General features: G+C 32.1%; 93 protein-coding genes, 3 tRNA genes and 1 pseudogene (1 of these 97 only partly in view). 63 read left to right on the top strand and 34 right to left on the bottom strand.

Going from position 1 to position 102,242, the window contains the following annotated elements; all coding sequences use genetic code 11:
- Positions 1–5: 5 nt before the first annotated feature.
- Together ACOSP6_RS13505 and proS are read right to left on the bottom strand one after the other, a co-directional pair.
- A tRNA-Glu gene (locus ACOSP6_RS13505) sits at positions 6–77 on the bottom strand.
- A 73-nt stretch (positions 78–150) separates the two neighbouring features.
- Positions 151–1,629: a proline--tRNA ligase gene (proS, locus tag ACOSP6_RS13500; RefSeq protein WP_422094434.1), complete on the bottom strand. Its 1,479-nt coding sequence runs from the start codon at positions 1,627–1,629 to the stop codon at positions 151–153.
- 137 nt (positions 1,630–1,766) lie between these two features.
- Here proS and ACOSP6_RS13495 point away from each other — a divergent pair, with 137 nt between their 5' ends.
- The 5 genes from ACOSP6_RS13495 (at position 1,767) to ACOSP6_RS13475 (ending at position 6,836) form a co-directional block, all read left to right on the top strand.
- The gene (locus ACOSP6_RS13495; protein ID WP_422094433.1) at positions 1,767–2,996 is read left to right on the top strand and encodes a hypothetical protein; all 1,230 of its coding nucleotides are present in this window, start codon (positions 1,767–1,769) and stop codon (positions 2,994–2,996) included.
- Between the two features lie 46 nt (positions 2,997–3,042).
- Complete coding sequence (locus tag ACOSP6_RS13490) at positions 3,043–4,404, top strand: OmpP1/FadL family transporter (protein ID WP_422094432.1); 1,362 nt, start codon at positions 3,043–3,045, stop codon at positions 4,402–4,404.
- 117 nt (positions 4,405–4,521) lie between these two features.
- Positions 4,522–5,415 carry a NifU family protein gene (locus tag ACOSP6_RS13485; protein ID WP_422094431.1) on the top strand — a complete coding sequence of 298 codons (894 nt, stop codon included), beginning with the start codon at positions 4,522–4,524 and terminating at the stop codon, positions 5,413–5,415.
- On the top strand, positions 5,408–6,136 hold the full coding sequence (ubiE, locus tag ACOSP6_RS13480; protein WP_422094430.1) for a bifunctional demethylmenaquinone methyltransferase/2-methoxy-6-polyprenyl-1,4-benzoquinol methylase UbiE: 729 nt from the start codon (positions 5,408–5,410) through the stop codon (positions 6,134–6,136). Before ACOSP6_RS13485 ends, ubiE begins: the two co-directional genes overlap by 8 nt.
- A gap of 1 nt (position 6,137) precedes the next feature.
- Positions 6,138–6,836 carry a porin family protein gene (locus ACOSP6_RS13475; RefSeq protein WP_422094429.1) on the top strand — a complete coding sequence of 233 codons (699 nt, stop codon included), beginning with the start codon at positions 6,138–6,140 and terminating at the stop codon, positions 6,834–6,836.
- Between the two features lie 492 nt (positions 6,837–7,328).
- Here ACOSP6_RS13475 and ACOSP6_RS13470 read toward each other — a convergent pair whose 3' ends face one another.
- Genes ACOSP6_RS13470 through ACOSP6_RS13460 form a run of 3 tightly spaced genes read right to left on the bottom strand, consistent with a single transcriptional unit; the run spans position 7,329 to position 8,963 of the window.
- Positions 7,329–8,135 (bottom strand): mechanosensitive ion channel family protein, encoded by an 807-nt coding sequence (locus ACOSP6_RS13470; RefSeq protein ID WP_422094428.1) that lies wholly within the window; start codon positions 8,133–8,135, stop codon positions 7,329–7,331.
- 31 nt (positions 8,136–8,166) lie between these two features.
- The gene (locus ACOSP6_RS13465; RefSeq protein WP_422094427.1) at positions 8,167–8,388 is read right to left on the bottom strand and encodes a hypothetical protein; all 222 of its coding nucleotides are present in this window, start codon (positions 8,386–8,388) and stop codon (positions 8,167–8,169) included.
- A gap of 2 nt (positions 8,389–8,390) precedes the next feature.
- The gene (locus ACOSP6_RS13460) at positions 8,391–8,963 is read right to left on the bottom strand and encodes an RNA polymerase sigma factor (protein WP_422094426.1); all 573 of its coding nucleotides are present in this window, start codon (positions 8,961–8,963) and stop codon (positions 8,391–8,393) included.
- 209 nt (positions 8,964–9,172) lie between these two features.
- On the opposite strand from ACOSP6_RS13460, the gene ACOSP6_RS13455 reads away from it, so the two are divergent.
- On the top strand, positions 9,173–10,036 hold the full coding sequence (locus tag ACOSP6_RS13455; RefSeq protein WP_075341103.1) for a sigma-70 family RNA polymerase sigma factor: 864 nt from the start codon (positions 9,173–9,175) through the stop codon (positions 10,034–10,036).
- A gap of 92 nt (positions 10,037–10,128) precedes the next feature.
- The gene (rpe, locus tag ACOSP6_RS13450) at positions 10,129–10,788 is read left to right on the top strand and encodes a ribulose-phosphate 3-epimerase (protein ID WP_422094490.1); all 660 of its coding nucleotides are present in this window, start codon (positions 10,129–10,131) and stop codon (positions 10,786–10,788) included.
- Here rpe and ACOSP6_RS13445 read toward each other — a convergent pair.
- The 16 genes from ACOSP6_RS13445 to mraZ all read right to left on the bottom strand — a co-directional run bounded on the left by ACOSP6_RS13445 (position 10,748) and on the right by mraZ (position 27,891).
- Entirely contained in the window at positions 10,748–11,569 is an 822-nt protein-coding gene (locus ACOSP6_RS13445) for a zinc-dependent peptidase (protein ID WP_422094425.1), read from the bottom strand. The genes rpe and ACOSP6_RS13445 overlap by 41 nt on opposite strands.
- 308 nt (positions 11,570–11,877) lie before the next feature.
- Positions 11,878–11,951, bottom strand: a tRNA-Arg gene (locus tag ACOSP6_RS13440).
- 12 nt (positions 11,952–11,963) lie between these two features.
- Positions 11,964–12,410 carry a GatB/YqeY domain-containing protein gene (locus ACOSP6_RS13435; RefSeq protein WP_422094424.1) on the bottom strand — a complete coding sequence of 149 codons (447 nt, stop codon included), beginning with the start codon at positions 12,408–12,410 and terminating at the stop codon, positions 11,964–11,966.
- An 83-nt stretch (positions 12,411–12,493) separates the two neighbouring features.
- Complete coding sequence (gene ftsZ / locus ACOSP6_RS13430) at positions 12,494–14,398, bottom strand: cell division protein FtsZ (RefSeq protein WP_422094423.1); 1,905 nt, start codon at positions 14,396–14,398, stop codon at positions 12,494–12,496.
- Between the two features lie 46 nt (positions 14,399–14,444).
- The gene (gene ftsA / locus ACOSP6_RS13425; protein ID WP_422094422.1) at positions 14,445–15,791 is read right to left on the bottom strand and encodes a cell division protein FtsA; all 1,347 of its coding nucleotides are present in this window, start codon (positions 15,789–15,791) and stop codon (positions 14,445–14,447) included.
- Entirely contained in the window at positions 15,784–16,521 is a 738-nt protein-coding gene (locus ACOSP6_RS13420) for a cell division protein FtsQ/DivIB (RefSeq protein ID WP_422094421.1), read from the bottom strand. The genes ftsA and ACOSP6_RS13420 overlap by 8 nt, the downstream gene beginning before the upstream one ends.
- Complete coding sequence (gene murC, locus ACOSP6_RS13415) at positions 16,514–17,866, bottom strand: UDP-N-acetylmuramate--L-alanine ligase (protein ID WP_422094420.1); 1,353 nt, start codon at positions 17,864–17,866, stop codon at positions 16,514–16,516. Before murC ends, ACOSP6_RS13420 begins: the two co-directional genes overlap by 8 nt.
- Positions 17,866–18,957: an undecaprenyldiphospho-muramoylpentapeptide beta-N-acetylglucosaminyltransferase gene (gene murG / locus ACOSP6_RS13410; protein ID WP_422094419.1), complete on the bottom strand. Its 1,092-nt coding sequence runs from the start codon at positions 18,955–18,957 to the stop codon at positions 17,866–17,868. Before murG ends, murC begins: the two co-directional genes overlap by 1 nt.
- A gap of 10 nt (positions 18,958–18,967) precedes the next feature.
- Positions 18,968–20,155, bottom strand: a complete 1,188-nt coding sequence (locus tag ACOSP6_RS13405; RefSeq protein ID WP_422094418.1) for an FtsW/RodA/SpoVE family cell cycle protein — start codon at positions 20,153–20,155, stop codon at positions 18,968–18,970.
- Between the two features lie 6 nt (positions 20,156–20,161).
- Positions 20,162–21,496, bottom strand: a complete 1,335-nt coding sequence (gene murD / locus ACOSP6_RS13400; RefSeq protein WP_422094417.1) for a UDP-N-acetylmuramoyl-L-alanine--D-glutamate ligase — start codon at positions 21,494–21,496, stop codon at positions 20,162–20,164.
- Position 21,497: 1 nt separating this feature from the next.
- Positions 21,498–22,724: a phospho-N-acetylmuramoyl-pentapeptide-transferase gene (mraY, locus tag ACOSP6_RS13395; RefSeq protein WP_422094416.1), complete on the bottom strand. Its 1,227-nt coding sequence runs from the start codon at positions 22,722–22,724 to the stop codon at positions 21,498–21,500.
- Between the two features lie 13 nt (positions 22,725–22,737).
- Entirely contained in the window at positions 22,738–24,189 is a 1,452-nt protein-coding gene (locus ACOSP6_RS13390) for a UDP-N-acetylmuramoyl-L-alanyl-D-glutamate--2,6-diaminopimelate ligase (protein WP_422094415.1), read from the bottom strand.
- Positions 24,190–26,151: a penicillin-binding protein gene (locus ACOSP6_RS13385; protein WP_422094414.1), complete on the bottom strand. Its 1,962-nt coding sequence runs from the start codon at positions 26,149–26,151 to the stop codon at positions 24,190–24,192.
- A gap of 58 nt (positions 26,152–26,209) precedes the next feature.
- On the bottom strand, positions 26,210–26,536 hold the full coding sequence (locus tag ACOSP6_RS13380) for an FtsL-like putative cell division protein (RefSeq protein ID WP_422094413.1): 327 nt from the start codon (positions 26,534–26,536) through the stop codon (positions 26,210–26,212).
- Position 26,537: 1 nt separating this feature from the next.
- Positions 26,538–27,437, bottom strand: coding sequence for a 16S rRNA (cytosine(1402)-N(4))-methyltransferase RsmH (gene rsmH, locus ACOSP6_RS13375; RefSeq protein ID WP_422094412.1), 900 nt, complete (start codon positions 27,435–27,437; stop codon positions 26,538–26,540).
- Positions 27,430–27,891, bottom strand: a complete 462-nt coding sequence (mraZ, locus tag ACOSP6_RS13370; RefSeq protein WP_422094411.1) for a division/cell wall cluster transcriptional repressor MraZ — start codon at positions 27,889–27,891, stop codon at positions 27,430–27,432. The genes rsmH and mraZ overlap by 8 nt, the downstream gene beginning before the upstream one ends.
- A gap of 198 nt (positions 27,892–28,089) precedes the next feature.
- Between mraZ and ACOSP6_RS13365 the strand changes: the two genes are divergently transcribed.
- The 20 genes from ACOSP6_RS13365 to ACOSP6_RS13270 all read left to right on the top strand — a co-directional run bounded on the left by ACOSP6_RS13365 (position 28,090) and on the right by ACOSP6_RS13270 (position 44,105).
- Complete coding sequence (locus ACOSP6_RS13365; RefSeq protein WP_422094410.1) at positions 28,090–28,854, top strand: alpha/beta fold hydrolase; 765 nt, start codon at positions 28,090–28,092, stop codon at positions 28,852–28,854.
- Between the two features lie 31 nt (positions 28,855–28,885).
- Positions 28,886–29,497, top strand: coding sequence for a ribosome biogenesis GTP-binding protein YihA/YsxC (yihA, locus tag ACOSP6_RS13360; RefSeq protein WP_422094409.1), 612 nt, complete (start codon positions 28,886–28,888; stop codon positions 29,495–29,497).
- A 6-nt stretch (positions 29,498–29,503) separates the two neighbouring features.
- Positions 29,504–30,193 carry an RluA family pseudouridine synthase gene (locus tag ACOSP6_RS13355; protein WP_422094408.1) on the top strand — a complete coding sequence of 230 codons (690 nt, stop codon included), beginning with the start codon at positions 29,504–29,506 and terminating at the stop codon, positions 30,191–30,193.
- A 33-nt stretch (positions 30,194–30,226) separates the two neighbouring features.
- Positions 30,227–31,255 carry an alkane 1-monooxygenase gene (locus ACOSP6_RS13350; protein ID WP_422094407.1) on the top strand — a complete coding sequence of 343 codons (1,029 nt, stop codon included), beginning with the start codon at positions 30,227–30,229 and terminating at the stop codon, positions 31,253–31,255.
- Between the two features lie 3 nt (positions 31,256–31,258).
- Positions 31,259–32,632, top strand: a complete 1,374-nt coding sequence (locus ACOSP6_RS13345; RefSeq protein ID WP_422094406.1) for an aldehyde dehydrogenase — start codon at positions 31,259–31,261, stop codon at positions 32,630–32,632.
- 3 nt (positions 32,633–32,635) lie between these two features.
- The gene (locus ACOSP6_RS13340) at positions 32,636–33,367 is read left to right on the top strand and encodes a nitroreductase family protein (protein WP_422094405.1); all 732 of its coding nucleotides are present in this window, start codon (positions 32,636–32,638) and stop codon (positions 33,365–33,367) included.
- Between the two features lie 79 nt (positions 33,368–33,446).
- Positions 33,447–34,049, top strand: coding sequence for a hypothetical protein (locus tag ACOSP6_RS13335; protein WP_422094404.1), 603 nt, complete (start codon positions 33,447–33,449; stop codon positions 34,047–34,049).
- 89 nt (positions 34,050–34,138) lie between these two features.
- Entirely contained in the window at positions 34,139–34,672 is a 534-nt protein-coding gene (gene xrtK, locus ACOSP6_RS13330; protein WP_422094403.1) for an exosortase K, read from the top strand.
- Complete coding sequence (locus ACOSP6_RS13325) at positions 34,656–37,481, top strand: MSEP-CTERM sorting domain-containing protein (RefSeq protein WP_422094402.1); 2,826 nt, start codon at positions 34,656–34,658, stop codon at positions 37,479–37,481. Before xrtK ends, ACOSP6_RS13325 begins: the two co-directional genes overlap by 17 nt.
- Before the next feature lie 87 nt (positions 37,482–37,568).
- Positions 37,569–38,426 (top strand): TolB family protein, encoded by an 858-nt coding sequence (locus tag ACOSP6_RS13320; protein WP_422094401.1) that lies wholly within the window; start codon positions 37,569–37,571, stop codon positions 38,424–38,426.
- A gap of 111 nt (positions 38,427–38,537) precedes the next feature.
- The gene (locus tag ACOSP6_RS13315; protein ID WP_422094400.1) at positions 38,538–38,954 is read left to right on the top strand and encodes a lysozyme inhibitor LprI family protein; all 417 of its coding nucleotides are present in this window, start codon (positions 38,538–38,540) and stop codon (positions 38,952–38,954) included.
- Between the two features lie 85 nt (positions 38,955–39,039).
- On the top strand, positions 39,040–39,495 hold the full coding sequence (locus ACOSP6_RS13310) for a hypothetical protein (protein ID WP_422094399.1): 456 nt from the start codon (positions 39,040–39,042) through the stop codon (positions 39,493–39,495).
- Between the two features lie 26 nt (positions 39,496–39,521).
- Positions 39,522–39,893, top strand: coding sequence for a hypothetical protein (locus ACOSP6_RS13305; protein ID WP_422095729.1), 372 nt, complete (start codon positions 39,522–39,524; stop codon positions 39,891–39,893).
- Positions 39,894–39,912: 19 nt separating this feature from the next.
- Positions 39,913–40,224, top strand: coding sequence for a hypothetical protein (locus ACOSP6_RS13300; protein WP_422094397.1), 312 nt, complete (start codon positions 39,913–39,915; stop codon positions 40,222–40,224).
- Positions 40,225–40,228: 4 nt separating this feature from the next.
- A complete protein-coding gene (locus ACOSP6_RS13295; RefSeq protein ID WP_422094396.1) occupies positions 40,229–41,284 on the top strand; it encodes a ligand-binding sensor domain-containing protein in 1,056 nt (351 codons plus the stop codon).
- A 3-nt stretch (positions 41,285–41,287) separates the two neighbouring features.
- Positions 41,288–41,824 carry an AAA family ATPase gene (locus ACOSP6_RS13290; RefSeq protein ID WP_422094395.1) on the top strand — a complete coding sequence of 179 codons (537 nt, stop codon included), beginning with the start codon at positions 41,288–41,290 and terminating at the stop codon, positions 41,822–41,824.
- Between the two features lie 65 nt (positions 41,825–41,889).
- Entirely contained in the window at positions 41,890–42,648 is a 759-nt protein-coding gene (locus tag ACOSP6_RS13285; protein WP_422094394.1) for a hypothetical protein, read from the top strand.
- A 35-nt stretch (positions 42,649–42,683) separates the two neighbouring features.
- Entirely contained in the window at positions 42,684–43,361 is a 678-nt protein-coding gene (locus ACOSP6_RS13280; RefSeq protein WP_422094393.1) for a class I SAM-dependent methyltransferase, read from the top strand.
- A 115-nt stretch (positions 43,362–43,476) separates the two neighbouring features.
- On the top strand, positions 43,477–43,686 hold the full coding sequence (locus ACOSP6_RS13275; protein ID WP_422094392.1) for a YgaP family membrane protein: 210 nt from the start codon (positions 43,477–43,479) through the stop codon (positions 43,684–43,686).
- Complete coding sequence (locus ACOSP6_RS13270; protein WP_422094391.1) at positions 43,686–44,105, top strand: hypothetical protein; 420 nt, start codon at positions 43,686–43,688, stop codon at positions 44,103–44,105. Before ACOSP6_RS13275 ends, ACOSP6_RS13270 begins: the two co-directional genes overlap by 1 nt.
- A 2-nt stretch (positions 44,106–44,107) precedes the next feature.
- Here ACOSP6_RS13270 and ACOSP6_RS13265 read toward each other — a convergent pair whose 3' ends face one another.
- Positions 44,108–46,489 (bottom strand): penicillin acylase family protein, encoded by a 2,382-nt coding sequence (locus tag ACOSP6_RS13265; protein WP_422094390.1) that lies wholly within the window; start codon positions 46,487–46,489, stop codon positions 44,108–44,110.
- Between the two features lie 67 nt (positions 46,490–46,556).
- Here ACOSP6_RS13265 and ACOSP6_RS13260 point away from each other — a divergent pair, with 67 nt between their 5' ends.
- From ACOSP6_RS13260 to ACOSP6_RS13245, 4 genes are all read left to right on the top strand, one after another.
- Entirely contained in the window at positions 46,557–47,705 is a 1,149-nt protein-coding gene (locus ACOSP6_RS13260; protein WP_422094389.1) for a DegT/DnrJ/EryC1/StrS family aminotransferase, read from the top strand.
- Position 47,706: 1 nt separating this feature from the next.
- Positions 47,707–48,123, top strand: a complete 417-nt coding sequence (locus tag ACOSP6_RS13255; protein WP_422094388.1) for a hypothetical protein — start codon at positions 47,707–47,709, stop codon at positions 48,121–48,123.
- Between the two features lie 2 nt (positions 48,124–48,125).
- A complete protein-coding gene (galE, locus tag ACOSP6_RS13250; RefSeq protein ID WP_422094387.1) occupies positions 48,126–49,139 on the top strand; it encodes a UDP-glucose 4-epimerase GalE in 1,014 nt (337 codons plus the stop codon).
- 92 nt (positions 49,140–49,231) lie between these two features.
- Positions 49,232–52,069 (top strand): M16 family metallopeptidase, encoded by a 2,838-nt coding sequence (locus ACOSP6_RS13245; protein WP_422094386.1) that lies wholly within the window; start codon positions 49,232–49,234, stop codon positions 52,067–52,069.
- Positions 52,070–52,126: 57 nt separating this feature from the next.
- Here ACOSP6_RS13245 and fabD read toward each other — a convergent pair whose 3' ends face one another.
- Positions 52,127–53,011 (bottom strand): ACP S-malonyltransferase, encoded by an 885-nt coding sequence (fabD, locus tag ACOSP6_RS13240; protein WP_422094385.1) that lies wholly within the window; start codon positions 53,009–53,011, stop codon positions 52,127–52,129.
- Positions 53,012–53,077: 66 nt separating this feature from the next.
- On the opposite strand from fabD, the gene ACOSP6_RS13235 reads away from it, so the two are divergent.
- The 5 genes and pseudogenes from ACOSP6_RS13235 (at position 53,078) to ACOSP6_RS13215 (ending at position 57,421) form a co-directional block, all read left to right on the top strand.
- The gene (locus ACOSP6_RS13235; protein WP_422094384.1) at positions 53,078–53,785 is read left to right on the top strand and encodes a queuosine precursor transporter; all 708 of its coding nucleotides are present in this window, start codon (positions 53,078–53,080) and stop codon (positions 53,783–53,785) included.
- A gap of 6 nt (positions 53,786–53,791) precedes the next feature.
- A complete protein-coding gene (locus ACOSP6_RS13230; RefSeq protein ID WP_422094383.1) occupies positions 53,792–55,051 on the top strand; it encodes a mechanosensitive ion channel family protein in 1,260 nt (419 codons plus the stop codon).
- Between the two features lie 3 nt (positions 55,052–55,054).
- Complete coding sequence (locus tag ACOSP6_RS13225) at positions 55,055–56,128, top strand: ABC transporter permease (RefSeq protein ID WP_422094382.1); 1,074 nt, start codon at positions 55,055–55,057, stop codon at positions 56,126–56,128.
- Between the two features lie 34 nt (positions 56,129–56,162).
- A complete protein-coding gene (locus ACOSP6_RS13220; RefSeq protein WP_422094381.1) occupies positions 56,163–56,609 on the top strand; it encodes an acyl-CoA thioesterase in 447 nt (148 codons plus the stop codon).
- Positions 56,602–57,421, top strand: a pseudogene (locus ACOSP6_RS13215) (DNA/RNA non-specific endonuclease). Before ACOSP6_RS13220 ends, ACOSP6_RS13215 begins: the two are co-directional and overlap by 8 nt.
- An 87-nt stretch (positions 57,422–57,508) precedes the next feature.
- On the opposite strand, the gene ACOSP6_RS13210 reads toward ACOSP6_RS13215, so the two are convergent.
- From ACOSP6_RS13210 to pabB, 4 genes are read right to left on the bottom strand one after another with little or no spacing between them, the layout of a single operon-like run.
- Entirely contained in the window at positions 57,509–59,476 is a 1,968-nt protein-coding gene (locus tag ACOSP6_RS13210; protein ID WP_422094380.1) for a cytochrome c biogenesis protein CcdA, read from the bottom strand.
- Positions 59,477–59,500: 24 nt separating this feature from the next.
- Positions 59,501–60,811, bottom strand: a complete 1,311-nt coding sequence (gene tilS / locus ACOSP6_RS13205; RefSeq protein WP_422094379.1) for a tRNA lysidine(34) synthetase TilS — start codon at positions 60,809–60,811, stop codon at positions 59,501–59,503.
- Between the two features lie 8 nt (positions 60,812–60,819).
- Positions 60,820–61,644 (bottom strand): alpha/beta hydrolase, encoded by an 825-nt coding sequence (locus tag ACOSP6_RS13200; RefSeq protein ID WP_422094378.1) that lies wholly within the window; start codon positions 61,642–61,644, stop codon positions 60,820–60,822.
- A gap of 12 nt (positions 61,645–61,656) precedes the next feature.
- On the bottom strand, positions 61,657–62,961 hold the full coding sequence (pabB, locus tag ACOSP6_RS13195) for an aminodeoxychorismate synthase component I (RefSeq protein WP_422094377.1): 1,305 nt from the start codon (positions 62,959–62,961) through the stop codon (positions 61,657–61,659).
- 301 nt (positions 62,962–63,262) lie between these two features.
- On the opposite strand from pabB, the gene ACOSP6_RS13190 reads away from it, so the two are divergent.
- From ACOSP6_RS13190 to ACOSP6_RS13155, 8 genes are read left to right on the top strand one after another with little or no spacing between them, the layout of a single operon-like run.
- Positions 63,263–65,071 carry a hypothetical protein gene (locus ACOSP6_RS13190; RefSeq protein ID WP_422094376.1) on the top strand — a complete coding sequence of 603 codons (1,809 nt, stop codon included), beginning with the start codon at positions 63,263–63,265 and terminating at the stop codon, positions 65,069–65,071.
- A gap of 23 nt (positions 65,072–65,094) precedes the next feature.
- A complete protein-coding gene (locus ACOSP6_RS13185) occupies positions 65,095–66,828 on the top strand; it encodes a hypothetical protein (protein ID WP_422094375.1) in 1,734 nt (577 codons plus the stop codon).
- Positions 66,829–66,839: 11 nt separating this feature from the next.
- Complete coding sequence (locus tag ACOSP6_RS13180; protein WP_422094374.1) at positions 66,840–67,532, top strand: hypothetical protein; 693 nt, start codon at positions 66,840–66,842, stop codon at positions 67,530–67,532.
- Between the two features lie 4 nt (positions 67,533–67,536).
- The gene (locus ACOSP6_RS13175; protein ID WP_422094373.1) at positions 67,537–69,510 is read left to right on the top strand and encodes a hypothetical protein; all 1,974 of its coding nucleotides are present in this window, start codon (positions 67,537–67,539) and stop codon (positions 69,508–69,510) included.
- Between the two features lie 4 nt (positions 69,511–69,514).
- On the top strand, positions 69,515–71,440 hold the full coding sequence (locus ACOSP6_RS13170; RefSeq protein WP_422094372.1) for a hypothetical protein: 1,926 nt from the start codon (positions 69,515–69,517) through the stop codon (positions 71,438–71,440).
- A gap of 19 nt (positions 71,441–71,459) precedes the next feature.
- On the top strand, positions 71,460–72,914 hold the full coding sequence (locus ACOSP6_RS13165; protein ID WP_422094371.1) for a M12 family metallopeptidase: 1,455 nt from the start codon (positions 71,460–71,462) through the stop codon (positions 72,912–72,914).
- Between the two features lie 21 nt (positions 72,915–72,935).
- Positions 72,936–75,302, top strand: coding sequence for a DUF7452 domain-containing protein (locus tag ACOSP6_RS13160; RefSeq protein ID WP_422094370.1), 2,367 nt, complete (start codon positions 72,936–72,938; stop codon positions 75,300–75,302).
- Between the two features lie 34 nt (positions 75,303–75,336).
- Positions 75,337–76,758: a hypothetical protein gene (locus tag ACOSP6_RS13155; RefSeq protein WP_422094369.1), complete on the top strand. Its 1,422-nt coding sequence runs from the start codon at positions 75,337–75,339 to the stop codon at positions 76,756–76,758.
- Between the two features lie 2 nt (positions 76,759–76,760).
- On the opposite strand, the gene ACOSP6_RS13150 is transcribed toward ACOSP6_RS13155, so the two are convergent.
- Complete coding sequence (locus ACOSP6_RS13150; protein WP_422094368.1) at positions 76,761–78,296, bottom strand: YifB family Mg chelatase-like AAA ATPase; 1,536 nt, start codon at positions 78,294–78,296, stop codon at positions 76,761–76,763.
- A gap of 413 nt (positions 78,297–78,709) precedes the next feature.
- Between ACOSP6_RS13150 and ACOSP6_RS13145 the strand changes: the two genes are divergently transcribed.
- The 5 genes from ACOSP6_RS13145 to ACOSP6_RS13125 all read left to right on the top strand — a co-directional run bounded on the left by ACOSP6_RS13145 (position 78,710) and on the right by ACOSP6_RS13125 (position 81,738).
- Positions 78,710–79,249 (top strand): helix-turn-helix domain-containing protein, encoded by a 540-nt coding sequence (locus ACOSP6_RS13145; RefSeq protein ID WP_422094367.1) that lies wholly within the window; start codon positions 78,710–78,712, stop codon positions 79,247–79,249.
- Positions 79,250–79,350: 101 nt separating this feature from the next.
- Positions 79,351–79,575 carry a hypothetical protein gene (locus tag ACOSP6_RS13140; RefSeq protein WP_422094366.1) on the top strand — a complete coding sequence of 75 codons (225 nt, stop codon included), beginning with the start codon at positions 79,351–79,353 and terminating at the stop codon, positions 79,573–79,575.
- A gap of 82 nt (positions 79,576–79,657) precedes the next feature.
- Entirely contained in the window at positions 79,658–80,551 is an 894-nt protein-coding gene (locus tag ACOSP6_RS13135; protein ID WP_422094365.1) for an SPFH domain-containing protein, read from the top strand.
- A gap of 40 nt (positions 80,552–80,591) precedes the next feature.
- Positions 80,592–80,813, top strand: a complete 222-nt coding sequence (locus tag ACOSP6_RS13130; protein ID WP_422094364.1) for a hypothetical protein — start codon at positions 80,592–80,594, stop codon at positions 80,811–80,813.
- Between the two features lie 31 nt (positions 80,814–80,844).
- Entirely contained in the window at positions 80,845–81,738 is an 894-nt protein-coding gene (locus ACOSP6_RS13125; RefSeq protein WP_422094363.1) for a universal stress protein, read from the top strand.
- 109 nt (positions 81,739–81,847) lie between these two features.
- Here ACOSP6_RS13125 and ACOSP6_RS13120 read toward each other — a convergent pair.
- Positions 81,848–81,929, bottom strand: a tRNA-Leu gene (locus ACOSP6_RS13120).
- A 149-nt stretch (positions 81,930–82,078) separates the two neighbouring features.
- Between ACOSP6_RS13120 and ACOSP6_RS13115 the strand changes: the two genes are divergently transcribed.
- A complete protein-coding gene (locus ACOSP6_RS13115) occupies positions 82,079–83,467 on the top strand; it encodes a dipeptidase (protein ID WP_422094362.1) in 1,389 nt (462 codons plus the stop codon).
- Positions 83,468–83,502: 35 nt separating this feature from the next.
- On the opposite strand, the gene ACOSP6_RS13110 is transcribed toward ACOSP6_RS13115, so the two are convergent.
- Both ACOSP6_RS13110 and ACOSP6_RS13105 read right to left on the bottom strand, forming a co-directional pair.
- Positions 83,503–84,156: a DUF2490 domain-containing protein gene (locus ACOSP6_RS13110; RefSeq protein WP_422094361.1), complete on the bottom strand. Its 654-nt coding sequence runs from the start codon at positions 84,154–84,156 to the stop codon at positions 83,503–83,505.
- 6 nt (positions 84,157–84,162) lie between these two features.
- Positions 84,163–84,645: a hypothetical protein gene (locus ACOSP6_RS13105; RefSeq protein ID WP_422094360.1), complete on the bottom strand. Its 483-nt coding sequence runs from the start codon at positions 84,643–84,645 to the stop codon at positions 84,163–84,165.
- Positions 84,646–84,831: 186 nt separating this feature from the next.
- Between ACOSP6_RS13105 and ACOSP6_RS13100 the strand changes: the two genes are divergently transcribed.
- The 10 genes from ACOSP6_RS13100 to rimM all read left to right on the top strand — a co-directional run bounded on the left by ACOSP6_RS13100 (position 84,832) and on the right by rimM (position 98,259).
- Complete coding sequence (locus tag ACOSP6_RS13100; protein WP_422094359.1) at positions 84,832–86,739, top strand: DUF3857 domain-containing protein; 1,908 nt, start codon at positions 84,832–84,834, stop codon at positions 86,737–86,739.
- Between the two features lie 11 nt (positions 86,740–86,750).
- Entirely contained in the window at positions 86,751–88,790 is a 2,040-nt protein-coding gene (locus tag ACOSP6_RS13095) for a transglutaminase domain-containing protein (protein WP_422094358.1), read from the top strand.
- 8 nt (positions 88,791–88,798) lie between these two features.
- Positions 88,799–90,754, top strand: coding sequence for a hypothetical protein (locus ACOSP6_RS13090; protein ID WP_422094357.1), 1,956 nt, complete (start codon positions 88,799–88,801; stop codon positions 90,752–90,754).
- An 8-nt stretch (positions 90,755–90,762) separates the two neighbouring features.
- On the top strand, positions 90,763–92,709 hold the full coding sequence (locus ACOSP6_RS13085) for a hypothetical protein (protein WP_422094356.1): 1,947 nt from the start codon (positions 90,763–90,765) through the stop codon (positions 92,707–92,709).
- Positions 92,710–92,804: 95 nt separating this feature from the next.
- A complete protein-coding gene (locus tag ACOSP6_RS13080) occupies positions 92,805–93,176 on the top strand; it encodes a BlaI/MecI/CopY family transcriptional regulator (protein WP_422094355.1) in 372 nt (123 codons plus the stop codon).
- Between the two features lie 77 nt (positions 93,177–93,253).
- A complete protein-coding gene (locus ACOSP6_RS13075) occupies positions 93,254–95,560 on the top strand; it encodes a M56 family metallopeptidase (protein WP_422094354.1) in 2,307 nt (768 codons plus the stop codon).
- A gap of 94 nt (positions 95,561–95,654) precedes the next feature.
- Positions 95,655–96,755, top strand: coding sequence for a DUF4407 domain-containing protein (locus tag ACOSP6_RS13070; RefSeq protein ID WP_422094353.1), 1,101 nt, complete (start codon positions 95,655–95,657; stop codon positions 96,753–96,755).
- Positions 96,756–96,837: 82 nt separating this feature from the next.
- On the top strand, positions 96,838–97,029 hold the full coding sequence (locus ACOSP6_RS13065) for a cold-shock protein (protein ID WP_075341206.1): 192 nt from the start codon (positions 96,838–96,840) through the stop codon (positions 97,027–97,029).
- Between the two features lie 186 nt (positions 97,030–97,215).
- On the top strand, positions 97,216–97,716 hold the full coding sequence (locus ACOSP6_RS13060) for a 30S ribosomal protein S16 (RefSeq protein WP_422094352.1): 501 nt from the start codon (positions 97,216–97,218) through the stop codon (positions 97,714–97,716).
- A 15-nt stretch (positions 97,717–97,731) separates the two neighbouring features.
- Positions 97,732–98,259 (top strand): ribosome maturation factor RimM, encoded by a 528-nt coding sequence (gene rimM / locus ACOSP6_RS13055; protein ID WP_422094351.1) that lies wholly within the window; start codon positions 97,732–97,734, stop codon positions 98,257–98,259.
- Here rimM and ACOSP6_RS13050 read toward each other — a convergent pair.
- From ACOSP6_RS13050 to ACOSP6_RS13040, 3 genes are read right to left on the bottom strand one after another with little or no spacing between them, the layout of a single operon-like run.
- Positions 98,256–98,678: a c-type cytochrome gene (locus tag ACOSP6_RS13050; RefSeq protein ID WP_422094350.1), complete on the bottom strand. Its 423-nt coding sequence runs from the start codon at positions 98,676–98,678 to the stop codon at positions 98,256–98,258. The genes rimM and ACOSP6_RS13050 overlap by 4 nt on opposite strands.
- Before the next feature lie 15 nt (positions 98,679–98,693).
- Complete coding sequence (locus ACOSP6_RS13045; protein ID WP_422094349.1) at positions 98,694–99,080, bottom strand: VOC family protein; 387 nt, start codon at positions 99,078–99,080, stop codon at positions 98,694–98,696.
- 3 nt (positions 99,081–99,083) lie between these two features.
- Positions 99,084–99,587, bottom strand: coding sequence for a GNAT family N-acetyltransferase (locus tag ACOSP6_RS13040; RefSeq protein ID WP_422094348.1), 504 nt, complete (start codon positions 99,585–99,587; stop codon positions 99,084–99,086).
- 231 nt (positions 99,588–99,818) lie between these two features.
- Between ACOSP6_RS13040 and ACOSP6_RS13035 the strand changes: the two genes are divergently transcribed.
- The 3 genes from ACOSP6_RS13035 to ACOSP6_RS13025 form a co-directional block, all read left to right on the top strand.
- Positions 99,819–100,247, top strand: coding sequence for a DUF4440 domain-containing protein (locus ACOSP6_RS13035; protein WP_422094347.1), 429 nt, complete (start codon positions 99,819–99,821; stop codon positions 100,245–100,247).
- A gap of 44 nt (positions 100,248–100,291) precedes the next feature.
- Entirely contained in the window at positions 100,292–100,870 is a 579-nt protein-coding gene (locus ACOSP6_RS13030; protein WP_422094346.1) for a PhnA domain-containing protein, read from the top strand.
- 64 nt (positions 100,871–100,934) lie between these two features.
- On the top strand, positions 100,935–102,242 hold the 5' portion of the coding sequence (locus tag ACOSP6_RS13025) for a hypothetical protein (RefSeq protein ID WP_422094345.1). 846 nt of this gene lie beyond the right edge of the window; 1,308 of the gene's 2,154 nt are visible here — the first part of the coding sequence; it begins with the start codon at positions 100,935–100,937; the stop codon falls past the right edge of the window.

Raw genomic sequence — 102,242 nt, 5'->3', positions numbered from 1 at the left:
CTTTGTACTCCGTACGGGATTCGAACCCGTGTTACCAGGATGAAAACCTGGCGTCCTAACCCCTAGACGAACGGAGCAAAACAATCTTTTCAGTTTGCGGGTGCAAATATATAATGCTTTTTAAAAACCGCAAAACTTTTTTTGTTTTTTTTAATATGCTTTTGCAAAAAGAACTCTTTTACTAGATTTTTCACCAGTAAACACACATACTCCATCCTCCTCAACGGCATCATTAGGAATACATCTAATAGTTGCTTTTGTTAATTCCTTGATCTTATCTTCAGTCTCCTCTGTCCCATCCCAATGGGCAGATACAAAACCTCCTTTATTCTCTATCGCATCTTTAAACTCCTCAAGAGAGTTTACTTCTGTTATGTGTTCATTTCTATAATTAACAGCTTTAGAATATAAATTCTCTTGAATCTCAGCTAATAAGTTTGAAATGTAATCTACTACGTTTTCTTGAGAAACAGTCTCTTTCTCAAAAGTATCTCTTCTAGCTACCTCAACAGTACCATTCTCTAAATCTCTTTTACCAATTGCAACTCTTACAGGAACACCTTTCAATTCATACTCAGCAAATTTTGCACCAGGACGCATTGTATCTCTATCATCAAATTTAACTGAAATCCCTTTAGCTTTTAACTCAGTAATTACGCCTTGTAACTTATCAAAAATTGCATTCAATTGATCTTCTCCTTTATATATCGGAATGATTACAACTTGAATTGGCGCCAATTTTGGTGGTAACACTAATCCTGAGTCATCAGAGTGAGTCATAATTAACCCACCAATCAATCTTGTAGAAACCCCCCAAGATGTTGCCCAAACATACTCTTGCTTACCTTCTTTAGAAGTATATTTTACATCAAAAGCTTTTGCAAAATTTTGACCTAAAAAATGCGAAGTACCTGCCTGTAAAGCCTTTCCATCTTGCATCAATGCCTCTATAGTGTAGGTGTCATCTGCTCCGGCAAAACGTTCACTTTCCGACTTTACTCCTCTTACAACAGGCATTGCCATAAACTGTTCAGCAAATGTTGCATAAACTTCTTGCATTTGTCTCGCCTCTGCTATTGCTTCATCTTTTGTAGCATGCGCAGTGTGACCTTCTTGCCATAAAAATTCAGCTGTTCTCAAAAACAGCCGTGTTCTCATCTCCCATCGAACGACATTTGCCCATTGGTTAATTAATAATGGTAAGTCTCTATGCGATTGAATCCAACCTCTATAAGTATTCCATATAATTGCCTCTGAAGTTGGTCTTACAACTAACTCCTCTTCTAATTTCGCATTTGGATCTACTCTTAACTTCCCCTCTTTTTCTGGATCATTTTGTAATCTATAATGAGTAACCACTGCACACTCCTTTGCAAATCCTTCTGCATTTTTCTCTTCAGCCTCAAACAAACTTTTAGGTACAAAAAGTGGAAAATAAGCATTTTGATGCCCTGTTTCTTTGAACATCCTGTCCAATTCCGCTTGCATTTTTTCCCAAATTGCAAAACCATAAGGTTTAATAACCATACAACCTCTTACTGCAGAAGTCTCAGCTAAATCAGCTTTTACCACTAATTCGTTATACCATTTTGAATAATCCTCAGATCTTTTCGTTAAATGTTTACCCATAATCAAAAGTTTGGCATAAAAATTGCAGTTTTTTATGCGTAAATTATGTGTGCAAAACTACAATAAAGTTGTGTATTTTTACAATAGTTTTTTCACATTGATTTACACTGTTATTAACTAATAAAAAAAGATAAGATATGACACCACATTACGCCAAAACCAAACTTCCACTTTATCTCTTATCATTACTTGTGGTAACTACACTATTTTCTTGTGCTACAACCCAGTCTGTTGCTGGTAGTGATGATGGTATATATGCAGATGACAATGAAACTCAACAGAGAAAAGTAGTTGTTCAAGACACAAACAGAGATTACAAAAATTATAATGAAAATTATTTCACAAAAGAACTGGAAAGACTAGATGGCTTAAACGGTACTGATATCTTGACTGACATTGAAAGTTATCAATCAGAAGATTACGAATTTGAAGATGAAACGATTGACGAAGATCCAGATACTCAAATCAATTATAATAGTGAGAATGCTCCATGGGGCTATGATTCTGATTCAGATGTTGTAATCAATGTGAATACATTTCCTCGTTACAGACTAGGTTGGAATTTTAATACTTATTGGGGAGATCCTTTTTGGGACGGTCCTTTTGGCTGGAATCGATGGGGGTGGAACTGGGGTTATGATCCTTACTGGTATCCATACAACAATGTTGGATGGGGATGGGGTTGGAATAATTGGAGATGGAACAACTGGGGTTGGAACAATGGATTATACTGTCCACCTAATGGATATTACGGCTTAGCTTACAGAAATCGTCGCGGTTTTTATAACAACAGATATAATAGAGGTGGAATATATAGTAGAAACACCCTAGCTTCAAATAGAAGAACGCATTACAGAAATTCTACAAGAGCATTATCAAGAAGATCTTCAAATATTTACAGAAGAAACAATAGTCAAATTTCAAGAAATAGAAGAAATAATAGTGTTAGAAACTCTAATGGAACCAGAATCAATAGAAAAACTAAAATAAGAAGATATAGAACCGGAGGAGTAAGACCTTCTAGAGGAAACACAGGAGGCTATAGACCAAATAGATCAGGTGGGTCTAATAATAGAACTGGAGGTTATAAACCTTCAAGAACAAGAAGAAACTCAGCCAGTACAGGTGGATACAAACCTTCTAGAACAAAATCATCAAAGAGCAATTCAAAGAGAAGATATGCTAACAAAAGTAATAATTCTAACTCAAGATATTCTAACAGAAGTAGTTCTTCTCGAAACAGTAGTTACTCGAGCAGTAGAAGTAGCAGAAGTTCTTCTAGAAGCTATTCATCTGGAAGTAGCAGAAGCTCTAGAAGTTTCTCTTCAGGAAGAAGTTCTTCAAGAGGTAGCTCAAGAAGAAGATAAAATACTAGCCTAAAAACTTAGTTCACAAAAGAAATTAGCATAAAACATGAAACGATTTATATTATTCGTAGCTTTTGCTACTACAGTACTTACGTCCTATTCTCAGGCATTAGATTACAACGACTTAGGGATTTTATTTTCAAAGGACAACACAATTGGTACGGCGAGATTTAACGCAATGGCCGGAGCATTTGGTGCTTTGGGAAGCGATGTTTCTTCAACAGATATTAATCCGGCTGGAGCCGCTGTTGCAAGGAATAGTAAATTTTCGGTAACCCTTGCCAATAAAAATATGGACTTAGCTGTAAACTACTATAATAACAAAACTAGTTTACAAAACGAATACTTTAATATTTCTCAAGCTGGTGGTATTTTTGTTTTTGACATTGACCATAGAAATTCAAATTGGAACAGATTTGCAATCTCTTTCAACTACAAAATGAAAGCAGATTTCGATAACCTTTATACTGGAAGTGGAAATAGCCAATTTTTATTCTATGACCAACATATAAACGATACATCCGACCCAGCGAATATTTTTGATCGTTCAATAGAACAACGCTTTTCTAACGAAACAAGAGGACTAAATAGTTCTTTTAATATCGGGTTTTCAGCAGTACATGATAATAAACTTTATGTGGGAGCATCTCTTAAATTTCATAACCTAGAATTTAGAGAAAGGTCTTTTTTAGCAGAAATGAATGATGACATCAACGGAAACATCTTAGATGTCGAAGATTTTAACGAACGTTTTATAGAAGGAAATGGGTTTTCTTTTAATCTTGGTTTCATATACAAGCTTAACAAGTTTATCCGCTTAGGAGCTTCCTATGAATCTCCGACTTGGTATCAAGAAACTATTGAGGAAAGAGCTGGAAGTTTAACAATGTTTGAAATTCCAAACTTAGGCATTGATGGTTTGGAAGAACGTTTTTTCGAAGGACCTTACTCATTAAGATTTACAACACCAAGTAAATTAACTGCCAGTGGTGCTCTTATTTTTGGAAAAGAAGGACTAATCAGTGTAGATTATACTTATAAAGACTTCCAAAACTTTAATTACCGTGAAGTTGACCAAGTTTTACAGGACGCGAATCAATTCTTTAGCACTGATTTTAGAGCTGTTCAAAAGCTTAGTGTTGGTACAGAATGGAGATTTGACCGAGTTAGCCTAAGGGGAGGATACTCTTATGAATTGGATCCAAATTTAGTTGTAGGAGGAAATACGAACAAAGATAACATTAGAGCATTTTCTGCTGGTCTAGGATACAATTTTGGAAATACGCAAATAGATTTGTCTTACCAACAATCAGAAAACAAACAATTTTATTCATTGTATAATACTGCTGATATTGACATTGATAATATTACTTCAAGAATAGCAGCAACTATTACTTTTAGTTTATAAAAATTAATTGGGGATTTTTATATAAAACCTCTTAGGTGTAATGATAACTTACAATACCTAGGAGGTCTTTTTTATTTAATCACTTTTTTACTGTAATTTTGCATTTCATTTTTACTTATGGAAAATATTATAATTCAAATACAAGAAACTAACAATAACTCGATTATAAAGTTTGTTAGTAATACAATATTGATTAATGGTGGTAGTTTTGAATTCAACAATATTGATGAAGCAAAATCATCTCCACTTGCCCAACAACTATTCTACTTACCTTTTGTAAAAAAAGTATTTGTTACTGCAAATTTCATTGCTGTTCAACGTTTTGATATTGTTGAGTGGCAGGATGTTCAAGAAGAGGTAAAAGAACAAATTCAAGCTTACTTAAATAGTGGAAATGCTGTTATTACGAAACAAGAAGAGAAAACCAATGCTATTGAAGTGTATGCTGAAGTTACTCCTAATCCTGCAGTAATGAAATTTGGCACGAACAAAGCTTTAACACAAACAGATGTTGAATTAAAAAACATTGAAGAAGCCAGTAAATCTTCACCTTTAGCACAAGCTTTATTCAGCTTCCCTTTTGTTAAGGAAGTTTTTATTTCAGAAAACTATATTTCGATTTCTAAATTTGATATTGTAGAATGGAATGAAGTATATCAAGAAATAAGAACCTTCATAAGACAATACTTACAGGAAGGAAAAAGCATCATTTCTAGTTTACCTGAAACAAAACAGAAGGAGGAAGTTCTAGTAAGTAATGAAAATCTAGATGAGACTTCTACCAAAATTATTGAAATTTTGGACGAATATATCAAGCCAGCTGTTGCATCAGACGGAGGAAACATCGCTTTTCGTTCTTATGATACAGAAACAAAAAGAGTAAGCGTTATCTTGCAAGGTGCTTGCAGTGGGTGTCCTTCATCTACAATTACTCTCAAGAATGGAATCGAAACTATGCTAAAAGAAATGTTACCTAACCAAATCAATGAAGTAATCGCTGTAAATGGATAAGCAAATAAAACCTTATAAAGATTCTGAGCTAGGGAAAAAGGAGCAAGTAGCTCATATGTTTGATACAATCTCTAAAAACTACGATGGACTAAATCGTGTTATTTCATTAGGTATTGATGTAAGCTGGAGAAAAAAAGTAGTAAAGTTAGTTTCAGAAAACAACCCTAAGCAAATTTTAGATATTGCAACAGGAACTGGAGATTTGGCATTAATGATGGCGGAGTTAAACCCAGACAAAATTGTTGGTTTAGATATTTCTCCTGGGATGTTAGAAGTGGGTAAAGAAAAAATTAACAAAGCTAACCTATCTGACAAAATAGAAATGGTTGTTGGAGATAGTGAAAATATTCCTTTTGAGGATAATACTTTTGATGCCATAACAGTATCCTTTGGAGTGCGAAATTTTGAAAACTTAGATAAAGGTTTAACAGAAATACATCGAGTTTTAAAACCTGGAGGTAAATTTGTGGTATTAGAAACTTCAAACCCCACAAAATTTCCTTTTAAACAAGGGTATAAATTTTACACCAATTTCATTCTTCCAGTGATAGGTAAATTATTTTCAAAAGATAAAGTTGCCTATTCATATTTATCTGAAAGTGCAAATTCTTTTCCTTTTGGTGAGGCTTTCAACAATATTTTGACTAAAAACGGGTTTAAGAATGCAAATAGTTTACCCGTAACCTTCGGAGTAGCTTCAATTTATACATCGACAAAATAATATGCAAAAAAAGATTTTTATTTCTGCTTGTTTACTATTTATTTCTTGGTCTGTTCTTTCTCAACGTGAGAAAGTAGAAAATTTGCCAAGTTTTGATAAACGTAGATTACATTATGGTTTTTATCTAGGACTTAACACCAATGGTTTTAAGGTTGCTTATAAGCCTAGTGCATTTAACAATCCACAAATAGAAGTAACTTCTGAAGTTGGATTTAACGTTGGTTTAATTGCTGATCTAAAGCTTCACAATAACATAAACCTTCGTTTTGAGCCTGGTTTAATTTCTAATACAAAAATTCTAAAGTTTACGCATATAACAACGCCTGGTCAAGATACTAGGGAGGTAGGAAATACTTATTTACACTTACCTTTTATTTTTAAATTTAGCACTAACAGGTTAAACAATATAAGACCATATGTTTTAGGTGGTGCATCATTTGATTATAACTTTTCGAGTAATGAACGTAATCAAAATGACAACTTTGGAGGACAATTTCGACAAACTTCAAGCAACTATATGTATGAAGTTGGAATTGGTGTTGACTTTTATTTGCCTTATTTTAAATTCTCTCCTTCAATAAGAGGGATTTTCGCAATAAACAACGAGGTAAAATATGATGAGAGATCACCAAGTCAATGGACCGACCCTATAGATTTTATGGGAACACGTGGGATTTTTCTACACCTATCTTTTGAATAATTTATAAGAATAAGATATTATTTCGATATATAAAGAGCCGCTAATAGCGGCTCTTCTTGTCATTAACGTGCATGGATTGATGATATCCCCCAAAATCAAATAATCCCACTACACTTATAATTAAGACACATTAATTTACATTAAAGTCACACTGCCTCTATTTTCAATAAAAAAAGCCGCAAATAAAATGCGGCTTTGAGTTTACTATTTGTGCGGAAATTGTCGTCCCCCCAGAATACAAATATCCACACTATATATTGTTTAGACACATTTATTTTTGAAAGGTCACATCTAGAGAAATATTTTTTTTACCAAAAAAAAGAGCTAGTAAACTAGCCCTTTATGAGTTGCCCACTACGCAACCCTGTAGATAGAAGTCCCCCGAAATCTACCAAATAAATTATTATCATAAATACTTTTTATCTAAAGTATTTTATCTGAATGCGTTATAATATAAACTTTACAAATATATATATTTTTTTAATATTTAAATTACTTTTTAATAATAATTATATTATCGACAACTTCTTTAATTGGAAGCATTACTTCGCCATCTGAAGTTTTTATAGTAAAACAAATATTATCAATTGCTAATACAACCCCTTCTATATCATTTATCTTCACATGTGACCCGATGGCTATATTTCTTCTTGAATAATAACCAAACAATAATCGAGTTACAGCATCTCTCGCTCCTAAACCAAAGGCAATAGTAAATGCAAGTAATATAGAACCTATAACTAAAGTCAAGTTGCTCTTTATTAGAGAAGTATCAATATCAGCTGCATCTAAAGCCGTTATAGATAGAAAAATAACTATTAAGTAGAACGCTATGTTCGCCACAAGATTTCCTCCACTAATTTCCAATGACTTGAACATTCCTTGGATAGCCTTTTTCACCATAGTTCCTAAATATGCTCCTCCTGCAAAAATTGCTAAAGCAGAAACTAATTTTGGTAAGTATTTAAAGAAACTTCTTAATCCATCTGAAACAAAAGTAAGACCAAAAATATTCGAACCAGCCATTACGAATATTAATATCAATAACCACTTAAGGACTCCTAATATAACATTGGTTAAAACAATATTGATAGTAGTATCACCAAAAATTTTAGTTTCACTTAATTTCTCAGACCACTGATCAATCTTAGTCTTCGATAGAATTTTCTTCACAACTTTCAATAAAATCTTCGTGAACAACCATGCGAAAACTAAAAAACCTATAAACTTAAAAATCGAGGGAATTACCTCTTTAATATCATTCAAAATCTCTTCAAAAGGAGCTAATAAATCATTCATAATAGTGGTGTTAGTTTTTTTAAAAATTTAATTACTTCTTATCTGTATTTTTTTTATTCTTTTTATTCAATTGATCTACGTCATCAGCACCTCCCCCAGCTAATATATCACCAATAGCATTTGGATATTTAACCACAAATAAATCTGCCATATCTATGGATAACTTAATCATAGCAACATCATTCAGTACTTTTTTCTTAAGTACCTCCGGAAGCTCCTCGTTATGTAGTATTTTCTTAAACGGATTATCCATAATTACAAACTATTATAAGCTTTTACAACTTTTTCTTTAGCTCTTTTTACACGCATTTTCACTGCGCTTTCTCCAATATCTAAAACCTCGCATATTTCTTTTATACTCATATCATCTTGATATTTCATTAAAAGAATCATCTTATCCGAAGGGTCGATGATTTGCATGGCTTTAGCCAACTTCTCAGATTTTAATTCAAATAAAGATGCGTCATCTATTTCTTCCGTTTCTGCATCTTCATCTTTAATTACATCTGTAACAACTGTCACTTTTTCATTCTTTTTAGCACTATTTCTTTGTACATAATTCACACAAAAATTATAGGTAAAAGAATACAACCATGTAGAAAATTTGGATTTACCTTTAAAACTCCTAAGTTTAACAAATAATCTAACAAAAACATCGTGAGTTAAGTCTTGTGCCTCCTCCTTACTTTTTGAAAAGCCATAACACTTATTGTATACTAAGCCAGCATACCTATCGTACAAAATAGCGAATAAATGAGTATCATTCTTTTCGACTATTTTACGAACGAGTTCTTCGTCAGTTATATTATCAACTTTATTGGTATTCAAAAGTTCTCTTTCTTATATCTAAGTTTAGGTATATTGTATTGAGACACAAAATCTAAGCTCAGGTCACAATTCTATTTGGTGATTCGATAAAATTAACATTATTTAACAGTTGTGAAAATTTTTTTCAAAAAAATAAAAAGTTTTGTAACATTTTCGGAATAACTAACGTATAAGAAAGTGTAAAGTATGTATTAATTAATTAAAAGTTTATGAGACAACTTAAAATTACGAAACAGGTAACCAACAGAGAAACTGCCTCACTAGATAAATATTTACAGGAGATTGGGAAAGTAGATTTAATTACTGCAGATGAAGAAGTAGAGTTAGCGCAGCGAATTAAAGCTGGTGACCAAAGAGCTTTAGAAAAATTAACTAAAGCGAACTTACGTTTCGTAGTATCGGTTGCAAAACAATATCAAAATCAAGGATTAACGTTACCTGATTTAATTAATGAAGGTAACCTTGGATTAATCAAAGCGGCAAAACGTTTTGATGAAACTCGTGGTTTCAAATTTATTTCTTACGCTGTATGGTGGATTCGTCAGTCGATTTTACAAGCTTTAGCAGAGCAATCTCGTATTGTACGTTTACCTCTTAACAAAATTGGATCTATTAATAAGATTAATAAGATGTACGCTTTCTTAGAACAAGAAAACGAAAGACCTCCAAGTGCTGAAGAGATTGCTAAGAAATTAGACATGACAGTTAGTGACGTAAAAGAGTCGATGAAAAACTCAGGTCGTCATGTATCTATGGATGCTCCGTTAATCGAAGGTGAAGACTCAAACCTATACGATGTTTTAAACTCAGGTGAATCTCCAAACCCAGATAAAACTTTATTACACGAATCATTAAGAATTGAAATTAATAGAGCTTTAGAAACATTAACTCCACGTGAAGCTGATGTTGTTAGATTGTATTTTGGCTTAGGTGAACACCAACCAATGACTTTAGAAGAAATTGGAGAAACTTTTGATTTAACTAGAGAAAGAGTTCGTCAAATTAAAGAAAAGGCTATCCGTAGATTAAAGCATACTTCAAGAAGTAAAATTTTAATGACTTATTTAGGTTAATAAGCTTTTAATAATATCATCAAAAACTCTCGATACTTTTTATTGAGAGTTTTTTTTATGTTGTATTTTTGCCGCATTAACAAAACACACATATAATGAATAAACTTATTGCACCATCAGTTTTGGCGGCTGATTTTGGAAATCTACAAAGAGATGTAGAAATGGTAAATGGAAGTAAGGCTGACTGGTTTCATATCGATATTATGGACGGTGTTTTTGTTCCTAATATTTCTTTCGGAATGCCTGTTTTAAAATCTATTTCATCGCATGCAAAAAAGACAATTGATGTCCATTTAATGATTGTAGATCCTGATAGATATATTAAAACATTTGCGGATTTAGGAGCTGATATGTTAACTGTTCATTATGAAGCTTGTACTCATTTACACAGAACTATTCAAGCTATTAAGGCAGCTGGAATGAAAGCTGGTGTTGCTTTAAACCCACACACACCTATTTCTGTTTTAGAAGATATTATTATTGATTTAGACTTAGTTTGTATAATGAGTGTAAATCCAGGGTTTGGAGGACAATCTTTCATTGAAAATACTTATAAAAAAGTAAAACAACTAAAAGAGTTAATCACAACAACAGGTTCAAATTCTTTAATTGAGATTGATGGTGGAGTAACAAACAAAAACGCTAAGCAGTTAGCAGATGCTGGAGCTGATGTACTAGTTGCGGGAAGCTTTGTTTTTAAGAGCGAAAACCCTACTCAGACAATTGCTGATTTAAAATCGCTTTGTAATTAAGCATCTTTTCTATTTTAAAATATAGTTCTGGAAAATTATTCTTCAAGTCCTCAGGTGTTTCGAAGAAATGCTCCATAACAACAGACAAAAACTCAAGTGCATTTGTATTGGCATAATCTCTAAAGTAATTAGATTTCAATATTGCATTTGAGTTTTTTGGGTTTCTCATAAACTTTATAATCTCGAGAAATACTTTATAAAAAATTTTGGCACTCTTGTCTTTTGACTTTTTACCATGAAAAGTTAAAGCATGGGTGAATTCATGAATTCCTAAATTCAAATTATCATTCATAACTACTTCTCCCAATAAAAAATCTTCCCAAGAAAAAACGACTAATTTTAAACCTGGATTAAATTCACCTTTATGATATTGATCTGTAATAGTTGAATAATACGAGGTAGGATACACCATAATTTTATCAAACGTGGAAGACATATACCTTCTCATACCAAAAGTCAGTTTTATATAAGAACTAGCTATTAAAACTTTTGATTCAGGAGTTAATTCAAACCCGTCTCGCTCAATAAAATCATAATTCCTTATAAACTTTGTAAGACGATGTTCAAAATACGATTGATACTTTGGATTTAACTTTCTATAGAAGTCTATATTAGTTAAAAACTCCTTTTTATGTTTGGGTAGTTTTTTCTTGATAAAGTACAAGTGTACAAATATAGGTTTATTAAAAACAGCTATATAAATAGACTCTAACACATTAACCCCTATCGTTAATCCACTTATACCATATGTTAGAACTTTCAAATAAAAGTAAGACTTCATAGGCACCTTACATTAATAATTTAAAAACTTCACTTTTTATTGATTTAGTTGAATCCAATTAAAACTTATCGTGAAAAAAATAATACACAGAATTATATTTAGGCAAACTTAAAATTCTTTCACCTTATTATACAACTTAATATTGCGCATCTAGAGTTGAAATTAAACCAAACATGAGATGAAGTAGTGATAAAACTTTATTCGATGATAATTAAGTTATTTCTTATTTCCAGCAAAATAGTTCCTAGAAGTTTTCTTAATTGATTTATAAAAAAAATTTAATTCCCCTTTTTCCTTTCTTTTCCGTGCGACCTAGAGAGGATTCGAACCCCTAACCCTCAGAGCCGAAATCTGATATTCTATCCAGTTGAACTACTAGGCCTTTAAAGTATTCCTAAGATAACTTTTGCTTTACAATAGTAGAAATTGTTTTTCCGTCGGCTTGACCTGCCAATTTTTTAGAAACAATTCCCATTACTTTACCCATGTCTTTCATTCCATTTGCATTTACTTCATTAATGACTGCGGTAACAACTTTAGCAATTTCTTCCTCACTCAAAGCTTCGGGTAAAAATTGTTCTAAAACTTTAGCTTCAGCCAATTCAGGATCTGCTAAATCTTGTCTGTTTTGTTCAAGGTAAACTTTAGCACTATCTTTTCTTTGCTTTACCTGTTTTTGGATGATTTTTAATTCTTGTTCATCATTCAATTCTCCTGCTCCAGCCTCTGTTTTCGCCAATAAAAAAGCAGACTTCAATGCTCTTAATGCCGTTAAACTTACATTGTCTTTTGCTTTCATAGCCTCTTTCATTTTCTCTGTAATATCTTTCTGTATGCTCATTTCTTATTCTTTTATGATTCAAATATAATACATATAAAAAAATCCCGATTTCTCAGGATTTATATTTTAAATTTATACTAAAACTAATCTACATTATCATGAAGAAAAGAATTGTTTGACTTTAAAGGAAACTCTTCTGAATCTGTATCTAAAGGAGTTTTAATCTCACTAATCTTAGAATTCACATCAAGATCAACACCTAAACGCTTGTAGGCTGGTTGTCTTTCAATATCATCAATATTTTTATTTACTTGATCAGAGAATTTATAATTAAATCCTTTCATTTTTTCTCTTCTCTCCTTCGCTCTCTTCTGTAATTCAGTAATAGTTAAACTTAAAGGAGAAGCTTCATCTCCATTTAAACTTTCGTCATCATTTTCGTTTGGAGTCTTTGTTCTAACCTTGAATTGTAACGCTTCTTCCTCTTCTCTTGCTTCAACAGCAGGAGTCGAACTTTTTCCAATTGTAGGTTGGATATCAAAATCTTCCAACACATATCTTTTTTCTAAAACTGGCTTAACTTCCTCGGCTACAACGTTAATATTTTTGATAGCCTCAGTCGTTTCTATTAAATCATTCTCATTAGATTCAGTAGGTTTAATTTCTTCGAACGAGTTTAATGGTAAATCAAACAAAAGATTCTGTTGAATTGTAGGAGATTCCTCAATTTCTTGTTTAATTTCTTGTTTTTTAGTTACGTTCGTGATTACAAACTCAGTTTCTGGAATAGCCGTAAAATTATCGAATGTAACTTCTTCAAAATCTACTTCAATATTCTTTATAGCCTCCGTTGTTTCAATTAAGTCTACTCTATTTGGAACAACCTCTTTCTCTTCATTTAAATCTAACACATGTACAACCTTTTCTTCTTTTCTATTTAATGAAATAGGCTCTTCTAGTGTTGGTGATTTTATTACGGCCTTTTTATCGAACTCATAAGTTGCTTTTTGCTCATCTTCTAATGTGTGAACGATTTTTTTTGTTTCCACATTATTGATTGTTTGTTGTTGATCTTGTGCAAATCCAGTTGCAACAACAGTTACAGAAATACCTTCTTCTAAAGCCTCATCTTCACCGATACCCATTATAATGTTAGCATCATAACCAGCTTCTGTTTGAATGAAATCATTGATTTCACCAATTTCATCTAAAGTAACTTCATTAGAACCAGATACAATTAATAATAACACATTCTTTGCGCCCGTAATTTTATTATCATTTAGTAATGGAGAATCTAATGCTTTAATGATAGCATTCTTTGCACGGTTATCACCTGATTCTCTCGCTGATCCCATAATAGCTGTTCCACTATTCGCTAATACTGTTCTAGCATCGTGTAAATCGATATTTTGTTTATAATGATGCGTAATTACTTCTGCGATACCTTTTGCTGCAGTTGCTAAAACTTCATCGGCCTTAGAGAAACCAGATTTAAAACCAAGATTTCCATAAACCTCACGTAACTTATTATTATTGATAACAATTAAAGAGTCAACATTTTTACGCAGTTCATCTATTCCTTTTTGAGCTTGTTTTGAGCGCATTCTTCCTTCAAACTGAAATGGCATTGTAACAATTCCCACTGTTAAAATGTCCATATCTTTAGCAATTTTAGCAATAATTGGAGCAGCACCAGTTCCAGTTCCACCTCCCATTCCAGCAGTAATAAACACCATTTTTGTATGTGTATTTAACATTTGCTGAATTTCTTGTATACTTTCTGCAGCTGCTTGTGCACCTACATCAGGATTTGCTCCTGCACCTAAACCTGAAGTTAAGTGTGCTCCTAATTGAATTTTATTAGGAATCGGACTATTTTCTAATGCCTGTGCGTCGGTATTACAAATTACGAAATCTACTCCGTGAATTTGTTTACTATACATGTAATTTACTGCATTACTACCTCCTCCTCCAACACCAATTACTTTAATTGTATTTGATTGTGTTTTTGGCATGTCAAATGAAATGTTATCAAATTCTGCGCTCATAATAACTATTCTTTTTGTTTAAACTCTTTATCTCTTAATTAATTTTTTACTCTGCGTTATCTAAAAACTCCTTAAATCTTTCGGTGAATTTTTCTAAAAACGACTTACCTCTCTTAATAGTTTTTTCCTTTTGTTGCTCTTCGATGATTTCTTTTGAATCTTCAACAGAAATTTGATCAACAATTGCTTCCTGTTCTTGAACAATAACTGGTTCTTCTTCGATAATTGTAGATTGTTTTTCTAAACCTTCCATTAGTAATCCTACTGCAGTTGCATATGAAGGGCTAGACAATACATCTTCACTATCTCCAGCTAAATGTTCGTTTGGATACCCAATTCTAGTATCCATTCCTGTAATATATTCTACTAACTGTCTCAAATGCTTTAACTGAGATCCTCCACCAGTTAAAACAATTCCAGCTATTAATTTTCCTTTTTGAGTTTCGTGTCCGTAATTTTTAATTTCCAAATACACATGCTCGATAATTTCTTGTACTCTCGCATGAATTATTTTAGAAAGATTTTTCAATGTAATCTCCTTTGGTTCTCTCCCTCTTAATCCAGGAATAGAAACAATCTCTGTTTCTTTATTTTCTCCCGGCCAAGCTGAACCGAATTTAATTTTTAAAAGCTCTGCTTGCTTTTCAATAATTGAACATCCTTCTTTTATATCCTCTGTAATTACATTTCCTCCAAACGGAATTACTGCAGTATGGCGAATAATTCCATCTTTAAAAATGGCTAAATCAGTTGTTCCACCACCTATATCGATTAATGCTACACCTGCTTCTTTCTCTTCCTGACTTAACACTGCTGAAGATGACGCTAACGGCTCTAAAGTGATATCTGCTAAATTTAAACCTGCACTCTTTACACATCTACCAATATTTCGAATAGAAGAAACCTGACCAACTACCACATGGAAATTCGCCTCTAATCTTCCACCATACATTCCAATTGGCTCTTTAATATCTGGTTGACTATCTACTTTAAACTCCTGAGGTAACACATGAATAATTTCTTCTCCAGGCAACATAACTAACTTATGTACTTGATTTACTAAATTTTCAATGTCCGTCTCTTCAATTACCTCATCTGCATTTACTCTTGTGATATAATCACTATGATGAAGACTTCTTATATGTTGGCCAGCGATACCAACCACGACCTCACTAATCTTTTGTCCTGAAACACTTTCAGCTTCATCAACGGCTTGTTGGATTGACTGAATAGTTTGAGTAATATTATTTACAACACCACGCTTTACTCCCAAGCTTTTTGCTTTTCCAATACCAAGCACTTCAATTTTACCATACTCATTCTTGCGACCAATCATCGCAACAATCTTGGTAGTACCAATATCTAAACCAACTGCAATTTTATTATTATCCATCTTGATTTTGTTTTGTACACACCACTTGGTTGTGGTATTTAATATTTATAATTTTATACTTACTAATTGTTTTGTCTTTTAAAGACTTGTTATAAAAAGCTTTCAACTTTTTAAACTTCAAATTCACATCTTCATATTCTCCAAAGTGAATCTTGTAATCACCACTTCGAACATCTAACACATATTCATTGGAGTTTAACCTTGTTATTCCTGTGACTTCTTTTTTCAAAAAATCATCTTGAGAAATAAACAAAATTAACCCTGTTATATCTTCTATATGAGAAGACACGTCATTACCCATTACCAATGGTACTCGAGCAGAAAAGTTCTCTGATAAAGGAATTTTAAATCCATTATCATCAATATAATAAACTTGTTCTCCAGAAATAACCCTAGCTATAGGTTCTTTTTGTGAAATATGAGTTTTTATTAATCCCCCTGGTGTTATAAAAACCTTAGCCTCATCGACATAAGGATTTGCTAACACTTGTTCCTCTAGATGGTGTAAATCTATGATTCTTTTCGGTTGGTTTTTAACTGTAACCTGACTTTGTATTAACAATTTATTAACCGTCTCGTGCGTCAAAAATGAATTCTTACCTTCCTCAAATTTCACTTCTACTGAATGAACTTTTCTATCTAAGTTTCTCTTTTTTGTAAAACCATATAAAACCGATAAAATCAGTAACAAACAGATAAATATTGGATATATAATTATTTTTCTATTCATGTTTTTTCACTCGATTTAACAATACCTTCTTTACATCTTCCAACAAAAGTCCGATATCCCCAGCACCTAACATCAAAACAACATCAGCATTTGAAGATTCCACAAACTTTATCATATCCTCTTTTGATAACAAACGCTTATTATCATTATCAATCTTTTCCAACAACCAGTTAGAAGTGACACCTTCCATCGGTAATTCTCTTGCAGGATAAATATCTAACAAAACTATCTCATCAAATTTGGACAATTCATTCGCAAAATCATCAACAAAATCTCTAGTTCTAGAAAACAAATGAGGTTGAAATACTACCAACACCTTACTACTAGGGTACATCTCTCTAACTGCAGCTTCTACAACTTTAATTTCCGTCGGATGATGTGCATAGTCATCTATTAACACCAAACCTTCCTCTTTTATTTTATAGGAAAACCTTCTTTGCACACCTGCAAAAGTTCTCAGCTGAGTTTTAATCTGATTTAATGAAATACCATACGAGTTTGCCATCGCCAAAGCAGCAAGAGCATTCATAATATTATGTCTTCCAGGTAAACTAAATTCTATGTCTAATATTTCTTCATTTGGTGTTAAAACATCAAATAAATATGCTCCATTACCTACCCTTAAGTTAAATGCTTTATAATCTGCATCCTCATCTATAGCATAAGTTAAACCTTGTAAGTTTAATCCTTTTGCTACGATTAATTTTTCAGTTACTTTATCAGAAAACTCTTTAAAAGACCCTAATAACGAATCATGTTCTCCGTATATATCAAGATGATCAGCATCCATTGATGTAACACACGCAATATCCGGAGATAATTTAAGGAAAGAACGATCATACTCGTCTGCTTCAACTACAGATACTTTGTCTTCTCCTAAAATAAGATTAGAATTATAGTTCTCTGCAACACCACCTAAGAACGCCGTAGCGTTAAATGGTTGCATTATGTGACCCAAAATAGACGAAGTTGTAGTTTTACCATGCGTTCCGGCAACAGCTAAACAAAAAGTATTTTCGGTAATTTTCCCTAGTACCTCTGCTCTTTTTAACACCATAAAGTCGTTATCAAAAAAATAGTTTAACTCCTTATGATTTTTTGGAATCGCAGGCGTGTATACAACTAACGTTTTCTCTTTATTCAAAAACCCTTTAGGTATCAAAGAAAGATTATCATCATAATGAATTTGAATACCTAACTGCTCCAATTCATTGGTTATTGGCGAAGGTGTTTTATCATAACCAGCAACACTTTTCTTATTGGCAGAAAAATAACGTGCTATAGCACTCATTCCAATACCACCAATACCTATGAAATAAACGTTATGTATGTTTTCTAAATTCACTAACTAATTAAACTTTCAATTTCGTTTACAATATGATTTGTAGCATTAGGTAATGCTAACTCATTTATGTTTTCACTTAAACTTTCCTGTTTACCTTTATCTTTCATTAAAGTTTCAAAAACTACAGGAAATGTATTTAACTCACTTTCTTTAAGCATCAGTGCACCATGTTTATCAACAATAGCTTTAGCGTTTTTTGTTTGATGATCTTCTGCAACATTTGGAGAAGGAATAAATATTGTTGGTTTTCCTACGATACATAATTCGGAAACAGAACTAGCTCCAGATCTCGAAATAATAAAATCGGCTCCAGCATAAGCTAAATCCATTCGATTTAAAAACTCAAAAACTTGAACATTACTTTCTTTATTATATTGTTTATACTCGTCGTAGTACAATTTTCCGCATTGCCAGATGAGTTGTACATTTTGATTTTTTAAAAACGATAATTCTAATTCTATTAACTGATTTATTCTTCTTGCTCCTAAACTCCCTCCAATTACTAAAACTGTTTTCTTATTTCTATCTAGTTTAAAAAACTCAATTGCCTCTTCTCTTTTTGTATGAATTGATAACAAGTCCTGACGAACAGGATTCCCTGTCTTTATAATTTTCTCTTTTGGAAAAAAACGCTCTAAATTATCGTAAGCCACACAAATTTTATTTGCTTTTTTACTTAATAACTTATTTGTTATTCCCGGAAAAGAATTTTGCTCTTGCACTAAGGTTGGTATTCCTTTTCTGTTGGCCATCATTAAAGTCGGTCCGCTAGCAAAACCTCCCGTACCAATAACAACATCAGGTTTAAATTTCCTAATAATCCTGCTTGCTTTCCACAGGCTACTAATTAGCTTGAATGGAAACAATAAATTTTTAAATGTTATTTTTCTTTGAATACCAGAAATCCACAAACCCTCAATATCATATCCGGCTTGAGGAACTTTTTCCATTTCCATTTTATCCTTTGCGCCAACAAATAAAATATTTGCCTCAGGGTATCGAAGTTTAATTTCATTGGCAATAGCAATTGCAGGATAGATATGTCCTCCTGTTCCACCACCACTTATAATAACACTTAACGATTTTCCCATTTGATTTTAATTATATGGTTTCATGCAAAATATCCAACGGATTATCATCTAAAATTGACTCCTCAGTTTCATTCTTTGAAGCACTTACACTCAAAATCATACCCAATGCAAAACAGGTCATCCAAATTGAGGTACCTCCACTACTAATTAGTGGTAACGTTTGTCCAGTTACAGGAAATAAATTAACAGCTACAGCCATATTAATTATTGCCTGAAAAACAATTGGCAAACCAACGGCGATAATTAACAATGTTGCAAATATTGTTGTTGCCTTTCTTGCCGATATTACAATTCTAAATAACAACAGAAAATAAATAAACAATACAAAAAGTGCTCCTACCAAACCATACTCTTCAACAATTATTGCATAAATAAAATCAGAAGAAGATTGAGGTAAAAAATTCTTTTGTACACTTTTTCCTGGACCTTTACCCGTAACGCCTCCTGTTGCTATTGCTATTTTTGCTTTTTCTACCTGATAATTTTCAGAACTCTCACCAGATAAAAAACCAGAGATTCTACTTTCCCAAGTTTGAATTCTGTTAGGCATAAGATCTGGAAAAGCTTTCGCAACAAGTATAAATAAACCTAAAGCAACTATTCCAACACCTACAATATTTGCGATGTATTTCATTGGATATCCACCTATAAAAGACAGCAATACTATCATAAAAAACAAGATAGCGGTAGTCGAAAAGTTAGCAGGTAGAATTAACATCAATATTATTCCAACTGGTAACCACAACTGCACCAAACTCTCTTTAAAAACTATTTGTTTTTCCTTATTCTTAGCTAAATATCTTGCCACATATACTAACAGCACCAAACCTGCCAAAGTAGATGTTTGAAAACCAACACCTACAAAAGGAATACGAATCCATCTACTTGCATTTGCTCCACCAATAGTTGAGCCTTGTGATATTGTTACTATTAACAACAATATTACTATAGGCAACATTAAAACTGAACCTCCACTAAAATATCGATACGGAATTTTATGTACTCCATAAAGGATTCCAAACCCCATAATTAAAAGCGCTATATGTTTTACCAAATGGCCCGATGTAGAACCGTTTCCTACCACATAAACCAAATTAGTACTAGCACTATAAACAGGCATAAAAGACAAAATTGCCAACATAGCCACTATTGCCCATATTGCCCTATCTCCTTTTATATGTTTAAATACTGTTTTCAATTTTTATTATAAATCTCTTACTGCATTTTTAAATTGACGACCTCTATCTTCGTAATCATCAAACAAATCAAAACTTGCACAAGCCGGCGAAAGTAAAACAACATCATTTTTCTCAGCTAACTTATGAGAAACTTTAACAGCCTCTTCTGCTCCTGCTGTTTCAACAATAACATCGACTACATTTTGAAAAGTATCTATGATTTTACGATTATCTAAACCTAAACAAACTATTGCTTTAACCTTTTCTCTTACTAAAGGCAATAGATCATTATAATCATTTCCTTTATCAACACCTCCAACAATCCAAACCGTTGGCCTGTCCATACATTCTAAAGCATAAAAAGTTGCATTTACATTTGTTGCCTTACTATCATTTATATAAGAAACACCTTCAACTTTCAATACTTTTTCTAAGCGATGCTCAGCTCCTTCAAAACTTGACATACTTTCAGTTATCGACTGATTTCTTACTTGCAATAATTTAGACGCAAGCATTGAAGCCATAGCGTTTTTAGTATTGTGCTTTCCTTTAATTGTTAAATAGGATGTGTTCATTATATACTCTTCTTCGTTTAATCTAATTATTATATTATTCTCTTTTAAAAATGCTCCGTATTCCAAATGCTCTTTCATTGAAAATGGAACTAAAGTTGATTTTATTGGGTTTTCTTTTAACCAACCAGTAATAACCGGGTCATCTAAATCATAAATCAAGAAATCGTTCTTGGTTTGATTTTTTGCTATTCTAAATTTTGAAGCGATATATTTATTAAAATCATAATCGTATCTATCTAAATGATCTGGGGTAATATTGGTAATCATGGCGATATGAGAATTGAAACTTTCAATTCCATCTAGCTGAAAACTACTCAACTCTAAAACATAATTCTCAAAACTTTTTTCTGCCACCTGTTTGGCAAAACTATCTCCAATATTTCCTGCAACACCAACATTTAATCCTGCATTTTTCAACAAATGATGCGTTAATAAAGTCGTTGTTGTTTTTCCATTTGAACCTGTTATTCCTACTATAGTTGCATCGGTATATTTAGCTGCAAATTCTATTTCAGATATCACCGAAATTCCTTTTGATCGCAACTCTTTCACTAGAGCCACATTATCCGGAATACCAGGACTTTTCATAACTAGATCTGCATCAAAAACCTTATCTTTTGAATGCTGCTTTTCTTCAAAACTTATATTATGATGTAAAAGAACCTTTTTATATTCTTTATTTATTTCTGCTAAATCAGAAACAAATACTTCAAAACCTTGTTTTTTACCTAAAATTGCGCTTCCTACTCCGCTTTCTCCACCACCTAGTACGACCAATTTCTTCATACTACCTCAACTTCAATGTCACTATTGTAAATACCGCTAACAAAATTCCCACAATCCAAAAACGTGTAACTATTTTACTTTCATGATAGTTTAGTTTTTGATAATGATGATGCAATGGAGCCATTTTAAATATTCTTCTACCTTCTCCGTATTTCTTTTTTGTGTATTTAAAATACCCTACTTGTAAAATCACTGATAAATTTTCAACTACAAATATTCCAGCCAATAGCGGAAGTAGTAATTCTTTTCTAGTAGCAATCGCGATCACTGCAATAATTCCTCCTATTGTCAAACTACCAGTGTCTCCCATAAAAACTTGCGCCGGAAACGTATTGTACCAAAGAAAACCGATCAAAGCTCCTGCAAATGCCAATATAAAAACCGTCATTTCACCAGAATTAGGTATATACATCACGTCTAGATAATTAGCAAAAACAATATTTCCTGAAACCCATGCAAACAATGCGAGAACAAGCACCATAATAGCAGAAGAACCTGCAGCTAAACCATCTATTCCATCCGTTAGATTTGCTCCATTTGACACACCTGTTACAATAAAAATTACAATCGGAATAAAAACTAACCAAGCATATTTTTCATAGCCATCTCCAAGAAAACTTAGTGCTTTAGCATAATCTAATTCATTATCTTTTAAAAATGGTACGGTAGTTTTTGTAGATTTATGAGCCTCTCCAAAAACTTGTTTTTTTCCATTAGCTTGAACGATTTGTTGATCCGCTGGTAATTGCTCTTTAATTGTTACAGAAGGACTGAAATACAGCATTGCACCTACAATAATTCCGAGGCCAACCTGACCAACTACTTTAAAAATCCCTTTTAAACCAGCTTTATCTTTTTTGAAAACTTTAATATAATCATCAGTAAACCCGATTAGCCCCATCCATACGGTTGTAATTAATAGAATTATTACATAAATATTCTCTAGTTTAGCAAACAAAACTGCAGGAATTAACGTAGCCAAAATGATAATAATACCACCCATTGTTGGTGTTCCAGACTTTTGCATTTGTCCTTCTAAACCAAGATCACGAATGGTTTCTCCAACTTGTAATTTTCTTAAATAATTAATAACTCTTTTACCGAAGATTGTTGATAACAGCAACGACAAAATAAAAGCCGCAGCAGAACGAAAAGTAATAAACTGAAAAACACTTGCTCCAGTTAAATTAAATTCGCTTTCTAAATACTCAAATAAATAATACAACATCTTCTAAAACTTATTAGTTAAAACATATTTTCACTTCTTCCATATCATCAAAATGAAGTTTTACTCCATTTATCTCCTGATAATTTTCATGTCCTTTTCCAGCTATTAAAATAATATCTCCAGTGTTTGCCAGTTTACATGCTGTTTTTATAGCTTGTCTTCTGTCTAAGATTGATAATGACTTCTTATAGTTCTCTGGAGAAACACCTTTTTCCATATCGTCAATGATACTTTGCGGATCTTCAGACCTCGGATTATCCGAAGTAAAAATTACTTGACTACTTAACTGCGAAGCTATGTGAGCCATTTTTGGACGCTTCGTCTTGTCTCTATCACCTCCACAGCCAACTACTGTTATTACATTCTCATTTCCTGTTCTGATATCATTTACCGTTTCAAGTACATTTTTCAATGCATCTGGTGTATGAGCATAATCAACGATTGCAGTAATATTTGTATTCGAGACTACATATTGAAATCTGCCACTTACACTATTTAACTCGCTGATCCCCTTTAAAACATCAAGTTTTTCAATTCCTAATAAATCAGCAACACCATAAATAGCTAAAACATTATAAGCATTAAACTTACCAATGAGTTTACTCCAAACCTCAGTTCCATTAATAGTTATTAAAGAACCTGAAAAACTCTTCTCTAAAATTTTAGCTTTATAATCACCAAGAGTTTTAAGTGCATACGATTGTTTTTTTGCTTTTGTATTCTGCACCATTACAGCGCCATTTTTATCATCGATATTTACCAACGCAAAAGCATCCTTTGGCAATTCATCGAAAAAACGCTTCTTAACATCTCTATACTCAGCAAATGAAGAGTGATAGTCTAAATGATCATGAGATAAATTTGTAAACACACCTCCTACAAAATTTAATCCCAAGGTTCTATTTTGATGAATTCCATGAGAGCTAACTTCCATAAAACAATACTCAACTCCCTCTTCAACCATTTTAGACAAATACTTGTTGATTGTTAAAGAATCAGGGGTGGTATGGGTTGCTTGAAACTCACGATTATGAACCATAATTTTTACAGTAGACAGCAACCCAACTCTTCTCCCTAAGTTTGTAAACAAATCATACAACAATGTTGTAATAGTAGTTTTACCGTTGGTACCTGTTACCCCAACAAGTTTTATTTTTTTAGACGGATTATCATAATAATTTGAAGCCATTATAGCTAAAGCTTCACTTGAATCTAACACCTCAACATACGTTACTCCTGCTATTCTCTCTTCAGGAGCTTTCTCACAAACTACCGCAACAGCTCTATTAACTAGAGCCTTATCAATAAAATCATGACCATCAACACTAACTCCTTTTAGTGCTACAAAGACATCGTTTGATGAAACTTGTCTACTATCAAAGTGAATATTATTCACTTCAATACTTGTATCGCCAAAAACTGCATTAACTGGCACTTTATATAATATGTCTCTTAAAATCTTCACTTATGATAATTTTAAATAAACAGTTGCTCCTTTTTTAACCTTTTCCCCTCGTTCTATAGACTGCTCCTTAACCTTACCAGAACCAGAGAAACTTACCTTAAGTCCCATGTTTTCTAATAGCGAAATAGCATCCATAGCACTCATTCCAACCACTTTAGGCATTATTGTTTTATACTTACTTAAAACAGTGTAATACTTATTGTAATCCTTATTCACAGCTTTACTCACCACAGAATCCGTAACCATTTGAACACTTGACGGATTTGAAGTGTAAATTTTATGTGCAATCTCTTTAAAAACAGGAGCTGCCACTTTAGCACCATAATACCCTTTTAACACATCAGGCTCATGAATAACCACAATGCAAGAATATTTTGGATTTTTAACAGGAAAAAAACCAGCGAATGACGCAACGTATTTTTGATTAGAATAATACCCCCCTTCATACTCACCCTCTTTATTTTTAGTTCTTGGAATCCATTTTTTTGCTGTTCCTGTTTTACCAGCCATGGAAAAATTAGGAGAATAAATTTCTTTCGCCGTTCCTCTTTTCACCACGTTTTCCATAACTTGAACCACCTTATCAATCGTAGTTTTTGAGGCAATACTTTCACTCAACACTTCTTTATCAAACTTTTTAACGGTTTTACCCGCAACTCTAAGTTCTTTAACAAATCGAGGTTTAATTAGCTCACCATTATTTGCAACAGCATTGTAAAACATTAATGTTTGTAATGGTGTTAGAGAAACTCCGTAACCCCAAGCCATCCATTCAAGACTGATAGAACTCCAACGTTTTTCTTTAACTGATGGAATATAAGGTTTACCTTCTCCAACAATATTCACTCCCGTTTGTCTATCTAAACCAAATTGCTTTATTCTCTTTAAAAATTTCTCAGGATTATGATCGTAATGCTTTTGAATAGCTTTTACAATTCCAACATTAGAAGAAACCTCAAAAACTCTCGCTAATGAAATTTTTCCGTACCCATCTTTATCACTATCCTCAACTTTTCGATTATTGATATAAATTTTTCCTTTTTCTGTATCAACAACAGTAGAAGTATCAATTACCTTATCCTCAAGCCCAGCCATTAAACTTGCTAATTTGAACGTTGAACCCGGCTCGTGACTCTCCCACACAGCATAATTCCTCTTCTCGTAATACTTACCATTTGAAGTTCTACCAAGATTTGAAATTGCTTTTATCTCACCTGTGGCAGTCTCCATAACAACAGCACAACCATGATCTGCTTCATAATACTCCATTTGCTTCAACAAAGCATGATGTGTAATATCCTGAATATTAACATCTATTGTAGTGATTACATCTTTTCCATCCTCTGGCTCTTGCTCATTTAAATCGTTGATTGGCTTCCACTGACCCTTTGCTATTTTTTGCTTTAATCTCCAACCATTTTTACCAAGCATAAATTCAGAGAAAGCTCCTTCAATTCCCGCACCTCCTCTATGATCATTATAACCAATTGTTCGCTCCGCTATTTTACCTATTGGATGCTCTCGAACAGTTCGTTGCTCTGCAATAAAACCACCCCTAAAAACCCCTAATTTAAATATTGGGAAACTTTTCATTTTCATGTAGTCATTATACCCAAGATTTCTAGCAATTAACAGGTAGCGATTTTTAACCTTCTTAGCATCTCTAAGTTTTCTTTCATAATAACTAGGTGTTCTGCCAAGCATTTTTGAAAGCTCTTTTGTTAAACCCGCAATGTTTTCTTCAAAAACATTTTCATCAACAGACATTACATCCATTCGGATAGTATAACTAGAAATAGATGTAGCCAACAAATTACCATCTGCGGCATACACATTTCCTTTATTAGCAAAAACCGTATCATTTTTATAATTAACTTCTTGTGCTAATTTTTTATACTTATCACCTTTGATATATTGAAGTTCAAAAACTTTAAACCCTATAACAACCAGAAAAAGCGACATTAAAGTCGCAATAACATAAAACTTGTTTAGTATATTTTTCTTAACGGCTGACAATACTTTACTCTTTTATAATTACTTTTATTTTTTGTGGCGGTTCATCCGCAGGACTTAAACCACTTGCCTTTACCTTTTTTCGAATTGCACTTTCCAATTTCATACGCATTAAAATTGTACTAGTATCAACATACTCAGCTCTCAACTCCCTCTTCACCTTATTCAACTCAGCTATTTTAACCACTTTCTCATCTGCAGAATGAGAACTCCATATCATAACCAACAATAAAATCACCACAAAAAAAATCACTCTCCAATTCTTTGCAGCTGACTCATCAGTAAGAAAACTCCACCTTAAAACATCATATATTCCTCCTGAATTTCGCTTCATTTTACTTTAATGTTGCTATTCTTAATTTCGCACTTCTAGCTCTATTGTTCACCTGAATCTCTTCTTGAGTCGGAACAATTAACTTTCCTACCTTTTTCAAAGGCTCATTTGTGTTTCCGTAGAAATCCTTCTCAGCTTCACCTTGAAATTTCCCCATCTGAATAAAACGCTTTACCAATCTATCTTCCAAGGAATGATAAGAAATAACACTTAACCTCCCGTTCTCATTCAACAAACTAGGAACCTGTATCAAAAACTCTTTCAACACTTCTAATTCCTCGTTTACCTCTATTCGAATTGCCTGATATATCTGAGCTAAAATTTTATGTTCTTTAGCCTTTGGTAAAAACCTTCTCAATACCTCCTTTAACTCAAAACTGGTGTCAATACTTTTTTCAGCCCTAGAATTAACTATTTGCTTAGCCATTGCTCTTGCATTTCTTAACTCCCCATACAAATACAACACATCCGCTAATTTTTCTTCCTCATACTCATTTACCACAACTTTCGCCGATAAACCCGAAGCCTGATTCATTCTCATATCCAACTCACCATCAAACCTTGTTGAAAAACCTCTTGTCGCTTCATCAAACTGATAAGAAGAAACACCTAAATCAGCTAATATCCCATCCACTTTTGTAACTCCATGAAAACGCAAAAACCTTGAGATATACCTAAAATTCTCACCAATCAAAACAAAACGATCATCTTCAATTATATTCTGTAACGCATCAGCATCTTGATCGAAAGCAAACAATCTTCCATCCTTCCCCAGTCGTTTCAAGATTTCTTTTGAATGACCCCCTCCTCCAAATGTCACGTCAACATAAACTCCATGTTCTTTTATATTGAGCGCATCAACGCTTTCTTCCAATAAAACAGACTTGTGATAATTACTCATCGATTTCAATATTTCCCATTACCTCTTCAGCTAGATCAGCAAAATCTGAAGCTGTATCCTCTATTACACTTTCATACTTTTCCTTATCCCATATTTCGATAATATTTACAGCACTCGACAACACTACTTGTTTTTCAATACCAGCAAATACCGATAGGTCTTTTGGAATTAATATTCTTCCTGCAGAATCCATTTCTACCATCTTCACACCAGCAGTAAATCTCCTTATGAAATCATTATTCTTCTTCACAAAACGATTAAGCTTATTTATTTTCGCCATCATTTGATTCCACTCCTGCATCGGATATAATTCCAAACATGGCTGAAAAACAGAACGTTTGATTACAAAGCCTTCTTCCAAAACAGGACTTAACTGCTTCTTTAACGCAGAAGCAACCATTAACCTACCTTTGGCATCAGCTTTACACTCATATGTTCCTATTATATTTACCACTTTAAAATGCAAGAATAATTCAAAAATATAAAATATTTACCACTTTTTACCACTTTTTACCACATTGTTGATAAGTTTCCATTTTTTAGAGAAAATACTGGCGTTCTGTTGGTTATTTATTCTCAAAAAGCATATTTGAAAAGAAATTGATAGGTATAAAAAAAAGAATTACTTTTGCTCTGAGCCAAATCTTAGCTAATGACAGATTTTTTAAAGACAGAAGGTAAGTTTACATATGCCGAAGCGGGAGAAGGAAAAGCTATTATTGTTCTTCATGGATTAATGGGAGCTTTAAGTAATTTTGACGCTACTTTTAAGCATTTTTCAGAAATTGGGTACAAGGTTTTAATTCCTGAATTACCACTTTATACTTTACCTATACTTAAGACTAATGTTAAAAATCTTGCCAAGTTTTTACATGATTTTATCGAATACAAAAAACTTAAAGATGTTGTTTTATTAGGAAACTCTTTAGGTGGACACATCGCTTTATATTACATCAAGCATTACCCACAAGACGTTTCTGCTCTTGTATTAACTGGTAGTTCTGGTTTATATGAGAACTCTATGGGTAACAATTATCCGAGAAGAGGAGATAAGGAATTTGTGCGAAATAAAACACAAGAAGTTTTTTACGATAAATCAATTGCTACTGACGAATTAGTAGACCAAGTATATGATGTTATTAATGATAGAAATACCTTGGTAAAAACATTAGCTATTGCAAAAAGCGCTGTTCGTCATAACATGGCAAACGATTTACCAAACATGCAGCAACCTACTTGTATAATTTGGGGAAAGAACGATACTGTTACACCTCCCGAAGTTGCTGAAGATTTCCATAAATTACTACCAGACAGCAATTTATATTGGATCGATAAATGTGGACACGCTGCAATGATGGAACATCCTGAAGAATTCAATAAAGTTTTAGAAGGATGGTTTAAAATGCGTAATATATAACCTCGCATTCATTATATAAACTGTTTAACATATGAAGATTAAATCTGCAGAATTTGTCATGAGCAATAGTAACGTTACTAATGCTCCAAAAGACCACATTCCTGAATATGCTTTTATCGGTCGATCAAATGTTGGAAAATCTTCATTGATTAACATGTTGATGGATAGAAAGAAGTTAGCTAAAACTTCTGGAACTCCTGGTAAAACACAATTAATCAATCACTTTAAAGTAAACGACGAATGGTTTTTAGTAGATTTACCTGGATACGGTTATGCTAAAGTTTCTAAAAAGAAAAGAACCATTTTTCAATATTTCATTGAAAACTACTTTAAAGAAAGAGAACAATTAGTTTGTGCATTTGTATTGGTTGATTCAAGACATGATCCACAAAAGATAGATTTAGAATTCATGCGCTTTTTAGGAGAAAACCAAATTCCTTTTGCCATTATCTTTACAAAGGCCGATAAACTACCAAGTTCTAAACTCAACAAACAAATTCTTTCTTACAAAAGAAAACTACTAGAACACTGGGAAAGTTTACCTGTCAACTTTTTAACTTCTTCCTCTTCTAAACTTGGAAGAGATGAAGTATTAGATTTCATTGACAGCGTAAACAAAGATGTTGCAGATGATTTTAAATAAATCGCTATGCATTCTACCAAAAATAATTTATTAGTTCTTCACGAAGACAATCACCTTATCATCGTCAATAAAAGACCAGGAGATATTGTACAGGGTGATAAAACTGGTGATAAACCACTAAGTGATGTTGTCAAAGAATACATTAAAGATAAATACAACAAACCTGGTAATGTGTATTTGGGAACAGTTCATCGTTTAGACCGCCCAACTTCCGGTGTCGTAATTTTTGCTCGAACTTCTAAAGCCTTAGAACGTTTGAATAAAATGTTACGCGAAAAGAAAATTCAAAAAACCTATTTTGCAGTTGTTAAAGGTCCTTTAAAGAAAAAGGAAGGCACACTTGTTAATTTTTTGAAGAAGAACCCAAAGAATAATAAGTCCACAGCTTATTCGAAAGAAATTGATGGAAGTAAAAAATCAATTCTTCATTATAAAGTTATCAAAGAATTAGACAATTACTCGCTATTAGAAATTGACTTAGAAACTGGTCGTCATCATCAAATTCGCTGTCAACTTTCAACCATTGGCTTCCCTATTAAAGGTGATTTAAAATACGGATTTTCAAGAAGCAACAAAAACGGAAGTATTCATTTACACGCTAGAAAAATCTCCTTTACGCATCCTGTAAGTAAAGAATTAATAGAAATAAAGGCACCTCTACCAAAAAACGATTCAATTTGGGAAGCATGTAACTAAATTCGTATATTTAGTTTTTTAACCCTTTTATTGATGAAAGCCTTAAAATACTTACTCGTTTTTACGATTCCGTTAACCGTATATATATCATTTACTAATACTGGTTGGATTACGTTTCTTCCACTTATTTATGTTTTTGGAATTGTTCCTTTATCAGATATGTTTTTAAAAGTAAACGCCGAAAACTTCGATAAAGAACAAGAAGAAATCGAAAAAAACAACAAACTCTACACCTACATTTTGTACCTAACCTTGCCCGTGCAAGTTGGTTTCTTAGTTTGGTTTTTATTTGTAATCAATGAAACCACCGCAACAATTGATTTAATCGGAAGAATTTCCGCTATGGGAATTATGTGTGGTGTTATTGGTATTAATGTTGGACATGAATTAGGCCACCGAAATAATAGATTTGAAGAATTACTTGGAGAAATCTTACTAATGACTTCGCTAGAAACGCATTTCTTGCCCTATCATAATGCGGGACATCATTTTAACGTTGCTACACCAGAAGATGCTGCTACTGCTAGAAAAAATGAACCTTTGTATATATTCTGGATTCGTTCTCAATTTATGAGCTATATCCAAGCTTGGAAATTAGAAAACAAACGAATGACAACTTCCGAACGATCTTGGTTTCATTATCAAAACAGAATGTTAATCTATACAATTTGCCACGCGCTGTTGGTAGGTGCCATATTTTTCTTTTTCGGTGTGATTACAACTTTGTATTTCTTAGCAGCCGCTATTTTTGGTATTTTACTTTTAGAAACTGTAAATTATATTGAACACTACGGATTGCTTCGAGATAAAAACAAATTTGGAAGATATGAACGTGTAAAACACACACATTCTTGGAACTCTAACCATGTTATCGGAAAATTAGTTCTGTTTAATTTATCACGACATTCAGACCATCATTATAACGGTAGTAAACATTATCAAATACTAAAATCGCTACCTGAAAGTCCACAAATGCCAACAGGTTACCCTGGAATGATGTTATTATCATTGATTCCACCTATTTGGTTTAAAGTAATGAATAAAAAACTTCAAGAAATTTAATTGATGACCATTCCTCAAATTATTGAGCAACAAAAACAGTTTTTTGCTACTCAACAAACAAAAGATGTTTCCTTCAGAAAAAATAGCTTACGAAAACTTTTAAAAGAAGTTACCCGAAGAGAAAAAGACATCTTACAAGCATTACACAACGATTTTAAGAAATCAGAATATGAAGGTGTAATGACTGAAACGAGCATTGTAGTTTCTGAAATAAAGAAAATGATTAAAAACTTAGGTTCTTGGTCACGACCAAAACGTGTGATGCCTTCGTTATTGAACTTTCCTTCATCTGCAAAAATTTACCCAGAACCCTACGGAACCACCTTAATTATTGCGCCGTGGAATTATCCGTATCAATTAGCTTTTTCTCCATTGGCAGGAGCCATTGCCGCAGGAAACACCGTTGTTTTAAAACCATCTGAGCTTACGCCAAATACCAGTACTATTTGTAAAGAAATTATCGAAGCTGTTTTTGAAACTGGTCATGTAGCTGTTGTAGAGGGTGGAATTCCTAAATCCCAGGAATTATTAGCACAGCGTTGGGATTATATTTTCTTTACGGGAAGTGTTCCTGTGGGAAGAATTGTTGCCAAAGCTGCTGCAGAATATATTACACCCGTTACTTTAGAATTAGGAGGTAAAAGTCCGTGTATTGTTGATGATACCGCCAATATAAAATTAGCGGCAAAACGAATTGTTTGGGGAAAATGCATCAATGGAGGTCAGACTTGTATTGCGCCTGATTATTTACTGATTCATAAAAAAAGTAAAGACAAATTTGTAACTGCTTTTAAAGAGGAAATCAAAAAAGCATACGGTGAAAATCCAGCTGAATCTCAAGATTTCCCTAGAATTGTAAACGAACGAAACTTTGATCGTTTGTCAAAAATGCTAGTAAACGAATCGTTTTTAGTTGGTGGAGATACCAATAGAGAAGATCGATATATCGCTCCTACTTTATTGGACGAGCCAAGTCTAGACAGTGAAGTAATGAAAGGCGAAATTTTCGGTCCTATTTTACCTGTCTTATCCTACGAAACTACAGACGATTTAGAAGCTGTCATTTCTAAATACGATAAACCATTAGCCTTTTATGTATTTACGGGTAAAAACTCTTTTGCCAAACAACTGATTCAAAAATATTCGTTTGGTGGCGGAACTATTAATGACACCACAGTACATTTTGCCAACGACAATTTACCATTTGGTGGTGTTGGTGAAAGTGGTATTGGTGGATATCATGGTAAAAAAACATTTGATACTTTTTCTCATAAAAAAGGAGTGGTGAAGCGTGGAACTTGGTTAGACGTTCCTACCAGATATGCGCCGTATAAAGGCAAACTAAAACAATTAAAAACCTTACTTAAATTCGGATAACACATGAGCGAAAAAACTGTTTCGGAAGCAATTAACTACAGAAGATCTGTGAGAGTGTACGATAGTGAGCAACCTATAGACGCCGCAATTGTAAAAAAATGTATTGAACAAGCTACGCTTGCTCCTAATAGTAGTAATATGCAATTGTGGGAATTTTACCACATTACTTCTAGAGAAGTTATTGATAAAATAGTTCCTTTGTGTTTCGATCAAAATGCAGCTAAAACCGCTCAGCAATTAGTAGTTGTTGCCGTGCGTAAAGATTTATGGTCGAAAAGAGCAAAAGCAAACTTAGACTATCTAAATAAAGTTTTTCCTCCGAAACCAAAAGCCGAACAGTCTAACAGAGAAAAGTTTGCTAAAAAATACTACCAAAAATTAATACCAACCGTGTATAAAGATTTCTTCGGACTTTTTGGAATGTTAAAATACGTAATTACGTTGGTAATGGGAATCTTTAAACCCATTTACAGAGAAGTACGTAGTAAAGATATGCGTGTAGTTGCTCATAAAAGCACCGCATTAGCCGCACAAACGTTTATGTTAAGTATGGCAGCAGAAGGTTACGATACTTGCCCAATGGAAGGCTCGGATACTTGGCGTGTTAAAAAAGTATTGGGTTTACCGTATGGCGCGGAAATTAACATGATTATTTCTTGCGGTATTAGAAAACCCGAAGGTGTTTATGGACAACGTTTTAGAGTTCCTTTTGAGGAAGTATATAAGGTGGTGTAAACTTCCTGTTATCAGGTATAAATTATAAGAATAACGAGAACAATAGTATAGATATAAGCCGTTAGGCATTATTCAATAAATGATAAAATATAAAGCGACAAATAAAAAATCAGATAAATTAAAGTGGTTGATTTATATTCTATTCGGATTAGGGTTATTGGTTTTTATAACAAAGTATTCAGATTGGCATATTATATCAAAAATTCTGATTTCAATTCCCTTAATGGTTAACCTATTATTTGATCTTTTTTATTTCAAAAAAGTTGGATATGTCATTGACGAAATACACTTTGGTGATTCTGAAATTGAAATATTTGACCTTAAAAAAAATGGAATGAAAATCGATTATTCAAATTTGAAATATTCGATTAGAAAAAGAAAGTTTGATAAACATAAAACCGAAATTGAACTTAAAAGTAAGAAAAGATTAAAATTTAAAACTCTTGGGAGGTTACACATTAAGAATTGGGACAATATTTTCGATATAGAAAGTGAGTTAGAGAAAAATAAAGTTGTGAGAGTTGAATGGAGACCAATGACTTTATGGGGGAAATATTGGGGATTTTTTATTGATTTATTTTTCTTAACAGCAAGTGACGGGGACATTGGAATGACTGAATATCAAGAAAAGTCTATCAAAGAAGTAACTGAAAATCCTATCAATAAAGAAAACAATGCCTAATACCGTGTATAAAACATAGCTAATAATCGCATAACCAAAAGGTTTGTGTATATTGAGAAAGTCCGTTAACACAAATACAAAACGCAACAATGCAGACAAACAAGAACATACCATATTATTTGACAGCAGTTGGACTTTTCATCTTGCTGAAATTTGGTTTTACACTTGCTGACAATAACGACTTGACCTTTCTTCTCAAACCTACCGACAAACTTGTTGGACTTTTGACCGGCTCACATTCCATTTATCTCTCGGATAGTGGATATTTCCACGAACACTTAAACATTGTTATTGACAAATCTTGCTCGGGTTTCAACTTTTGGATTTTGTGCTTCCTTCTTTTTACTTACTTGACAGTAAAACACTTTGACAAAACTTTAAGCAAAACCCTGACAATCCCGACCACTTTAATTGGAGCTTATCTACTGACCATTTTTGTAAATACATCTCGGGTTTTTGCTTCCATTGTTGTAGAGACCCAGACAAAAAGGATTCTTCTGAATCAACAACATATTATACACGAAGCCATTGGAATAATTACTAATCTGACATTTTTGATTTTGGCTTACGTTCTAATTGAGAAATTATTAACCCATAAACGATACAATGCGAAATTTGCTTAATCCGAAATGGCTTTTTGTAATTAACACACTACCGTTAGTGGTGTTGTTTTTTCTGTTTTTTGGTCAGTTCAATATTATTAAAACTTTATTAGAAGAAAACAGCATCCAACTTTGGATGTTTTTTGGTCTTTCGTTAGGAGTTCTTGGTTTACTGAATTTTGCATATGCGATTTATTTGACTTTAAAGAAAAAAAATGTTTCTGCATGGTTTGGTTTAATAGCCCTACTTTGTTACATCCCTTTCATTTACCTCTATGGCTACCATTTAGACAAAATCATTCCTTTTTCAATCCCTCAATGGATGGTTTCGGGAAATATCTTTTTATACGTTGGAACATTCCTAATGCCAACACTTGCATATTCACTGTTTATTTTGGTTTCTCATTTTACACCTGAAAACAAAGAACATAAAGCTTGGACAAACTTTTTAATCGCAATTGGAGTTCCGGTTGCAGGTTACTTATTTACTCAAATCATTCTTCCTTTATGGCAACCATTGGATGTGAGCTTTAGTATTCACGCAATGGTGATTCTTGTTATCACTGCTACTCTAGTTTTCCTCTATTTCTTAATTCGGGGTGTTTTTATACTCGCGACAAAAAAAGCAGAAGCTTGGCAGAAATACAAACTAGCTTGGAAAATTCCGATTACTATAGTTCTTCCATTAATTGGATTAGCAGTAAACAACGGACACCTATTTAATAATTTCGTCCCAAGTGAATCAGGAATTTTTGGAGATTTCAATAATGCTTGGTTTTATATTCTTGCCATTGTTAACGGTATAATGGTTTGCTTACCTAAGCTTGAAAAGAAAGTATACCGAATTCTTATATTCATCGGTAGAAGTATAACATTTGCTTACACATTTTACTTCTTTTTAGTTTTTCTCCCTTTTTTACCTTTATCGGTAATAGCAATTATTGCAATCGGGACAGGGTTTTTAATGTTAACACCTTTACTTCTTTTCGTTGTTCATATCAACGAGCTTTCAAAGGATTTTACTTACTTGACAACACAGCTTCCGAAAAAACTCATCATCGGAATTTCGTTATTGGGCTTTCTGGTTATTCCAGCATCTATCACAGTAACTTATCTGAAAGACAAAAACGTTTTAAATGAGACATTATCTTATTTATACAGCTCTGATTACTCAAAACAATATGACATTGATAAAGGTTCACTTCAAAAAACACTCAATGTTATAGAAAACCATAAAGACCATAGAAATAACAGGGGTGGAATGTTTGGCAATGGAATTCCCTATTTGTCATCCTATTTTAATTGGTTAGTAATGGACAATCTCACTTTATCTGACTCTAAAATCAACACCATTGAAAAAATATTTTTTGGTAAAACCTCCTTTGAGTTACGTCCTGAAAATATCCAAAATGACAATGTTAAAATAAGTAATATTTCCACAAATAGCACTTACGATAAATCTCAAAATGCATGGAAAAGTTGGGTTGACTTGGAAATAACCAACAAAAGTGAAAATACTTGGCTTTCAGAATATGCTACAACGATTACCTTACCTGAAGGCTGTTGGATAAGCGATTACTATTTGTATGTTGGCGACAAAAAAGAGTCAGGAATTTTAGCAGAGAAAAAATCAGCAATGTGGATATTTTCACAAATTCGAAATGAAAATCGAGACCCAGGAATTCTATATTATTTAACAGGGAATAAAATTGCCTTCAGAGTATTTCCTTTTGCAAAAGATGAAGTGAGAAAAACGGGAATTGAGTTCTTACACAAAGAGCCTGTTACGCTTAACATTGATAACAACATAATTGACTTAGGAACAAAAGAAGAGACAATTTACGAAAACATTGAAACTGAAATCATAGCTTACATATCTACTCAACATAAACAAAAACTGAACTCTTTTAAACGTAAACCCTATTTTCATTTTTTGGTTGACGCTTCTAAAAACAAAAACAGTAACTCATCCGATTTTATCAAAAGAATTGAGCTGGTTATAAATAATAATCAAACACTTGCGGAAAACGCAAAAATCAGTTTTGTAAATAGCTATGTAAATACTGTCTCACTAAATGATGATTGGAAAACAAAATTTGAAAATGAACCTTTTGAAGGCGGTTTTTACTTGGATAGAGCGGTAAGAAAAACTTTGTTCAGTGCATATCAAAACAAATCACAAACATATCCTGTCCTTGTGGTTGTAACTGACAGTATTCAAAATGCGGTTCTGGAGAAAGATTTTGCAGACTTAAAGTTTACATTTCCTGAAAGCGACTTGTTTTTCAACCTTGACAAAAACGGAAATTTAAGAGAACATTCATTAGTCGAAAACCCAAAAAATGAACTACCCGAAATACAGCGAGAATGTTTGTTCTGTGAAACTGTTCTGGAATATAAACTACCCGACAAGTCAATTGCTTATTTACCAAGCAACAATGAGCCAAGCATAATTCTAAAAAAGGAGGAATTTGAAGTTAACGAAACAGAGATTAAAGTAAAGAATTGGGAATCTGCTTTGATAATGCAAGGACAATGGAATTCACAAATGTTACATCCTGAAAACTCAGAGAAAGACTGGCTGAATATGGTAAAATATAGTTTCATTTCAAAAGTTATGACACCGGTAGCATCATATTTAGTGGTAGAGAATGAAGCGCAAAAAGCAATGCTGAAAAAGAAACAAGAACAGGTTTTGTCTGGCAACAAATCCTTAGATCTTGGAGAAGATGCTCAACGAATGAGCGAGCCAAGTTTAATAATATTGTCCATCTTACTAGGTATTATGATTTGGTATAGAGAAAAAAGAAAACGACAATTAATAAAATAAAACACGTCTGGTAACAAAGTATATGGTGCATACCCTGAGGGATACGTACCATACGCAGAACGTGCCGCATTACTAGAAAGATAAACAATGAAAAAACAATTAATCTTTTTAATATCGATACTCTTACTTATTTCTAGTTGTAGTGAAAAAGAAGAGCGCCTTCTTTTCTCTTCAAGTAGAAATGGAAATTCGGACATTTTCATTATGGACGCTAATGGAGAAAATATGAAAGCACTAACTCAAACGGATTTCGAAGAGTGGGGACCAACTTGGATTAACAAAAATGAGATTTGCTTCTTAAGACAAACAAAGGACTCTATTTTTAGAATAAAGTTGAATTTGAAAACAGATAAAGAATCTAAACTATATCATCCAACAAACTGTTTATTAGATGATAAAAATGTTCTTTATTATGGTAAATTGGAACTATACACCTGTAAAAATGATATTTTTATTTATAACTCCAGAACAAAAGAAACTATTGACATAACTGAGAACATAGTAGGAGTAGCAAACTATCCCAGCTGGAGTCATGATGGAAAAAGCGTGATATTTACAAGTAATCATTTAGGCAATAATCAGCTTTTCAAGTACGAATTAGATTCAAAAAAAATAATGCAATTAACCGATTCTAATGCAAATAATGAAAGAGGTGAGTTATCTCCAAACGGAAAATTACTAGTCTATAGTTCGGACTATTTTGAGAAAGGCAACCAAGATATTCTTGTCAAAAACCTGGAAAATGGAGATATTAAAAATATATCCAAGAGTCCAGGAATTGAGCTTATTGCTCGTTTTTCACATGACGGAAATAAAATATTCTTCGGAACTAATCAAGACGATAATTGGGAAATCTATTTTTACAATTCAGATACCGAAAAACAAACGAGATTAACAACTAGCAATGAATTTGACGGTGACCCAAGAGTTCTAAAATATAAATAGCGTGCAACAACAACGTATATAAAAACATTGTTATTTATATATAATATAAAGCTAATTTGATTATACTCTAAAGATGGTAATATTATCTATAAAAGCACAAGTTAAAACATCATGAAAAAACGCTTTCTCTTCGCACTCCTTACACTAAGCATTTATAGCTACGGACAAAGTTCAAAACATCCGATAGATGTGGAATACTATAACTGTATTGAGAATGCTGTTCCGACAACTCTTGGTAGTATTACTTGTACCAAAGAAGCTAAAGAAGCATGGGAATTAGAAATAGCAACACTTTTAGAAAAACTAAAAAAAGAAAGCAAACAACTTAACGTAGCTTTACTAGAAGAATCGCAAACGCAATGGCTTGCTTTTCATAAAGCCAATGTAAAATTCTACTATTCTTTTTATCAAATTCAGTATCAAGGAGGAACCATGGCGCGTTCTGCAGCACTTACTTATGAAATGACGCATTTAAGAGAACGTGCTATATACTTAAAAGAACTTTACGAGGAAATTAGTGAAAAGTAAAAATAACATTCATATTTGCGGAGAAGTTTTTAAACGTAAAAGAACACATTTTTCTTTCGAAACCTTATACAAGCAAATTGTGGATATGTCTGAACTTAAAAAGCTTCAAGAATTTTCAAACTTACAAGCTGTTTCCTTAAACGGCACAAACATTAACGATTCTGGTTTACAATATGTAGGTCAATGTGCAACAATTACCAATTTAAACTTAACGTTTACAAACATTTCAGATAAAGGCATTCCACATGTAGTGAACCTAAAAAAATTACAATGGCTTCGTTTAAAAGAAACTAACATCAGTAAAAAAAGTATTCCGTATTTTAATCAAATGAAGAGTTTGATTTCATTACAAATCCATGAAACTGAGATTTCAGGTAAAGATGTGGTATCACTAAACTTACCAAACCTAGAGGAACTTATGGTAGATTGTGAAGATGATTTAGATTATAAAACGTTGTTAAACCTCTCAGAAAAGTTACCCCAATGTGAAATTATTTCGAAAGGAAAAGGAATTTTTAAAAATGGGAATTTTGAATCTTGATTTTTGATTTACTATTTTCGACTAAAATGATTAAAAACGTAAATAAAGACATATTGCCTCTCTTGATATCAGTGGTACTTTCACTAATATCCATTGGTATGGCTCTTTTCACAAAGTATACTTTGAATACCAAAACATACCTCGGAATAATATTTGGGGGAACTTCATGTCTGTTATATTTTAAAAACAAAAAGTTTTACAATTACTTCTTTGGAATCGTTTTAGTTCTTGGAGTATTCAATCTATTAGATGTTTATTATATAAACATGAAATTAGGAATTGGGCCATTTGTATTCAATCCTATTTTTACTGTTTTACTTGTTGTTTTTGCAGCTTTCAATAAAGAAATTTTAAATCTGTTATTTCCAAAAAACAATAATTCAGATAGTCCTAACTAATAATTTAAATCAATAAAACATGAATAATAACTACAATATAGAAATTGTTGGAATTCAACAAGAAGCTCCGCGCGTATATTCAATTACTATTTCTACCTATACAGATATTGGATACAGACTAGATACCAACTATGGAGGCTATCAAGCACTAGGAACAGTAACCTATAAAGGGAAACTTTATCAAGGTATTGAACTAAAAGTGGTAGCTGATCCTACTGCCGACAAACCAAACACAGAACAAGATTCTTTTATTGTACCGCAAGATAATGCAAATTCAATTGGGGTATACGTGAAATGTGGAGATCAAATTGCAACTATTAATTTTCACTAACTCTATGTTTAGAAAAGTATCTATAAAAAAAGTGGTAATACCGATAGCTTTCTGTATCTCTATTATTTCTTGCAAAACAGAACATACAACCTCCACAACTAAAAACAGTAAACACAATTCGACTGCTACTGTAAAAAACACATATCCAGTAATTTCAAAAGTTGATACTGTTTTTGCTGAAAATGCTCCTAAGAGAATTACCAGAAACATAAAAATAGATAAGCAAGGACGACTGCTAATTGCCGCCTATGATGATGTAATTTTTTATGATGGAAATAATTTCACCAAACTCAGTAAACCAGGCGATATTAAAAGCTGGTATGCTTTCGATGTATTAGAAGATCGAAATGGAAATATTTGGATTGCAAGTGATCAATCTGGCGCCTATCGAATTGACGGTAAAACTGGTGTAGTTACCAATTTCAACACTAAAGATGGATTAGGTCATACTCGAAATATGTGTATATACGAAGATAAAGATGGTAATATTTGGATTGGCGGACAAGGTGGTTTGAGTAAATATGATGGAAAGTCTTTCAAAAACTTCAACACAGACGATGGTTTACCACATAACGACATCAACACAATTTTAGAAGATTCAAAAGGGAACATTTGGTTTGGTACTAGAGGAAATGCAGGAATTTTTGATGGTAAAACTTTTTCAGAATTAAAAAAGGAAAATGGCGAATCGTTTTTCAATGTTTGGTCGATACTCGAGGACTCAACAGGAGTTATTTGGTTGGTAGATAACAAAGGTTTGTGGAAATATAACAATAATACTTTTTCACATCAATTAGACGATATTTGGAAAATATTCGAGGATGCTAAAGGCGATTTTTGGTTTACAGGCATGTTAAATGGAGGAGCTTCATCGCTGAATAAAATTATACAAAGCGACACTTCAGAAAAACATACAACCGAAAAAGTATTTACATCTGGCAAAATGTTTTTTGGTCTTGTTGAAGACGCAAAAGGAACTATTTGGATTGGCGGTGGTGATGGAATTTGGAAATACAACGATAATGCTGTTACCTATTATTCTGGAGTTTTAAGGAAGTAAAACATGAAAATTTTAATATTTGGAGCTTCTGGTTCAGGAACGACTACTTTAGGCAATGAAGTTGCTCAAAAAACTGATTTCGTTCATCTAGATGTTGATGCTTATTACTGGAAGCAAACAAATCCTCCTTTTCAGGAAAAAATTCCATTACTTGAACGAAATGAAAATTTAAGGAATGATTTCAACAAGTATAAAAACGTTGTTGTTACTGGCTCTTTAGTTAGCTGGGGAAAAGAATGGGAATCTGCTTTTGATTTGGCTGTCTTTATTTTATTAGATAATACTATAAGAATGGAACGTTTGAAAAAACGAGAAATAGAACGTTATGGAAATCAGCTACAGACTAATAAAGAAATCAAAAAAGCTTCTGAAGCTTTTTTGGAATGGGCCAACCAATATGAAAACCCCAATTTTGACGGAAGATCTCTTAAAATTCATACCAATTGGATTGAATTATTGACTTGTGATGTACTAAAACTAAACGGTGAAAATAGTTTAGAACATAATTTAGAAATAATATTAAGTGAAATAAAACTTTAGATTCTCAATACAAAAATATTTTTTTGATTTACTTTTATGTATCAAAACCAATTAATCAAGTAATTTTGAAACGAAGAAACTTTCTCAACTTTAGTTTTTCTGCATTGTTAGGAAGCTTATTTTTTTCTAAAAAAGCAGCTGCAGAAACTCCAAATAAAAACACAATTGACGACCAATCTTTAAAGAAAGAAAATCAAGAAGAATTAGTTTCTCTAAATATCCCAAGTCCAAAAGAACTTCGTGGTGGCTGGGCAGCACTTGCAGCAGTTTGTGCATCCAGAGGTTGGGGAAATGATGTTTACGCTAAAAAAGATCAGTGGTTTTATCATGATGGTGGTGGAAACTGGGTCTGTCTTCGTTTTAAAGAAAAAAACAAAGCTATTTTAATTGGTCATGATCACGAATACACTGAAACCTATTACGGAGAAGCTGCAAAATATTTTGAAGAAGAAGAAACTGATATTTTAGCGGACACTCCAGATTGGTGGAGTTTCGATATGAATCCTGCTCCTTTTGGAGAATGGATTGGTTTCGTATACGGATGGGACGGAGAAAAATGGCAAAGAGCAAATTATGACAAACCAGACGGATTCAAAGAAGTTAATTTAATTGATGCTTGTAGTATGAATGATTTTGAACAATTACAGCAACACTCTTTTGACGCTCCAGGAAATAATGGTAAAGCTCCTAGCGATAAAAAACTTAAAAAATTGGTCGATGCTGACGCTAATATAACTCCTGAACTTTTAGAAAATGTTGTTCCTGGCTGGGACATAAAAGCTGGCGTTGAAGCCGCAAAAAAGTTTTTAGAAGCCGATATTTAGAAACTATACATTTAACCTACCCCGATTTATATCATATGAAAAAACTAGTTTTATTCTTTGCTTTCCTAATTGTTTTAGGATGTAAAAACAATAACTATAAAGAGTTCCACAAATCAAACAGTTCAAAGCATGGTGCTGCAAATAAACACATGCTAAAATCTTCTGTAGATGAGTTAATTCAAAAGTTTGAATCTCCTGAAAGAGATGCTTATCAAAAACCTGAAAAAGTTCTTGAATACTTAGGTAATATCGAAGGTTTAACTATTATGGATATTGGTGCAGGCTCTGGTTATTTCTCAGTAAAACTTGCTAAAAAAGGCGCTAAAGTTATTGCAGCAGATGTAGATGATAGTTTTCAAGAGTTTATTAAAAATCGTATTAAAGAAAATAATCTAAAAAACATTGAAACTAGAAAAATACCTTATGATTCTCCAAGTTTAAAAGATGAAGAGGTAGATATCGTTTTAATTGTAAACACGTATCACCATATTGAAAATCGCTCTAAATATTTTCAAAAAATAAAAAAAGGTATCAACTCTAATGGGAAACTAATCATAATAGATTTTTTCAAGGTAGAAATTCCTGTTGGACCTCCAGTAAACCATAAACTATCTATAGATGAAGTTATAAAAGAATTACAAAAAGCTGGATATACTACTTTCCATGTAAATGTTGATTTACTTCCTTATCAATATATTATCGAAGCTAAATAAAGAAAAATTCATTTAAAATGTTTATTTTCAAAGTGTAATGACTTTTATCAGTGTTTATTATGCACAAAACATCAATCTTTGTGTAATAACAACACCTAAATTAAAACTTAGCAAAATGAAAAAAAACATGGGTTCTTCGGATAGAATTATTAGAACAATAATCGCTGCATTAATAGCTATTCTTTATTTTACAGGAATCATTTCTGGCACTTTAGGAATTGTACTACTTGTAGTAGCTTTAATATTTCTACTAACAAGTTTTGTCAGTTTTTGTCCCTTATATGCTCCATTTGGAATTAATACTTGTAAAGTGAAAGACAAATAATGTTCTATAAAGAAATAGAAAACTTAAAATCCGATTTAGAAAAACACAACATTAAAATTTCTAATCCTTTTGATCACATTCGAAAGGATTTGTTTTTCGTGATACTTTCAATTAATGGGAAATCATGGAAACTTCTAATTGATGATGAATATAATGATTTTTCAGAAACTAATTTATTAATGAATTGGTTTTTGGTTTTATACAATTTAGAAGCCTATGAAGAAAATAAAGACATTCTTGAGTGGACAAATGAAATCAATGTGAATCCGAAAGATTTTCTAGATTATTATCGTGATTTAGGAACTGCTTATAAAGAAATTGAGCATCAACTTGGTAAAATTGACGCTCAAATTTCTTCCTATGATTATACCTTACGAACTGGTGTTACAAAAGCATTAGCTAATGAAACTTCATCCTAAATTTATTTAGGCAGTAATACCAATTTGTTTTCAGATTTTTCGATTTCCTCTTGGTTTAATTTCATCTTTACAAACTCTCCATTCACATATTTTGTCGCCTGATTTTTGTAATACGGACTAAACACATTTCCAGATTGTCCAGTTGGAAGCACTGCAATACTATTTTCAATATCTGAAAAATCAATTACTCTTCTTGTCGATGGACCTGATTTTACTTTATAATAACCCGTACTATCTAAATCAAAAATTTGATTGTTTAAAACCTCGTTCCCTCCTACTGTTTTAAACGGACCAACATTAAAAAGTTTACGTAAAACACCTCCAGCTTTTCCAATAGCATGTTCATGTTCTACAGATAATACTCTGTCCCAAGTCCAATCACTAACATTATCTCCTAACTGATTTTGCAAAAATGAAACTGCATTTTTAAAAGTTGCATTTATAATATCATTCCTGGTTTCAATAGTTTTTGTAGTAACATCATCCCACCAAACCGATTCTTGACGTTTTACTTGTGTTGCCAATATCTTTTTTGCGGTTTGCGTATTCAAGAAAACAGCAAAACCTTTTCCCATTTCATCTTGAAAAGTTGACTTGTAAAACTCGTATAACAAACGATTGTAAATTGTAGCCGCTACACTATTCTTTTTATAAGTTCCATCCCAAGCAGAAACAATTTCAAATGCTTCTTTCTCAGAAGATGACAAATTATTCACGTCTAAACCGTTCAACATATCTTTAATAATTGTTGAAGCAGTTGAAGAAGTAACATCAAAAATCATTTTCTTCATCTCTTCTCTTGAAAATTTATCTTGACTTTTTAAAATATCAACTATTCTTTTTGCTCTGTCTTGAGGTTGATAATATCCTGGATATAATTCGCCTCGAACTGTATCAATTTGTTGATTTGCCGAATACACAAAATTCCAATCTGGATTAATAGCTTGTGGATTCTCTTCGAAATCTAAAAACTCGGTAATTTCATCTTTTCCAGAAGCTCCGTCTAAATAAGTTTGCCTGAATAAACTATCACGAACCTGATATAATTTAGCTGAAGAAAACCAAGCTACATTTCCTTTCGCATCGCCATACATAATATTTAATCCTGGCGCATGGACATTTGCAGGTGCTCTTTTAAAATTTTCAATTGAACTTGCGTGTGATAAATCATAAGAAACATCTAGCAATAATTGATTAGGAAGTTTCGTATAAATCCACTGCATGGCAATTGGCTTATCATAACTTACTTGATCAATAATATCATTCATAATAGGTCCATGTCTACTTACTTTGATTTGATAGGTAGTATCCTGTCCTCCTTTTACTTTTATCGTTTTATCAACTAATTTATATTTTTCAAAACCATCTTCAGTTTTGTATTCTAAAGAATTTTCAGGATTATTTTCCTCTATATAAAAATCAATATCATCATTCGCTAACATAGTTAATCCGTAAGCATATTCTCTATTATGACCTAACAATGGAAACGGTGTTAAGGCAAGATTAAATCCGTACATTTCGTAAGTCGGTGTTTTAATATGAGATTGATACCAAACAGAAGGTTGCGAAAAACCAATATGAGGATCATTCGCTAAAATTACTTTTCCGTTTTTTGTCTTTTCAGGCGCTAAAACCCAAGAGTTACTTCCCATAAAAGAAGAAACAGGCAATTTATCGTAAATAGCATTCAATGCTTCCGCCATTACTGCTTGTATCTCAGGATTCTTTTGTGTTTTGTTAATAGTTAAATTTTTAGAAAAAGAACCGATTAATTCTTGAAGATGTGCTTCACCATATTTTTCTTTGATCTCTGTTAAAATAGGCTCTGTTTTATGCGCAGCAGCAAAACTAAATGCCATATATCCAAAAACATTATAGACATCTTTAATCGTATATTTTTCCTTTTCTACACCCACTAAATAAAATTCCAATGGTGTTGCTCCTTCCTCAATAAATTGATTAACACCATCTAAATACGCCATTGTTAATTTATAAGCTTCCGTAGTTTTATCTATTTTCGAAATACTTTTAACAGCCGCTTCCTCAATACCCAAACCTGAGAAAAGCTTATCTACTCTCACTAAATCTTTCCCAAAAACTTCTGATAATCTTCCTGCCGCTAACCTTCTTATTAATTCCATTTGCCACAAACGGTCTTGGGCATGGACATATCCGAAAGCTCTTAAAGCATCTTCGTTATTATTAGCATTAATATGAGGAACACCATTCTCATCATAAAACACTGTAACTTTATCTTTTAACCCTGAAATTGTCATTTCTCCATTATAATCTGGAGCTAATGATTTTCCAATAAGCCAATATGCGATAAGTACGAAAAAAGATAAGCTAATTAAAAAAAAGAGGAGTTTTTTTAGTAGTTTCATTCCTAAATATGTTTTATCAAATATAAAGGTTTTAAATTTGTACTTTTGAGTAAACAAACAGCAGGAGATGAAAAAAATTCAAATGGTTGACTTACAAAGTCAATATCAAAAAATTAAGGAAACTGTAGACATATCAATACAAGAAGTTTTAAATTCTTCAGCCTACATTAATGGTCCTTATGTAAAAGAATTTCAAGCAGATTTAGAAAAATATTTGGACGTAAAACACGTAATTCCTTGTGCAAATGGAACCGATGCTTTGCAAATTGCAATGATGGGACTTGGTTTGCAACCTGGTGATGAGGTTATTACCGCAGACTTCACTTTTGCTGCTACTGTTGAAGTTATCGGCTTACTAAACTTAACTCCTGTTTTAGTTGATGTTGAGCCTGATTCTTTTAATATTGATATTGAAGCTTTGAAAAAAGCAATCACGCCAAAAACTAAGGCAATTGTTCCTGTTCATTTATTCGGACAAGTAGCAAACATGGAAGCTATTTTAGAAATTGCCAAAGAACATAACTTATTTGTAATCGAAGACAACGCACAAGCAATTGGTGCTAATTATACTTTCAAAGACGGAACAAAAAAGAAAGCCGGAACTATTGGTAATGTAGGAACAACTTCTTTCTTTCCTTCTAAAAATTTAGGATGTTACGGAGACGGTGGAGCAATTTTTACAAATGATGATGATTTAGCACATATCATTAGAGGAATTGTAAATCATGGAATGTACAAAAGATATTACCACGACGTTGTCGGAGTAAACTCTAGATTAGACAGTATTCAAGCGGCTGTTTTAAAAGCAAAACTTCCTTTATTAGATGGTTATTGTAATGCACGTAGAGAAGCTGCTAAATTTTATAATAATGCCTTTGCTAGTAATCCAAACATAATTACACCGACTTCTTCAAGTTGTGGACAAATTTGTGCTACTTGTGATTGTCATGTTTTTCACCAATACACTTTACAAATTACCAATGGAAAACGAGATGAATTACATCAACATTTATTAGATAACGGAATTGCAAATGCAATTTATTATCCAGTACCATTGCACAAACAAAAAGCTTATGCGGATGAACGCTATAATGAGGATGATTTCAAAGTCACAAATAAATTAGTAGAGACTGTGATTTCATTACCAATGCATACTGAATTAGATGAAGAACAGCTTTTATTCATAACAAAAACCTTGAATGATTTCTTAAGTTAAAATGAATCAAAAAGTTAGAACTGGTCAAATCATACATTTAGCCCAGATTATTGGGTTTTGTATTTTTAATTATGTCTTAGGAGACTTTAAAAATCTTGATAAATTTAGCATTGATAGTTCTAATTTTGTATTTTTTCTAATACCTATTATTGCTTATTTCCTTGGAATTTATTTATCAAATAAAAGATTAGAAAAAGTGACACGAGAACAACCAACCTCAGAAAAACTTACAACCTATATAAGTTCGTTTGTATTGAGATGGGCACCGTTGGAAATAGCAGGATTCTTAATTCTAATTTTAAAACCAGAATTAATTAATTTAAATATCGGTGTTTTAATATTACTCATATTAATTAGACCAACAAAAGGAAATGCCAAAACTACTCTGAATTTAAAAGACTCAGATTTCAACTATTAACTATGAAAAAAATTTTAGTAACTGGTGGATTAGGTTTCATCGGTGCACATACCGTAGTAGAGCTTCAAAACGAAGAATATGAAGTGATTATAATAGACGATTTATCTAATTCAACTATTGAAGTTTTAGATAATATTTCAAAAATCACAGGAAAAAAACCTGAATTCCACCAAATAGATTTACGAGTAAAAAAAGATGTTCAACATTTTTTTGAAACGAATAAAGTAGATGGAATTATCCATTTCGCTGCGTTCAAAGCAGTAGGAGAAAGTGTTCAGAAACCATTAGAATATTATGAAAACAATATCGGAAGTCTTATTTATATATTACAAGAAATGCGAAATCGTAATATTGATAATTTTATTTTTAGCTCTTCTTGCACAGTTTACGGACAAGCAGACAAACTTCCTATTACCGAAAATGCTCCTATAAAACCTGCTGAATCTCCTTATGGAAACACCAAACAAATCGGAGAAGAAATCATAAGAGATACTTGCAAATCTCACGGATTAAACGCTATATCATTAAGATATTTCAACCCAATTGGCGCGCACGATACAGCCAACATTGGCGAATTACCTCTTGGAGTTCCACAAAATCTAATTCCTTACGTCACGCAAACTGCTGCAGGAATTAGAGAACAACTTTCCGTATTTGGAGATGATTACGACACACCAGATGGTACAGCTATTCGAGATTATATTCATGTAGTAGATTTAGCAAAAGCTCATATTGCTGCGCTTGAAAGATTAATTCGAAAGGAGAACAAAAAGAATTTCGAGTTTTTTAATGTTGGTACCGGTAAAGGAAGCTCCGTTTTAGAAATAGTCAACGCCTTTGAGAAAGCGACGAATCAAAAGTTAAATTATAAAATAGCACCTCGCCGTGAAGGTGATATTACAGCAGCTTATGCTGATACTACTTTAGCAAATAGTGAACTCAAATGGAAAACAGAGAAGTCTATAGAACAAGCGTTACAATCGGCTTGGGAATGGCAACAAAAACAGCAAGCATAAGTTATTGATACTACATCAATAATATTTAACAAAAATTAGGAAAATCTTCTTTTCTAGTTTTAGTAATTTCATAGCTTAAATTAAAATCAACAATGACTAAAAATATCTTTTGGGTGTTTCTTTCAGTTTTCATGCTAAGTTGCACCTCTTCAAGTGAAAAAGCTAAACCTGTAGCTTTAAAAATAGACTACGAAAAAATAACATTAGATAATGGACTTGACGTAATATTTCACGTAGATAAATCAGACCCAGTAGTTGCTGTAGAGTTAATGGTTCATGTGGGTTCTGCTCGAGAAATAGAAGGGAGAACAGGATTCGCTCATTTATTCGAACATCTTTTATTCTTAGAATCTGAAAATTTAGGAAAAGGTGGATTAGATAAAATGAGTGCGCGTATTGGAGGATCAGGTGCAAATGGCTCAACTTCTAGAGATAGAACAAATTATTTGCAAACAGTTCCGAGCGATGCGTTGGAAAAAATGATTTGGGCAGAAGCAGATAAACTAGGTTGGTTTATCAATACAGTGACTGATCCAGTATTAGCAAAAGAAAAACAAGTTGTTAAAAACGAAAAAAGACAAAGTGTTGACAACAGACCTTATGGACATAGACAATATGTAATTGGTAAAAACTTGTACCCAAAAGACCATCCATATAACTGGCAAGTAATTGGTTCATTAGAAGATTTACAAAATGCAACATTAGATGATGTAAAAAACTTCTTTAAAAAATGGTACGTACCAAATAACGCTACTTTGGTATTATCGGGTGATATTGATGTTGCCAAAGCGAAAGAGTGGGTTCACAAATATTTTGATGAAATTCCAAGAGGAGGAGAAATTACTCCAGTTCAAAAACGACCAGGTATTGTTAATGAAACAAAACATTTATACTATGAAGATAACTTTGCAAGATTACCTGAATTAACATTAACATGGTCAGGCGTTGAACAATATCATAAAGATGCCTACGCTCTTGACATTTTATCAGAATATTTATCTGTGGGTAAAAAGGCTCCTTTAAACAAAGTTTTAGTTGATGATTTAAAATTAACTTCAGGAACTACTATGTTTAACTACACCTCTGAAATTGCAGGACAAATTCAATTAATAGTTAGAGCTTTTAATAACACTAAGTTAGATGAAGTAAAAGCTGGAATTGATAAAGCGTTTTTAGATTTTGAACAAAATGGAATTCCACAAAAAGATTTAGATCGTATTAAAGCAGGATTAGAAACTGACTTCTACAGCAGTTTATCAAGTGTGCTTGGGAAAGGATCTCGTTTGGCTTCATATAACACTTACACTGGTGATCCAGGTTATGTAACAAAAGAACTAAACGAAACATTAGCTGTTACTGCTGAAGACGTAATGAAGGTGTACAATAAGTATATAAAAGGAAAAAATTACATCGCTACCAGTTTTGTTCCTAAAGGTGATCAGGCCTTAGCTCTTACTAATTCTAAAGAAGCAGAAGTTGTAGAGGAAAAAATTGTTATCGGTGCTGAAGAATCTTTTGATGCATCTGTAGCTGCTGAATACGAAAAAACACCATCTTCTTTTGATCGTTCAGTTGAGCCTCCTTATGGAAAATCACCTGAGATAAAAACTCCAGATGTTTGGCAAGATAAACTTGATAATGGAATCAAAGTTTTTGGTATACAAAATAGTGAAGTTCCTTTGGTAGAATTCAACTTTGTTATTGAAGGCGGACAACTACTAGAAGACATGAATAAATTGGGTGTTGCTAATTTAACTGCTGGTTTACTTGAAAAAGGAACTAAAAACAAAACAGTTAGCGAGTTGGAAGATGCTTTAGCACAATTAGGTGCTTCAGTTAATGTATTCGCAACAAAAGAAAATATAAGAATTTCAGGAACTACCTTAACTAGAAATTACGATGCAACATTAGCTTTAGTAAAAGAAATGTTACTAGAACCTAGATGGGATGAAACTGAATTCGAGCTATTAAAAAAGAGAGCAATTACGAATTTAAGACAACAAGAAGCAAGTCCAAGATCTATTGCCGCAAATCAGTATAACGCTTTATTATATGGAAAAGATAATATTCGTTCTAAGAATATTTTAGGAACTATTGCGTCTGTAGAATCAATTACAATTGACGATGTTAAAAATTACTACAACAACTATATCTCTCCTTCAATTACAACAATGCATGTAGTTGGTGACATTGATAAGGAAAGCATTATAGCTTCTTTAAAAGACATTAATGAAAATTGGAAAGCAAAAGAAGTTACGATTCCTAGCTTCCCTACTCCAGAACCTCCAAAAGAGTCAACTGTTTATTTTTACGATGTTCCTAATGCAAAACAATCTCAATTACGATTTGGAACTCCTGCATTAGCCTTTAATGATGAAGATTACTATCCAGCAACAGTTATGAATTATATTTTAGGTGGTGGTGGTTTTGCTTCTCAGTTAACACAACAGCTTAGAGAAGGTAAAGGTTATACTTATGGAGTTCGTTCAGGTTTCTCTGGATCGAAGGAAAAAGGAGCTTTCACAATTTCAAGTGGTGTAAGAAGTAATGTTACTTTAGAAGCATCTCAATTGGTGAAACAAATCTTAGAAAACTATGCTAAAAATTATAACGAGAAAGATTTAGCAACCACTAAAGGGTTCTTAATCAAATCAAATGCACGTGCTTTTGAAACGATGAATGCTAAATTAAGAATGTTGGAAAACATTAGTACTTATAATTTATCTCCTGATTATGTTAAAGGAAGAGAGAAAATTGTTTCAGAAATGACAATTCCTCGTATTCAAGAATTGGCTAACAAATATGTTGACCCTAACAAGATGATATGGTTAGTTGTTGGAGATGCAGAAACTCAATTAAAAAGAATGAAAGGTTTAGGTTTTGGAGAGCCAGTCTTATTAAATAAACTTCAAGAGAAAGTGAAGCAATAAAACAAAAAACGCCCTAGCAATTAGGGCGTTTTTTTATTTTATGATAAATTGATTTTTTTATTCAAAACTTGCTCCACTTGCAGCAACGTTTCTATCAATTTTTCTCATTAAACCTTGTAACACTTTACCAGGTCCAACTTCTACAAATTCAGCACCACCATCTGCAATCATTTGCTGAACAGATTGCGTCCATTTTACAGCTCCAGTTAATTGTGCTACTAAGTTTTCTTTAATTTCAGTAGGATCAGTAACTGCTTTAGCAACCACATTTTGATAAACTGGACAAATAGGCGTATTAAAAGTAGTTTCTTCAATTGCTTTCGCTAACTCTTCACGAGCTGGTTCCATTAACGGAGAATGAAATGCACCTCCAACAGGTAAAACTAATGCTCTTTTTGCTCCCTTTTCTTTAAGTATATCACAAGCTTTATTAATTGCTTCTACTTCTCCTGAAATAACAATCTGACCAGGGCAATTATAATTTGCAGCCACAACAACACCTTCCACAGAAGCACAAACTTCTTCCACAACTTCATTTTCCAATCCTAATACAGCCGCCATTGTAGATTCTTGCATTTCACAAGCTTTTTGCATTGCTCTGGCTCTCGTAGCAACTAATTTTAACCCATCTTCAAACGATAATGCATTACTAGCAACTAACGCTGAAAATTCTCCTAAAGAATGACCTGCAACCATATTTGGTTGAAAATCTTCACCAAGAACTTTTGCTAAAATTACAGAATGTAAGAAAATAGCAGGTTGAGTAACCTTTGTTTGCTTTAATTCTTCTGCTGTCCCTTCAAACATTGCATCGGTAATACTAAATCCTAAGATTGAATTCGCTTGTTCAAATAGCTCTTGGGCTAAAGGTGATTTTTCATATAAATCTAACCCCATACCTGTGAACTGCGCTCCTTGTCCAGGAAAAATATATGCTTTCATATGTTTCTTTAATCATTTGTTTAATAATGCAAACATAATCAATTTTAATTTTGCTATTTTCGTTTTATGACTGAGAAAAACAAAGTACTCGCGCATAATATTTATTTAATACTTGCTGGCTTATTTATTTCTTCACTAGTTGCCTCTAACCTTATTTTTCAAAAATTTTTTTATTGGTATCCTTTTGATATCGAAATATATGGAGTAAAACTATTTGAGGTTTCAGTTGGACTTTTACCATATCCGATTACCTTTTTAATTACAGATATATTATCGGAAATATATGGAAAGAGGAAAGCCAATCAAGTTGTAATTACAGGTATTTTTGCTTCACTTTTCTCTTTAGGTATTATTTATGTAGGGAAACATGCACCAGCAACGTCATGGTCTCCAGTGGATGACGGAACTTTCAATTTGGTATTTGGAGGTGCTCCACTGGCAGTATTAGCTTCTATGTTAGCATATTTATTTGCGCAATTTGTAGATATACGAGTATATCATTTCTGGAAAAGATACACCAATGGTAAACATTTATGGTTACGTAATAACTTCTCTACATTCTCCTCTCAAATAATCGACACCTTAACAGTCTTAGTTTTATTATGTTCTTTTGAGATTATCGCTTGGGATAAATTTTTAGGATTATTAATTAGCGGTGTAATTTTCAAAGTATTTATTGCGCTTTTAGATACTCCATTATTGTATTTAACAGTGTATTGGTTTAGAAAAAGATTTAATTTAAAAGAAGGCGAAGAGTTCAAAAATCTGATATAATTATAAATGGAATCAAGAAAATTATTCTATAATTTATTTACGAAGACTTTTAATTTTGATGAAACTATAGCAGAATATTTAAATGTGATTAGCAACTTACTTGTGGTTGCTATTTTAGGCTATTTAATCTATCGATTGGTTAAGTTATTTGGAAGTCAAATGATTCGAAAAATTGCTTCTAAAACAAAAACGGAATTTGATGATATTTTAATTAAAAATCGTTTCTTCCTAAATTTATCAAGAGTTGTAATTTTTATTATTACCTATGCTTTTCTAGACTATATTTTTATTGATTTCAATGAGGTTTTAAAATACGCTCAAAAAATAACCAATGTCTGCATATTAATAAGCTTTATACTCTTAGTAAAAAGTATGCTCTCAAGTATTAAAGATTACTTGAGAACATTAACCGTTTTCAAAGATAAACCGTTAGAAAGCTATGTTCAAATATTTATGGTTTTCACGTGGCTAATAGGAATTATTATAAGTGTCTCTATCCTTTCCGACAGACCATTGGGTAGATTTTTAACAACCTTAGGGGCCTTTTCGGCGGTATTACTTTTAATTTTTAAAGATGCTATTCTTGGATTTGTTGCGAGCATTCAAATATCTGTTTATGATACAGTAAGACTTCAGGACTGGATAACTATGGAAAAATATGGAGCTGATGGAAATATTATTGAAATCAATCTAACTTCAGTTATCGTTCAGAATTTTGATAATACAATTACAAGTATACCAACCTACTCTTTAATTTCCGATTCATTTAAGAATTGGAGAGCTATGAATAATTCTGGAGGAAGAAGAATTAAACGTGCCGTATCCATAAAAATGAGTAGTATTAAATTTGTTTCTAAAGAGGACATTGAAAACCTTAATAAAATTGAACTTATCAGTTCTTACTTAAAGGAAAAAAGTGAAGAAATTAATAGTTACAATTCTGAGAATGGATTTGATAAAGAACTACTTATTAACGGAAGAAACCTTACTAACTTTGGTATATTTAGAAAGTATATAGATTTATATTTAGAACAGCATCCAAAAATCAATAAGGAACTAACTTTGATGACAAGACAATTAACTCCTACATCCAAAGGAATTCCTCTGGAAATTTATGCATTTAGCAACATGAAAGAATGGGTTATTTATGAACGTATAATAGCAGATATTTTTGATCATATTTGTGCGGCTGTAACGTATTTTGATTTAGAAATTTTTGAATCACCAACAGGAAATGATCTTACCCAACTTAAAAGTGTGAAGTAAACCATGAAGTCATCTAATTCACTTTGGATTTTAACATTACGAAAGTTTCAGCGTAATACAACTGGAGTTTTGAGTCTTTCTTACATTGTTTTATGTGGATTAGTAGCCTTATTCTGTTATCTACTTGCACCAGACAATTCGAATGCAGCGAATCAAATGCATATTGAAATCCACTCAAAAAAGCCTGGTTTTTCTTCACAAATGCTTTTATTGCCATCTGAAAATAAAACAAAATCATCTTGGCTTTCAACTTTGTTTTTTGGAAAAAAAGATAATCCCAAGGAAATTCCAATTCTATCATACAATATTTTAGAAGAGTATATTTCTGTTAAAAAATATGACGGATCAACTAAAAATTATAAACTCGAACTTTTTCAAAACAATCCTGAAAACTACATAACAAAAAAAACATTTTACCTAGGAACAGATAAATTCGGGCGAGATTTATTAAGTCGCATTCTTATTGGTACAAGAATTTCGTTTTCAATAGGATTTATTGCTGTTTTTATTTCATTACTTATAGGAATACCAATAGGTGCTATTGCTGGATATTTCGGAGGGAAAATTGACGCTTTCATTATGTGGATAATCAACATCACGTGGTCTATTCCAACCTTATTACTTGTAATCGCCATCACACTTACTTTAGGAAAAGGGTTTTGGCAAGTTTTTATTGCCGTAGGTTTAACTATGTGGGTAGAAGTTGCCAGAATCGTTAGAGGTCAAGTTATTACTACTAAACAACAACAATATATTGAAGCTGCAAAAGCATTAGGATACTCGCATGCTAGAATTATTTTTAAACATATTTTACCAAATATTTTAGCCCCAATAATTGTTATTTCAGCTGCTAACTTTGCCGCAGCGATATTAATTGAAAGCGGATTAAGTTTTCTTGGAATTGGTGCACAACCACCTACTCCATCTTGGGGTGCAATTATTAAAAATCATTACAACTATATCATATTAGGCAAACCGTTTCTTGCTTTGGCTCCAGGTATTGCAATTATGAGTTTAGTTATGGCTTTTATGTTGCTTGGAAATTCGCTACGAGATGCATTGGATGTAAAGTCTTAAGTTCGTAATTTCGCTCCTTGATTAAAAATAACCCATGAATTTTAAAGTACAATTTACAACTAGATGGGCTGATTTTGATGCTAATATTCACATGCGTCATACAGCTTATAATGATTATGCAGCAGAGGCTCGTTTGAGATTTTTCAATAAATTTGGTATTACCATTCATGACTTTACAAAAGAAAAAGTTGGACCAATTTTGTTTGAAGAAAACACTAAGTTTTTAAAAGAAATACATTTAGGAGAAGATATTTCAGTAAATTTAAAAATAACTGGATTATCAGCTAAAGGAGAACGTTGGAAAATTCAACATGAAGTATTTAATAGTAAAGGACAACTATCTGCTATTATTAATGTTTACGGAGCATGGTTAGATTTAGCAAAACGTAAGTTAACTGTGCCTCCTGTTAAATTTCAGCAAATATTTAAAGATGCTGATCGCACAGAAGATTTTAAACAAATACCGTTAAAAAGTGACTAAAAAAAGAATCATTGCTGCGCTTATTTTAAGCGCAGTTTTAATTTACAATTACTATCAAGAGAACAAAGAGCATTCATTCTCAAAAGAAACAAAAGAAGAATCTAAAACGAATACAAAAAATGAGAATACCTCTTTCGACTTTCTTCCTACCTCTACTACAAACCAAGTAATACATCATAAATATTACTCCTTATCCTATAACGAGAAACACGAGCAAGCTGAATGGGTTGCTTATTCATTAAATAAAAAGGATATTTCCTACACGGGATTATAAGAGACCTTTTTTTATTGAGGACCCAAAGGTTAAAACTAAATCGGCAGACTGGAGAAATTATAAAAGGTCGGGGTACGACAGAGGTCACTTATGCCCTGCAGGAGACAGAAAATTCTCAAAAGAAGCCTTTAACGAAACTTTTTTTACATCCAATATTAGTCCACAAAAACACGATTTTAACTCTGGAGTTTGGAATAGATTAGAACAAAAGGTTAGATATTGGGCAAAAAAATATAATCACCTCTATGTAGTTACTGGTGGGATTTTAAGCGATGCTAATTATTCTACTATTGGAAAGGAAAAAGTAACTGTCCCAAAATACTTTTACAAAGTAATATTAGATTATACAAAACCAGAACTTAAAGCTATCGCGTTTTTATTACCACACAAAGAAAGTAATAAACCGTTATACGAATTTGTCGTTACCATAGATGAGATTGAAAAACAAACTGGGATAGATTTCTTCAAGGAGCTACCAGATGATTTAGAAAAAAAACTAGAATCTTCTAAGAACTATAAAAACTGGTCATTTAGATAATTAAGCAAAAAATTAATTAGATTAAAAGAAAAAAAGATCACTTTGATAAGTGATCTTTTTTTCTTTATATAATAAAAATTCTAATGCTTATTCTTTGTAACGCTTTACACCTTCTTTTAACCAGTTATAATAAGTTAATTTATCAGTATACTGCTGTGGTGTATTTAACACTTCTAAATCCGGACTTAATTGAACGTAATAAGGTTGAGAAGCATTTTTAAAGTTTACAGTTTGTAAAGTTGCCCACTTCTCTCCATAAGTTCTAATCTTTTTGATTTTACCACTTGGCTTTACAAAATCAAATTGTTCCTCTGCAGGTAATGGATTTTCATTATCATCAACATATAAAGAGATTAATACATAATCATTCTTTAAAGTGTTATAGATTCTACTCTCACTCCAAACATTCTCCTCCATCTTTCTACAGTTTACACAAGCCCATCCTGTAAAGTCAACTAAAACAGGTTTACCAACTTCTTTTGCATATGCCATTCCTTCATCAAAGTCTTTGAAACAGTTTAATGCTAAAGGACATTTGTTATTTTCTAAATCGTAAATACTATAAAATTGTGGTGGTGCAAATCCACTTAATATTTTTTGAGGCCACATTGGTTTTTTAGTAACACCAGGAGCTAAATAAACTGCGAAACCTAATACTGCTAAACCAAGTATAATTCTTAAACCTGAAATTCTTTTCACTTTTGGCCCACCTGGGAATCTAATTACTCCGAATAAGAATAATGCCGCTAAAATTGTGATGAAAATCCAGATACCTATGAACACCTCTCTTTTTAATAAATCCCAATTACCAACTAAGTCTGCATTTGATAAGAACTTGAATGCTAATGCTAATTCAACAAAACCTAACAATACAGTTACAGCCTTCATCCAGAATCCTGATTTTGGTAAAGCTTTTAATAAATTAGGGAATAAAGCAAAAAATGCGAATGGTAAAGCTAAAGCTACACCAAATCCTCCCATACCAGCAGTTAACTGCATTGGATCACCATCAGCAGTTAAAGAACCAGCTAGTAACGAACCTAAAATAGGACCTGTACATGAGAATGATACAATGGCTAAAGTGATTGCCATAAAGAAAATACCAAAAATCCCACCAATTCCAGATGCGTTATCTGCTTTGTTACTCCAAGAACTTGGTAATGTAATTGTATAGAAACCAAAGAATGATCCAGCAAAGAATACTAATACTATAAAGAAGAAAATGTTTAACCACATATTCGTAGAAATAGTATTTAAAATTTCTGGATCTAAACTATCTGCAAAGTGGAACGGTAAACTCAATGCTACATAAATAGCAGCAATAAAGAATCCATATAATAATGAATTTGTAATTCCTCTTGATCTTTTCTCTGATTGCTTATTAAAGAAAGATACTGTTAAAGGAATTAACGGGAATACACAAGGAGTTAAGAATGCGATTAAACCTCCTAAAAATCCTAAAACAAAAATATTCAACAAGTTTCCTTTGTTCTCTTTATTTTCTGTAGAAGACTCAAGTAATTCACGATTTTTTAAATCTAACTTTAATGAGTTTGTAATTTCTTTACTTTTCTCATCAACAGTCGCTACAGTCGCTACAACTTCTCCTCCGTTTAAAGAAAAAGTAAAATCATCATCATAAGGTAAACAAAACTCTTTACACACCTGAGCCTCAATATTTAAAGAAACCTGCGTTAATGTTGGATCGTCTAACTTAATACGTTGTACTAAAGTAGCTTCATCTACAAAGAATGTTTCATCCATTCCCCAGATTTCACTGTACTCAGTTTTAGTTTCACTTTCTGTAGCTTTTCCAACAACTGTAAAACCTGTTTCTCCTTGAGAAGGTTTAATGGTCATCGGTAAAGAAGCATCTTTTGGATTGTATTGAGAATACAGATGCCAATCTTCGTCTATGTATACATTAAAAATTAAATCATATTCAGTATCAGAAATTTTCTTTACTGAAGTCTCTACTTCTACAGGATCATCCTGTGCGAATGTTGTAAAAGTAAATCCAAAAAATAATAAAAGTAAGGTAATGACTCTTTTCATTGTTTGTATTGTATTGGGGTTATTTTATATACTAATTTGCAAAATGTTTTCAGCAGAAGAATCGATAGAAAACCTTCTATCTTGTCTTGTTCCTACTATCCATATAATGTCATTATTGGCATTACAAAGCAACCAAGTTTTATCTTTTTTAAATTTAGAAAATTTCTCGTCTTTAAAAAACTTACTTACTTTTTTTTTGCCAGTCATTCCAGTTGGATAGAAGAAATCTCCCTCCTCCCATTTTCTTAAAATTATTGGGAAAGTTACTAAATTTTTGTTAACTAAAACATAATTTTTAGATACTGTACGTTTTTTATCTGTATTTTTAATGGATAATTTAATAGGATTATTTATTTCTTCAACATCTTCCTCTATGTAAAACTTAGAAATATTATCATCCTCTTTTTTCAACTCTTTTAGCAGTAAATAGTCTCTGTCTTTGAGTAATACGTGAGATTTTGAATATATAATCTTACCAGATTGTGCCTTTATTAATTCGAATACATTGTCCCATTCAGTAAAATTATATCTTTTAAAAACCTCAAATAAAAAGGCTTTCTGATTCTTCAATTTTAACATTTTTTCAATGTTAAATTTTAGAATATCTCCTTCTTTTGTTTGAATTTCCTCTAAAACTTCTTCAATTTTTTCATCAATTATTACTCTACTTTGTTTTAAGAAATTAACTGTTTTTGAAAAATTATCAAGAAGACTTGGATTTAACTCTTTTAGAGAAGGTATAATATGATGGCGAACTTTATTTCTTACATATTTTGTTTCTGAGTTCGTTTGATCTTCCCTCCACTTAAGACTGTTTGACTGAGCATACTCAATTATATCTGATTTGGTAAAAGGCAACAATGGTCGAATAATCTTCCCATTCTTTTCAGGGATACCTGTTAATCCGTCCAAACCTGTACCTCTAGATAAATTGATTAAAAAGGTTTCAAGGTTATCATCTGCATGATGCGCTGTAGCGATATAATCAATATCATTTTCATTTACTATATCAGAGAACCACTTGTATCGTAATTCACGTGCCGCAACTTGAATTGAAACTTTGTTTTCCTCGGCGTAATCAGCTGTATTGAAAGTTTGAACAAACGTTTCACAATTCAACTCATTCCCTAAATTAACAACTAACTCTGCGTCTAAATCACTTTCCTTCCCTCGAAGTTTAAAATTACAATGTGCTAAAGCGATTTTATAATCTAAAGAATGTAATAAATGAACCAAAACAACACTGTCCACACCTCCAGATGTAGCTACTAAAATCTTCTTTTGATTTATAAAAGGAAAATTTTCAGAAATATGTTGTTTGAAATGATTGAACATTATGGTTGTTAGTTATTGTTATTTAGCCAAGAAATGATATCGTTAATAACTTCTGTTTTACATAAATCATTATGTAATTCATGATATCCACCTTCATATAAATTAAGTGTACTGTTCTCTGGATTATTCTTAGCAAACTCCTTAGACCCCTCACAACTTATCAATTTATCGTCGGTTCCATGTAAAAGTAAAATAGGTTTCCTTAATCTATGTGCATTTTCGATAGCCCACGCTCCTCTTTCGATGAATGACAATGAAAAGTTCGGGCTAACTCTATTATGTACCAACGAATCGTTTTCATATTTTTCAACTTCTTCAGGAATTCTAGAAATAAACGAAGTATCTATCTCATTATCTAAAGTCATTGATGGAGCTATTTTCTGAATAATCCTTCCAAAGAAAAGTTTCCATGCTGGAGGTTGAAATGCTAATTTTAAAAACGCACTTGTTACAATAACTCCTTTTATATTATTATCTCTAGAAATCATATAATTCAACACAGCATTACCACCCATAGAATGACCATAAAGGAACAATGGAACATCTCCAAAAATTTCTTTGGTTTGAATTATGAATTGTGCTATACTATCTAATACAGATTCATAACCTGGATTATGACCTCTTTTCCCTGTTGTTTTTCCATGACCAAAATGATCAAAAGCAGCAACACCATAACCGTTATCTATTAAATTTTCAGCAACTTCTGTAAATCTTCCCGAATGTTCTCCTAAACCATGCAAAATTAACACAACCGCTTTTACGTTTTCCGTTTTCCAGAATTGACCGAAAAAATCTGTTTTTTGAAATTGAAAATTTAGAGTTTGATGAGTCATTGTTCTTAGGTTTTAAGAGTTGGTTAATACAAATTTCATTGCTTTTGCTTTTAACAAGCATTCTTCATATTCTTTTTCAGGAGTTGATTTTGCCGTAATAGCTCCTCCTACTGAATACGAAATATACTTTTTTTCCTGATTATATAAAATACTTCGAATTACCACATTAAAATCAAAATCGCCATCTGGAGTAAAATAACCAACACTTCCAGAATACAATCCGCGCTTAGTTTCTTCTAATTCTTCTATAATTTTCATTGCTGAAATCTTAGGAGCTCCTGTCATACTTCCCATTGGAAATGTATCACGAATTACATCAACCGGATGTACATCATCATTTATCTCTGAAACTACTGTTGATATTAATTGATGAACCTGTTTAAAAGAATATACTTTACATAATTCTTCCACTTTAACAGAACCTTTCTTTGCGGTTCTGGAAAGATCATTTCTTACCAAATCAACAATCATTATGTTTTCTGACCGTTCTTTTTCATCTCTTGCCAAATCAAAAGCAACTTTTTCATCTTCAATGGAATCAACAAAACGTTTAGCTGTTCCTTTAATCGGCTGAGAAATAATTTTACTTCCTTCTTTTCTTATATATCTCTCTGGAGAAGCTGACAATAAATATAACTCATCATTCTTCAAAAAAGTTGCGAAAGGAGGCTGAGATATTTTGTTTAAATGATTGTAAGTATCGAATGGATTAATTGTAGCATTTTCAACATAAAACTCCTGACAAAAATTTGCCTCGTAAATATCACCTCTCTTTATATGGTCGATAACTTTAGTAACCTTCGCATGATACTCGTCTTTATGGATTCTAAGCTTAATTTTTAAATCTTCTTTTTGCTCAGACTCTCCCTTAATAATTTCACCATTAACGATTTGTTCAAAATCTTCTTCTATTTCATCATCTACCATTCTTAGATAAGAAAATATGACTTCGTTCTCTCTAATGAAAATTATTTTTTGAGGCTGAAAAAAGTACATATCCGGAAAATGCAAACCGTCAAAATTATTGGAAGTTAAACTTTCAGTATCGTTTTTCAAGTCATAAGACAAATAACCAAATAAATAATCTTTAGTGTAAGATTGATACTCCTTTAACTGCTCAAAAGCGTCGAAATAATCTGTTTTTATAGAGGTAAATTCTTCAACTGCTAAAACTGCATCATAGCTCGAATAGTTTTGCTCGTAATTATTACTATCTAAAAAAACAACAGTCTCATACTGCTGTCCCCAAGCCAACAATTGCTCTTTAAAGACCTTTATATTGTCGAGAAAAAAAGTTTGTTCTGTTCGTAAAGACATTAGGCAAAAATAACACTATTTCTAATGCCTGTGCATGAAACTTGGTAATAAAACAAATATTCGGCACTGCTCCGAAAAACCTCATGATTGGAAGTCCTATTTAACTTTACTTATTGCTTTCTTAAGAGAACAACCCCAGAGTTTTGAAGTGATTTTCCCGTAAAAAATGAAGTTGTTTTTCCTGAAACCTTCCTAGTGCATTATTAGGAACAAATAACTCTAAAACACTTTTACAAAATCAAGATTTAGACTGCAAATTACTACAAGTCAAGGATTTAATTTTGGAAAAACTTTTAATATCATGAAAAATCTAAAACTAATAAACTACTGCATATTTATTTTGATGCTGTTACCAACGAAAGTAACAAGTCAAGTGAATTATGATGAAGGCAGGTTAATGATTAACGGCATTCAACTATTACAAGATAGTAATCAACCAGACACTTACTATTACATTCCTGATTTTCCTAGATTATCAACAAAAGAGGATGGTGATTTTGAACTAATGTGCACGAAATATATCGGACAAGGAGGAAATGCTAGCGGAGGACTTTTCCATACGCTAATTCAATTTGATCTACCTGAGGAAGTCTTAAAAGATCTAGAAAAAGAATTAAAAGAGAAAAAAGGAGGCGCTAAAATTGCTGGACCTGTTCCAATGAAACAAGCTTTAAAAGATGGAGAAGACGGAATTGCAAGTTTTAAAATTGTGTCTTCTATACTTAATAATGTAGACGGCAAAAATCCTTTTACACAAAACGTAATCACCTCTGGACATGCTCCATTATATAAAAATTCAAAAGCTGCTATTGCTGCAAAACTAAATCAAGAAGGAGCTACTTTATTATGGGAATCTTTACAGGGAAAAACATCCGATATTTCTGTTGTTGTTAGTGGATATTATGAAGCAAAAGTAAAAGGTTATAACGCGGTAGTCTCAGCAGATATGTCAACTATTTATGATCACTATAGTAAGGTTTACAGTAATCAAAAAGAATATACCAAAAGACAGATGCGTAAAATTACGGATGAAATGGTACAGCAACAAAAACTAAATATTGATGTTTTTGACAGATCAAGCGGTTTAGGGATAAAAACCGATGATATGAGCAGTATTCTTTCATTAATAACCGATAAACTTATCGAGTTAATGTTTGATGCTGAAATGGGTTGGGCAAAACAACCTGAAAAAGAAACTGCCGTTGAGCAAGGTCAGCTGTTAGGGAGACGTAAAAGAGGATTTTTTAGTAAGATTTTTGGTGGTGCAAGAGATGAAAAATATGTAACCGATAATCAGTTTGTTCTAAAAAACAGAACAGATATAAAGGTGAATAAATTCTATTTAAACCTCAGTAAATCAACAACCATAAAAGTTCCTGTGTATTCATCAGGAAACATCAGCGGATTGTATGAAGTGTTTAAGGAAGATCCTTCTAGTAAAGACAAATATTTTAGAGTAGTAAACTTAGATGATGATGATTTTTCAAAACGCGAAATAATTTTTCAGTTAGATGGAGAGTATGTAGGGACTTTTAATGAAATTTTAAACTCCGTAACCGTAAGTTTTAAGAAACATTATGGAGAAGATCACAGTGATGTAACTAAAGATATTGTGATTAGCCGAACAGACTTAGAGACTGGGAAAGATTATAAAAATATCTTCTATCCGCGACTAGGAATCAAAGAATCAGATTGGTTAGACTATGAATATCAAGTTAGTTGGAATTTAAAAGGAAACAATAAAACAATTCGACTACCAAAATCAGAAGATAAATGGTTAAAAGCAAACGACGCTTCAATTGCCTTAACACCACCATTTAAGAAACGTACGGTTCAAATTGATGCAGATAGAACTTTCTTTAAAGACGCTAATGTACAAGCTTGCTCTGTTAGATTCTTTACTATACTAAACGGACAACCAAACCCGCAAGGTACAGTTATACTTCGCAAAAACGATACTGAAAGCACTAGTAAAATTAATTTGTATCACGACGCGGACGAACCGGTTGCTTACCAAGTAAACTGGTATAAAAAGAGTGGACCAACTACAGAGTCATTAAAATCTTTAGATAGCGATTATCTGTTCTTATTACCACCGTCAGAAGAGTAAACGACTAGCATAACATATTTATCATGAAAAATTTAAGACACTACATAACATTAGTTGTGCTGATTGGGTATTGCCTAGTTTCATATGGACAATCTATACTAATCGACCAAGGAGTTAATGCAGATGGTTTATGGTGTTTTCCAATTCATAAGAAGGAAAATAGCTACCGATATTTGCCTCAAAGAGCAAGATTATCGTTACAAAACGATAGTATTCCTGAGTTTTCATTCTTGAGATATATCACGGAAAAACCTTCAGAAAACAACTCAAAAACAATAACAGAAGCTGGAGGTGGAGGAATCTTAAACTTTTTAGTTCTATATGATACTCCACAGGAATTAATAACAAATGCCGAGCGTTTCTTGAAAAAGAAATTTGAAAATGACGAAATCATTATTGAAGGACCTATAATCTTTGATAGTGGGAAATACACTTTAGTTTCTTCCATTTTAAATCCAGCAGGCGAATCTAAAAAATCTATCCTGGGTTCAGGAAGTGCACCTATTATTGAAAACAGTAAAATTCCATTGTCTTTCAATGTAGATCCTCTAAAGTCTAAACTATTACTAGAAAGTTTAAAAATGTCTACACCCGATGTATCATTAATTTTTGAACTAGGATTCTCAGGACTAACCGAAAGCTATGAAGCCGAACTCGAAATTGATTGGTCTGAAGTAAAGAAAAGTCATGCTTTTGATGCTGGAGGTAGTGTATACTTTATTGGTGCTGATGTTGGTCTCGGTTTCGACAAACTACGAAAAGACAATGCCATAAAATTCACAAGTGTTGGTAAAGACGAATCTATGGAGAGTCTTGTTCAAACCGTTTACACAAAACTTTTAGAGTTAATGTTTAAACCTACGCCTTTAGAACAAGTTCCTGAAGAGCACAGAGGCGGATTAGAAGATGCAATTGGTTCATTAATTGGATCTGATGGTGCGATGGGAAGTAGAAATACTACAGGATTTGGTTTAAATGTTGGTTACCAGTATAAAGAACATCGTACTACAGGAAAAAGTAACATGGTTTTTAAAGGTAGAAGTTTAGTAAACAGAAATCACTACATCACTTTTAATGCCGGAAATCTTTATAAAAAATACGGTGATAATAAAGAGATTTTTAAAGATGTTCCTTTATGGGATCCTGCCTTCCAACAAAGAGATGTATATGTAGGTATTGATGGAACTATAGAAAATGAGTTCGATAAAATGCTCAATAGTGTTACCGTAAAACTTAATAAAAAACATCAATCGGGCGACGCTACTCTAAAAGAAGTATTACTTACTAAAAATACTTATAAAGAAACCAATGGTAAAATCGCCATGTCATATTTAAATCATGCTGATACAGATCAAAATGAATGGTTGAATTACGAATATCAAACTGTTTGGAAATTTATTGGTGGTGGAACTTATTCTGAAGACTGGAAAACTGCATCTGCTTCAATGATTAACCTCTACACTCCTTTTCAAAGAAGAAAAATTGAAATTTCTGGTGATGTAACAGCTCTTCAAGAAAAAAATGTAAGAGCCGTAGCCGTAAAAATCAACTATGACTTTTTCGGAGAACCTAAATCTAAAAATCTAACCATTTATCCTAAAAGAGAATTAACTGATAAGTTTTTTGAAATCACACTACCAAAAGGCTCTGATAAAGTTGAGTACACCATCACTTGGTATATAAAAAATGAAGCTCCTATTCAAAAGAATGGAATTGATGAATATGGACTTCTATTTATAGATGAACTTCCTGAATAAATCCGCAAATTATGAAAACTAACATCAAAAATATTAGCCTTATTTTTCTCGTTTTTCTGGGAACTTTAAGCAATGCTCAAATCCTTGATGCGAATACGAAATTTACCTTTATTCTTTCCGATGATTCAGAGATTGTGGTTTATAAAAAAGCAGCGAGTTTCGATGAAAACTCCGATGAATATTACAGTCTGCCATCTCATTTAAAGTTTTCTACTAACAGACTTAAGGAACCTGAATTTTCACTCATAAAATATGATGATGCAAATGGTAATAATGGAGGAATATTACATTTTTTAACATCTTGGGGTTTATCCTTATCCCAAAGAAAAGAAGTAGAAAAAGCCTTAGAAAAAGTAGCTGGAGAAGATGCTAGGTTTATGGGAAATGTTACTCCGAATATCGATAACAATCATCCGTATTTACAAATATCAGGTAAGACCAAATTATCTGAAATACTAAATAATTCTGCTACGTCTCTAGGACGAATAACACTATTCCCGAATTCCAAATCAGCTTCTTCATTCAAGTTGAATAGTGATGAAACTCAGACTTTAGCATCTGCTATAAATAAAAACTCAAAGGAATTAAAGAAGCTTTTTTTATCAATGAATTTCATCATTCAATTTAAGGGAAAAAAGAAGTATGGTCTTTCTAAAGAGACCTATCAACTAAAAGAGAATTTACACACACTATTAAATCAATAAAATCATGAAAACAAAAATTAAACATGTACTACGAGGGGTAATTTTACTTTACCTACTAGTAAATTTTACATCGTCCAATGCACAAATTGTCGACGACACAAACAAGTTAAGCCTTACGCTTAGCGATGGAACACAAGTAATGCTTTATGGAGAAGCATCTAGCTTATCAGATAGGAAATCTAAAAACTATTACTACTTACCAGTTTCTTTAAGACTAGGTAAAAAGCCGGATAAAACTCCTGAATTCCTTTTCTTAAAATACATTACAGAAGAAAAAGCTGACGACGGTGGAATTGGCGGAGCTTTATTACATATGTTGATGGAATGGGGTTTAACTCCAAAACAACAAAAAGAAGTTGAAAAAATCCTTGCAAACGGTGAGCAAGGAGCGAGAAAAAAAAGTAAACTAAAAGGAGCTTTAGATGTAAAACCTGATGGTGACAAATCATTACGAATTATTTCGGCAACCTTAACTGATGATAAACTGGCTCCTTCTGTTGTACAATCTTTAAGCGCACCTGTTTTACCAGGGGCAAAAGTTGCTGTTGCTTCCAACTTAAGTGCTAACGGAGCTCAATTATTAGCTGCAACATTTGAAAAAACAAGATCGATAACTGATTTATCTATCGAAATGGGATTCAAATACACAACTCGTATTCCTGCTGCGAAGGGAAGAGTAATTGTACGCTGGAGTGAAGTACAAAAACACATGGAAAGAGATTATGCAAAGTATAAAGAAGTCCATGGTAAGAAAAGTAGAGGTGGTCTTTTTGGTGGGGTTGCTGATGCTTTATTCGGAAAGAAAACAGAAGTAAAAAGTAGATCTTATGACGAAGTGAGAAGCGTTATAGATCAAATGATAGAAAATGAATACATCAAAGTAGATTTTGACGAAAATATTTCTGACGACAGAGTAACAAAAATTAGAGAAGCATTTTTCGATTTCTTTTTACAAAAAATGACCGAATCTGGGGATGCTGATGTACTTGCTCCTCCAACTGAAAAGGAAAAAGCTGCTATGCCAAATATCAAATATGGAAAAAAGTACACCTACAACAGAAGTTTCTTTGAAAGTAGTTTCAAAAAGAAAACCGAAACGTACTATTTAAACTACAGATTAGCAGTTGAAAAACCTTTTACATTAACAGCAAATTTAGCTAGTTGGTACGATGGTGTTAAAAACAACAAGAAATGTGTTGGTAAAGTTTTAATGAATGATCAATTCTTTACCCATAGAGATATCAATATGATTGTTGATCTCGAAGCAATGGAAATGTTTGATAAAGAAGTAAACTATGTAACTGTCAATATCAGAAAGAAAAGAAAATCTGGCAACCATTTTAACACATCAGCTCTTATTGACGCAGATCATTTAAAAAACGAAGGGTTAAAAGCGACCGTGAATTATGCTCGCGGAGATGACAAAGATTCAGATCTTTATGAATATCAATCTCAATGGAGTTTAAAAGGAGGAAATATTTACCCTAAAGAACCAGAATGGCAAAAAGGAACTTGGCAAAGTATTACTTTATACCCGCCTATTACACCAAGAACAATAGAGTTTGAAGCAGACATTGAAGAACTAAAATCGTTAGGTGTTGTAAGAGCTACACTTTTATTAAGATACTACAAGTTTGGTGAAGAAGTAGAAACTAATATTCCGCTAACTATTTCTAAAGAAGAACCTCTTATTGAAAAAATGATTTTTACCGATAGAAATACTCAGGGATATGCATATCAACTAGTACTTACTCATAAGGAAAAAGGTAAAATGGCTTTAGGCTGGGATGATAAAATAAATGACGACTACATCTACGCGACAATTCCTCAAGAATTAAAAGACGATGACCCTGATTACTTAGAAAAAATCATTGAAGCCGGTAAGGTTATCCTTAAACCTGGAGCCGATGGAAAAGTAAGTAAAGAAGCAGCAATTTTAGACAAATTTAAAGATGTAATAGGAATTGTAAAAAACTAAAAAGATGAAAAATTTATATAAAACTTTAAGTGTGCTTTTTGTACTATTTGGATATCTAAATACCATACAAGCACAACAGCAAATATTGTTAGACAAACCTGTAAGAGCTGGAGAATTAATTTTATTTCCAGACCTCAATAACAGAAGTAATTATTACTATTTACCAGATAAACCTCAGCTAGCATCTCATCCAACAGGTGATCCTATTTTTTCTTTTCTACGTTATGTAAAAAATGAAGAAACAGCAGCAGATTCTAATGAAGGAATCTCTGAAAGTACTGTTGGTGGTGGAATTGTTCATGCTTTGGTTGAATTAAAAGTTCCAGATAAAATGATTAAGGATGCCGAAAGAGCCTTAAGCCGAGTAGATAGTAATGGAAAAATTATCGGACCTGTAGTTTTTAAATCAGGAACAGTTTCATTGATTTCATCCGTTGCAAAACCAAATGGTGAGTTTGAAGCTAAAGTATGCGGATTAGGAAATGCACCAATTCTTGAAAATCAACGCTCAGCAGTTTCTGTGCATATCAACAAATTAGGATCTAAAATTCTTTGGGAAACATTCAATACTCCCACTCCCGATTTTAGTGCACATTTTGAAATGGAAGTTGAAGGGTATCAATCTCCAAAACGCGTAACTATTGAAGCTAATTTCGATAGAATTTATAAACACCAAACTTTTGAAGCTGCCATTGCTGCCCCAGTTCTTTCGGCAGAAATTAAAGCAAGTTTTGATGACTTATTCGATTCAGGCGCAATTAAGTTGACTCAAATTGGCGATGATGAAGAACTGAATAAATTGAAAGAAGCTGCTTACACGCAACTTATGAATTTAATGTTTGACAAAGTTGGTGGAACTGGAGTACCTCAATTAAATCAATTAGTTCCGAATAATCAAAAGAGCATGTTAGATAGAGCAACCGAACAATTACAAAACGCTCGTAAAGAAGCTAGAGAAGAAAATAGACGAATCGATGCTTTAGAACAATCAAGAGCAGAACGAAATCGTGCTGTTCAAAGAAGAGCTCAATCAAGAGCTGACAGTGTTAGAACTGCTGGTGGGCATCAACCAATTACAAGAAGCGCAGACACTACTGACAGCGGCGATGATACAGACAGGGAAACTCCACAAAGAGAACCGATTCCAAGTTTATCAGTTGCGGTATCATATCAAATGAAACAAGTTAGAAGACGTGGAGTTTATAAAATTGATTTAAACAAGTATACCCAAACAACGAAAACATTGCCTTTTGATTATAATCTTGGTGATGTAAAAAGTAAGTGTCCTTCTTGTTTTAGAGAAATCAATGCAGACGATCCGTTAATGAAACAACGTCAAATTAATGCTACTCTAGGTGGAATGAATGCAGATGATTTTAAACATGTAAACTTCGTAAACGTAATCATGCGTAAAAAACATGGGAACAATCAAGAAACTGTAGATGAAATCAAAATCGATAAATCTGAATTTAACAAACAAGGAAATTTCTTTAAAATGTTATACGGATGGAAAGGTGATGATGACAGAGACAAGTGGCTAGCTTATGATTTTAAAACTTTATGGAATTTTAGAGGAAATCATAAAATCGAATCTGATTGGGAAACCACAAAATTTGGTAGCATTGCGCTTGAACCACCTTTGGTTAAAAAACCGATTTATATAGAGGTCGACGAAGATTTTACACTTGAAAAAAATATTAAAGCTGTTGAAATTAAAGTATACAGCAAATTAGGGGATAAAAAAGAAGTTAACAGTACCAATTTACGAGTTAACAAATCAGAGTTATCAAAAACGTTGGAAATTTTATTACCAAGAGACTCTGAGAATTACGAATATGAAATCACCTATTTCATAAGAGGAGAAAGTCCAAAAAAATCTGGCTTACAAAAATCAGATTATGGAAGAATTGATGTAGACAGATTTATGTAGTACTTAAAAATTGAAAATCATGAAATCAAATAAATATATAAGAATAATAGTAACAATGCTATTCGGTTTCTTCTTACAGGTTACCGTAGCTCAAGAAGGATATCCTGACAACACTTCAGGAACAACAAGAGAAATTAATACCACTTTACCTTTTACCAATGTTCAAACTACTATTAAGGTAAAAGAGATTGACGATAAATATATTTTTGAAGGTGACATTTTAATTCCACGTTCAGGCGGACGTGGTGGTGCAGTAACAACCTCTACAAGTGCAAGATGGCCTAATTCTAAAATGCCTTATGTTATTGCCAGTGGACATCCTAAAAGAACTGATATTCTATGGGCGATTAATCATATAAATACTAGTACTAATGTTTGTATAGTTCCTAGAACTACAGAGTCAGATTATGTAGAATTTATATATACTCCTGGTATTTGTGGATTATCTTTTATAGGAAAAACTGGGGGAAGACAAGTAATTGAAATCGGTGATCGCTGTGGAAGTAAAACAAAAGGAAGTACAACTCATGAAATTATGCACGCATTAGGTTTTTATCACGAACAAAGTAGAGACGATCGAGATACTTATATAACTGTTAACGGCTCAAATATAACTTCAGGAAATGCGCATAACTTCAGAAAATACAATCAGAGTTGGTATCATCGATTCTGGCCAGAAGGTAGAAATATGGGAAATTACGATTATGGTTCAATTATGCATTATGGTTCCACTGCCTTTGGTAAACCAAAACCTGGTGGAGGCCGCATGACTACAATTGTCCCTAAAAGAAGTGGAGTTACTATTGGTCAACGAAATAGAATGAGCGCAACAGATATTGCAAGTATCAATGGAATCTATCCAACAGCATGTAGTTCCTCTTCTTCAACTAGTACTACAGCTTCCAGTAACGATCCAGGAACTAGTGATAATTCCTCAACTTCGTCTAGCTCTAATAGTAGTTTGGATATTTCTTATCCTATACAATTAGTTCCTCAAACTAGCGGAATGTCATGTTGGGCTGCTTCAGCTGCCATGATTGTAGGATGGAGAGAGCAAATCAGTATTGATCCTCAAGATATTGCTCGAGGTGTAAACGGATGGGAAAGCTACTATAATAATGGATTACCGGCTGATAATACTGAAATGTTTAGTGTTTGGGGGTTACAATATGAATATCCTCAAAGTTACACCGTAGCAGGTTTTGCTTCATTATTAGAAGCAGGTCCATTATGGGTTGCCACAGATTTACAAAACGGAGCTCATGTTGTGGTTGTCGCTGGTATCCAAGGAGACGGAACTCCAGATGGAACAATTTTAAAAGTGTATGATCCATGGGAACAAGGTATGACTAGCTTCAGACCGTCGAATAGAGGTTCTGTGTACGAAATGACTTACCAAGAGTTTGTGAACAGACAAGAAACTCTAGCTTTTAGAGAACTTAGTCAACCAGCTGCTTTTTATGTTGCTTATTAAACATATTAAAACTGAATCATCATGAAAACATATTATGATAAAAAATCATTGTTACATATTAGTTTTTTGACAGCCTTACTATTGAGTGTAACAATGATTCATGCGCAAACTGTATTTAAACATACGGTTACAAAATCGAACACTAACCAGCACATTTCTAGGATAAATCATGTTAGTACTAATGGAAAAAAAGATAAAATTCTTTTCGTTACTCATTATTATGGAAAATCGGGACCCTACCAAACTAAAGCTGTAGGCGTTTGGTATAATGGAAAAAAATGGACTGTATTTAATCAGGACAAAACTCCTATTAAAGCAAACACTAAATTTAATGTTTTAGTTGCTAATAAATCAAGTAATGCATTTACGGTTAAAGCAGGATTGAATGCCAAATCAGTTGTTGTAAATCATCCAAAATTAAATAAAAATCCAAACGCTATTTTTTTTGTAACACAAAATTGGGGCTCTCGCGGCCCCTATAATACCAGTCCAATTGGAGTGTACTACTCAAAAACCAAAGGACAATGGAACATTTTTAATACTGATGGAAAACCTTTACCTAAAGGAGCAAAATTTAATGTTTTAGTTCATAGTAAAGCATTTAAGCATCGAGTTAATAATTCCAATAAAAAAGGACATATCACATACATAAACAATGCTAAAACTAATTCGAAAAATAATGCTTTGGTTTTTGCAACCTTTAACTCTCAAACATCTATAAAAAGATTTAACAACCCTATTGGAGTTTGGTATAGTGCAAATAAATGGACTGTTTATAATGAAAATAGAAGTCAGTTGAAAGGTAACGAAGCTTACAACATACTTTCTTTGCCTTCAACAAATCCAGTTATACCTATACTTAAGAGAAACCCGCTGGTTATCAAAACAGAGAAAGACCCAAAAAAAACAGACACAAAAGGTCTAAAAAATATTGGTTTAGTAAAATATATTCCTATTAGAACTTCTGGATCTAGTTCTGCAAATAGTACGGAACGTGAAGGACCTAATGTAACGAAAATTGAAACTCGAATAAATATAAACACCTATTTATCTGGTGAGGGTTACGACTCTTACCTAGATAAACTAAACATTAGTAGGGAAATTTATCGAGATCAAAATAAAAATTCAAATATCTACTACTATTTACCAGAAGAGTACACCTTGCAATGGAATAAAGAAACAGGTAAGTACGATTTCAATATTTTTTATATGGATTCCGATGAAGGAAGAGGAAGTGTTTTAGTAAATGCAGAATTAACTCCTCAAATTAATAGTGAAGATATTAAGCTAGCCGAAAAATTACTTTCTTCTAAACTACGAAAACCGGTAAAGCTAATGCCTCTAGACTTAAGAGATGTTCCAAAAGTAGACTTTGGTCCAATATTAGGTAGTTTTAATGTAAGTCCAGAAAGTATTCATGCTAGTATTCCTACAGATTATCATAAACCTATTATTATCGACTGGAGAATGGATAGTAACGTAGATAACTTTGTTGGAGCAATGCTTCAGAATATCGGAACAAGTATTAAACTTCAATTTAAACCTCACGGTGACGAAAGTTCGATAATTGAAGTTCCTGTAAATTTAGAAGTGAATTCTCCTTTAACTTTTGGAAAAATAGAATTTTCAAAAACCGAGGATCTCCTTGGTGGTTGGACTAATAACATTGATTATCCTGTTGTTCCAAAGAGTATAACCGTATTAAGAAAACAGGGTGGAAGAAACTACTTTAAGACAATTGAGTTAGAAAACACTGAAATAAACACTGGTGAGACTTTGTATCTTTCAGATGAAGAAAAAAGTGAATTATTAGCAACAAATAACATCGTTAGATTTTGGATAGATTATTCACTAAATACAGATTGTAATCCATGCGATCAAAACGTAAAAAAGAAAATTATAGGAGGAACTTCAGGTAGTGAAATTACAAAGGTTGAAGTGCAATTTTTAAATGCCATAACATTTTCAAATGCGCATTCAATGAAGTTACTTATAAAGTCTATCCAAGCAGACCCGAATGGTATTGATGAAATCACATTTCCAGCATTTAGCATTAAGGAAGATGATCAAGTAATAGAAGACATTCAACTTTTTGTACCAGAAAACAAAGAACTTTCTTACAACTACCAGTTAATTACAATCATGAAAGATGGCGAGGTAAAAACTAGTGACTGGGAAACTAGTAATTCTAGTTTATTGGTTATTGGAGAAAATCAAATCAAGAAACTTTACAAACACAAAGAAAAGTCTGAGTTAGAAAAGTTGAAAGATTCTCTTCTTTCAGGACAAAAAGACGGACTTATTGAAAAAGGTAAAGAGTTATTGGATGAGCTTCTTGGCAAAAAGGATAAAGAAAAAGAGGAAACTCCAAAAAAAGAAGATGAATAACAACATATTTAATAATTCCAAAAAATAAACAATTATGAGGGTCGGTCGGTTTTTAGTAAACATTATTAGTTTTGTTTTCATAGCTAACACAAATCATTTATTTGCTCAAGCTGATTTTAGCTCAAAACAGATAATAGATGGTGTAGCAGTTTTTCGTGATACGTCCGACCCTCTTTTGTTTTATTATGAGCCTGGTGATTTACAAATCAATTTAGAAGATAATGGAAAACCTAATTTTAAATTTCTAGATTTAAGATATACTGGAAGTAAATGCTACGATGATGCTGGTGAAAAAAGCTTTATGAGCCTTGTTCAGTTTGAAGTAACTATGAAAAAAATAGCATCCAAAACATTACAAAAGTTAAAATCTTCACTAAAAAAATATGGTAGAGTAACTCTGAGACCATTACCTATTACCCAAATAGATACCAGACTGGTTCTTCCTGTAGAAAACAATAATCAACAAAGACACCAAGTAATCGAAAATGATGGTGCTTTAGAGGCAAATGACAATTCCGGATTTAACAGTTCTAATTCATTTTGGACCAAAAGAACCTACACAGTAAGATTAAACAAGTATGAATCTCAACTGCTAGCTACACAATTAAAAGAAAAATTATTAGGAATTAATTTAAACTATGTATATCGCTCTCAGGTTTGGATGCCAAACGAAGAGGAAATTACAGGATCAAAAGAAATTAAGGAACAATTTGAGAAAGATAGTATTCATGATGAATCTAACAACATTCAAAACAGAATCATCAAAAGCAATACTTTAACTATTAATATCGACACCAAAAAATTTCCTGATATTTTAAAACAAATAGATTTAAATGAAGGCATTCCACCTACATATGCTGCTATTGAGGTAAAGTGTTACGATTTTAAAGAAAACTTGCGTCCAGAACTCTACATGAAAACAGTTGAAATAGAAGCAACAAGTGTTAATAATGGAAAAAAAATAAGTGTAAAATCTAAATTCAGGAAGAAGTATATTGATTTATACACGCAACATATTAATTTCCCTTATGCAATAGATATGAATTCACCAATGCGTTATAGAATAACCGAAATAAATACAAATGGTGAACGAACAATATCAGATTGGATAAACAAACCTGAATGCAATTCTGTTATTGATATTACCTCTACAAAAAAGGAACAAAAAATTATAAATAACACAATCGATATTGAAGTAAACTCATCAATTTTTGTAGATGAAACTATTTCAAAATTAGAATTCAAATTGTACTATTCTCTTCAGGGAAAAGCAAAAACTAAAACAATACTTTTTTCAAAAGATGATGAATTCCCTTTACAATCAATGAGATTTTTAACCGATAAAGAGTCTTTAAAATTTTATACAATTACAAAACATTTATCGGAAGAAGAAACACCATTGATTGGTAAAAAAATAGAACTCAAAGAAAATTACATTTATCTAAATAGTTTATAGAATTATCCTAGCCAACCTTCTCTATCTAAACTTCTATACTGAATAGCCTCTGCAATATGCTGAGACGCAATTTCCGATGATTCATCTAAGTCGGCAATTGTTCTACTTACTTTTAAAATTCGATCATAGGCTCTAGCGGATAAGTTTAATCTTTCCATAGCATTTTTTAACAACGTTTTGCCTTCGGTATTTAACACACAAAATTCACGAATCTGCTTCACCGTCATTTGAGCGTTGTAATGAATGTTATCGAAGTTTTCATAACGAGCAGATTGAATAGCTCTAGCTTTTATAACTCTATCCCGAATCTTAGCACTACTCTCCCCTTTCCTTTCCTCGGATAATTTTTCAAAAGGTACAGGTGTTACTTCAATATGAATATCAATTCTATCTAATAATGGACCTGATATTTTTCCCATATATCGCTGCATTTCAGCAGGAGAAGATAAAAACTGACTGTTTTCATCATTAAAATAACCAGATGGACTTGGATTCATACTTGCTACTAACATAAAACTACTTGGATACGTAATTGTAAACTTGGCCCTTGAAATTGTAACTTCTCTATCTTCTAGAGGTTGACGCATGACTTCTAAAACCGAACGTTTAAATTCAGGAAGTTCATCTAAAAATAATACTCCGTTATGTGCTAAAGATATTTCTCCAGGCTGAGGATATTGTCCTCCACCAACTAAAGCGACATCAGAGGTTGTGTGGTGTGGTGAACGAAAAGGACGTTGATATAAAATACCTGAATCTTTAACTTTTCCAATTACTGAATGAATTTTTGTAGTTTCCAATGCTTCTTCTAAGGTCATTGGTGGTAAAATAGAAGGTAATCTTTTCGCTAACATTGTTTTTCCAGCACCAGGAGGACCAATTAAAATAATATTATGCCCGCCAGCAGCTGCTATTTCCATGCATCTTTTGATGGATTCTTGTCCTTTTACATCCGAGAAATCAAAATCTATTTCTTTATGACAGTTATTAAAAATATCATCGGAATTAATAGCTTCAGGACTTAATAATTCTTCCTCGTTAAAATGATTAATTACCTCTTTAATATTAGTAACCCCATATACTTTTAAACCTTTAACTATTGACGCCTCTTTTGCATTTTCCTTCGGTAGAATTAAATATTTAAAACCTTCCTCCTTTGCTTTAATTGCAATGGGCAAGGCACCTTTTATCGGTTGTAAATTTCCATCCAAAGAGAGTTCTCCCATAATTACATATTCTGCAATATTTTCTGAGTTTATTTGTCCTGAAGCTCCTAAAATTCCCATAGCAATAGTTAAATCATAAGCTGCCCCTTCTTTTCGAATATCAGCAGGAGCCATATTAATAATGATTTTCTTTCCTGGTAATTTATAATTTACATTGGTTAGCGCAGCAGAAATTCTATAGGAACTTTCGCGTACGGCATTATCTGGCAAACCAACTAAATGATAGCCTATTCCTTTATCAATATTAACTTCAACGGTAATGGTAATAGCTTCGACACCGAAAACGGCCGAGCCATAAACTTTAACTAGCATATTTTTCTTTTTTAGCAATTTGAAGCTAAATAAAGTCTTTTTTATGAAAGTAACAAAAAGACTCATAGAATTTTACTGCTAAAAAATATTATTAGCATTGATTTTTAGTACCTTTACATATACTTATTTCCAAAAACACACTTCAACCTAAGTTAAAAAATTACTTAACTGGTTTTTAGACCTTAAATTATTAATACTGAAACTATCAGTTGAGAGGTAAATACACTCAACTATTACTATAATTATACTTCTGGTTTTCTTAAAAGATGTTTTTACGAGTAAACAAATAAGTTGCATTCTCTTTGTAATAAAAAATTTAACAGATAACATTCTTACTTGAATTAACTTCGGTTGGCAAAAGAGTAATCATCAAAAAACTAATTTCGACAGCAATGATAATCTATATAAAATACATGGTAAGCCATCGTTGCAAAATGATGGTCAAAGAAGAGTTAAAAAAACTAGGAATTAAACATTTAAAAGTCAACTTGGGAGTTATTGAAATATTAGAAGATATGACAGCCTATCAACATGAACAACTGAGAATCAACTTACATAAATCAGGGCTTGAATTACTAGACAACAAAAGAGCTATTCTGGTAGAGAGCATAAAAAATATAATTATTGAAATGATCCACCACAGCGATACTTTACCTAAAGTAAATTACTCAGACTTTATTAGTGAAAAAATGGAGTATGATTACACCTATCTATCCAATGTATTCTCTGAAGTAAAAGGCATTACAATTCAACAATATATTATTTTTAATAAAATTGAAAGAGTAAAAGAATTGTTATTATATGATGAATTGACTTTAACAGAAATATCTTATCGTCTTCATTACAGTAGTGTTGCTCATTTATCAAACCAGTTTAAAAAGGTCACTGGACTAACTCCTACTTTTTATAAAGGAATAGCTAATAAGCGTAGAAAAAACCTTGAGGATGTGTGAATTATGTAACCTATTCCATCTTTAATGTAATAATAGAAACTAATAGTATTACCATCTTTGTAACGTCGTGAAAATGAATTCACAACGTAAATAATGAGAAAATGGAAAATTCTAACAAGAAGACAGAAGAGTCTTTCAAAATTACTGGTAACTGGGAAAACCAGTCGAAAGAACTCAAGTCTAAATTTTCACAGCTTACTGATGCCGACCTTAAGTTTGAAACGGGTAAAGAAAATGATTTACTCAAAAGAGTAGAAAATCGTCTGAACAAAAAACGTGAAGAGGTAATCAATATTATCAAAAAAGGTCAACCAAGAGTGGGGTAATCTAGGTTTTTAATATCGATTTTCTAATGGATAAGTTCACTTTAGAGCTTGTCCATTTTTTATAAACTTAAAATTTCTAATTATGAATCTAATTTACCTCTATATCACAATACCTACAGCAATTATACTGATATCTGGTATCAGAATAGTAAGACCCACTCATAAGGGGCTTATAGAACGTTTAGGGAAATACAAAAAACTTGCAGAGCCCGGTTTCCACTGGATAATTCCAATTGTTGATCGATTGTTTCTTGTGAACATTACTGAACAAATGGTAGATGCCGAGCCCCAAGAAATAATTACTAATGATAATTTAAATGCCACTGTGGATGCCCAAGTTTACTTCAGAGTAAAATCTGACGAGAATAGTGTAAAGGGATCGACCTACGATGTAAATAACTATCAGCACCAGATTGTGAACCTTGCACGTACTACATTACGTAATATCATTGGAACACTCACCTTGAAGTCTGCTAATAGTGAAAGAGGGAAAATAAATATGGAATTGCATGAAACACTTCATAAAGAAACAAAAGACTGGGGAATTCAAATCATTAGAACAGAATTGAAGCAAATAGATCCTCCATCGGATGTACAAGAGACTATGAACAAAGTAGTAAAAGCGGAAAATGAAAAAATTGCTGCTATTGACTCAGCTACTGCTGCTGAAACAGTTGCAGATGGGATTAAACGTGCCAAAATCAAAGAAGCAGAAGGTTACAAACGTTCGAAAATATTACATGCCGAAGGCGAAGCTGAAGCCATAAAACTAGTAAACGGAGCAGCTGATAAATACTTTATTGGAAATGCGCAACTACTAAGGAAAATAGAAGCTATGGAAGCCGCATTAAAAAATAATGCTAAAATTATTGTTCCAGATGGTTCAGATTTAGTGAATGTAATGAGTGAAATGGCAGGTATTGTTCCGATAAAAAAGAATCAAAGTAATGTTCATATTAATAAAAATAGTCTATAACAATAAAGACTGACAGTGTCTTAAATATTTATTTCAAACAATGAAAACGATCCAAAAAACAAAAGAATTGACTGATTGTATTCTTTTAGTAACAATGGAAATAAAAGACAAATTCCCTGAATTATACCAGCTTTTGGATGAAACACCCTTTCTTATTTCTGTTCATGATAAAGGTATTGAAGCAATCAGTTTAGAAGAATACCTCAATACAATTCGATATCAACTGAAAGATTACAAAACAAACTCCAATAGTTTTACTTAGTAGAACTTTTTAGAACTTAAAACACATACACATGAAGAATATAATAGTAGCTACAGACTTTACTGAACATGCTAAACATGCAGTAAGTGCTGCTGCTTCAATTGCAAAACAAACTGAAGCTAAACTGATTCTTTTACATGTAATCAACAGACCTTTAAATTCTGATGATGATTCCTATGAAAATTATCATAATATGCCAGGTGGACGTACTACTGTAAGAAATATTCAGAATAAATTGAATGAAATTGTAGACTTACATTACCTAAAAAATGTTAAGACCATTTACGAATTGCGAAATAATGTATATAATACTATTCTTGACTATGCTGAGGAATATAAAGCTGAGCTAATCGTAATGGGTGCTTACGGAACCACAAGATCTGCAGGAACATTCATTGGCTCAAACACATCAAAAGTTATGAGTCAAGCAAAAATACCAGTATTAATTATTCAAGAAAAATTTAGTGAATTTAATATAGAAAACATTGTTTTGGCTTCTGAGTTTTATGGAGAAGTATATAAAGTATTTTCCAAAATGAAGCGAATTATAGATCTTTTCGATACTAAGCTACACCTTTTAAAAGTAAACACTCCAAACCGATTTCAAAGAACTCATGATAGCCTAAAATTAATGAAAGAATTTAGCTCTAGGTTTGATTTAAATAATTATACGTTGAATATTTACAACGATTTGAATATAGAAAATGGTATAATAAACTTCACCAGATTAATTCATGCGGACTTAATCGCTATAACACCAGATGGTCTTTGGAGATTAGCAGATATATTTAAAAGGAGTACAACGGATAAGTTAATGAAAATCTCCGTTAAGGCAATTCTAAGTATGAAAACACGACAACCAGTTATAACACCTACTGAAATATTTTATGAGAAGGATTATAAACATTATATCGAGGAAGACTAAGCCATAATATTTTTACATCAATTAATTAAGAGTAAACAATTTCTTCTGATTATTTATATTGAGAAAATAAAAAAGCATCTTAGAAATCTAAGATGCTTTTTAGCTTTTGTACGGGTGAAGGGAGTCGAACCCCCACGCCTCACGGCACTAGATCCTAAGTCTAGCGTGTCTACCAATTCCACCACACCCGCGTTACAAAAAATTGGTCTGCAAATATACATAAACTATTCAAATTACAAACTTAATTATACTATTTGTGGTATTTTTTTATATATCCTTAGATTTAGATTTTAATACTTCCTTAAAAATGAATTAACTTAGCGTTAAATAACTATTTATAATGCAAACCATTCAAGAATATATTACGAATCATAAAGACCGATTTATTCAGGAACTTATTGATTTATTAAAAATTCCTTCTGTAAGTGCAGATACTGCTTTTTCTCAAGATGTTTTAAACACTGCTGATGCCATTATGGAATCTTTACAAAAAGCAGGATGTGATAAAGTTGAATTATGTGAAACTCCTGGTTATCCTATTGTATATGGAGAAAAAATTATAGATGAAAATCTTCCTACTGTTCTGGTTTACGGACATTACGATGTTCAACCAGCAGACCCGATTGATCTATGGGACTCTCCTCCTTTTAATCCTGTGATTAAAAAAACAGACATTCATCCTGAAGGTGCCATTTTTGCTCGTGGAGCTTGTGATGATAAAGGACAAATGTATATGCATGTAAAAGCATTAGAATATATGACTTCTCAAGGTAACCTTCCTTGTAATGTTAAATTCATGATTGAAGGTGAAGAAGAAGTTGGCTCTGAAAGTTTAGCTTGGTTTGTGCCTAGAAATACTGAAAAATTAGCTAATGATGTTATCTTAATTTCAGATACAGGAATGATTGCTAACGAAATTCCTTCTATTACAACCGGGTTAAGAGGTTTAAGTTATGTTGAAGTTGAAGTGACTGGGCCAAATAGAGATTTACACTCTGGTTTATATGGAGGAGCTGTGGCTAATCCGATTAATATTTTATCAAAAATGATTGCTTCATTACATGATGAAAATAATCATATTACAATTCCTGGTTTTTACGATAAGGTAGAAGAATTATCTCGTGAGGAAAGAGATGAAATGGCAAAAGCTCCATTTTCTTTAGAAGAATATAAAAATGCACTAGACATTGATGCTGTTTATGGTGAAAAAGGGTATACAACCAATGAACGTAATTCTATCAGACCTACTTTAGATGTTAATGGAATTTGGGGTGGTTATACTGGTGAAGGAGCAAAAACCGTAATTGCTTCTAAAGCTTATGCTAAAATATCAATGCGCTTGGTTCCGAATCAAGAGTGGGAAGAAATTACTGAGTTATTCAAAACACATTTTGAAAATATTGCTCCGGCTGGAGTTAAAGTAAAAGTTACTCCTCATCATGGTGGACAAGGTTATGTAACTCCAATTGATAATATTGGATATCAAGCTGCAAGTAAAGCGTATCAAGAAACATTTGGTGTAACTCCTATTCCACAAAGAAGCGGTGGAAGTATTCCAATCGTAGCATTATTTGAGCAAGAGTTGAAAAGTAAAACTATACTTATGGGATTCGGATTAAACTCTGACGCAATACATTCTCCAAATGAACATTTTGGTGTTTGGAATTACTTAAAAGGTATTGAAACCATTCCGTATTTTTATAAATATTTTACTGAATTAAGTAAGTAATAAAAATGAAAAGCACCATTTACGTGGTGCTTTTTTTATATCGATATATACCAAGTTGTTCGAAACCAAAGTGTGTTCTTTTTTTCGCTCTCCAAAAGTCTACCTAAACGATAATCTAAACCAAACTCTAATTTATCTTTCTTATTCAACTGATAACCTAAATAAGGTGAAATTCGAGCCTCGAAATCATTCTTATTAAATTGATATAAATACTCGTTTGAAACTTTTAAATACCACTCTTTTACATCAACTTTCTCTCCGTTTAATGGCTTTTCAAAAGTAACTCTATATCTGGTTCTGTATTGTGGTTTAATCTTCTCTTGAAAAAATTGCTCCATCCCCAAACGATGGGCTAGTTTCATATTATCAAAATTCTGAACGACATTAAAATGTTGCAGCAATCTATGTACAGTTTCTCCTTCTGAAAAGCGAACAATATACCCAAAATTAAAAGATTGATAAACATCTGTTTTTACAGATAAAATAGTCGACACATCAACTAAATTATGATTGAACTGTAGCGCTTTATTGTAAATTATTTCTCTCGACTCAATACTATTTACCCATTTTACGGAACTTGAAAATTTCTTTGACAAATTGACTTTAGGTAACGAACCAAAACTTAGTTCTGATTGCGAATTGACATAAAGTAAACCAAATAAAAAGAAAACAACAGCAAACTTTTTCATGTAACTTTAGAATTGTAGATTATCAAAGTTATCAGGGCTAAATTTCAATTCCTTTTCAATATGTTGCCCAGTTGAATCAAATAGTATTTCAAACAGCTCAAAATTTTTATCCGACTTTCCTTTTATAACAATTTCATATCGAGGTGCAATTGAAAATTTATTCATAATGTTTTCTCTAAGCAACTCTTCGCTCCCCTTATACTGCAACTGAACTTTTCTTATTTTAAACTTTTTAAATTTTTCTTTTAAAACTGATTTTATATTCTCTTGAATAGTTTTAGCAATCTGAGAAAATTTCACTTTCACTTCTATATCAATTATTTCTCCTTTTGAGGAAAACTCTATACTATGCTTTTTTCCTTTATAATAAACTTTGGCTTCGAAGGTTTTGCCATCCTGACTCTCCTCTGCAAACCATTTAATCCTTTTATTGAAATTGATTTGATTCATAAATTCAATAGCTTGCTGCGGAACTTTACTTTCTTTCACTCTATATTCTCTTTCAAACTTATACTGACCAAAAGTCGCTTGAAATACAAAACATAGAAAAATCACAAAAAAATACCTTTTTTTCATCTTTTAACTCTAACAATTACAAATCTAGTTGAAACCAAAATAAAATTCAGGAAAGTCCTATTTTATTTTTTTTTATAAATTTGCCTGAAAATTAAGACTATGAGAATAAAAATTGCTAGTGCATTCGTGTTATTTTTTTGCTGTTTTTCAAGTTTCTATGCTCAAGAAGGAAAATTGATTGCGCTTACATTATCCCCAGAATTAACTAAGGATGCTAACGCTGTTATTCGAGATAACTATATCGAAATTAATATAGACGCTCTCAATGAAATGACCGTTAAAGAAAGAAGAGTAACCACTGTTTTAAATAAATTAGGAAATAAACATGTTGGTGCTTACGCGTCCTATGATAATGATACAAAAATCACTGACTTATCAGTTAAAGTATATAATTCATTTGGGAAAGAAATAAAAAAATATTCAAAAAGTAAATTCACAGATGTTAGTGCGGTAGATGGAGGAACATTGTACTCAGACTCTAGAGTAAAATATATCGATTACACACCTACTAATTATCCGTATACAATTGTTTTTGAAAAAGAGTATAAAACATCATCTACAGGTTTTATCCCAAAATGGTATCCAATTGACTCATACTACGTTTCGGTAGAAAAAAGTGAATATAAAATTAACAACCCAAATAATATTGAAACCAGAGTTAAAGAAAAAAACTTTGAAGGTTTCACAATTAAAAATTTATCTGAAGAACAAATTCATTTTGTAGCTGAAAATATTCCAGCGATAGAATACGAAAGGAATAGTCTAGATTTTTCTGAGATTTCACCAAACCTATCCGTGGCTTTAAATCAATTCACTTTAAAAGGAGTTTCTGGAAGCGGAACGGATTGGAAGGAATTTGGTAAATGGATGAATGCTAAGTTAATCCAAGGAAGAACAGAATTAAGTCCGGCAACTATTGAAAAAGCTAAAAGTTTGGTAGCTGGAATTGATAATGACATTGAAAAAGCTAAAAAGATTTACGAATTCGTTCAAAACAAAACAAGATACATCAGTGTTCAAGTAGGAATTGGTGGTTGGGAACCTATTCCTGCAAATGAAGTAGACAAAATGGGATATGGCGATTGTAAAGGTTTAACAAACTACACAAAAGCACTCCTTGATGTTGTTGGTGTAGAATCTTATCACACATTAGTATATGCCAATGACAGAAAAGATATCGATAAAGATTTCTCCTCTATCCAAGGAAATCACATGATTCTGAACTTACCAAATAACGGCAATGATGTTTGGTTAGAATGTACAAGCCAAACCATTCCTTTTGGTTTTGTTGGAGAATTTACTGACGATAGAAATGTGCTAGTTATTACTCCAGAAGGTGGAATAATTAAACGAACACCATCTTATAAAAATGAGACGAACCTACAAACATGTGAAGCTCAAATAAAACTTGATAAGTCCGGTAACGTAGAAGCTGAAGTTGAGATTGTTTCAAAAGGTGTTCAGTATGACGATAAATACGCTATTGAAAACTTAGCAAAAGTTGATTTGGAGAAATACTATAAATCAAACTTATGGTCTTACAACAATAACTTAGAAATTAAATCTACAAGTCTAAAAAACGACAAAAACAATGTTGTTTTTAAGGAGAAGCTTCAGGTAAACATTTCTGATTACGCTAGTATTACCGCTAATGAACTTTTAGTGCGAGTAAATGTTTTTAACAGAAATAATTATGTCCCGAAACGTTATAGAACAAGAAATCATCCTCTACAAATAAAAAGAGGTTATAAAGACGTTGATAATTTCACCTTTACTATTCCTGAAGGATATAAGATTACTACGCTTCCAGCGAAAGTTGAAATTTCCACAAAATTCGGAAGCTATTTTATGGAAATTAAAAAAGTAGACGAAAAAACTATTTCTTATCACAAAACACTCCTTATTAAAGAAGGAACTTACCCAAAAGAAGATTATAAATTATATCGAAAATTTAGAAAACGTATCGCAAAACAAGAAGGTTTAAGAATTGCACTACAAAAATTATAATACAAAAAACTATGAAAAAAATCATTTTAGCCCTTACATTACTGATTACTTTTTTAGGTAACGCACAAGAAATTAAATTCGGAAAAGTATCAAAACAAGCTCTTGAAGAAAAAGTTTATCCGGGAGATTCTACTGCAAATTCAGCTTATTTGTTTAAAGAAAGAAAAACGTATTATAAATTTAATAAAAATACAGGTTTTCAAATTGTAAATGAATTTCATCATCGTATAAAAATTTATAATAAAGAAGGTTTTGATGAAGCCAATTTTAACATTGTTTATTATAAACCAGAATCAGGAGATAATGAAAAGATAACAAACCTAAAAGGTTACACTTTTAACATTGATAATAATGGGAAAACATCTAAAGTTAAATTAGGTGATAACAATGTTTTTGACGAGAAATTAAACAAATATAGAAGTGTTAAAAAAATTACAATGCCAGACATAAAAGAAGGTTCTGTAATTGATCTCGTATACAAGCATATTTCTCCGTATAGAACAACCATTGATGATTTAAAATTTCAAACTCATATTCCTATTAAAAAATTATATACAAAGATTGAAATTCCAGAATGGTATGTGTTTAACAAAGTGAATAAAGGGTATTTTGCAATATCTCCTAAATCACATACTAGACAAGGTAGAATCTCGTATACCCAAAGAGTTAGAACCGATAGAAGAGCAACTTCGAATGGATTAGGCGGGACAATGAGATCTTCGGAAGTTTATAATAATAATATCGATTTAAAGTACAACATAGATGAATATCATGCTGAAAATATTCCTGCTTTAGATGCTAATGAACCATTCGTGTCGAATATCCAAAATTATTTCGGGGGAATGAAGTATGAAATATCAGCTGCTAAATTTCCTAATTCAAGAATTAAAACTTTCACTAATTCTTGGGAAAATGTAAGTCAACAAATTTATAAGTCCCCGAATTTTGGTGGAGAAATAGAAAAAACTAGTTATTTCGTTGATGATTTAAATCTTATTCTTACCTCAGCTAAAGGAGATGTACAAAAGGCTTTAGCAATCTTTGAGTTTGTAAAAAACAAAGTGAAATGGAATAATTATTATGGGAAATATGTAGATAAAGGTGTTAAGAAGGCATATAAAGACGGAACAGGTAATGTTGCTGAAATTAACTTAATATTGACGGCAATGCTAAGAGAAGCAGGCTTAGGAGCCAATCCTGTTTTAGTTAGTTCTCGAAGTCATGGTGTACCACTTTTCCCAACTCTACAAGGTTTTAATTATGTGATAAGCTTGGTGGAATTTACAGATGGTACCACAATGCTTTTAGATGCTACAGAACCATATTCAATTCCAAATGTTCTTCCTATTCGAGCCTTAAACTGGAACGGAAGAAAAGTCACTAAAGTTGGCTACTCAACTTGGGTAAACTTAAACCCTACAAAACATTCTTCTGAATTAAATTCTTTAAAAGTAAAAGTTGACGCAGAAGGTAATGTCTCTGGATTATTGAGAACAACCGAGGAAATGCTTAGCGCTATGTTGGGAAGAAAGAGATACAATCATTACAGTAAAGATGAAGTCATTTCTAAATTAGAAGAAAAATATAATATTGAAATAGAAAATTTTAGGATTAGCAACAAAGAAAACAATTACAAGTCTTATAATAAACTTATAAAATTTAGTTCGGAAGATTTAGTAGAGGGCATAAATAATAAGTTGCTTATCAATCCTTTGTTATTTTTAACAGAAAATACAAATCCTTTTAAATCAGATGACCGAACTTTTCCAGTTGACTTTGCTTCAGCCTGGAAAGAGACAAACAATATTTCTATCGAAATTCCTGAAGGTTACACTCCAGAAACTTTACCTGAACAGTTTGCTATCGGATTGCCAGATAATTTAGGTTTTTTCAAATTTAAGGTAGAAAATTCTGGTAATGTAATTAATGTTAGTTCTATTATTCAAATAAATAGCCCAATCATCTCGCCAAATTACTACGGTAGTTTAAAGGAATTCTACACTAAAATTGTTGCTAAACAAACAGAAAAAATTGTACTAGTAAAGGAATAATTAACAATATGAAAAACAAATATTTAATACTACTTATTTTAGTTATAAGTAGTTTTTCGGTTTCCGGTCAAAAAAATAGTAAAGTTCCAAAATTAGGACAAGTAACTAACCAAGAACTTTCACAGAAATTTTACGAGAACGATTCTGCCGCTGGCGCATTAGTTCTGGAAGAAAAGGGTCATATTTGGGTTGATCGAAAAAACAAATATGATTTCCGAACTGACATTTATAAAAGAATTAAAATATTTAATAAATCTGAATTAGAACTAGCTACTGTTAAAATCAATATTTTCGGAGACGAGAAAATAAAATTTATTAAAGCAGTTACATACAATATAGAAGATGGTAGGACTACAAAAATTCATCTCTTAGAAAATAAAATTTTTAAAAAGAAATTATCCAATAAATGGCAACAAGTAACTTTTACTTTACCAAATATCAAAGAGGGTTGTGTGATAGAGTATTCTTACAGTGTATTTTCTCCTTACTTTAAACTTGATGACTGGATTTTTCAATCTAAGATTCCAAAAATTAAAAGTGATATTGTTGCAGAAATCCCTGGTAATTATAAATATAATCTAAGATTCCAAGGATATAAATCTTTGGATAGAGATAATTCTTTTGTAAAACGAAATTGTATATTATACCCAGGTATTGGAGAGGGTGATTGCGTGGTTTATGAGTATGGAATGGATGATATTAAAGCATTCCTAACTGAGGATTTCATGTTATCTCGAAAAAATTATATCGCTAAAATAATTTTTGAGCCAGTTTCTTTTACAAGTTTAAAAGGTGCAAAAAAGATTTATACTCAAACATGGAATGATGCTGACAGAACTTTACGCACCAATTTCTTTGATGGTCAAACCTCAAAAACAAGTTATTTCGAAAAAAATTTACCTTCTGATATTTTAAACATATCTGACGATAAAGAGAGAGCCCAAAAAATCTATTCATTCCTTCAAAATAGGTTAAACTGGAACAACGATTTTTGGTCTCAAAATAAAATTAAGGTCAAACAAGTTTTTCAACAAAAAACTGGTGGTGTTGATGGTATAAACCTAACACTATACAATTCTTTAAAAGCTGCAAATATTGAAAGTTATATCGTTGCTCTATCAACAAGAAAAAATGGTTCTATTACTAAATTATTTCCTTCTGTTTCTAATTTTAATTACATTATAGTAAAGGTTATTATTGAAGGGCAAACTTATTATCTAGATGCCACAGATAAAAATTTAACTTTTGGGGAAATACCTTACAGATGTTTAAATGGTGAAGGGCGAGTTTTAGATTTCGAGAAAGAAAGTTATTGGGAAGAAATTAGCCCTAAATACGATACCTCATTACGAAATAGAATTAAAATTCAGTTCGATGAACAAAATGAGGCGATTGCGGATATTACTCGTGAAAGCAGAGGATATTCAGCATTAATTGAAAGAAAAAAACTGAATAGCAAATCCGAAGAAGAATATCTGGAAGACTTTGAAACAAAAAATCCAGATATAGAAGTTGATGAGTTTGAAATACTTTCTAAAAAAGAACAAAGAATAAAAACTTCTTTTACAGTTTCAATTCCTGATATTGATACTTCACAAAAACAAATTCGTTTCTCTCCGTTTATTGTAGATAAATACAAGGAAAACCCTTTCAAGTTTAATCAACGCTACTATCCAATTGATTTAGGTTATAAATGGAGCGATTCCTACACTATTTTTATTAATGCTCCAGAAGGATATGAACTGTTAAAAATACCTTTAACTAAAAACTATAAAATACCTTACAATGGAGGTGAATTAGAATACAAAGTTCAAAGATCAGGTGAGAATCTTAAAATTACAATGAATATTAAGTTAAATAGAAATAAATACAACAACACAGAATATCTTAACTTAAAAAAGTTCTTTAAAGAAATCATAACCTTGCAAGATTCTTATGTTGAATACATCAAAGAATCAGAATAATTAACAACATGAAAAACACACATATAATACTACTTATTTTAATGATAAGTAGTTTTTCTATTTATAGCCAGAGAAATACCAAAACTCCAAAACTTGGTCAAGTTAAGGATGCCGAGTTGAAGATGGGTTATTATGACAAAGATTCAACTGCTGGGGCATTAGTTTTGGAAGAAAAAGGATATTCTTACGTTGATGACAAAAACAACTACGATTTTAGAAGAGATATTTATAGAAGAATAAAGATTTTTAATAAATCTGAATTTAATAGAACTACGATTGAAGTTGATTTATATCAAAAAGAACAAATAAAATATATAGAAGCTGTTACTTATAACTTAGAAGACGGCAAGAGAACGAAAATATTTTTACTTGATAAACAAATTTTCAAAAAACAACCTTACGAAAATTGGACACAAGTTTCTTTTACGCTTCCAAATATTAAAGAAGGTTCTGTTATTGAGTATCGATACAGTATTTTTTCTCCATATAGTCAAATAGATGATTGGAAATTCCAATGGAATATCCCTAAGTTAAAAAGCGACTTTATCTCTTCATTCCCTGGTAATTGGAAGTATAACATTAGGATTCGCTCCGCACAGAAATTAGACCGAAACAAATCTTATATTAAAAGAGATTGTATTAGCATTGGTGGATTAGGCCAAGGAGATTGTTCGGTAATGGAATATGGTATGGATAATATACCGGCATTTAAGAAAGAAGATTTCATGGTATCGGAAGAAAACTTTAAAGCAAAATTGATTTTTGAACCTATTTCATTTACTCAAACCAATGGTGTAGTTACAAGATATACAAAAACTTGGAAAGACGCAGATGAAACAATGCGTAAAAATTTCCTCGATGCACAGACCTCCAAAAAAGGATATTTCAGAAAGAAACTTCCTCAAAATTTATTCTCTATTACCTCTGAATCAGAAAGAGCTGAAGCAATATATAATCATATCCAAGAAAAACTCTCTTGGAACAAGAAATTCAGAACAAAAACAATAAGAGTAAAAGAAATTTATCAAAAAAATACAGGAGGTGTTGATGGTATAAACTTGGTGCTATATAATGCCCTACAAGCTGCGGGAATTGAAAGTTATGTTGTTGCCTTATCTACACGAAATAATGGTATACTAACCAAACTTCATCCTTCTATTAAGAAGTTCAATTATTATTTAGTCAAAGTAATTACTGACGGTAAAACTCATTTCTTAGATGCAACTGATAAGAATTTTATTTTTGGGGAATTTCCATTCGAATGTTTAAACGGTGAGGTTAGAGTTTTTGATTTTAAAAAAGGAAGCTATTGGGAACTCCTGAAACCAAATTATAGATCCTCAATTAGAAATAACATATCTCTGAAATTTAATGAAGACGGAGAAATGGTTGGTGACATTATTACTACTGACAAAGGATACAACGCACTAATTAAACGAAAAGCTCTAAAAGTAAAATCAGAAGAAGAATTTTTAGAGGAATTTGAAACAGAAAACCCGCTAATCGAGGTGGAAGAATTTGAAGTTATTTCTGATAAAAAGGACGTTTTTAAAACATCATATAATATTTCAATTCCAGATTTCACATTAGAAAACAGTAATATTAAATTGAATCCTTTTATAATAGAAAGAACTACGAAAAATCCATTTAAATTAAAAGAACGAAACTACCCAGTAGATTTTGGATACGCATGGTCTGAATCTTTTTCGATAAGAGTTGCAATTCCTGATGGTTACACAATATCTAAGGTACCAGAAAATAAAGCTTTAAGCTTACCAGGTAAAGGAGGAAAACTAATTTATAGAATTAACAAAACCGATAAAGAAGTTATCATTTTTATGAAGTACAGCTTAAACAGAGCAATCTACACAAACATAGAGTATCACTACCTAAAGGAGTACTTCAAAAACATTATTAAAGTTCAAGATTCATATATAGAATTAAAAAAAGCTTAACTTTTACTCTACAGTTGTAGAATTATTTTTACTCTACATTTGTAGAATTTAAATTTTATTTCTACATTTGTAGAGTGAATTCTAATTTTGTAGAAATGCAGCTAAGCAAAACCGAAGAACAATTAATGCAATTATTATGGAAACTAAAGAAAGGATTTATGAAAGATATCCTTTCTGAATTTCCTGAACCAAAACCAGCAACTACAACTGTCGCAACTCTTTTAAAAAGAATGCGCGATAAAGGTTTTATAGATTATAAATTGTTTGGGAAATCAAGAGAATATTATCCATTAGTTAAAAAGTCCGATTATTTCTCTAAGCATGTAAATGGGTTAATTAAAAACTTTTTTAATGACTCTGCAAGCCAGTTTGCTTCATTCTTCACTAAGGAAACAGATTTATCTGTCAGTGAACTTGAAGAGTTACGTAAGATTATTGACAATCAAATTAAAGAACAAAAGAAATGATTGCTTATTTAATTAAATCGTCAATTTGCCTACTACTCTTGCTTGTATTTTATAAGCTTGTATTAGAAAAGGAAAAAATGCATCAATTCAATCGTGCATATCTTTTAGGAAGCATATTATTTTCATTTTTGGCACCATTATATGTAATTAACATCTACGTGCCAGTTGAGACGCTAGATTTTCCACTTGACTTTGACCAAGAGTTATTAAATGGGGAAATAGTTCAACAGAAAAAAGAAATTAGCTATTGGACAATTGCTGGAATCTTGTCTCTAGTTATTTCAACAATATTCTTTGTTCGCTTCATCGTAAACCTATCTAAAATCATATTAAAGATAAGACAGAACATAAAAATCAAAATTGATAATGCTACCCTTGTTTTAGTTGAAGATTTAATTAGTCCGCATACATTTTGGAATTACATTTTTATCAATAAAGAAGAATATAAAAACGAAAAGTTAGAAGAAGAATTACTCACACATGAATTAACACATGTCACACAACGACATACCGTAGATGTATTATTAATTGAATTATTGAAAATAATATTTTGGTTCAATCCTTTATTCTACTTCTTAAAAAAACTTATTCAACTAAACCACGAATTTATTGCAGATAACAAGGTGATTCACCTTCATAAAAATATTTCTGAGTATCAACATTTGTTATTAAACAAAGCCGCTTGGAACAACGATTATTACCTGGCCAGTAATTTGAATTATTCATTAACAAAAAAACGATTAGTTATGATGAGCACACGAACATCAAAAGTCAATAATTGGCTGAAAAAACTAGCAGTAATACCACTGCTAACAGGAAGTATTTATGTTTTCGCAGAAAGAGTAGAAAGCTATGAAATGAAAAATAACACACTTTTAGATTCAGATATTTCAAATCTAGAATTCCCTAAAAGTGAAGAAACAAGTATTTCTCCTTTGGAAGATATCAAGGGTAAATTATCAAACAAAGACGCTTTAAAATCTAGCATTGAAAACAAAGATAACTCGAAGCATACATTTCTTGCTTCAATTGAGAAAACCGATAATAAAGCTATTCTAAAATGTTATAATTGCGAACGTTGGGCAAAACTTAACGTTCCTATGAACAAGGAATTGACTATTACAGATTGGGGATTCACTAACAAATCAAATGCAAACAAAGGTGTATATGCTTTCACAATAAAAGTCACAGACAACAAAGTTTATTTCAAAGGATTGAAAAACACTGCTTGGGAAACTTTAGGTTTTACATTATATCCTAATAAGAAGCAATATATCAATCAGAATGGGATGATTGCTAACAAAAAAGAGAAAACCACTCAGAAAGCTAAAAAACGAAATCTAAAATCAGAAGCAAACCATATAAAGGAAACTTCTGTTAAGGCAACAAATATTGAAATTTCTAATAGCTCTAAACAGCATAAAAAAGGCACAACTCAAAAAGTATATACTACTGAGCTCAGTCAAAAAAATGTTGATCCTCTTAAAGTTGAGATACAAAAGACAGTTAAAAGTTCTAATCAAGAAATTAATAAGCTAAACATCGATCAATCAGAAGAGATTTCTGATTACAGAAAATTAAAAAGAAAATACGACAGATTAAGAAAGCAAAATCCACATTATATTAAAAGCGATCCTGAGCGTAAAAATGAACTAGATAAGATGTATTCAGACTTAGGATTGAAATATTTCCGACTTACAAGAGAAAATAGACGTAAAATTAAACGTGCGGCTCGTCCTTATGCTCCTTATGTTAAAATTAAGAAGGAAAATGATTTTTATTACAGATTGCCGAGTGAGTTAACAGAAGAGGATAAACTATACATTCCACCTCCACCACCCGCTCCAGATGCTTCTGAAGAAGAAATACAAAAAGTTAATAAAGCATATCGTAAATGGTTAAAGCAGACGAGAAAATACTCGAAAGATAAAAAAGCCCGACCTGTGAAAATTGAAGTAAAGGACAAATCAAAAAAAGGAATGGTTAAAATAAAAAACCAAGATTTATACTATATAACAAACAGTAAAGGAACAAAGTATTATAATCGTTGGGGACAGGAAGTTAACAAGAATGGTGAAATTATTAATCCCGAGAAAAAATTCCCTGTTGTAAAAAAAGGAGACAAAACTAATATTCCACCACCACCTCCACCACCAAAACGAAAAGTTTTAAAACAAACTCCTAGTAAAGGTACGGTTAAAGTGGATGATAAAACTATTTACTATATCACAAACAAAGAAGGAACAAAGTATTATAATCGTTGGGGACAGGAAGTGAATAAAAAAGGAGAAATTGTAAATCCGGAGAAAAAATTCCCTGTTGTAAAAAAGACTGATGAAACTAATATTCCGCCTCCGCCTCCACCACCCGTAAAAAGACAATAAACAAATTAAAATGAATATGTTAAAAGCCTCATAAAAGAGGCTTTTTTTGTAACATAAAATTGAAACTATCGTTCTTATAGTATAAGCTTATACTATGATCAAACAATTTTTTCTGATTTGTTCTGGTGTTGATCAAGATTTAATAAAAGATTGTTCCAACGGAGAGCAAAATAAATACGCTGGAATTGGCGCAACCGTATTTTTTACCGCTTTAATGGCCGCCATTGCTGGGAGTTATGCTTTATATACAGTTTTCGACAATGTTTACACTGCTATATTTTTCGGTCTTATTTGGGGTTTACTAATTTTTAACCTCGATCGTTTTATTGTTTCTACTATAAAAAAAAGAGAGAAAAAGTCTCAAGAATTTATACAAGTTTTACCTCGTTTGCTCTTGGCCATGATAATTGCAGTAGTAATATCTAAACCTTTAGAGCTAAAAATATTTGAAAAAGAAATTAATCAGGTGTTGTTAACCAAAAAAAATCAAATGACACTTGATAACAAAACTCAAATTGCGCAACAATTCACTCCTGAAATAGAAAAATTACAATCAGAAATAAATGGCTTAAAAGAAGAGATTACTCAAAAGGAAACTGAAACCAATAATTTATACGAAACCTACATAGCTGAAGCCGAAGGACGAAAAGGAACAAAACTCATAGGAAAAGGTCCTGTATATAAAGAAAAACGACAAAAACACGATGCATCTTTACAGGAATTAACCGAACTAAAAAAGGGAAACACTGAAAAAATAAATTTGAAAGAAGCTGAAATAGCAGCTTTAATTCAAAAACAAAAAGCATCTGAAACAAACACACAGCCTATAATTTCAAATTTTGATGGACTAATGGCAAGAATTGAGGCTTTAAATCAATTGCCTTGGTTACCTTCTTTTTTCATTTTTCTACTTTTCTTAGCTATTGAAACTGCTCCAATATTTACAAAACTAATCAGCTCCAAAGGAGAATATGATTATAAATTAGAAAATCAGGAATCAAAAGTAAAGTCTTGGATTCAACAACAAATAGATCAACGAGAAAAAATTGCCCAAACCGATATTGATATCAACTCTAAAATTTATGAAGATTTAAAGTCAGAAGAACAATTGTATAACTACAAACAGAAAATAGCAACCGAATTAATGAAGCTACAAGCTGACACTTTTTTACAAAATCAAAAAAACATCTTATAAATTAAAAGAAAAATTAAAAAAATAAAGGATTACAAATTTTTAAGCACTAACTTGCAGGCTTTTAATAATTAATACATTTATAATGAAACAAGGAACGGTAAAGTTCTTCAATGAATCTAAAGGTTTTGGATTCATTACAGAATCAAATTCAGGTACAGAGTATTTCGTACACATCTCAGGTTTAATCGACGAGGTTAGACAAGGAGACGAGGTAGAATTTGAACTTAAAGAAGGTAAAAAAGGATTAAACGCTGTTAGTGTTAGAGTAATTTAATATATCACAACATTTAATTTTTTAAAAGCATCTGATTTTCAGATGCTTTTTCTTTTAAATAATGTATTTAAAAGCACTTTATTTAAAAAAGATTTAATACATTTGCACACTCAAAAATCCGAGCTTATTCGGTTTTTAAATTAATAGATTAATAATCAAGGTCGTGTACCTTAAAATTTAACAAGTATGCCTGTAAAAATTCGTTTACAAAGACATGGTAAAAAAGGAAAACCATTTTATTGGGTGGTTGCTGCAGATTCTAGAGCTAAAAGAGACGGTCGTTTCTTAGAGAAAATCGGAACGTACAACCCAAACACTAACCCTGCAACTATCGATTTAGATGTTGATTCTGCTGTAAAGTGGTTAGAAAATGGTGCTCAACCAACTGACACAGCAAGAGCTTTATTATCTTATAAAGGTGCTTTATTAAAGCATCACTTAGCTGGAGGTGTTAGAAAAGGTGCTTTAACAGAAGAGCAAGCTGAAGCTAAGTTTAACGCTTGGTTAGAAGAAAAAGCTGCTAAAGTTGCTGGTAAAGTAGATGGTTTAGCTAAAGCTGAACAAGAAGCTAAAGCTAAAGCTTTAGAAGCTGAAAAAGCTGCTAACGAAGCTCGTATTGCTGCGAAAGCTCCTGTTGTAGATAGCGAAGATGCTACTACTGAAGAAGGTGGAGATAGCGAAGAGTAAAAAAACAAGACGATAATGCAAACTAAAGATTGTTTTTATTTAGGCAAAATCGTCAAAAAACACAGTTTTAAAGGCGAAGTAGTTATCAAATTAGATACTGACGAGCCTCATCTGTACAAAAATTTGGAATCAGTTTTTGTCGAACTCGGCAATAATCTGGTTCCTTTTTTTATTGAAAAATCTTCTTTGAGTAAAAACACCATGTTTCGCGTTAAATTTGAAGGTGTTGATACAGAGTCTGACGCGGAAGCAATTTTACGATCTGGTATTTATTTACCTCTTACCCTACTTCCTAAACTTTCTGGAAACAAATTTTACTATCACGAAGTAATCGGGTTTACTGTTAAAGATGTTCATTTTGGTGAGGTTGGAACTATTTCGAGCATTAATGATACTGCAGCTCAACCTTTATTTGAAATTGATAGAGATGGAATTGAATTGTTCATTCCGATGATTGATGATTTCATTAAAAAAGTAGATAGAGAAAATAAAACTATCGAAGTAGAAACTCCAGAAGGATTGATTGATTTGTATATCAATTAAATGAAACTTTCTAAATAATTTAAAATATCGGTTAATTCCTGATCGGTCAAATCCTCTTTATTGTGCTCTCCGTTAGCCCAATTAAACTCTTCTTTTAATTGTAAAACATCTTGATCTTTCTCATCTATCAGAGATTTTTCATCTCTTATGAATTTGAACAACCATTCTCTTGAAAACCTCCTTGTCACTCCACGAATAACTCCATGTCGTTTATCTCGTTTATGACAACGATAGCAACCTTCATCCAAAAATATAGCTCTACCTCTTTCAACTGAACGCCTCATTACTCTAGCTTCTACAACTTCATCAGTGACATCAGGATAATCATGCATTGTTTGAACACTTACCATCCAGAAAATCATGAATAATAAAATTGCAGAGGTTATCATTCCAAATATGGTATTAGCAGAGATTTTCATAACACATTTCTGTTTTTAAACTTCGTATAGTTCGATTGGTAAATCATCTGGATCATTAAAAAAGAAAAAACGCTTTCCTGTAAATTTATCAATTCTTATTTCCTGACATTGCACATCATTTGATTCCAAATAAGCCTTCCATTCCTTAAGATTTTTAACAGCAAATGCAATATGTCGCAATCCTGATGCTTCAGGAAATGATGCTCTTTTTGGAGGATTTGGAAACGAAAACAATTCTATCAAATACATTCCATTTAAACTTAAATCTAACTTATAAGATTCTCTTTCTTTTCGGCAAACTTCCTGTTCTACATTAAAACCTAACACCTTAGTGTAAAACCGTTTCGATACTTCATAATTAGAGCAAATTACCGCAATGTGATGTAACTTTTCAATTTTCATAAACTAAAAAATAAATTCATAAACACAATCTTCCTCTCCTTCAAAAACACTTTGCTTCCCGACATAAGTATATCCTAAATTTTCTAATAATCGTTTAGACTTTTCGTTTTCCGGTAATGTAAAAGCATATACTTTTTCTTGTTTGAATGTATCTTTAATATAATCCATCATTAATAAAGTTGCTTCACTTGCATAACCTTTTCCTCTTCCTTTTGGCAATAATGCATAACCAACATCAATAAAATCTAAGTTTTCTCTTTGTAGCGCTGAAGTAGTACCAATAGGCTCGTTAGTTTCTTTTAAAATAACCGTAAAAAAACCTAAACCGTTTAATTTAGCATTCTTTGAAAGTACATCTTCTAAATATGTTCTCGTCTGTTCGACAGATTTTAAACCTTTGTCATTAATAAATGTAATCCAATCTGAATCATTAAATAATTCAAAATAAAAAGACGCATCATCCACAGTAGCTTCTCTGATAAATAACCTGTCACTTTCTATTAGCATATTCTAACTTTTAAATCAATAATACAGTTCTTAAAACGAGAAATAATTACAATAATCAGCTATTAATTAGAATTTTATGATATTTTAGCAATATTCTGAATGTATTTCTAGAATTTTATCCGACTTAAGAAATTATAATTCGTGATGATCACTCGAAACTTTTCACCCCCAAAAGTCTCAGATAAAAATAGTCGGAAATAAACTATTTAACAAAAACTAATACCCTTACAAATGAAAAAACTAATCTTGCTATTTTCTGTAATATTAATATATTCTTGTTCAACCTCTGATGAAAAACAAGACAGAAAAGAAATTATGGCTCTTTTGAAACACCAAGCTTCGGATTGGTCTAGACATGATTTAGATTGTTTTATGTTAGGATATTGGAAATCTGACTCCTTAAAATTTTATGGAAAAAACGGTATTACTTATGGATGGAAAAATGTACTAGATAAATACAAAAAAAGCTATCCATATGAGGAAGATACTGGAAAGTTAAAGTTTAAAATTAACGCCATTAACAAAATAGAAAATAACAGCTATTATGTTATGGGAGAATACCATTTAACTCGTGAAATTGGAAATACTGATGGAATTTTCATGATTATTTTAAAAAGAGTTAAGGATGATTGGAAAATTATAGCAGATACTTCTTGGTAGAATTTTCAAATTAAAGTTTACTTTCGCAAGCATAAATAAAAAACATGAGTTTATTACAAGAACTTAAAGATAGAAGCGGAAGTCAATGCGAATTATGTACTTCTAAAACCAATTTAAATATTTACGAAGTTCCTCCAATTTCTACAGGTGGAGTTGATGGAAGTATTTTGGCTTGCGGAAATTGTATCGAACAAATTAACAACCCTGAAACAATAGACCCAAACCATTGGAGATGTTTAAATGATAGTATGTGGAGTGAATTCTCTGCAGTGAAAGTTGTTGCTTGGAGAATGCTACACCGTCTAAAAAAAGAGGGGTGGCCTCAGGATTTATTAGATATGATGTATTTAGAACCTGATGAATTGAGCTTCGCTCAAGCTTCTGGAGATCATTTGGACGAAAGTGATAAAGTAATTCATCGAGATAGTAACGGGGCTGTTTTGCAAGCTGGAGATAATGTGGTTCTTATCAAAGATTTAAAAGTAAAAGGATCGAGTATGGTTTGTAAACAAGGAACCGCGGTAAGAAGAATTTCTTTAGATCCAGAGAATGCAGAATATATTGAAGGAAAAGTTGATGGACAAAACATTGTAATTGTCACCAAGTACGTGAAAAAGTTATAACCAAACTTGCGTTATAAGTCTGTTAGTTATACTTTTGCAGCCGTTTAATAATAAATTTAAATTCATGAAAAAGACAATTTTAGCAATTGCTATTTTCTCTTCTATTACAACAATAAAGGCTCAAGTTACTGATACAGGAGATAATGTTGGTATTGGAACTACTGCTCCTTCACAAAAACTAGATGTTAATGGAAACACTAGAACTAATCAACTTCAATTAAAAGGAGGAGATGTAAAACTGTCGATACCAAATACAACTGGTGGTTGGGCAAGAGGTATTTTGTATTATAACCCAAATGTTTATTCTACGAATGAAATTGGTGGAATTGGTATGCTTGGATCTGGTTCAGTTCAAACAAGAATGTTTTTAGGGTTTGGAGATGACCCTTGGTACTCTACAAAGGGGATTCAAATTTTACCAAATGGAAGAGTAGGAATAGGTACTGTAGCTCCTAATTATACCTTAGATGTCTATGGTAACGCTATGGTTGGTAATAATGATTGGGCATTTATGATTATCAATGGAAAAGCAAATAATGACTGGATGTTTAATGCTCATAATGACGCAAATAGTCTACATATTAGAACAAGTGAAGATTCTGGAGCTGCGCATACAAAATATATTATGACTATGAGTAGAGATAGTGGTAATGTTGGTATTGGAACTAAAGCGCCAAACGCAAAACTTGATGTAAACGGAAGTCTTCAAATTAGAGGGAATGTAGGGGGAAATAATCAAGTGTTTGGAAACTTAAATTTTTACAATGCAAACAGCAACACTTCTTCTGTACTCGCAAATATCCAAGGAGTTAGAGGAGATAATAGCTATCAAAAAGGAAACCTTTCCTTTAATGTAAAAGATGGAACTAGCCTAATTGAAGCTATTAGAGTTAAAAGTAATGGTAATGTAGGTATTGGAACTACAAACCCTACTGATCGCTTACATGTTTACAATGATAAAGCAGGTTATGCTACATTAGTAGTTGAGAACAAAAACGCTGATGGTTTAGGATTGATAGTAAAAGCAGGAAATGGATCAACTCATGTAGCAGATTTTAGAAAAGCAGACAACACCAATTTAATGAGAATTGATGGTTCTGGAAAAGTCGGTATAGGAACTACTACCCCCTCTGAAAAATTAGATGTTAATGGAAATATAATATCAACAGGTACAATGAGTTTAGGTAAAGTTGCCTCTACAAGTTCTCTTAGAGATGTAATATCGCTTTACGGAAATCGATTAGGAGCTACAAATATGTACGGTTTTGGAGTAGAAAGTGATGGGACGCTTTATAACAAAGCAGTAAGTCATTACAGATGGTACCTTAACTCTAATGCTGACTTAGGAACTAGCGCTAAAATGGAATTAGAT

Origin of the sequence: Tenacibaculum sp. MEBiC06402 (genome assembly GCF_049239625.1) — a bacterium.
In the GTDB taxonomy this organism is placed as follows: domain Bacteria; phylum Bacteroidota; class Bacteroidia; order Flavobacteriales; family Flavobacteriaceae; genus Polaribacter.
Note: the sequence above shows the minus strand (reverse complement) of the source record. Positions and strands in the feature narration are given on the sequence as shown.

Bases quoted from the DNA above. Each gene is read 5' to 3' on its own strand.
- ftsA (WP_422094422.1), bottom strand. From the start codon at position 15,791: ATGGATAATAATAAAATTGCAGTTGGTTTAGATATTGGTACTACCAAG.
- rsmH (WP_422094412.1), bottom strand. From the start codon at position 27,437: ATGAGTAATTATCACAAGTCTGTTTTATTGGAAGAAAGCGTTGATGCG.
- ACOSP6_RS13030 (WP_422094346.1), top strand. From the start codon at position 100,292: ATGAGTTTATTACAAGAACTTAAAGATAGAAGCGGAAGTCAATGCGAA.
- ACOSP6_RS13200 (WP_422094378.1), bottom strand. From the start codon at position 61,644: ATGACTCATCAAACTCTAAATTTTCAATTTCAAAAAACAGATTTTTTC.
- galE (WP_422094387.1), top strand. From the start codon at position 48,126: ATGAAAAAAATTTTAGTAACTGGTGGATTAGGTTTCATCGGTGCACAT.
- mraY (WP_422094416.1), bottom strand. From the start codon at position 22,724: ATGTTGTATTATTTATTTGAGTATTTAGAAAGCGAATTTAATTTAACT.
- ACOSP6_RS13190 (WP_422094376.1), top strand. From the start codon at position 63,263: ATGAAAAATCTAAAACTAATAAACTACTGCATATTTATTTTGATGCTG.
- ACOSP6_RS13110 (WP_422094361.1), bottom strand. From the start codon at position 84,156: ATGAAAAAGTTTGCTGTTGTTTTCTTTTTATTTGGTTTACTTTATGTC.
- ACOSP6_RS13115 (WP_422094362.1), top strand. From the start codon at position 82,079: ATGCAAACCATTCAAGAATATATTACGAATCATAAAGACCGATTTATT.
- ACOSP6_RS13305 (WP_422095729.1), top strand. From the start codon at position 39,522: ATGATTAAAAACGTAAATAAAGACATATTGCCTCTCTTGATATCAGTG.
- ACOSP6_RS13275 (WP_422094392.1), top strand. From the start codon at position 43,477: ATGAAAAAAAACATGGGTTCTTCGGATAGAATTATTAGAACAATAATC.
- ACOSP6_RS13345 (WP_422094406.1), top strand. From the start codon at position 31,259: ATGACCATTCCTCAAATTATTGAGCAACAAAAACAGTTTTTTGCTACT.
- ACOSP6_RS13495 (WP_422094433.1), top strand. From the start codon at position 1,767: ATGACACCACATTACGCCAAAACCAAACTTCCACTTTATCTCTTATCA.
- ACOSP6_RS13135 (WP_422094365.1), top strand. From the start codon at position 79,658: ATGAATCTAATTTACCTCTATATCACAATACCTACAGCAATTATACTG.
- ACOSP6_RS13385 (WP_422094414.1), bottom strand. From the start codon at position 26,151: ATGTCGCTTTTTCTGGTTGTTATAGGGTTTAAAGTTTTTGAACTTCAA.
- ACOSP6_RS13455 (WP_075341103.1), top strand. From the start codon at position 9,173: ATGAGACAACTTAAAATTACGAAACAGGTAACCAACAGAGAAACTGCC.
- ACOSP6_RS13130 (WP_422094364.1), top strand. From the start codon at position 80,592: ATGAAAACGATCCAAAAAACAAAAGAATTGACTGATTGTATTCTTTTA.
- ACOSP6_RS13280 (WP_422094393.1), top strand. From the start codon at position 42,684: ATGAAAAAACTAGTTTTATTCTTTGCTTTCCTAATTGTTTTAGGATGT.
- ACOSP6_RS13040 (WP_422094348.1), bottom strand. From the start codon at position 99,587: ATGCTAATAGAAAGTGACAGGTTATTTATCAGAGAAGCTACTGTGGAT.
- ACOSP6_RS13050 (WP_422094350.1), bottom strand. From the start codon at position 98,678: ATGAAAATCTCTGCTAATACCATATTTGGAATGATAACCTCTGCAATT.
- ACOSP6_RS13070 (WP_422094353.1), top strand. From the start codon at position 95,655: ATGATCAAACAATTTTTTCTGATTTGTTCTGGTGTTGATCAAGATTTA.
- ACOSP6_RS13225 (WP_422094382.1), top strand. From the start codon at position 55,055: ATGAAGTCATCTAATTCACTTTGGATTTTAACATTACGAAAGTTTCAG.
- ACOSP6_RS13045 (WP_422094349.1), bottom strand. From the start codon at position 99,080: ATGAAAATTGAAAAGTTACATCACATTGCGGTAATTTGCTCTAATTAT.
- ACOSP6_RS13435 (WP_422094424.1), bottom strand. From the start codon at position 12,410: ATGAGCATACAGAAAGATATTACAGAGAAAATGAAAGAGGCTATGAAA.
- ACOSP6_RS13210 (WP_422094380.1), bottom strand. From the start codon at position 59,476: ATGAAAAGAGTCATTACCTTACTTTTATTATTTTTTGGATTTACTTTT.
- ACOSP6_RS13445 (WP_422094425.1), bottom strand. From the start codon at position 11,569: ATGAAGTCTTACTTTTATTTGAAAGTTCTAACATATGGTATAAGTGGA.
- ACOSP6_RS13085 (WP_422094356.1), top strand. From the start codon at position 90,763: ATGAAAAACACACATATAATACTACTTATTTTAATGATAAGTAGTTTT.
- ftsZ (WP_422094423.1), bottom strand. From the start codon at position 14,398: ATGAGCGCAGAATTTGATAACATTTCATTTGACATGCCAAAAACACAA.
- ACOSP6_RS13095 (WP_422094358.1), top strand. From the start codon at position 86,751: ATGAAAAAAATCATTTTAGCCCTTACATTACTGATTACTTTTTTAGGT.
- ACOSP6_RS13485 (WP_422094431.1), top strand. From the start codon at position 4,522: ATGGAAAATATTATAATTCAAATACAAGAAACTAACAATAACTCGATT.
- ACOSP6_RS13065 (WP_075341206.1), top strand. From the start codon at position 96,838: ATGAAACAAGGAACGGTAAAGTTCTTCAATGAATCTAAAGGTTTTGGA.
- ACOSP6_RS13170 (WP_422094372.1), top strand. From the start codon at position 69,515: ATGAAAAATTTATATAAAACTTTAAGTGTGCTTTTTGTACTATTTGGA.
- ACOSP6_RS13245 (WP_422094386.1), top strand. From the start codon at position 49,232: ATGACTAAAAATATCTTTTGGGTGTTTCTTTCAGTTTTCATGCTAAGT.
- ACOSP6_RS13365 (WP_422094410.1), top strand. From the start codon at position 28,090: ATGACAGATTTTTTAAAGACAGAAGGTAAGTTTACATATGCCGAAGCG.
- ACOSP6_RS13265 (WP_422094390.1), bottom strand. From the start codon at position 46,489: ATGAAACTACTAAAAAAACTCCTCTTTTTTTTAATTAGCTTATCTTTT.
- ACOSP6_RS13080 (WP_422094355.1), top strand. From the start codon at position 92,805: ATGCAGCTAAGCAAAACCGAAGAACAATTAATGCAATTATTATGGAAA.
- ACOSP6_RS13475 (WP_422094429.1), top strand. From the start codon at position 6,138: ATGCAAAAAAAGATTTTTATTTCTGCTTGTTTACTATTTATTTCTTGG.
- proS (WP_422094434.1), bottom strand. From the start codon at position 1,629: ATGGGTAAACATTTAACGAAAAGATCTGAGGATTATTCAAAATGGTAT.
- ACOSP6_RS13380 (WP_422094413.1), bottom strand. From the start codon at position 26,536: ATGAAGCGAAATTCAGGAGGAATATATGATGTTTTAAGGTGGAGTTTT.
- ubiE (WP_422094430.1), top strand. From the start codon at position 5,408: ATGGATAAGCAAATAAAACCTTATAAAGATTCTGAGCTAGGGAAAAAG.
- ACOSP6_RS13355 (WP_422094408.1), top strand. From the start codon at position 29,504: ATGCATTCTACCAAAAATAATTTATTAGTTCTTCACGAAGACAATCAC.
- murG (WP_422094419.1), bottom strand. From the start codon at position 18,957: ATGGGAAAATCGTTAAGTGTTATTATAAGTGGTGGTGGAACAGGAGGA.
- murD (WP_422094417.1), bottom strand. From the start codon at position 21,496: ATGAAGAAATTGGTCGTACTAGGTGGTGGAGAAAGCGGAGTAGGAAGC.
- ACOSP6_RS13310 (WP_422094399.1), top strand. From the start codon at position 39,040: ATGTCTGAACTTAAAAAGCTTCAAGAATTTTCAAACTTACAAGCTGTT.
- ACOSP6_RS13270 (WP_422094391.1), top strand. From the start codon at position 43,686: ATGTTCTATAAAGAAATAGAAAACTTAAAATCCGATTTAGAAAAACAC.
- tilS (WP_422094379.1), bottom strand. From the start codon at position 60,811: ATGTTCAATCATTTCAAACAACATATTTCTGAAAATTTTCCTTTTATA.
- xrtK (WP_422094403.1), top strand. From the start codon at position 34,139: ATGCAGACAAACAAGAACATACCATATTATTTGACAGCAGTTGGACTT.
- ACOSP6_RS13125 (WP_422094363.1), top strand. From the start codon at position 80,845: ATGAAGAATATAATAGTAGCTACAGACTTTACTGAACATGCTAAACAT.
- ACOSP6_RS13185 (WP_422094375.1), top strand. From the start codon at position 65,095: ATGAAAAATTTAAGACACTACATAACATTAGTTGTGCTGATTGGGTAT.
- ACOSP6_RS13335 (WP_422094404.1), top strand. From the start codon at position 33,447: ATGATAAAATATAAAGCGACAAATAAAAAATCAGATAAATTAAAGTGG.
- ACOSP6_RS13180 (WP_422094374.1), top strand. From the start codon at position 66,840: ATGAAAACTAACATCAAAAATATTAGCCTTATTTTTCTCGTTTTTCTG.
- ACOSP6_RS13465 (WP_422094427.1), bottom strand. From the start codon at position 8,388: ATGGATAATCCGTTTAAGAAAATACTACATAACGAGGAGCTTCCGGAG.
- ACOSP6_RS13220 (WP_422094381.1), top strand. From the start codon at position 56,163: ATGAATTTTAAAGTACAATTTACAACTAGATGGGCTGATTTTGATGCT.
- ACOSP6_RS13255 (WP_422094388.1), top strand. From the start codon at position 47,707: ATGAATCAAAAAGTTAGAACTGGTCAAATCATACATTTAGCCCAGATT.
- ACOSP6_RS13145 (WP_422094367.1), top strand. From the start codon at position 78,710: ATGGTAAGCCATCGTTGCAAAATGATGGTCAAAGAAGAGTTAAAAAAA.
- ACOSP6_RS13175 (WP_422094373.1), top strand. From the start codon at position 67,537: ATGAAAACAAAAATTAAACATGTACTACGAGGGGTAATTTTACTTTAC.
- ACOSP6_RS13235 (WP_422094384.1), top strand. From the start codon at position 53,078: ATGACTGAGAAAAACAAAGTACTCGCGCATAATATTTATTTAATACTT.
- pabB (WP_422094377.1), bottom strand. From the start codon at position 62,961: ATGTCTTTACGAACAGAACAAACTTTTTTTCTCGACAATATAAAGGTC.
- fabD (WP_422094385.1), bottom strand. From the start codon at position 53,011: ATGAAAGCATATATTTTTCCTGGACAAGGAGCGCAGTTCACAGGTATG.
- ACOSP6_RS13490 (WP_422094432.1), top strand. From the start codon at position 3,043: ATGAAACGATTTATATTATTCGTAGCTTTTGCTACTACAGTACTTACG.
- ACOSP6_RS13090 (WP_422094357.1), top strand. From the start codon at position 88,799: ATGAAAAACAAATATTTAATACTACTTATTTTAGTTATAAGTAGTTTT.
- ACOSP6_RS13150 (WP_422094368.1), bottom strand. From the start codon at position 78,296: ATGCTAGTTAAAGTTTATGGCTCGGCCGTTTTCGGTGTCGAAGCTATT.
- ACOSP6_RS13160 (WP_422094370.1), top strand. From the start codon at position 72,936: ATGAAAACATATTATGATAAAAAATCATTGTTACATATTAGTTTTTTG.
- ACOSP6_RS13420 (WP_422094421.1), bottom strand. From the start codon at position 16,521: ATGAATAGAAAAATAATTATATATCCAATATTTATCTGTTTGTTACTG.
- ACOSP6_RS13140 (WP_422094366.1), top strand. From the start codon at position 79,351: ATGGAAAATTCTAACAAGAAGACAGAAGAGTCTTTCAAAATTACTGGT.
- ACOSP6_RS13100 (WP_422094359.1), top strand. From the start codon at position 84,832: ATGAGAATAAAAATTGCTAGTGCATTCGTGTTATTTTTTTGCTGTTTT.
- ACOSP6_RS13470 (WP_422094428.1), bottom strand. From the start codon at position 8,135: ATGAATGATTTATTAGCTCCTTTTGAAGAGATTTTGAATGATATTAAA.
- ACOSP6_RS13165 (WP_422094371.1), top strand. From the start codon at position 71,460: ATGAAATCAAATAAATATATAAGAATAATAGTAACAATGCTATTCGGT.
- ACOSP6_RS13230 (WP_422094383.1), top strand. From the start codon at position 53,792: ATGGAATCAAGAAAATTATTCTATAATTTATTTACGAAGACTTTTAAT.
- ACOSP6_RS13350 (WP_422094407.1), top strand. From the start codon at position 30,227: ATGAAAGCCTTAAAATACTTACTCGTTTTTACGATTCCGTTAACCGTA.
- ACOSP6_RS13295 (WP_422094396.1), top strand. From the start codon at position 40,229: ATGTTTAGAAAAGTATCTATAAAAAAAGTGGTAATACCGATAGCTTTC.
- ACOSP6_RS13260 (WP_422094389.1), top strand. From the start codon at position 46,557: ATGAAAAAAATTCAAATGGTTGACTTACAAAGTCAATATCAAAAAATT.
- ACOSP6_RS13155 (WP_422094369.1), top strand. From the start codon at position 75,337: ATGAGGGTCGGTCGGTTTTTAGTAAACATTATTAGTTTTGTTTTCATA.
- ACOSP6_RS13300 (WP_422094397.1), top strand. From the start codon at position 39,913: ATGAATAATAACTACAATATAGAAATTGTTGGAATTCAACAAGAAGCT.
- ACOSP6_RS13325 (WP_422094402.1), top strand. From the start codon at position 34,656: ATGCGAAATTTGCTTAATCCGAAATGGCTTTTTGTAATTAACACACTA.
- ACOSP6_RS13035 (WP_422094347.1), top strand. From the start codon at position 99,819: ATGAAAAAACTAATCTTGCTATTTTCTGTAATATTAATATATTCTTGT.
- ACOSP6_RS13340 (WP_422094405.1), top strand. From the start codon at position 32,636: ATGAGCGAAAAAACTGTTTCGGAAGCAATTAACTACAGAAGATCTGTG.
- rimM (WP_422094351.1), top strand. From the start codon at position 97,732: ATGCAAACTAAAGATTGTTTTTATTTAGGCAAAATCGTCAAAAAACAC.
- ACOSP6_RS13320 (WP_422094401.1), top strand. From the start codon at position 37,569: ATGAAAAAACAATTAATCTTTTTAATATCGATACTCTTACTTATTTCT.
- ACOSP6_RS13075 (WP_422094354.1), top strand. From the start codon at position 93,254: ATGCATCAATTCAATCGTGCATATCTTTTAGGAAGCATATTATTTTCA.
- ACOSP6_RS13315 (WP_422094400.1), top strand. From the start codon at position 38,538: ATGAAAAAACGCTTTCTCTTCGCACTCCTTACACTAAGCATTTATAGC.
- yihA (WP_422094409.1), top strand. From the start codon at position 28,886: ATGAAGATTAAATCTGCAGAATTTGTCATGAGCAATAGTAACGTTACT.
- ACOSP6_RS13060 (WP_422094352.1), top strand. From the start codon at position 97,216: ATGCCTGTAAAAATTCGTTTACAAAGACATGGTAAAAAAGGAAAACCA.
- ACOSP6_RS13290 (WP_422094395.1), top strand. From the start codon at position 41,288: ATGAAAATTTTAATATTTGGAGCTTCTGGTTCAGGAACGACTACTTTA.